The following is a 111668-nucleotide window of genomic DNA, read 5'->3' on the forward strand; positions in this document are numbered from 1 at the left end:
CCAATGCATTTCCTAATACATTCGTCATACTTCTTCCCATATCACAGAAATGGTCGATCGGCAGGATCAAAGCGATACCTTCCGGCGGAATTCCGAACATGGAACAGGTTGCCACAATAATCACCAGAGAAGCTCTCGGAACTCCGGCAATTCCTTTTGAAGTAAGCATTAAAACTAAAAGCATTGTGATCTGCTGCCCAATTTCCATTTCAATACCATAGATCTGGGCAATGAAGATGGAAGCGAACGTCATATACATCATACTTCCGTCAAGGTTAAATGAATATCCTAAAGGCAGAATGAATGATACTACCCTGTTATTACATCCGAATTTTTCAAGCTCTTCCACCAGCTTCGGAAATACAGCTTCTGAACTTGTTGTTGAAAAAGCAATCAGTAACGGGGCTTTTATTCTTTTAAGAAGTTCGAAAAGACGGTTTCCTAAGATCAGATAGCCTACCAATAGAAGAACAAGCCAAAGTACACCCAAGGCAAAGAAAAAGTCTCTCAGATAAATTGCATAAACTTTGAATATTTCAAACCCGTTCATGGCCACTACGGCAGCAATAGCTCCCAAAACTCCAAGCGGTGCAAACCACATGATATAGCCTACCATTTTAAGAATAGCATGGGCAATAATATCAAAAAGTTTAACTACCGGCTTTGAATATTCTTCCCCTAAATTAGCAAGAGCTACCCCAAACATAATGGAAAAAACAACAATCTGAAGCACCTCATTAGTGGCAAAAGCTTCAAATAAACTTTTAGGGATCATATGTTTTACGAAGTCTTCCAGAGAAAAACCTTTACTGCTTTTTAAAAGATCTTCTGCGGCAGCTGCATCCTGAATAGGCAGTTTGGTTACATGTCCCGGCTCCAGCCAGTTGACCAATACCAAACCTATAAAAAGAGAAACCAATGAAGCGCTGATAAACCACAGCATTGCTTTCGTTCCTACCCTTCCGATCATTTTGATATCGCTCATTTTGGCAATTCCAACAACGAGTGTGGTAAAAACCAGCGGTGCAATAATCATCTGTACGAGCCTGATAAAAACGGTTCCCAACAGTTTGATGTTTTTGGAAAACGGTTCCGCACTTTCAGGATACTGTATGTGTACCAGACCTCCGATTCCTACTCCAAGGATAAGCGCAACGATAATGGCAATAAAAAGTTTATTTTGTCCTTTCATATATATAGTTCAATTCCCACAAATATAATAGTTTTTCAATTGGTACAAGATTTTGTCTGAATTCCGTTAAGTTTAGATTAAGTTTATAATACATTAAAATTAAATCGCTGATTTCGAAAATATTGTAAAAAAATTAAGAAACATTTATTGAGTTTTTATTATTTTGGTACAAATTTTATTATTACATTTGATTGTATTAACAACATTAATAAATATACAACTATGAAAAAAACTATCGCAATGGCTGCATTAGCTGTAGCTATATCTTTTGGAGCGGTGTCTTGCAAAAAGAAAATTTCAGATGCCGATCTTCAAACTCAGGCTACAACTGTGGTAACTTCTAATCCCAATGCTTCTGTAGAAGTAAAAGAAGGAGTGGCTCATTTAAGCGGAACTTTCGAAGACCAGCAGTCTAAGGATGCCATGATTGCAAAATTAAAAGCCATTACAGGAGTAAAAGAAGTAATGGATATGTCTACTGTAGCTGCTCCCGTTACTCCTGCACCAGTAGAAACAACATCTGCTGTAGATCCTGCAGTTCAGAAAAAAGTTCAGGACGCTGTTAAAGATTTCCCTTCTGTAAAAGTAGAGGTTGTAAACGGACAGCTTACCCTTACAGGAAATGTTTCAGGCCTTCAGGCAAGAAAAATCAAAGAATCTGTAGATGCTTTGAAAATCGGAAAGTATAACAATAACCTAGTGGTAAAATAATTTTAAGATGAGCACATTACAAGATAAATATTCAAGCGTAGTTTCAGCAGCTCAGTCTGCAGGAATTTCTAACCTTCAGGTTCAGGAGCAGGATGGTATTCTGTATGTTACAGGAAATGCTTCCAGTACAGCAGCAAAAGATGCAGTATGGAATGCCCTGGGAACTATTGACTCTACTTATTCGGCTTCAGATATCAATATTGATGTACAGGTAGCAGGATTAACTTCAGGAGCTTCTTTAACGGTAGCTACAGAAGATTCTAATCTTAACATCAGACAGGAGCCTTCTACTGAAGCTGCTGTAGTAGGAAAAGCTGCAAAAGGTTCATCGGTAACTTTAATCGAGCAGACTTCTGATGACTGGTGGAAAGTAAAAACTGATGACGGTCAGGAAGGTTATGCTTATTCAAGATATTTAAGAGCTTAATTTTTCAAATAGTTAATCTTCAATAAATATTTACGAAACATCCCCATTTGGGGATGTTTTTTTATAATCCTCCTTAGTTCCCGGCAGGTGTTTATACTTTAAGAGCTTTAGAGTTTTTTATTTTCTTCTAATTTCCATTGAAAGATTGTCGCTATAGGTGTATTGAAGCCATTTTATTTCTAAATTAGCGGTAAATTTTATTTATGAAGATCCATATTTCAATTTTATTTATTTTCTTTTTTATCCTTGGACTTGCACAGAGCAAAGACCAGAAGGATACTTTCGTAAAAGATAATTTCACCAAAAAGGAATTCTATATCCCAATGCGTGACGGGGTAAAGCTTTTTACAGCAGTATATGTTCCGAAAGATATTTCAAATAAGAACAAATATCCTTTCCTGATGCAGAGAACCTGCTACAGCATCGCTCCTTACGGTGAAAATGAATACAAAACCAAACTGGGACCTAACCAGTTCCTGATGAAGGATAAGTATATTTTTGTCTTCCAGGATGTCCGCGGAAGATACATGAGTGAAGGTACTTTTACCAATATGACCCCTCAGGTGGACCGCAAAACCAAAAAAGATGTGGATGAAAGCACGGATACTTATGATACTATAGAATGGCTTTTAAAGAATGTTAAAGATAATAATGGTAAGGCCGGCCAATATGGAACTTCATATCCGGGATTTTATACTGCGGCAGGAATATTGGCACAGCACCCGGCTTTGGCAGCATCATCGCCTCAGGCTCCTATTTCGGATTTCTGGAATGATGATTTTCTTCACAACGGCAGGTTCATGCTGGGATATTTCAGAACCTTCCCTGTTTTCGGGATTCAGAAGACAAAACCAGAAAACAAAGCCTGGTATATGGATACTTTCGTAAAACAGACTTCGGAAGATGGTCTTAAGTTTTACAGGGATATGGGAACTTTAAAGGACGGTTATGAAAAATATTACAAAAACAATTTTTTTATGACGGAGATTATGAATCATCCTAATTATGATGAATACTGGCAGAAAAGAAATCTTCTTCCTCATTTAAAAAATATAAATCATGCGGTAATGACTGTTGGAGGCTGGTTTGATGCAGAAGATCTTTCAGGACCGCTGAATATTTACAAAACCATAGAAAAGACAAGTCCAAAAGCTAAAAATACGATTGTAATGGGTCCTTTCTCTCACGGGGCTTGGGCTCAGGAGCAGGGAAAACATTTCCACAACCAGATCTATTTCGGTGACAGTATTGCAACGTATTACCAAAAAAATATTGAAACTAAATTTTTCAGTCATTATTTAAAAGGAAACACGAAAGAAGATGCCGGCCTTCCGGAAGCTTTAATGTATGATACAGGATCCAAAGAATGGAGAGAATTTGCCTCTTATCCTCCGAAGAACGCCCAGAAAGTTAATTTTTATTTAACTGACGGAACACTTAAAAAAGCTGCAGGACAAGGTTTTTCAGAATACTACAGCGACCCGAACAATCCGGTTTTAAGTTCTGACAACCTGAAAGATTTCAATGGTTTTACCCCTAAAAATTATATGTCGGAAGACCAGAGATTTGCAGTAGGCAGGCCAGATGTTCTGACGTTTACAACGGATGTTTTAACAGAAGACATCAGCTTTGCAGGAGAGATCATGGCTAAGCTGAATATTGCTTCCACTTCTACGGATGCAGATTTTGCAGTAAAGCTGATTGATATTTATCCTGAAGATTTTAAGCCTGCAGAAAAGAAAGACGGTGTGGTTTATCCAAACTATCATCAAATGGTAAGAAGTGAGATCATGCCAGCCAGATTCAGGAATTCCAGAGAAAAAGGAGAAGCGTTGGTACCTAACCAAAAAACTGCTGTGAATTTCAAACTGCAGGATGTCATGCATACTTTCAAGAAAGGTCACAGAATTCAGATCCAGATCAGCAGCACATGGTGGCCGCTTTTTGCGATAAATCCTCAGAAGTTTATGGAGAATCCAAATTTTGCCACAAAAGACGATTATACGAAAGCTTTCATCAAAGTGTATAATGACAGCTCTATTGAAGCAGATGTATTGAAATAAAAAGAAATGGTGGCTTCGAGAACCTCAGCCATCAATGACAGTATAAATACCAGTTTATAAAAATATAAAATCCGGTCGCTTCGAGAACCTCAGCGACCGGATTTTTTTATTATGGGCCTGCTGACTTCAAGAGCCTCAGTCAACAGAGTTAATAATTTCTTTTACTCCTCAATCGTTCTGAACGTAAGATTCACTCTTGGGGTTTTCACCTTCGTGGTCGGAGGAAGCCTATGCAGCCAGTTTTCCTGCGTTGTTCCTTTCATGACCAGCAAACTACCGTTTTCAAGAAATATTTCTACTTTCTCTTTGGTTGTTTTATGTTTAAATAAAAATTTTCTTTCAGCCCCAAAAGTCAGGGAAGCAATAGCACCGTGTTTCTTAAGATCGGTTTCGCCATCACTGTGATAAGCCATTCCCTCACTTCCATCGTGATATAAATTAAGAAGACAGGAATTGTAGGTTTCCCCTGAAGCTTCTTCACATTTTTTCTTCAATTCCAACAGTTCCGGAGTCCAGAATTTCGCCAGTTTTGTCCGCTTTGAATAGGTATATTCAAAGGCTTTTTCTCCAAACCAGGCTACTTTTCTTTTTGTTAAAATTAATTTTCCGAAGATCATCGCCTCATCGTTTTCCCATGGAATCTGATTCAATAGATAATCATAGAAAAAATCAGATTTTTCTTTACTGAAAACCTTTCCATAATAATTGACCGTTCCGTCGTGCGGAAGAATATTTAAAGGATATTCTGATATTTCTTCAAACAGGCTGTTCATGATTTTTAGTTTGTAAAAAGTATAATGTATTAGTGACTTTTAATTAGTTCTTTAACCACAAAAGTCGTAAAAGTTTTTTTAACACTCTGGAATATTTTAGATAAAAAGCTTGAAAATAATTAAAGTTCAAATAAGAAGAAAATCCGTTAACTTCAAATAACTTAAGTGTTAAAAACTTTTACGACTTTTTGTTGTGGAATAATAAACTATCCTCTGTAAACCTGCGAGCTTTCCCAACCCACGATCAGCTGCTTTCTTCCGCTACCCCATCGGTAACCTCCAATATTTCCGGTAGACTGAATCACACGGTGGCATGGAATAAGAAAAGCTACAGGGTTGCTGCCAATCGCTGTTCCAACAGCTCTTGAGGCATTCGGGCTTCCTATTTTTTCAGCGAGACTTCCATAGGTGGAAAGTTTTCCCATAGGAATAGAAAGAAGGCTTTCCCAGACTTTAAGCTGAAAATCTGTCCCTTTTAAATGTAATTTAATCGTGTTGAGTTTCGTCCAGTCTTTATCAAATATGGACAGGGCATTTTTTTGCAGGGCATCCTGTTTTTCAAAAAAAGAAGCATTGGGAAATTTAGCATATAAATTCCCCAATGCTGTTTCTTTATCCTCTTCAAAAGCCATGTAGCAGATCCCTTTTTCCGTAGATGCTGCCATTACATATCCAAAAGGGCTTTTGGAAAAGCTGTAATTGATGTTCAGGCTTTTTCCGCCGTTTTTATATTCTGCCGGAGACATTCCTTCTATGTTCACAAAGAGGTCATGAAGCCTGCTTGTGCTGGATAGCCCCGTCTCATATGCGGTATCAAATAAAGTCGCTTTCTCTTCTTTCAGCAAATTTTTAGCATGCTCAAGGCTGATGAACTGCAAAAATTTCTTAGGACTTGTTCCTGCCCATTCTGTAAATATTTTCTGAAAATGAGCCGGACTCAAGTGAATATTCTCTGCCACTTCCTCCAAGCTTGGCTGAAGCCTGAAATTGCTCTGGATATATTCTATCGCTTTGGCAATTCTGTTATAATCTATCTGACTTTGTGCGGACATAATATTTCTTTTTTACCTCACAAATTTCCAAAGAATATAGGGCAGAAAAAATCTGATTCTTGCGGAATTTTAGTTGTTGTTATAAATATGGTTGTAAGCGAGCATTTTGTAATATAATTTAGCTGCAAGGAAAGCTGTTGGCTTAGCCATCGGAGAATCCATCAACTCTACGATATCGAACGCTACCACATTACATTTTTCAAATACTTTTCTTAATAATTCCAAAGTCGGGTACCACTGAAGCCCGCCTGGTTCCGGAGTTCCTGTAGACGGAGCAATTGACGGATCAAAAGCATCAAGGTCGATGGTGATATATACGTTTCCTGAAACTTTTTCTAAAACATCGTTGATCCAATTGTCATTGTTTGCGATCTCATGTCCAAAAAACACTCTTCCTTCCGGCAGATACTGAGCTTCTTCAGCATCCATGGAACGGATTCCCACCTGAACTAAGTTATGCTTTTGGTTCGCTTCAAAAACCGCACATGCGTGGTTAGAAGTAGACCCATGGAATTCAGGACGTAAGTCTGTATGAGCATCCAGCTGAAGAACTGTAAGATTTTCAAACTTCTCTCCTACCGCACGGATAGAACCGATAGAAACCGAATGCTCTCCTCCAAAAAGAGTAAATACTTTTCCTTCGTTGTTCAAAAGCTCTTTGGTTTTCTGGTAAACAGCTTCCGTCATGGCTTCCGGACTTGAATTTTCAGAAATTTCTCCCGCCAGATATACTCCGTCAAGATAAGGTTCAGTTCCTGTTTCAATATCATAAAGCTCCATGTTTTCAGAAGCGTCAAGGAATAATTCAGGGCCTTTGTCGGCACCCTTTCCCCATGTTGAAGTCCCATCGTAAGGAACGGTTACCAGCATTACTTTAGAGTTCTCTAGCGTTGCATTTTCTTCAGGAATTCCTGCGTATGTTCTCATGTTTTATTTAAAAATTTAAATGATTTAAAGATTAAATGATTTCACAAAGATACAAAATAGTCATTGAGTTATAAATCAAGAGTGATGAGCTCCGAATTTTTAATTATAAAATCTTTTTAATGTTTAAATTTTAAAAGTTATTTTTGTAAAAAAACAAAATATGTCCTTAAAAGCTGTTCTTTTCGATATGGACGGGGTTATTGTAGATACGGAACCACTGCACAGAAAAGCTTATTTTGCCACCTTCGACGAGCTGGAAATTACTGTTTCCGAAGACCTTTACACTTCTTTCACAGGAGCTTCCACAAAAAGAGTCTGTGAAACGCTGATCCAGAAATATAGCTTAAGCCATACCCACGAAACTATAGCCGTTATTAAAAGATCATATTTCAAAGATTATTTTGATAACGATGAGGAATTTGATCTGATTCCGGGAGTAAGGGAATTAATCCAACATTATCATGAAAACGGTATTAAGCTCATCCTTGCTTCTTCGGCTACGATGACGACCATCAATATGGTTTTTGAAAAGTTTGGGCTTGAACAATATTTCAGCGGGAAAATAAGTGGTGCCGCTCTAAAGGAATCCAAACCTCATCCTGAAGTATTTCTTCTCGCGTCACAAATGGCAGAAGAACCGGTAGAAAACTGCATGGTCATTGAAGATTCTACCAACGGAATTCTGGCTGCAAACAGAGCGAAAATCTTCTGCGCTGCCTACAGAAGCCCGCATTCAAAAAATCAGGATTATACTTTAGCGGATATCGTGGTTACAGATTATGAAGAGCTGAAACTGGATAAGCTTTCAAAATATTTTTAAAAGAAAAAGCTCTCAAATGTTGAGAGCTTTATTTTTATTGCGTTTGCAGAGTTTCTTAATGAAGTGAAACATCTTAATTATTCTTAAGCCTTACAAAAACCTTAATGGTTAAAATTGAAACTTTGTCACTCCCGTTACTTGCAATAATTAGTAACCCAGAATCTTCAGAATATCTTCAGGTTCCTGTTTTTCACGGAAAATTTCGTACTGAAGCTCACCGTTTTCGTCTTTCTGGATCAGGACGTGTCTTGGCTGAGGCATCAGACAGTGGTGAACACCGCCATATCCTCCGATTGTTTCCTGATACGCTCCTGTATGGAAAAATCCGATATACAAAGGCTTTGTATCACTGAAAACCGGCAGATAGATTGCGTTCGTATGCTGTTCAGAATTATAATAATCATCTGAATCACAGGTTAATCCTCCCAAAAATACTCTTTCATAGGTATCTTCCCATCTGTTCAATGGAAGCATGATAAAGTGTCTTGAAATTGCCCATGTATCAGGAAGTGTGGTCATGAATGAAGAATCGATCATATTCCACTTCTCTCTGTCGTTCTGACGTTTCTGAGAGATGATTTTATAAAGGTTTGCACCGCTTTCCCCTACTGTAAAGCTTCCGAATTCCGTATAAATATTAGGTTCTTCTACTCCTTCTTCTTCACAGAACTTTTTGATCTGAGAAACGATTTCCTCCACCATATACTGATAATCGTACTCGAAGTTTAAAGATGTTTTGATCGGGAAACCGCCACCAATGTTCAGTGAATCTACTTCCGGAGCAATTTTTTTCAAACGGGCATATACACGGAGACATTTATATAATTCGTTCCAGTAATAAGCTGTGTCTTTGATCCCTGTATTAATGAAGAAGTGAAGCATTTTCAGTCTTGCATTTGGGTGTTCAGCTATTTTCTGGCTGTAATAAGGAATAATATCTCTATATCCGATCCCTAGTCTTGAGGTATAAAATTCGAATTTCGGTTCTTCTTCTGAAGCTATTCTGATCCCGATGTCGAAAGTGGTATCTATGCTTTCTGTAAGCTTATCCAGCTCACGATAGTTATCCAGGATCGGGGTAATATTTTCAAAACCACTGTTGATCATTTCTGAAATTTTCACCAGATAATCATCGGTTTTGAAGCCATTACAAATGACTTCAATATTTTTATCTACTTTTCCTTTCTCGTAAAGAGATTTTACAATGTCCATATCATATGCTGAAGAAGTTTCGATAGAGATATCGTTCTTAAGAGCTTCTTCAAGCACAAAATTGAAATGGCTGGATTTTGTACAGTAGCAGTAGGTATAATTCTTTTTATATTCGGCTTTCTCAAAAGCTTCCCTAAACCAGCTTTTTGCCTTCTGGATGTTTTGAGAAATTCTTGGCAGGTAGCTAATTTTTAGCGGGGTGCCAAATTTTTCAACGACTTCCATTAAAGGAACATCGTGAAATAACAAATTGTTCTCAGAAACATTAAATTCCTCAGTAGGAAAATACAATGTCTGATCAATAAGTTCCGAGTACTTTATTTTCATTTCTTGACAAGTGAATTACGAAATGCAAAATTGCTAAAAAAGTTTGATTTTTAAGCGTTAAATTTATTATAAATTTCAAAACAGGGTCAGGCAAAAACCTGAACAGATTATTAATTTGTAAACTTCTTAATATATTCTTCCCTCTTATCTGCCGAAATTCCCAATACCTGTTGAATATAAGCATCGGTAGAGCCATATTTCTTATTGATTTCATCAAAAGCTGCATCGAGATAAGCGGTTTCCACCCAGCTCAGTTTTTCAAGAACCGTTACGTCCATTTTGGGATACAGAAAATGTAGATTGTTTGCGAGATTTAGTCTTTTCAGGACTAGTTTTTCTCTGTAGTTATTGGATAAAAGATAATCATTGTAAATTGTTTGCTTATCAAACTTTAGAATAGTCAGAATTAAAGCTGTTGTGATTCCTGTTCTGTCCTTTCCTGCAGTACAGTGATAGAGAACCGGATGATCGGATTCCAGAATTTCAGTGATGATTTTTTTGATCACTTCCGGGTTTTCCGTTACATATTCGCGGTAGAAATCAATCATTCTTTTATCAGCATCGGAACCATTAACTTTTCCTTTTAAAACAAGCTTTTTAGCTTTGGTCAGCTGGTCTCCCTCATCTTTAAAGGCTGAATATTTTTTATAAATGATGCCATCGGGAAGCTGATCCGGCTTATCAGATATTTCTTTTGAATTTCTAAGATCAATGACTTCTTTTATTCCCAGGTTTTGAATTTCTTTGAAGGATCTTTTCTTCAATTTATGAAGATGACCGCTTCTGTAAAATTTTCCTGCTTTTAAAGTTCTGCCTTCAGTATTTTTAATGTTCCCGACCGTTCTGAAATTGTATACTTTTTTGATTTCAATAGATTTCCCTGATTTATTTTTCCCATATTCAGGTTGGATAAAATCCTGTGTTTTACAGGAAGAAACACAAAATGCTACAAAAAGCAGAACCGATATTTTTATGAATTGTTTCAATATATTCCGGGATATTCTATTTCATTAATTCCTACAAAAAACAACAGATCCCCTGATTGATACTGAATGGAAACTTCATCTTCAACCGCAAAATTCCGGGTTCCTATTCTTGATGTAATGCTTAGATTTCCGTTGGTCAAAGGCCAGTTCAATCCTGTTGTTGTTATATTTTCAACCGAAGGAAAAGGATACAATGAGATCATTCTATTCTTAACTCCTTTTATTTTAAAATTCTGCGGGACAAAATAATATTCAGAAAAATCATCATAGAATTTTATCCTCAACCGGTCTTTAAATGCATAAGCAACGGTAAGATTCCCTAAAAAATGATCCTGCTCGCCGCCGCTTCCCCCGAAAACATCTACAGAAAAGCATCCCCTTTCTAAAATTATTTCCAAAGCTTTATGAAAATCTGTTTTATCCTGATCCAGAGTAAGTATAAATTTTTCCTGATAAACACCTTCATCTGCTCCTGAATGGGAATCGAAATCACCGGAAATAAAATCGAGTTTATCTAAGGGAAAACCTAACTGCTTTAAATAATGAAAAGCACCATCCGTACAGGCAATTAAACCATATTGGTCCGGATCCGGAAGGCTTTTGGGATGGTCTCCGTTAATGAAAAGTAATGCTTTATCTTTCATTCGGATTCCAGTATTCTTCCGGTTCGTTATTGATTTTTGAAATGTATCTCGCCAGAACAAAAAGATAATCAGAAAGCCTGTTCAGGTACTTGATGAGCTCTGGACGTACTTCTTCAGATTCATTCAGGAAAACCAGAGAACGTTCTGCTCTTCTGCAGATGGTTCTTGCAGCATGTAAAAATGTTGCAGATTTTCCACCACCGGGAAGAATAAAGTATTGTAGTGGCTCCAGCTTTTCTTCAAAAGCATCCATCCACTGCTCCAGCTCTTCGATCTCAGTATCTGAAATAATCAGTGGCAGACGTGATTTCCCGTTAGCCAACATTAATTTATCAACGGGCGTTGCAGCTTCCGAACCTACCGTAAACAGATCAAACTGAATTTTTTTCAACTGCTTCAAAACCTCTTCATCTTCAATATGACTTTTAGAAATACCAATGAATGAATTAAGCTCGTCAATATTTCCGTAGCTGTCCACTCTTGCACTGGCTTTGGAAACTCTTGTTCCGCCGTATAATGCAGTCTGTCCTTTATCTCCTGTTTTAGTATAAATTTTCATAGAACTAAATTTTATATATTTGATTATCTGTGTATTATATTAATAGTTGAATAAATGGTTGAATATTAAAAATCAAACCAATCATTTGACATCGCAGGGAAAGCTTTTAAAAACTTATCAACAGTCTCTGGACGAACTGAATTGAAGTCACCATTTTTCATTCTTGTAATTGTTGATTTATTAACCCCTACGAAAACGGCCAGTTCATTTGACTTCATATTAAAAGTTTTTTGTAATACTTTTATTAAGTGAGGAATACTTCTTGGCTTAAATTTTATTTTGTTGATCCTATAATCAAAATAGTTAACCTTTAGCATTATATCAGATTCATTTTTAAGCCAAAGCTCATTTACTTCCGGAAATTTATTAGTAATTTTTACTATTACCCGATCTTGAAAATTTTCTTTTCCTTCTATTATCCTATCTAATGTATCAAAGTTAAGTCCACATAATTTGTAAAATGAATAGGGTGAAATGTGTAAATAATTTATTAATGTTAAAAGCCTGGATGAATAATTTGTGTTCATTTTAATTATATTGCTGGTATTGGTGGTCTTGTTGAAATTATTTTTCTGTATACAAAGATTTGATTAATATCGTTATAGTTTATTTTAACATCTGAATAGTTGTCGTTATAAGCATGACAACATAAGAATTTTTCATTATTATTTTGTTCTATTATCTGGCGAAATAACAGCCTGTCTTTAGTAACTATTAAAAATAAATTTTCATGAATTGGAAGCGTCTTGTTTTTCTTAAAATCAATTTCACTCATAAGAATTTGTGAATTTTCGAAAATTGAATAAAATCCATTTTCCATAGATCTATCCTGCAACTCATATACAATATTGGTTTCATTTTGATCTTCTTCTAATTGTATCCAAATTTTTCGATTATTTGGCAACCCTAAAACATTACCTACACCTAAGGAATTAATAGAAAACTTATTATTTACAAATTCGACCTGCTTTAAGTTTCCAAATTCTTTTTCTAAATCATTTTTAATATAAAAATCTGAATCAAAAATAAATGGCGGTTCTCCCTCCATCAACCACTTCTCATTAGTTTCAGGAATAAGCTTTTTTAATGCTAAAAGTAATCTTGGTGATATTTCACTCTTCTCATTAATAACATTAGAAACCTGAACAGGGGTAAATCCCATCTCTTCAGCTAAAGTTTTTTGGTCAGGTGCAATATCCTTAGATAAAGCATATGCTATTAAAATTCTTAATCTTTTATTTGGTGTCATGAAATTTATTTATCTAATAATCAACATATTAAACAATTCTACTTTAATTAATTAAAGTTTTTGTTGTTTTGTATTTTAATTTATTATATTTTCGTAATGTAAATTTTAATTAATTAAAGTTTATAATATTTAACCTTATTTAATTAAGCAAAAATATAATTAAATAAACCTAAGGTTGAAATTTTAACAATTATTAACACAGTTACAAAAAATGAACATAAATGATATTTCAAGAACAGCCATTGATTTCACAAGAATCATATTGAAAGAAGAAAATGAATGGGATGATAGAGTACAATTAATATATACAACTCAGTCATTTAATGAATTCGGATTTATAGTTAAAGGATCACATGTTTTAAAGGTTTTACAAGCTCCAGTATATGTAGATGATAGTAATAAAATTGAGAGTTATGAAGAAGATCTAGTTTGGAATGATTTTAAAATTTACATTAATGATTATAAAGATACAGATCAGATGTATAAGAGTATTAAGTTAGAATTATATGAAATAATCGAAAAGTTTAATGAAAACCTAAAATAATATGGAAGGATTAGTAATAGAAGCTAAAGTTCCAGACGAACAGCTTCACAGAGTATTAATGCAGTATATAGTAAATAATGAAGAGGAAGAAATTTTATTATCGCCTGCAGCATCAAAGTTTTTAAGCATTTGTGAAGATACTCTTCACAAAAAGTCAAACAAAGGCGAAATACCATACTGGACATTTAAAGGAGTAAGACCAAAACTGTTTTTGAAATCTCAATTAAAAAAATATAAAGAACAAAACCAAAAATAAAGATTATGAAAACATACTGTATTTCTTACAAGGATCAAAGTACAAGTTCTTTTCTAAAAGGAACTAATGTGACTGTAAGATCTATTGACAGGGCAATATCTCTGTTCAATATAAAATTTCCTAACTGTGAAATTGAAGGAATTAAATTACAAGATTAATTATTTACGCAACCTCACAAAACGTTTTAAACATTATGTCAAAAGAATTAACAAAAACAACAACTACAGTATCTGGTTTTTTAAAGGACCCTGGAGTAATTAAAAGAATTGAAGAATTACTTGGTGAACGTAAATCGACATTTATCACGTCGCTCATTCAAATTTCAAATAGTAATGATTTATTGAAAAATGCAGTGCCACAATCAATTCTTAATGCAGGACTTTTAGCAACAACATTAAATCTGCCCTTAAACAATTCATTAGGTCATGCTTGGATTGTTCCTTTTAAAAACAATAAGACTAATAATGTAGAAGCACAGTTCCAAATTGGTTATAAAGGATTTCAACAACTTGCCGTGAGAACTGGTCAATATTTAGACCTTGATGCTAAAAAGGTTTATGAAGGACAGATTGAAGAAGATGACTCATTTAGAGGATACAAATTTAACTGGAAAAACAAGAAATCTGACAATGTCATTGGATACGCTTCTCATTTTGAACTTACCAATGGCTTCAAGGCAACCTTATTCATGTACAATGAAGAGATTGAACAACACGCAAAACGTTATTCTCAGACCTATAAAAAAGGATTTGGAAATTGGAAAGAGGACTTTGATAAAATGGGATTAAAAACTGTTATAAAACTACTTTTAAACTCAGGTAAGGCCCCATTGTCAATTGAAATGCAAAATGCAATTAATGCAGATCAAGGAATTGTAAAAAACGTTGACAACGATACAATAGATGTTGATTACGTTGACAACACACCAGAAAATAATGTAAAAATTACCGTTGACGACAAAGAAATCCTAAGATTTCAAGAACACTTAGATTCTATTTTGTCTATTGAAGAATTAAATTCATTAGAAAAAGAAACTGAACTAACTGATGATGAGAAATTAATGGTATCTAAAAAAAGAGAACAATTGAAAAGTAAAAAGTAATCAGAGGGAGTAAAATCCCTCTCTAAAAACATTGTACTATGAAAACAAACTTTTCTATTAAAATTTCAGATCCTACTGAATATATTAACTCAATGAATGAATTAGTAAAATTAGGATATAAGGAAGATAAAGAGAGGAACCAAAACAGAATAAAAAAATGGAAAGATGGAGATTCTTATTATTTAGAGTGTTTGGGAGATAGTCGGGAAATTTCATTGTTTTCTTTTTACCCAAGTGCAGACACAATAGTTTTTGGATCGTTAGAATTATTTTTAAAAGAATCTTAATCATGTGTACATCAAATAGATATCAATTCAGGTGTCATTATTTAGGTGATTTTGCATCGAGTTCTAAAGAGGAATCTCAAAATCCATATTATAAGACCACCAAAGATATCGATAAAATAAAGTCTGAATTAAAAACTCTAAAACTGGGTAAATCAATCAGTGAAAGAGAAGCAAAACTCATAGAATTAAATGCAAAACTTGAGGAATATAAACCCTTTAAAGATAAAATATTTCTTTCTTCATCTGCAAAAAAAAGACTTCTAAAAATAGCAAGAGAGCTTAAATATGGAATTGTTGAAAGAATGGAGAATAAATACACTTCCAAAGGCTTACTTAATGAAGAAGACAGCATACGTTTATGGAGCAAATTCTCACAGAAACGATTTTTAAGGAAAAATACAAAACGATTCTTTGACGAAACTAAACAAGGTGAGCCGGACTTGCTCAATGTTTTTGAACATGGCAAAGTGGTTGACGATATAAAATCCTCATACAACAAAGAAACATTTGACAACAAACTTATTCTTCCCAAAATATATTACTGGCAAGATCAAGGCTACATGGACCTTTTAAAGTACGATTGGGGGCGTATAGTGTTCTGTTTGACAAATACCCCTGTTGAAATAATTTTAGGAGAGTTTAGAACCCTCTTATGGAAGCATAAGCCAGCTGGAGTTTCAATGGATGACTTTATGTTGGATGAATCAATTTGTAAACTAAAAACTCAATTCTTTAGAAATCATACATATTCAGATGATGGCTATATACCTACGGAAACTGCAGATGGTTTAAAATGGAAGTATAATGAAAATGGTTACTGGGATTACTTAGTTCAAACAGAATTATTAGATGAAAGTTTTGAATTTATTCCGGTCCCAGATAATGAAAGGGTAAAAGTATTTCAGTTCAAAAGAAACCAGGGAGACATTGACTTTATTAATAATCGTCTCAAACATGCTCAAATTGACCTTGAAAATCTACTACAAACAAGAGAAGGGATAGAAATTATTGAACTTTCCAAAGGAACGTGCTCGAATAATGAAACAATAGATTGATTATGGTATGGAACAGAAATTATTTATTCACCAAATTGAGTTTAAGCCTGAAGAATCAATATTAAAATTTACTTATAAAGGTAAATCTGTTGACATTCCTTTTTCAGATATTGAGATAACTATTACCAGTAAGAACACCAAAACACCTTTAAATCTAAGTAAATCCGGAATTTCAAGATTAAAAAGATCTTTGTCGAACAATAAAGGCTATAAAGATAATACTCGAGAACAATTCTGGACAGAATGTAGGACAATCGCAAAGGAAAAAGGATTTAATGAATCAATGACACGTGAATTTTTCAACCATTGGTCAGAGAAAGATGAGAAAGAAATTATGCTCTTTCAACATGAAAAGACATGGGAGACAAATTTAAGAATGGTGAAGTGGTATAATAATTCAGTAAGATGGCAAAAAAAATAAATTAAATGAGAAAAAAACCAATAACTGCACCTAGTATTACTGATGGCAATATACCACCTAATGCTGTTGATTTTGAAAGACTAATAATTGGAACTCTTCTCGTTGATAAAAGAGCCTTGGATATATGCATCAAGAGAATAGGAAAAAATGAAAATGTATTTTATGAACCAAAACATAGTTTAATTTACAAAACAATTCAAAAATTAAATGACACTGAAATTCCGATAGATCTATTGACTCTTATTCAAGAATTAAAAAGGAATGAAAACTTAAATTCAGCTGGTGGCGATCAATACATTGTTGATCTGACCATGAATGTAAGCTCTTCTGCACATTTAGAGTATCATATAATGATCATATGGCAGGCATATTTAAGAAGGAAAATGATTAATCTATGTAATAGTATCGCAAGTAGGGCATATAATAATATTTCAATAAGTACTCCTGATTTATTTGCAGAACTTCAAGGCCAAATACATGCAATAGAAGAGGAGATTGCTTCTCAACAAGAAACTCCAAATGCACAAAGTTTATTTCAAAGAATAATTGAAAGACAGAAACAAGGAACTATTCCAGGAATTCAATGTCATGGATCTGATCTTAACAGGAATATGAGTGGATGGCGGAATGGCACTTTAAATGTAATTGGAGCGAGACCAGCAATGGGTAAGACCGCATTCGTTTTAGATCAAGCATTACATATTGCCAAACGAGGTGAAGGTGTTGCGTTTGTGAGTTTAGAAATGTCTGCAGAAGAGCTTCAAGAAAGACAAATGGCAAATGATTTAGAAATATCAGGCAATAAGTTCAGAGATATAAGTCTTTCTGATTACGATTGGCAGAAAATATTTCAGTGTACAACTTTTGAGAATTTGCCATTATTTATAATTGAAGCCAAAACTGTAAAGAGTGAGCTTTCTAAGATCAAAGCTAAATTGAGATTGCTTAAAAAGGAGAAAGACATTAAACTTATCATCTGGGATTATATACAATTAACTGAAATTGCAGGAATTGATATTAATAAAAATAGAGAACAAGTTATTTCAACAGTTGCAAGAAACATAAAGCAACTTGCCCAAGAGCTAGACGTTCCAATTATTGCATTATCACAGCTTTCTCGTACATGTGAATCTCGACCTGGAAAAAGACCACAAATGGCAGATCTTAGAGAATCAGGAGCCATTGAACAAGATGCTGATGTTGTAGGCTTTCTCTTTAGGCCCGAATATTATAAAATTAGCGTTTGGGATAATGACCCAGAGGGACAACAAACAAGTACGGCTGGTGAAGTTGAATTGATGATTGAGAAGTTTAGAGGTGGATCTCCATTTACTTCAAGAATGAAATTTAGAGGGGATTATCAAAAATATTATCCTTTAGAAGAAGACTTTGGCTCATTTAAAAATCCAGTACCTATGGGAAATATAAATGAAGCTTTTGGAAAACAAAACGGACCTGACCTGTATGGAAATGAATTACCATTTTAATTTTATACGCAACCCCACAGAATGTTTAAGAAATACCAACCTATACCAAAAGATGTTTACGAAAATGTAGTTCCTGCCTTCTGCTCTACCTTTAACACTAGCATTAATGAAATAAAAGCAAAAAGTAGGACGCAACATCTTGTTGAAAAAAGAATGTTACTCATGTATCTATTGAGAAGAAAAAGATGCACCGTAGAATCTATAGCGTTTACACTAGACTTACATCATTCTACAGTACTATACCATTTACTTGTTTATGAAGACAAACTGAAACATGATAGAAAATTCAGAGAATTCGCTGAGGAATCAATTAATAATTTAAAAAACATCCAACATGATATATATGACAGAAAAGGTTGAAGCACATACACAGGCTATCAACGTTGTGAATGATTATAAAAAATTTAATCAAAATACAATTGAAAGAGTGAGACAATATGATCCAAAATTAAAAGCTTGGATATTCACCAAGGAAGCTATTGACACAAATGCATTCCAATTTAAAAAGATTCATATAATACCTAAAAAAAAGAAAAAAAATATATCTCAAAAACTAAGATCAATAGATCATTTAGCGCCTTGTAAAAGCAAGACTGCAAAAGTAAAAACCTTGATCAATGACATAAATTTCAATAATCCGGAATTGTTGTATAACAATTTAAAAGAACATCAGGAAATTATTATCAATGCCGAAGGAGAGAATATAATAGTTAATAAAAACACTTACTGTCTTATCTATTATAAAATGTACAAATCCGGAAAGTCAGTTCGTGAAATAGCTGCCGAATGCAATAAGGACTTCCATTATGTACACAGAGACCTTAAATATTACAATGAAAAATGGAATCTTGGGTTGGAATTTCAAAAGCTCCCACCGAAACCAAGAAATGAAACCAGAAATCTTCTACTAAAATATTTAAAAAAAGGTATTACAAGCCCTAAAAAGTTAGAACGGTTGACAGGAATAAAGTACAGGGCTATTATGGCTCAAAAAGCCACAATGAAAAAACTTGGACTCATTAAATATTAAAATTATGAGAAAATATAATGTACCAAATGAAAAGGAACAGGATGAAAAGAACCTAAAGAAGATTGAAGATGAAATTAATATTTTGAAAAATGCGCAAACTGACTTATCAAGGAGAATATCTGAACACACCAAGCATAAAGAGATAATTCTAAAGAAAATATTTGATAAGAACCCTGATAAAATTGATGTTGCTGATCATGCTATTGTAAGACATATCGAACGCGTTCACAAAATAGATATTCAGGCGCTGAAAAAAGAAATTATCACCCCAGAACTTAAAGAAAATGCTCTAAGACTTGGTGGTTCAGGGAAATATATTTTTGATGGAATTTCTTACATCCTAAAAGATTATAAAGTTGTAACAATTATAAATAAAAAATAGAATAAAAAGACATTATGAAAATAGAACTAAAAAAAATAGTAAACAATGAGTACTTAAATAGTTCAGAGTTATTCAAATTAAGCCAATTGGGATTGATTTTAAAAATAACAAACCATCAATATGTGATAACTAAAAAAGGGTTGTTAATGCTAAACAAATAAATCATGAGTAAAACAAAATACATAAAGGTTCCGGTAGAAAAAAGGATGAATGAAAAATCAGATGTTTTCTTCACCGTTGAATCAGATGGGATAAAATCGACTCGATTGTTTAACGGAATGAAAAAAGAATTCTACGGACGAACTAAACCTGAATATTATTTGATAGAAGTCCCAGACAGAGAGGATGAGCTGAGGGAGATGCTGGAAAGAGTAAGCAATCAATTCATTGCCTTAGACCGTGAAGATGATGACTTAATGGATGAAATAAAAGAACTACTAAACCACTAGCCATGCACACAGAGAAATTAAGAATATTCAATAAGTACGCGAAAGAACAGGGATATGAAGACTGGAAGTTCTTAGATGAAACTAACACTCATTTTGATGAATTTATGATTCATGTCTTCAACGCTTGCGATTTAGTCCAGGAACAACAGCAGAAGAGAATAGCGGATAAAGCACGAACTGTTGACCTTCAAGACGGAGAAACTGATGTTATTTTTAAAGACTCAATACTTAACCCCGAAAACAAAATACAATGACCCCACTAGAAGAATTAACAGCCGATATACGGGAGAAGCTGCCGAGGCTGATTGAAACACAAAGGCTTTATTATTTGAATGGGTTTGAGGATGTAACTGTAAAGAAAGACCCAATGCTTAACGATGTTTTGGAGTGGTATGACAAACACGCCAATATATTGAGAAATAGAAGCTTTGATAAACATAAAGCTTGGATTGAATGGGATTTATCAAAACCCTACCTAAAAGACCAATCCCCAGAGCTGATAAAGTACCTGCACAGATTGATTAAGCCACTAAAAACAAACCAATGAAACAGCTTGAATTAGAATTACAGAAAAAACTTCTTATTGTGGAGTTTGAAGATACAGAACATTTAGAAAGTGTTATTTCTTGCAATAATATAGGAATTAGATTTATGTCCGACAATGAGGACCCAGCAAAAATAATCTGCAAAGGTTCTGAATTTACGGAGGAAGTAGCGAAGGAAAGAATACACCAATCTATACACACTGGATTATTTGCCTACTATGTTGAGGGTATTCCCGTAAATGTATACTGCTACAAAACCGCTTTAGAATCCTTCATCTCAGCAATCGAAGCTAAAGGATATTACTGGGGAAAACACAATGTAAAAAGCCCAATTATAGAAAATTACGGCTATCACGATAATATAAACATATTAGATACACCACCGGAATGGGATGAGCAATGTTATTTTGAAGATTTGGATTTATGGCAAGACGCCGAATCGCGGACCTTCCACTTAGACAAAACATTAATCTTTGAAATACCTTAAACAATGACAAAAGAAATAATAATAAAAATTTTAATAGCTGTTTTAACATTTACAGTCGTAATGTTTATTTTCTATTTAGCCTATTCGTTTTACTGGCTTGACACTAATCCTGCTAATTGGGATCGTGGGGCGCGGGGTGGATTAATTATATTTGGAGGTAGTATTGCTATATCTTCATCAATAGGTATTTTCATGGGTCTTGAATCAAACAAAAGAAAGTAACAATGACAAAAGAAGAGCAATTGAAAATATACGCGGCTTATCTGCCGTATGATCTAAAAGTATGTACTTCATATAATTTGGGTACATCATGGAATAAGCCCAAAAAATTGTTAGGAGCTGATATAGATCGATTTAGGACAAATGTAAAGTATAAACCTATTCTCTACGACCTATCCCATCTAACCAAAGAGATAGAGCATGAGGGGAAGAAAATTATACCGATTGTCGAACTATATAAAAAAGCTAACAGTAAGGCGAATTATGGAGCTTTAACATCAGGAGTAGAAAGAACAGACAAAGGACAAAGTTATAATTTTCATGTATTCGAAGATGGGAAACATGTATTCAAGTTCTCTACTTATACTAATGGATATGGAACATTTTTTCTTGATAACCTAATGATAATTAACGCATATAGTTTATATCAAGAATTATTGAAATTACACTTCAACTTTTTCAATATTCCGCCGGATCAGTTCATTAACAAAGCAACTTTAAAACAATGAAAAAATATGACAACAAATGATGAATTATGGAGCATTGAATGGAGCGACATTGAAAATGCTGAGATAGACTATGAAAACTATCTTGACGACATTGAAAATTTCTTTAAAGAGACTTTTGACTAAGATCAAGAAGATGACACTGAATCAGATTTAGAAAATAAAAACAAAACAAAATAAATTATTTTAACAATGGAATTAAAAGGAAGTATTTCAAAAATTTTAGTTGATGTTAATCTTAATTATTGTAAAAATATTTCTTCTCCAAACGAATACTGGATTGACTTAAAAAATTTTGAAAAGAGATATCTATTAAGCAACTATGGAAATATAGTAAGTAAGTGCAGAGTTGTAAAAAACAATGGAGGCTATTATTTTAAGTCACCAAAATTTATTAAAGCAGTTTTTGATAAAGGTTATCTTAAAATAAATTTAAAAAATGACAAAGGTTGTAGAAGCATGTTTTTACTTCATCGATTAATAGCAGAAAACTTTATTGGCGAGGTAAATAATAAAGTCATTAACCATATTGATGGCAATAAAAACAACAATCAAATTACTAACCTTGAGATTGTAAGCCAAAGGGAAAATGTTAGTCATTTTTACTCATATATTAAAAATACTAACATTGGTGTTTACAAAAAAAGAAACAAATGGGTTTCTAATATTAGTATAAATAATAAGACCATATATTTAGGCACTTTCACAACAGCTGAAGAAGCAAAAAGAGCAAGAATAAATTATGAAAAAGATAATAATATTAACAATAAATATTTAATTAATGGAAATTTTAAAGATTACAGGCAAAATCCATAAGATTATGGATGTCGAAACTTTCAGCAGCGGCTTTCAAAAGCAATCTCTTATATTAGAGCATGGTACGCAGTATCCTCAGTACTCTAATTTTGAGTTTGTGAAGGATAAAATAGACCTTCTTACAGGCTTCAATCCAGACGAACAAGTTGATGTTTACTTCAATTTAAATGGCCGCGAATGGACCTCTCCACAAGGCGAAACTAAGTATTTCAATTCGATCAATGCATGGAAAATTGTTCATGCTGAATCTGAAAACCAACAACAAGTACCAACATCTAATAAAGTCCCCAATGCAACTCCACAAGAGGCTTTCTCAACAAACGAAAATCCTTTTGCTAATGAAGATGACTCAGATGATTTACCATTCTAAAATCGTAATTTTATTTCATTGCCCGTCAAAAGCGGGCTTTTATATTTAAAATCTCACGCCTTTTTCTTTTAACAAATATATTTCTCGGTGTAAAATATTCTCTGTTAAATCTTCACCTTTATAAAGACTCCAAACATATTCCAGATATTCAAATATGTCTTCATCAATTAAAGCTGCAAGAAATACATAAAGCTCCTTCCTTTGCAGGTCTTCAAAATATTCTTTATCAAAGGTCATTACATTATTTGATTCTATTTCCCATTTGGTTCTAAAGTAGCCATCAAACTCAATTTTTCTTTCCACGGCTTCAGAATGGATCACCCCCATTGACGTTTCATAGAAATCATTAATATCTTCCGGAGCATCCATTGCAAGATTTTCAAGTATTTCAAAAATATTATTACTGTCCATTAGAATAAAGTATTAGGCATTTTTTCAGGCTCTAGGTTTGAAGCCATTAATTGAGGATCATAATTTGGGAAGGTAAATTCCTCAATCGGTTCATCATTGAGGAAACGAGAAGCCATCCTGGCATCTAAACAGATCGGCATTCTCAATTTTGAATTATGAACTATTGACATAAGTTCATTTGCTACAGTAGTTACAATTCCTACTCCAATTTCTTTATTCTCCCAAACATCATAAAATCCAGCTAAATACAAATGATCAGCCCCTTTCCAGAATACTTCATGTTTAACTTTTATAGGTGTTTTTCTGCCAGGATTGGAAACATGCATGAAATCATAGAATCCAGTTATAGGGATTACACACCTATTATGCTGGAAGGATTTATAGAATGTATGTGTTTTTTCTGCTGTTAAATTCAAGCCTTTAGCAGGTTTATCTTTCGGAATCTCTGCATACAACCCCCATGTTCCGTGCGTGATCTTTAGGCCTTCATGCTCTAATACTATAGGCATTGCAGGTCTTGAAAAGGCTGAAACTAATTCAGATTTCGAATATCCGGATTCATAATTTTCAGCATTGAGTTCTTCTGCTACTTTATCCAAGTTCACTTTTTTATTGTCAAAGGAATAGCACATAGATTATTTTTATTTGAAAAGATACAAATAATGTGCAATATACTTTTATGCTTTCAATATTATTGATTCATAAAAACTTGATGTGTATCTTGGAGATAGGTGTTTTTGGTCCATTTTCCAAGTGGTTTGGACGTCCATCGAAGCCAGCTTTACCTTTTGTTTTCCAAGTCTGTTGTTCATAAGATCCATTGCCTTCATGATTGGAGCGTGTTTTTTGTGATAATCCACATCGAACATACTTGTCATGCGTTCAGTTTCCGGAACAAATGTACCAGTAATCACGCCCGCCTTTCTGTATTTTGGTCCATCAATAAAAATCTTATCTAATGCCTTTTTAGCAAACTTTGATATTTCAATACTTGAATTGCTTGGATTTGGAAGGGTTACAGTAAATGAATTTACGTACTGTATCTGATCCTGTCTAAATCTATCTGTCATGATAAAAACCGTAACATGTCTACAGCATGAATTTTGTTCCCGCAACTTCCGAGCACATTCCGAAGCAAAAGTGGAAACACGTTCGTGAATATAGTCGTATTCTGCATGTCCTTTATCAAATGTTCTTGTTGTGGCAATATTCTTTTTAGGCTCAGGAATGCTCATTTCATATTGCGCATCTCCAAGAAGTTCCTTTTTCATCCGGATACCGAGAATCCCCATTTCTTTGCGAAGAAAATCATCTGGAAACTGAGTAAAATCCCAAGCAGTATGAGCACCATAAGCTCTGAATTTATCATTGCACCGCCTTCCAATTCCCCATATATCTTCAATAGGAAACCATTTTAAAGCTGCTTCAATTTTTTTGAAGGAATCTATCATGTATACCGATCCTGTTTTATCCGGAAATTTTTTCGCGATTTTATTGGCTACTTTAGCAAGCGTTTTTGAAGGTGCGATACCTATGCTTGTTGGAAGGTCCAAACCCTTTAGAACGTCCCTTTTTAAATCAACCATTCTTTCATATTGATTATTGTACCCATCTAGGAAGAGGAATGACTCGTCAATCGAATAAACTTCCACATCATTGCAATAACGATTTATAACCTCAACAACACGATTGCTTATATCTCCATATAAAACAAAGTTAGCGGAGCACACAACCAGATTATGAGTTTTTTCAAAATGTTTAAGTTTGAAATATGGCTCTCCCATTTTAATGCCTAATGCTTTCGCCTCGTTACTTCGAGCAATTGCACAACCATCATTATTAGACAATACTATTAGTGGTCGTTTTCTCCAGTCTGGTCTAAATATTCTTTCACAGGAGGCATAAAAATTATTTCCATCTATCAATGCTATCATAGCTTTCTCCAAGGTCTAAATGTCCATGTTATAACACCCCAAATTGTAAATTCTGATTCTTCAGTAATATAAAAGTCGGCATATTCTGGGTTCTCTGATTTCAACTTTACACTCAGTAGTTGATTATTTTCATTATACCTGGGCTTAAACCTTTTGATGAAATATTGCTCATCTAAAAATACCGCAATTAAATCATTAGGCCTTGGCTCTAATCCTTTCTGAATTAAACACCAATCATTATCCCTAATCCCTATGTCTTTCAGAGAGTTTCCCGATATTCGTCCAGGAAATGTAAATGGCCTGTCTTTAATCAAAAGTTTAACAAAATCTAAATTTGGATCTGGGAAGTCCAATGCGGCACTTGGATAAGATTGATATCCACCCGCCTTTAATGCCTCTGGAAATGTCTGTAATAACAAAGATTCTTCCCCTATGTTATTAAATACTTCTAAGTTAATGATACTTTCCATATCACAAAATTATAAACTTTTAGATCTTAATCGTTACATTTAGTTGTTAAATTATTCAGGAGCAAATCAAAACCCTTTATGCGACAGAACTTGACGCAATAAAAAGTTATCCACAAAAATGCTTATATTTGATAAAACGTTTAATATGGGAACTTTAATTTTTACCCTTTCATTGTTGGCAAGTATTTCAACATTTGCACAAAATAAGACGATTACAGTTGATTACTATAACATGGGAGAAATCCAAATGATGGCAGAACAAGGGAGAATCATAAATCAACAAGAGAGTAAGAGAATAGCATACGAAAATTTCATGTCGTTACTTGATAGGATATACATCATTAAGGACTATGCAAAAAATTTAAAAGACAAAAATTTACAATCTAAATTAAATGTAGATGTAGAAAAATTGCTAAATGAAAATAGAAGCCTTCAAGATGCTGCTATTAAATCTAATTATAACAGAAAGTTGAAAAGATTGGAAATGAACATTAGTAAACTAGAAAAACAAATTTACAACTGATTACTATATTGACCTTTATTTAATTTTCTTTGTTTGTTTTTCATAATCTACCATGTAATTTATCTTATCTATCTTATTGCTACGCTTTATATAGATCGTGCCATTTTTAGTATCAAATAAATACGGAGTATGACCTTCAACACCAAAATAAAACTTACCTCTTGCATTTGATTGCTTACCGAGAATAAATCCAATAAAAAATATAAAGATGAATGCTATTGCTATTAATATTTTTTTTAACATGATTTAGCTTTCAATAAATATAAATAAAATATTATACACCTCAAAACACTTTAAATAATTTAAATTTTGTGTTATTAAAATTTACCTTTCATTAGAAAACAGGCAAAATCCTTGATCAATGTCTTTTTAGAATTTTCTATAACTGCATAGTGTCTTAATTCTGGTCTGAAGCCTCTGAAAAACTCTTCAATGCTGGGAAGATTACCTCCTTCAAAGTCAAAAATATAATGTTCTATATTCTCTTTTATGACGTGATCAATAAGTGTGGATGCACCAGCCATTTTAATATATTTTTTATCATTAAAAGTTCCTAAAAGCGCAATCGTATCATAATCTGAGTAAATAGCTATCATATTCGTGATCTCTTGATGATAGTAAAAAGCTAAGAATTTTAAATGTTTTGATAAATAGAATGTTTCCAGAGTTCTAAGCAAAGTGGCTGTATCATTTTCTTTATCCAGCCCTATCACATTGCTTTTAATAAAAGCCTCCGCTTCCTGATAGCTTAGTTCTTTAAGCTCTGAATTTTCCATCACTTCACCATCCAGCCTGAGTTTTCTTTTTCTTTTGGGTGAATATTTAGCAAACACTTTAGCATACTCATCAGGATACAAAAGAAAGTTCTTTTTTGTTTTTAAGTTTGAATCAAAGCTATTGGTTTCATTAAAATGATAAGCTCTTACCAAGTAGTTCTTTTGGAGAAAATATAGAAATTTTTCATTGAGCTTCTTATCATCTTTATCTGAAAAGATACCAAGCTGCTGGCAAATCAGCGGATTATGCACAATTTTAATTCCCTTTTTAAGAATAAAAGGAACTGGCATTACAGCCTCATAATTATTATAGACCAAAAGGTCCCATTGCTGACCGATCGTTACATCTAAAAAGCTTTTTGATGCTGAATACTTTCTCTGTTCTGATTTTTCAAGGCAGGCAGTGTATTTTTTAAAATTAATCTCGTTGTATTTCAGTCTTCTAATCATAATAATCCTTAATCTGAGAAACTAAAGTAGGCATCTCGAAATGATCAAAATGTATATTGAATTTATTACTCGATAATCATACCGTCTTTCATGACCAGTTTCCGGTCTGTGATCTCTGCAAGATTCGGGTTGTGGGTGACGATCACAAAAGTCTGATTGTACTTATCCCTAAGGTCAAAAAATAACCTGTGAAGATCATCTGCATTTTTTGAATCCAGGTTTCCTGTTGGCTCATCCGCAAAAATAATTTTAGGAGAATTGATCAGAGCCCTTGCTACGGCTACCCTTTGTGCTTCCCCGCCGGATAGCTGGTTGGGTTTATGATTCAGTCTCTGTTCTATTTTAAGGTCTTCAAATAAAGCATATGCTTTTTCTAAAGCTTCTTTTTCGTTTGCTCCACCAATTTTTGTTGGAAGTAGTACATTCTCTAAAGCTGTAAATTCAGGAAGAAGCTGGTGAAACTGAAAAACAAAACCGATATTCTGGTTTCTGAATTTAGAAAGCTGCTTATCATTCATATTGATAAAAGACTCTCCTGCAATGCTAATTTCCGTGTTGTACTTATTAGAGTTGCTCGGATGATCCAGCGTTCCTAAAATCTGAAGCAATGTAGATTTTCCAGCTCCGGATTCACCTACAATAGAAACCACCTCACCTATTTTAATGTGGATATCAACACCTTTCAGTACTTCTAAATTTCCATAAGATTTATGGATATTACTTGCTTTAATCATGATTCAAAAATAGCAATTTTATTTTCCCTATTAAAAAAGAAATAGATCTTTTTAAAAATAGATATTTACAATCATTCCATAGAATCATATGTAAATAAAACAAAAATCCCCAACTCGTGGGGATAGATAAAAACATCTCATTTTTTATTGCGATCTATTGACCGCGTGGGTTAAGTGAACAATTTTTTATAATAGTTTGTTTTAGAAATCCGATCGTTTAGTCCGTTTGGAGTTCCTTTAGCCTTGGCATTACCTAAATTAATAATCTTTGAGACGGATAATACATCATCAGCATCAGCATATTTATTTAAGCCTTTAAGCTTCCAAAACCACAGAGCAGCTAACACACTGTCTGCTTCATTGTCAATTATCTCTGGATTACTGATAAAATCTACGCCAGTGTCATCTGAAAGCTTTTGGAAATTACTTCTACCAGTTATTTGGAAAATACCTCCACCTCTTAATTTATAACCATCATCAGGAAATATATTTCCCAGATTTTCTTTCCCCCATTTTCCACCATACAATAAATTGCCAATGGCTCTTTGATCTGCGGGTCTTGATGATGTTCTTCCATACTTTCTGGCATCTAGCTCGGAAATTCTATGTCTTCCAAATAGCTTTAAAAGATTTTCAACCGAATAATTTAAACTTTCTCTTTTCGATTCAAGACCACTTTCATGATGTGCCTGTCCAAAAAAATGTGCTAAACGTAAAGGCGTATTTACTTCAAATTTATTAAATAAAGATTTATATTTAGCAGACAAAGGATGTTTAAACAAAGGGTTCATTTATTGTATTTTGGGTAGTTTATATTGCGAGACATATTTTTTTATAAGTTCCCAGGCCATAATGCTAATTAATGCTGTTGCCATTATAATCATTAATAACTGAAAAAAAGTTACGCCTACTCTTTCAGAAAGTTTTTGCTTTTCCTTCTTTAAAATTAATATCTCAGAATTCATTTTCTTTATTTGCTCAACCTTAGAATCAATTTCTAATTCTGCAGATTTAAGTTTATTTTCAACTTCTGACTCACTATTCAGATTAATCTCTGAGCTCTCATTTACAGGGATGTCGGCTTCATTACCGTCTTTATCTCGATACTTTACAAATCGTTGTTCCAGGCATTTTTTATTTGTATTATCTGACGATGGAATAAGATTATTTTTTATAGAGAGATTAATTTTGTTTATAGATTTTGTAGAAGTTTCAATATCTGTCCTATTAATTTTTAAGCTTGACGTGCCATACGTTTCTTCTTCGGTTTTTAATTCGATCTTTTCTTCAGTTTTGGCACTACTCACCTTCCGACTTGAACAAGAAGATAAAATAAATATAAAAATAGTAACGTAGCTAATCCAGATATACCTTTTCATTATTAACTATTTTATATCTACGAATTACATAATCGTTCTTATGAAAGAGGCGATACACCCAACTTCCCCGAATTGTGTCTTGTCCGTCAAAAACTTCTATTTCCTCAACCGGATCGGTTCGATTCTCTTCTTTTACAGCTTTTGAATTGTTATGGTAATTCGTATCACTTTCTTCTACTCCAAAATACTCTTCAAAGAAATGTTTTAGTTTAGAATATAGAGTTGATCGCTTGTTTTTCAATTGTATATTTTCTTTTTCGGCTTCTGAAAGTTTTTTATCCAATATATCAGCTTTTTGTTTTTCAACTTCGGCTTTTACTATTGCGGTTTTAACTTCTTCTGATAAGTTTGTTGTATCTAACCTTTGCGGTTCTTGTGCAAAAGCAAGACAACTAATTAATATTAATATCAAATTTTTCATTGCTTTTGGGTTTTAGGTATCCATTTTTCTAAGTTTTTAATATCATTTTTAACTGCCTTATTTTCATTATTGATTGACTTAAGCCTTTGGAATTGAGATTGATTATACTTTTCGAGCTCCTTGTTAAGCCCTTCAACATAAGCCAAAGCTTTCCTGTTTTCTTCTGCACAATTAACATTTTTCATTGTATCAATTTTAGCCTCTAGTTTTATTTTTTCATTAATAAGGTCTTTATTGGACTTATCCAATTGATATATATATATAGAATCTGCTATCCTTTGATTTTTCATTCCTTGATTGTAGCCACTTTGAGATTTAATATCTCCGTATATTGCTCCTGCAATAACTGTTACTAATACCATCATAATACCTCCTAAGGGCTTGAAAAAAAATACAAAAACCTTCTGGATCATTCCCCAGATCCAATTGCCTAACTCTTTTATTTGTAAAGGATTTTGCATTTTTTTGATTTAAATTTTAAAATTATTTTTCGTTTTTAAGTAAAAAGACCGTTGTGATTTGTCTTTTATTTATAATATTATCGATTTAAGTATACAAGATATTCCTGTACTATATATGGTAACAACTCATGTACGTCACTAAATCCATTTAGTGTGTGAGAAACTGTTCCATCAATATGAAGCAGTATTTCTGAGGCAGCTTCTTCATCTTCGCTTTTTTTGATATAGAAAATTATCTCATCTTCTGATCTTTCCCCTCTGGATTGATTAATGATTAGAGTTTTACTTTCATATCCAGTTTGACCATCAAGAAAGCTATTGATCAATTTTATGATCATTGCTAAAGTCAAGTTATCTTGTTCTGTATTCATGATTTTTATTTTAACAGTCAATATAATTTAAGGAAATCACTAAGTTTTCCAGTTGCACCCCTGTGCCTCCGTTGTTAAATCTAACTTGCAAGTCTTGACCTTGTTGTGCCATGTAATTGGATGAAATCGTTTTCCGGTTGATATTAGTATCAACAGCCGTTATGGTATTAAATGAAGCGGCGGTCAACCCATTCACTTGCAAATCTGCCGCTGAATAATTCGTTGCATCTGCTGTTGTGGCGACACCAATACTATAATCAGCACTAATTAATTGTGCTTTTCTGTCAAACCTATATAATTTAACTGCGCGATTTAAAATAGCCGGCTTTGTTCCTAAAGGAAACGAAATCTTGGTTCCGATAATGGAAGACCCAGAAACAGCATGCAATGGCTTTCCTAATACATTAATCGTATTATTTCTTAAAATTGCTTCTGAAGAGGAATTGACATAAATACCAGTGTACATATTAGGCCTTTCCTTTTCTGGATCATTGTCAATTATATTTTTTTCTAAATGAGTGCTTTTACAATAGTCAGAGATTCTTATAACCGGCTCTGTATTTAAAGAAGGAGCCACAGCTGAACAACAATTAACAAATGTGTTTTCTTTTACAAAAACGTTAGTTGTTATAGTGTTTGACACTCCAGTGTCTTGTCCTATTTCAATCGAAGGATAATTAACGGTATCATTATAAGAACAACTAATAAAATCATTACCGTAAATTCTTAAGTATTTTCCCATGGCAATAACGGCTCGGGTTTTTATTCGTAGGAAGGTGTTTCCTTCAACGCGAATAAATTTATTTGCTTTGTAATTTCCTGGTTCGTAATTACCAGATATAGAAACACCAATTGGCATGTCTATAAAGTCAGTGTTGATAATTCGGATCATTTCTCCGTTTTTACCATATATAGACTCATCATATGCTGGTTCTCTTTTAATGTCAATTCCTTTAACTTTTGCATTTTTAAAAGTACATTCAGCAATTGTAACAAGCTCGCCGGATGCAAAAAGATCAACACAGTCTCTTGAGGGACCATCAATAGTACATAATACAATTTTAAGTCCCTTAACTTTTTGTCTAGTCTTGATCCCATCCCCACCCTCGGCAATATCTTTTCCATTTTTGCTTTTCATACCAAAAATTATGACATCTTCAATTTCTCCTACAGATCCATCAACCCCCTTACCTAGATCAATATGGTACTTACAATTATTAAATTTCGTGTTTAATATGTCAATATTTGATACTTTTTCCCCAACTTCAGGCATTATCCTGATTCCAATAGTTGAGTTTTCGAAAGAAGAACCGTCTATAGTAACATTCGTTCCATTTTTTACCACTACGGAACCTTCGTGCAACGAATTACCTGTAGTTACGAAATACCCGTTAGACACTTTGGCATTATCGCCGTTAATGATAATAAATGGTACAAAACCCGTATTGGCAACTTTTGTAATGGTAGTTTCTGGATGAAGGGATAAATGTTTATTGGCGGGAATAGTTATTGACGATGATGTGGGAATTTTATATGCCCCTTTATCTAGCTCAATAGTATGTATTTCTGGTATAGTTAATATTTTTGAAACTATGGTATCTATTGTTTGATCCTCCACAGCACCAAAATCTTTTATATTAGCCCTTCCGTCAAACTGGGCAACCCAAGTTCCTCGGCTGGTTTTAATAAACTTTCCTCCATCATCAAGGAGTGAATCAAAATTCTGAACTGTGAATTTATAAGTAACAGGCAATTTATCGCCAGAGCCATAATATCCCAAAAGACTTATTTCTTGACCTTCGTAATAACCATTTGTTGACCTTAGCTCGTCAATGGTGCCCACCTTTAAAAAAGCTTCCTTTGATATAGTCTTTTTGTAGTACTCTCCATCTATTTTTCCAAAAATTTTTCCATCAAGTCTATCATCATTTATAGCAGAGTCATCGTACCATTTGGAATTCTTTCTATAATTTACAGTGGTACCATTTTCGTCATCAATTCTTATTTTAATATCTGTCGCTTCTGTTCCCATAACTAAATTGTAAAATCATTATTATACTCAAAAACAAAAGCTCCTGTATCACCTTTTGGAATTCCAAAGTCTAAAATCACATTTGAAGGTGTTCCAACATTTTTAATTGTTGGCATATCGCCTGGGTTTAAACTAGTAACTGAACCTACATTAACTGTTGCATTTTGCCCGTCCAATCCACCAAGTCTTTGTTTCCAAATTATCTCATTTTCTTCATTTAAATTAGATAGGTCTAGTAAAGGAAAATTCTCTTTAAGAATTTCTATAGAAACTCCTCCAACTTTTCTTTTTTTCCCCGTTTTAGAAACAATGACTATATCAGCAATATTCTCGTCAATGGGCAGGATATAAATACTATCAGGAACACTGGCCTCTGATAATTGTTTGATTATTTTTATTCCTTCTCCCTTAGGAAAATGTATTGCCATATTTATTCTGCTTTAACATTGTTTTCGTCATACACTTCAATATCAATAGTCTGTTGATATCCTCCATCTATATCTTTTGCTGAGAACTTGAAATTTACCATATCATCGGCAGTAACAACTTGACCCACGTGTATTGGAACATCATTTAATGTGACTCCACTTAAATCTCCTCCTGTGATTATAATTTTCGCAAATTCATCACCATCTTGATCATGATAATTCTGTAAAAACAGATCACTTGTTATAACAAAGTTTTGGGTTCTGTTGGCCAAGGATATATATAAGTCTTCAAATGTTGGTGGATGATCTACAACAGGTGGATCTTCGAAATCGCCCATACTTTCCCAACAGTTAAGTACGGCCTGACATATACTAAACCCTCCTAAAACAATTTCCTTAATAAACTCTTCATAAGTGATCATTCTTATGCATTTATCCTGCACAATCATAACGTAATCATTAAAGTTTATATGGTCAGTTATCTTTGGAAGTGACATTAATTTTTGTTTCCTCAAAAGTATGATTGAAAGTGACTTAAAGACAGTTTGCTAAATCAGCAATCCACCAAAACAAGGCTCATGAATATATATTTGTGAAAAATTATTAATGGCTCATAAAATAGTTTTCAGAGTGTCTGCAATTGTGCCAACTATTCCAGTTTGTGTTAAGTTGACACCATCAATGTTTTATGAAGACACTATTGAAAAAGATCTTGAATATACAGGGCAATCTCAGGAAACAGTTTCATTTACAAACTATTGTAATGTAGTTTTTTCAGTCCCAGATTTTTTACTTTTTACAAATACCGAGAATGGTGGAAATTTTGAAGCTAGAATTGGTAATTTTTCAATTGGTATTAACCAACAAGTTGAAGTTCCTGTTAACTACTTTGGAATATGTAAAAGTAATTCCGCCTATGTTAATTACAATATTTCTTTTAACGGAAACAACTCTGTATACAAACTAAATATTAATGCTCCAGAAATTAATAATCCACCACAAATTACAACAGTGGAACTTGTTCTTGAAAATAGAGAGGATCACGTGTTCACTTTAAATGATTTTATCTCTCATTATTCAGACATCGATGGCGATCAATTAAGTGCAATCATTTTAACTGGTGATGTTTCAAGCTTTAGACTAAATGGCAACCTAATAATAAGCGGTCAAGAGATTTCTGTTTATGATATAAATGTTGGTGCATTTAAATATTTAGCCGAAGACACAGACAACGAAATAAATGTAATAGTTACATTAAAAGCAAAAGATGAACGAGGCGAAGTCTCTAATTAGAATATGGCATTATTAAAAATTAAAGTAAAAGAAAGAACTAGAATTATTTGGGGTGAAGCTTCATTATATTTTGTAAGGTCAGTTGATACGACTCAGGAAACCACTATAACATTTGACAATGCGACAGGGCAAACATTCATTGCGAATCAAGTTTTTTATTCCTCAGGAACCATTCATACGCCTGGTTATATTTCTTTTAGCTCAAAGAATTCAGTAACTTTAAATGGTGATGGAATTTTCTATGTAAACATTGAACATTTTCCAACATCTACACAAACTAATAACAATATTACCTTTAACATTGATGGATCACCAGCATCTTTCAACTTTATATACAATTCAAAACCTGCAGTTACAGATCTTGTTGTAGAAACAGATAATAGAACCGATTACATTTTTTCTATGACTGAGTTTCTGAATCACTCTTCAGACTTTGATAATGATTCTATAGATTACATTAGAGTTAATGGAGATACAACTGGATTTAAACATAATGCAATAGATTATATTTCTGGAACTTGGGTGCCAAAAGATGATATAACTGGAGGTATTTTCATTTATCATCCGCTAGATCAAGATGCAGAATATGAAAAAAACAATACTTGGGATGCAATGGATTCTCAAGGAAATATTTCCGTAGGATAATGGCTGTTTTAAAAATAAATGTTAAGAAAAAAGTATTTGATCCTATTTCGATTTACTACTATGATGTAACAAGTATAGTAAATCAAACAAATGGTGATGACACTACTGGTGTAGCCTATGAGAGCTTTTCAGAATCGCAACATCCCACTTCTTTATTGATTAATTCCAGAAGAGATATAATTGTGTCCTTTGGTAAAACTGACGCCCAAAAAAAAGCGATTATTGATTCGAATGGAGGAGAAATAAATAAAAAAGTTTTTCTTTTCATACCTAACACCGTTTCATTATCTGATCTTAATTTCAAGGTAATAACAAGTTATAACAAAAGCATTTCTGATGGTGTAGAAATGGGTGCAGGTGGTTTAAGCTCATCTCTTTTGACTGCCGACTATGATTCTCCTAACGAAAACTTCATTAATTATGATATATCTAATGGTTTAGATAATTCAAAAGGATTTTCAGTACTTCCATTTGGAGTTACATATAATGCAGGATCATTATGTTTTGGGGTAACGGAAGTAAGGCATACTTTTGAAGTTTCAAATTCTGAAAAAGATCTACCAATTCATAAATTTATTTACTCTTCTTCTAGTATAGAACCAGAACCAATTTCAACTATGGGATATATTAGAACTAAATTAGAAACAACTTTAATCTGTTAACAATGTCAGAACTAGTAATTTCCAATAAACCGAAATGTATGTCTCCTATTCTGAATGGAATAGAGATTATTAGTAATGATACGGTAAGATATACTTGGTCATTTCAAAATAATTACAATAATTTTGCTGCAGTACTTCTTGAAATCTCTTTTGATTTAGGGCAGACATTCATTTCAGTAGCCTCGGTTCCTCCTAATAGTTCCCCTTATCCGGCATCAAGTTTTGTCTTTCAAAATGGGCCTACAGTCCCTGCTGTTATGTTTAGGGTAACCTCAACTGGTAGTCTTTGTGGAGATCTTCATAGTAATACTATTGTTACAGAATATGTTAGGACTTCAACTTTAAGTGGAACATATTATATTTCAATTCCAAATTATTCTTGTGAGGCAACATCAGGAACACCAAGCAATTATGAAGTTACATGTAAAGGATTCCGGTCATTTAGAATTTCAGAACTAGCCAATCAAACACTTGGTAAAATAAGATTAAAAACTAACGGAAATAATTCAACCACAGAATTGACTAAGAAAATAAATAATTTACCACTTATAATTGGCGAAGAATTACCAATTGATTATCAACTCGAAATAATTGCCGAAACTGATCAACAAGGGAATCCAAATGATTACCCTACAGGTCAGCATGTAAACTATATTCCGGCTATGTATGTTTTTGAACATACTTTTGATGACTGGTTGAATTTTACTGAATTCAACTTGGCTACTATGTTTTAAACGTGTATTCAATATAATCAAACATAAATCCGGAATAATTCCGGATTATTTTTTTTCATTAATAACTTTGAGGTATTCATCTTTAACAGCCTTACTCCATACCCTGCCAGATTTCAAATCAGATTGCACTTTTTTATTTCCTCTGACATCGCCAAAATATGAATATATTAGAATAGCTTTTGCTCTATTGGATGTTCCTGTACTATATGCCACATCCCAAACCCTTTGATCAATATTTTTGTTCTGAATTTTTCTTTGAATTCTCTTAAGCATTCTTTCTTGAGTATTTTGATCTTTAGAAAATTCTTTAATCTCCACCAATATTTTTTCTTTCTCTTTCCTGGCTTCACTCATATTTTCATATCTCTTGGATATTTTGTCAGATAAATTTTTCATAAGTTCATCTTTTTCTAATGACTCCTGAAATGCCTCGGAAGTTTTAACTTCTTTTGCTATATTTAATTGTCTGCTATATTCTGTTGTTTCTCTAATTGCTCTATTTATGACAGGCACCTTATTCAGCTTAAACTTTCCATTTTCATAGCCTGCAAATCCTTGTATACCATCATTTAATGTTTTATCAGTAGCCATAACATCTAATCCACCATACATGATTCCAACAAATGGATTGGTTGCAGGAGAAGTTACAAAACTTTCTACGAATGCTTTTGTTCTAACTGGTGAAAGCCCTGATTTTAATCCAAGTTCCTTATAGAACCCCTCAACTTTTGAACTGTTTGCTCCTTCAAATTTGTGTAGGGCATTTGTGTCGGTACCTTGTAATGGTTGATCAAAGAAGAAGTCATATCCAGTTAAATAAGTTAACATTGATTTAACTGCAGGGTTTTTAGCAATTATTTTACCACCTGCCTCTGGTACGTCTTTGAGGCCTTCTCCATTTGTGAAAATTCCACTGAACGCTGTTGGATCAACATTATTTGTAAAAGCAAAACCTACATTTGAATATATAGTTTTCCAATCTTTTTCTTTCTTGCCAACAGAAGATCTCATAGTATTTTCGATCAAATCCTCTGTTAATGTAAACATAGGGGTAAGGCCTTGAGACTTGGCAACCGAAACCATTGTATAAGTTTTACTGTCTTTATTATAGCCAGTGGGAATATTAAAGAAATTGGCCTTCTGATACGGACTTAAGGACTCCCTGAAATCTAAATATTTAGCAGTCGTTGATTCTTTATCATCTTCATCATCTCGTATTTTAGATAAAGCAACCATACTTAATGCAATAACAGAAGAGACACCTAAAACTGAAGTTTGTAAAACTTTCATTGTAGTCTCATATGGCTTTCTTTTGAATTGTTGTGCAATCACTCTTGTACCCTGTACTCCAGCATTAAAGTAAGGAACTACCGCTTCCATATTTTTAGACCAAATTCCTCCCTGGTTGAAGTCCATAAGATCCCTGGCTTGTCTTACCGCATAATCATACACATAATCTTGTCTTTGTTTTTCAAGATCACCTATCGATTTTATGTTAGGTTCTGTTTTCTGAATGCGTTTAATTTCATTATCAATTGCCCTCTTAAATACTGCTATTCTAAAGCCTACTTCCGAATAATTCGAGATATTTTTTAAGGAAACATATTTCAGAATTGTATTCATCAATTCTTTTTGTTTAGGCTCAACAAGGTTGTTGATAATTTTATCTTTCCATGAATTATCTTTCAACATTCCCTGGGTATTAAGGAAGTCCATTCCTCCTCCATACCCTATGTATTTGGCCATCAATGAATCGTTGCCTCTATTATGACTGTAGATTTCTTTTAAGCCTATTACAGTGTCTTTACTTAGCTGTAATACCGCCTTAGGAATAAAGGAAGAATATTCGCTACTAAAATTAATAGCATGAAGAAAATCTCTAGGGGTATTAACAATTACAAACGCTGGATTATAACCAGTAGCAAAAGCTTTTATAATCTGAGACCCAGAGAATGTGCCAATTTTATCCTTCAAATCAGCATCTATTCCTTTATTGGTATCATGCCACATTTGATGGAGCTCTTCTTCTATGAAAAATTCATTTCTAACACCATTTACAAAATAGTAAGCCTTCTTATACCCTTGTGGAGTTTTATCGTATAAATAAGTTGGATTCTGATTATTATTAACACCAGTAATAGGATTATCAATAATTTTTTTATTCAGTTCTTTAAAATATCTATAGAATCTTTCTTCATTGGTTTTTGCACCTCTCCCTTTAGAGATATTATCTTCATAATCATTAACTTTATCAGGAGCGATACTTTCAAATCGCTGTTTAGCTTTCGGAAATTCTTCATTAATAAATTCACGATTGACCCGGTTCATCATTATTACTTTATATCTCGATCCAATTGCTGTTGCTAATAGTAGTTCAGCGTTGGATAGAAGTATACCAGTAGAACCTTCGTCTAAGGACCGGATCAGCTCACTTGAAAGTCCTGAAGTTTCACTTCTAAATCGTTTTTCTTCCGAAGATAAATTTTGATCATAGTCTAAAAGATGTTCCAGAAACATTCTTGGTTGATAATCTAAACCGTTCATACTATCATATGATTCCTGATTAATAAGTCCTTCATTTTTCATGTCAGTTAGTAGCTTATTAAACTCACTGAAATAATTGTCAGATCTTCTTATCAAATCATTGTATTTCTTATCACCTAATTCATCTTTACGGTCTTGCAAATATGCCATTGCCGTAAACTTATCCATGCTTTTAGGATGATCAACTGGAACAAGATTTCTTTCTTCTCTGTTATTATCAATAGTTATAATTCTTCTTTGCTGAATTATATTATCCAAAACAGAGCGGTCAGACTTTGAAAGTCCTTTAAAAATTTTATCGTATGCTCTCTCAAATACTAACTTACCCCTTGATGCAGATCCAGCCATATTGACTAGACGGTTTTCTGTATTTACCGCACCAATTTCTGATAAGTATTTTTTAGGAAGCCATTGGCGATCAAAAGTATTTTTTGATATTGCTTCTCTCCATTTTTTTAATCTTTGCAAAAAAGGCGTTTTACGATTTATTAGATCTTGTTCTTCTTTGTTTAATTGTGAAACAGATTCTGCTGCTTTTTTAGGATCTATAGATTCATTTTTAACTCTGAAATATGCTTTTTCTGCATATTTTATCCAATCTGGAGAAGTATCGAATTTTAGAATTTCGTCAAGAGATATATTGTCATTAATGAGTTCTTGTACTCGATCTTTAATGGAATTATATTTTTCAAATTCTCTTTCAGAGTTTACTTTATTTGATTGTGATCGCTTTTCTGCCTTGTCTATAATAACATCTAAAGCTGATTGAAATTCATCAAAAGCTTTATTTACATCTCTAGCATTCATAATCTTATCTGCCTTACCAATAAGAGAAGCCGTTTCAGAAGGCGTAATTTTATCTTTTATAGATTTATCAGTTAGTAAACTTTTAATTGCATTTGAAGCTTTCTTTCGCCAAAATATTTTTTCAGAAATCCTTTCTTTCGCATTAGATAAATTTTCAAACTTTGATTTAAGATCAGAGTATTCCTTTTTCATTTCTGAAATCTTATCCCTGAAAGTTTGTTTAATATCTTTAATTTCGTTTTGTTTTTTTTCCTCGGATAATCTGATCCTTTCATTAGTCGAATTCTCAACAACTTGTTGTCGCTCCTGTTCTGTTCCAATAAGTTCAGAAACCAGATTATTTGAATTTATTCTTAATTGCTCATCTTGTGTTAATCCTTTAAACCAATCACTATTTTGTAGTTTTTTTAATCCTGATTCAATTCCATTATTTTGAATTTCAGAAACTACATCTGTAACAGTTTGAACTGGAAGTAGTTCATTCCCGTTTTTTATAGAGAATTGTATATTATTGCTATTTTTGGAAAATAGACCTGAATTAAATTCTGAAGATTTTATTTGATTTGGATCAAAAGCAATATATGTATCTTGTAAAATAGATGGATCTAAAGTGTTTTTCATTATCGCACCGTCATATCCATTTGTCTGAGCAAATTTTAGTATCTTTAAATACAAATCTCCCTCCCACCCTATATTCTCGTTTTGATATCTTTCATTTTGGTAATCATCAAAATGCTCTGTAAACTTGTCTCCAGGCCTTATTGAAGAAATATCTATAATGAAAGGATTTTTAAAATTAAGATATACACTATGGATAAATTCATTTTCATATTGCCATGTTTCTCCATAATCCAAAACTGCTTCCATTGATCCGGCAAAGTATATCCCATAATCATTATCAGAATCCCCTTTAAAACTTGGAGTGTAAAACTCCATCTTCTTTTCCCCAATATGATGAACAATTTTTGGTTCACCATTTTCATCGAGTGCCTTACTTGAATTTTTAGAATCTGATTCCCAGTTTCCAAACCAATTTTTAAAACGCTTAGTTCTAACTTCTGTCCATTGATTTTCAGTCAAATTGGAGTTTTTACCATTAGGAGCTTTTAAATATGTATTATCTGCCTTAGCTTTATCTATTATTTTTTGTTTTTCTAATTCAATCTCCGCTAAAATTTCAGATTTTATATTACCATTTTTATCAAAGTCACTTTTAGAGAAAAGAGAATATTTTAAATCTTGGATTTTTATTTGTGATGATTCAGATAGAATTGTTTTTTCACTTAATAAATCGCCTAAAACCTCATCTGTAAACAATCTTAATTCAGTGGTAGGATTAATTGCAATGCCAAGTGTCTGACCCATTTTTGCAAAGAAATCTTTAACCCATTGTAATAGCTCTCCCATTTTACCTTTAGGCCTAAGCATACTCCATTCTCCATAATTTCCAATATGTGTATTTAGAGCTTCATTCCAAATAATATTTTCATCCTGACCATAATTCCCTTCTTCTTTTAATTTATTGAAAATTTCTTTTCCTGTTTTAGTTTGTTTTAAAATTTCTACTCCTTTTTTAAATCTTGGAGGCATTAGCTGTTCCCATAAATGTGAAAATTCATGGATGGGAGTATTGTAGTTCATTCTACTATTGTCTATATAAATAGTACCATCAGGAAGTTTTGCTCCATATACTGTTTCTTTAGATGACATATATTTAATCCCAGCAATATTTGGCTTTTCATTTATATCCTGTATTATTGATAGATCAATATTTGAAGACTTCGCTTTATTCACAAATTCATTCCAATCAAATAAAACATCAACATTACCAAAGGCTTTCTTAAATGGAACTTTTAATTTATCAATAAAATTTACAAAGTCTTCTATCGATAGATAATTGCCACTGTCACTAGATGTTTGAAATTGAACCATATTTCCTTGATCATCTTTAACTTCTGTGACTTGCTTTGAAGAAGGATTATATTTAGTGCCATCTTCTGCTACAATTAAAGGTCCTTTACTGCCTTCGATTATGGTTCCAGAATAATCATCTCCAAGAAATGAAAACGTAACATTTTTACCAATATTATTTTCTTGATCTACCCCATTTATAACCTCATCAGTTACTTTTTGTTTTTGATTGTTCTTTTGAAGAATATATCCTTTTTGCTTTTGATTGATAAACTTTTCAACATCTTCCATGTCTCCAAATTCAAACTGATAATCTTCATTTTTATCCAATACAGGATTCCCTTCTTGATCATTGATTGAAACTTTAAAACCTTCAGTTCCATCAGGAAGTTCAATTGGATCTATTGTGGCTATTACATTGTTGGTTACAAGTCTTTGATTAATATTGAGTTTTATTTCAACATCTGCTTCACTTGTAACAGGCTCAATGGAGGGCTGAATGTTTTGTGTATTTTCTGTCCCTGTTTGTTCTTCTTGCTGAAGGATATCAATTCCATCCCCAACAGTTCCATCATTTGTAGTATCTGTTCTCTGTGTTGTCTCATTTTGCAGGTTTAATAATGTATTTAAATTTGACTTTGAAATTTCTGATTCATTTATTTCAGTATCATTTGACGCACTGTTTTCTTGCACTCTCACATCAGTTGTCACATCATCAGAGTTTTCTTCTACATCATAATTAAAAGTTGTAGTATTTTGATTATTATTATTTTGTAGATTGTTTAATGTTGATTGAACTCCATTTATTGGAACTGATTCAGTCTTTTCAATATTTGAAAAATCCCTTAAAGTAAGATTAAGATATTTTTCGAGATAATCCGGTGTGTAATAATCTTTTGAATTAATAAATTTCTCCTTACTCTCTAAAAATTGATCAATCTTACTTTCTGGAATATCTTTGTTGGCTATAAGATTGAGAATTTTTGAAACGGAACTTTTTACATTTTCCTTATTATTCCAATCAACATTTCTCAAAAGTTCCATAGAATTATCAAATAAATCTTTTGATCCTTCCGAAATGAACGGAAGTGTTTGCATGTTTTCTAAAGAGTATTGATTATTTACTGGAGAGGCTTCTTCTTGGACACTGTCAACTGTTTGTTCGACACTTTCTGAGACTTGCTCTTGAATTGCTTCTGGTGCCGATTGTTGTTGTGGTTGTTTTTGTGACTGCTCATTTAAATCATTGTCTAATATTAAATTTACTCTTGACTGTAGATCTGATATTTCATTTTCAATACGTGCTGAAAAAGTGCCATCATTTGATTTTAATTCTTTTTGTTTACTTTCTATTTTTTGAAGCAAAGGGATTGCCTCTGATACAGCTTTAGTAGTATGGTTTTCATTATTTGGAATTTTATCAATATATTTTTGCCTTGTCTGAATTTCTTGTGTTATTGTTTGAGCAAAATCCTTCTGGCTTTTAAAGTAGGCATCATCTTCGAAATCCTTCATTAACTGAAGTCCATTTTCATCCCGCGCTAATTCAGTAATCAATTCATTTCTTGAATAATCATCCAAGTTTACTTTCTGACCGTTTAGTGTAGCATTTCTACTACCAGCGCCACCTAACAACGAAGCTAAAGCAGAAGGTATTATTGTACCCACAATTACATCCTTATAGTCTCCTGTATCAGAAATTTTTAAATTTTTATCTGCTAGCTTATTAATGATAGTATTATTGAAATCTTGAGTGACTTGTTGAACTATCTCTTCGCCTGTTTCTCGAACTACATTGCCTGCCATTTTTTTACTAAGCTCGCCAAATAACAATTTACCTTTTTCAAGATTATTATTCATCAATGCAGAAACGATAGCATTTTTTTCGCTGTTAATGCTTTTCAGGAAGTTGGTATCAGGATTTATTCTTTGAATAATAGATTGAATGAATGATTCTGCTGCAGCATACATATGTTTACCAGCGGCTGTTTTGATTCCTCCTTGTTCAGCCATTAGGTAATTATCATTATACATTTGTACGTACCACCCTGATACAGTTGCATTTGTTGGGTTTCTTAATACATTTGCAAAATTAGAGGCTCCTCTTGCAATAGAATTTTCAGCACCTAATGTCTGAGAAATTAAGCTTGATTTAGCTAATGCATCAGTATATTTTACTCCAAGTGAATTTATTCCTTTTCCAACTCCTTGAGTTAGAAGTATGTCAGCTCCAAACTTAGCTGTCATAAAAGCAATTCCGGAAGACTTAAAATCAGTTCTGTTTTCTTTAAAGGTCAATTCTGGTAAAGTGACAGGTTTTGTTAGCTTTCCATCTTTATCAACCTTATATATAATACCATTTCTATTTTCATAAGAGTTACCATCGGAACCATTATATATTTTTACACGTTCCGAAATAGGCGATATTCTTGCATTTCCTATTGTTATTTCTTGCTCTGAAACTATGTCAAGAAAATCTTTTAAATTATCAGAAGGGATTACAGAGTTTGCAATTCGTCCAATTCCTGTCACTGTAGATTTAATAGATTCTGTAATTCCTAAAGGAATTTGAGCTAGGAAGTTTTGAGCTTTTGTTGATAAATCATCGTTTTCTTTACGCAGATAAAATTCTTCTCTATCTTTTTGTCTTTGATTATATCTGGTAAATACATTATTAATAGATTCACTTTCATTTAACCCTTTCTCAAGTTCAAAAGATTTAGAATTTAAATTAGTTGAAAGATTTCTGTAATTATTAATTTCTCTAGCTAATGAAGCCTGATCTCCTGATCTTTGAAGTTGTGCTATTCTATTTACACTAGATTGAACAGCTTCCTTATTGAAATTATAATCAGTTAATTTTTTCTGATATTCATAATTTTGGTATTCATCAAAAAGTTTTTTTCTGGAATCTTGCCTAGCAAAATCATTTTCTCTGATTGTAGACATATTTGTTTTACCTTCTTTAACAAGGAATTCTCCAAATTTTTTTACATTATCTGGATTACTAAAAAATCTATTGTAATAATCATATTCTTGTTGATCACCTTCAGCAAATTTTCCATTACCAGAGGAAAATGTATTTTCACTCCTAGATTCATTCGCCATAGCAGGGAGCAACACGTTACTATAAAAGTTTTGTGCAGCATCCGTTTTAGTAGTGTTATCAATAAAATATTTTGACCTAACAGAATTATAAGCTTCCTGAAATGAAATACCTTGTTCTTTTGAAATATTATCAGCTTCTACTTTTGCCAGGAACTCATTTCTGTAATCTTCAGATGTAAATTGCTCTCTTTCTTCATTGGTGGGAATATATCCGAACTGAGATAACTTTCGGATATAGGTTTGTTCTGGGGTAAGTGGTTCATCATTTGAATTTTCGCCAAAATTAAATCTAGCTACCTCAACATTTTTTTGTTCAGCCTCACTCTTTCTTTGACGGTTTATAGTATCAATACCATCATTAATTTGTTTTAGATAATTATCATCTACAATTTTATATACTAATCTACCTTCTGGTGTAGTAACGTAATCTTTACCATTATCAACTACTTCAATTATACCTTGATTTTGAAACTGTGCAACTTGTTTATTCCATTCTTCTACAGGCATTACAGGTTGTCCTATTATATCTGCAATATCAGAGCCTATCTCAGTAGCTTTTGTATAATTTAGAAGAGGTTTGAATTCTACATAATCACGGATAGAATCAATAGAGGGTCCATCCTCAATGAGTGGTGAGGAAGGTTGTATTAAGTTTACAGTTGAAATGTCTACTTTATCAGTAAGCGAGTTAGAAATATTGGTGTCTTCAGATGTTTCTGATTCCGATAAAGAAAGTGTTTTTGGAGAATTTAAATCCAATAAATAATTTGTATCCTGCACACTCGAAATATAATCCGGCTGAGATGCATTTATTCCTAATGACTGCTCCTGTGTGTTCTGAACTTGTGACTGAGGAATTTGAACCCCTTGCATTTGAATATTTACCGGATCCAAATCTTCGCTTAAGCTTTGATCTCCTTCTGTTACCGAAGGAAGTGCTGGCTGAATCTCTGTCGAGCTTACTGTAGACTCTTTTTTTTTTACATCATCTGAAGAATCAACCAATAATTGATTTTTTAAAATCAAAAATTCTTCAAAAGATCCACTGCCTCCATTATTCAAAAATTGTTGATATAATTGTTCCTCGTTCATTTATTTTTATAACTTTTATTTATAAATCAGAATCTGATTTTTTTGAAGTACTAAAACTTACTTTATAATTCTGATAATTTTTACCAAATATTTTGGGATTTTTTCCACTTAATCCTTTTTGATCTGCTATTGTTTTCATAAACGCTAGAACATTCTCAGGATCTTTAACTTTATTTGAAGAAAGAATATTCGTAGCCCTCGCACTTGAGACGCCCTCTATTACAATATCTTTACCATTATTAGAAGGAATATTCATTGCATAACTATATCCTCCTTGATTCGGTCCGTTTGCATTTGGGTTCCAATATGTAGTAACGCCTATTTTAGTTTGTCGTCCATTATTAGTGTTGCCATTAACAAAATAATTAATACCTCGAGTATTGAAGTGCTCAATGGTTCCATTCTTTTGTTTAATATTTAGAACAACAGGTGTATCGCTTAATGACCCATTTCCAAGAGGATTATCATTAGAGGAAGAATTAGATTTCTTAGGATTAGCTAGATCATATGCCTTTTGAGCGTTACTTAATTTCTCTCCCTTTAGTCTTTCATTTTTTAGTGCAATGTCTAATCCACTATCTTGCGTTTTAATGCCAGTGTCATTTGGAACGTAAGATTTATATCGATCAAGTATAGAAGCTTTGACTTTGTTAAAGTCATCTTCACTTTCTATTTTTTTCCCTAAAACAACTTTTGAATACTGATTAAGCCTAGGATCTACGGGTCCGGAATTGTAGTCACCATAAGTAGTGTCAAACAAACTTTTACCTCTTTCTTCCGCATATCCAGCCCAACTTTTTGTTACATTGCCATCTGTATTTTTAGTGAATTCATCACGAAGAAGTTTAGCATCATCACGTATTTGATTGTAGAATCCTTTGCCTCCATTTGATTTAGTATCATTAAGTAAATCTAATTCCGTAGGATTAGTGAAGACACCAATTAATTCTCCTGCTGATAAAAATTCTGGAGTTTCATCACTTGTTGAATTGTTATTTTTAGGAACCATAAACTTCCATGTTCCATTTGCTTTATCAAACACGGGACTTATCATCCCATTAGAAATCAATTTAAATTTGTCAAGATCGTCTGAGTCATCAAAAACTTCACCTGATGCAATTGAAACTCTTTTATCATCCAATTTTTTCAAAAATTCTGGTGATTTAAAAGATTCAGCTAGTACCATATAATCACTTCTAGCTTTATCAGCTAAAGAGCTATATTTAAAAGCATTTGAAGGATCTCTTTCTGCTCTCAATCTCATTTCACCAATATAGTCAGCAGTATCTTTGAACATATTCATTGCCATATCAGTCATAGTTGAGTCTGTTGCATAAGGCTTGACATCCATTTTATCAAACCTTTCTCCGATGGCCTTCATTTGTTGCTCCCTCATTTTAGCATCTGCGGCTCTTTTTAAATCCCCTCTTTTGATCAGATCCATAACATAGTTAGAATATAAATCTCCAACCTTGTATTCTTCTGGTTTTAATGGCTGGTAAGCAATAAAATTACCTTGAGGTGTTGCCATTTTATAAGTATGGATTTTTAAATGGATTGAAATTTAATGCCCCAGGAATTCCTGGATGTGCTAATCCAGAATCAAAAAATGGATTATATGACCTTTGGGTGTTATTGGTCAAATTTATATTGTTCGGAATATTTAAAGCAGTTGCATTAATTGGTTGGGTGTTTGTTATGATTGGAGCTGAATTTAAATTAATTGGATTTAGTTGTCCTCCACTTGATAAATTGTTACTTTGACCAGTGCCCATGTTAAAAAGACCTGCAGAAGCACCACTTGCAATACTTAAAAGAGATTGAGATAATTGATTAACACCATTCACTCTGTTCTGATTAGCCACATTAAGAGCATTACCCAAGCCGAGCAAGTCATTATTCTCTCTGTTTTCTTGCATTTGAGTTACCATTGAATTACCCTGAGCAACTAGCCTTTGTCTTTCTTTTTCTTGTTGATCGAGATCGGCCATTATTTTAGCCTGTGCATCATTTTGTTGAGCTATTATATTTGGGATAAAACTATTTACAGCTCTACTTCCTCCCTGTGCTACTGTATTTGCTGCAGTTGCAAAATTACGAGCCATATCTTCTCTTGTTCTATCGGCACCAAGTGTTGAAACTTGTAAACTTTCATAGGGATTTGTTAAATCTTGACGATCATATTCATTGATTTGATTCTGTAATTTTTTAGCTTGTTTATTGGCACTTGTCATTTGAGCTACTCCTACTCCGGCCGCCAATACTGCTGGTATAATTGCAATTGCTGCAGGCATAATTTATATGATTTTGGTTATGAATTCGCTAACATTGGTCCCGGCTTCTAACATACCTATTTCTCTAAATTCCTTTTTAAGATTTGAATGCTCTGCCCATGTTATAACATAGTCATATCCGAGTTCCTTTACAGACAAAAATAAGGCTCCAATGAACTCTCTAAGGGTTTGCTGAAAGTCAATTGCTTTATTTTTGTAAAATGGATTTCTCGAAATAAACCCTATCATTGCCATTTTTGAATTTGATGTCCATATAAAGCCTGAATATATTTCAGTTCCAGATTCCTCATCATACATAATTAATCCGGTGTCAGGATATGTTTGGCGATTAAATTCTTTCCCTGGACTCCACCATTTTAACCATTTTTCAATTGTTACAAAATCTGATTCTTGGAATTTTCTAACTTTCATATTATGTATTTTTATATATTTGAGAAAACTAAATCAATAACCATGGAAAAAAAGGCCACCAATGAACAAATCAGCAAATTGAAAGAGCTAAACGCTCTTATTAATAATAACGGTTCTACTGCAGTATCAATTGGATATTCTGTGCATGCAGCTCAGATTTTAAAAGACATTGATCTCTTAAGTGTGTTTAGCTCAACAATAGGATCTGAGGTTACTATTTTCAACATTCAAAGAGAATCATATCCATATAAAAACATTGTAAGTATTATTACAAATGCTATTGATTATTATCAATAAGGTTTTTGATAAACTTATAATTATCACCAAGTGTTTTGATATCAGTACTAAATTTTGAGACAACCTTTAATATTTTTACTTTTTCCTTTAACAGTTTTAAAGGAATTTTTATATTATCTCTCTGTTGGTTAAGTAATTGCTTTTCCATATAATAAATTTATATTACAACCTTGAATACGGTTGTTGTTTCGTTTAGTTTCAACTCTGATTTTACGTTATATGCTTCAAGTTTAGAAATGATTTCATATCCTTCATTCTCTGCATCTTGAAGATCTATTACTTGAGTATACCTGTTTCTGCCATCAACAACAAAACAGTTAGCAGATGCCCTTCCGATTAAATTTAAAGCATGTTCATTATAGGTATTACTTCCAGACATTGAAGAACTTCTTGCAGAGTAATCTGTGATTCTTGTAGAGTGTATATGGCCTCCTACGATAAAATCTATATGCTGGCCTTTCAAAGCATATCTACCGATTGCTGATTGTGTTTTTGTCTGATCATCCACAATTTTATTTACATTATGTGCAATCAGCCAATTTTGTTGTGGGAAACTAACAATGTTTTCTAATTTGTCTATACTCGTAAATCGTATACCTTCAATTTCAGAGAACTCAAACATTTCACGTAACTGCGCCATTATAGTAAAGTCATAATTGTCCGAGAATGCTTCATTAGAAAATGTCATTTCATGTTTAACTCTTGATTCATTTCCAAGAACTGAAATAATATCAATTTCGAAACCTGAATTTCTTATCTCGAGAATAGCTTGTTTAAATATATGGCAAGTAAGAACTACTGCTTTAGCACGGTTCGTTGATTGATTAAGAATTTCATCTAATCGTCTATCAGAATTAAGTAAATCACCACCAAACAATATAACTATTTTACCAACGTTTCTAAACCTAAAATATTCAAGACATTCATTGATGTATTTTTTAAGTCTTTGTGAAAATATTCTATAATTATATTTATTGTTTGGTAGATCAATAAGCTCATTTGTGTGAGTATCTGTAATATGCATTACACCATAGACTTCAAAATTCTTATTTTGTTTAGTAATTGGACTAATATTGAATTCCTTCAGATGCGCACCGAACTTCCTATTTTGTTCTTTAATAGCTTGACCTAAATCTTCAACAGCATTTTCAACCCTGGCATATTCACGGAATGTTTTATTGTCAATTCTATTTTTATCCTGAAACTTTTGCTTTTCCTTTTTATATCTTACATTAGATTCTAACAACTCTTTATCAGACAGTCTATATTTTATATGTCTTGAACAATGTCTTCTGATGGCATCAGTATCTATTGGATTTAGATTAAATTCATCAACAACTAAACGAGCAATTTGTTTAAAATTTAAATCAGGTGAGTTGAGATATGTTTCAAAAATGAAATCGTTATAAATGAAATATTTAGAATTATTTCCAGACATAATAGTGATTTTATGTTACACAAATATACGCATAAAACACTCTGTCAGGTTGCGTATAATATTTGAGTTATTAACAATTTTAATTAAATTATAATACAAATAGATTATATGTTATTTTTATAATCAAAAATGCTTATAAATAGCTTTTGATAAGTTCTGTGCTTGTTCCGGTTATGTAAGTAAATGTTGAATCTTTTAGCTTTAAGTTAACCTCCATCCACTTTCCTCTTATTGGACTGCCGTCAGGCCTGTACATTCCAGAAGATTTCTTTTGAGAAAAAACATAATCATTAATATTTACAAATGAAGGATTATCTACAGTAATTCTATTACCGTTAATGTTTGTAACAATCATTACAGATCCTGAGTCTTTTTGAATTGAATCACCTACGCTAATATCGTTTGGAATATTCTGTGAAAAAAATAACACATTTCCTATTATTGATTTTACATTTCCAATTCCACTTACATGATCATAACCAAGTGTATTCCTCATGATTTCTGTAAAGAAAAAGGATTCTTTATGTTCAAAATTTTCTTTAGGAATAAATGATTCTGTGTAATTTGTTTTAATCTCAGCGTCCCAAGCCTTATTACTTTGTAGGAAGAAAGATTTAAAAATTTTATCAGAATCCATTTCTGGATTAACAACATACTTAAGTTCTGCAGGTACAGTATCTAAACCTACAAATGTATTATAATTTTCAGTAGTTTCATTTCTGAAAACTTTACTTTTATATGCAGTTAAATTGTTAATAATGTAATCAAATGGATAAGTATAATAAGCGGTAAAGCCCTTATTAAATCCAAGACAATATTCTAAATTAACTCCTATAATATATTCATTGTTGAATTCATCAAATGAACCAAGGAAAGTATGGTTATTATCTAATAATTCAACTCCTTCTTGGTAGAATCCACTTGTTCCAACTTCATTTAATTCTTTAATTTCGTCACCAGCTTTTAATAGAATTCTTTTTCTCTTTTTATCTGTAAAGAAAATATAATTAGAAAATTTCGCTATACTTTCAGGATTTTCTGATATACCAAATTCATATGGTAGTTCTCTGTAATTTCCTAGCACCTCTGAGCTTATCCCTACACTTTCTATTCCCTGCATATCCATAATAATAGATTTTCCATAGTATTGGTTTATTACCTTATCTACACAGAAAACCGTGATGTCTCCATCAGTTGAAACAATTCTTTGAATACTTCCGTACTTAATAGGAAGAGATTTCCAATTAGACAATACAGGATTAAATACAGACAAATTATTCAGCCTAAACTCATAATTGTATAATCCGGAATAAGTAATATCATTCTTTCTATGAATCATTCTATAACCATTCTTCTCATATAACGTTCCTCTGAACTTATAGTCTAAAAACTTTTGGTTAAATGAATCTTTTATTTTATAGCTTTCAATTCCATTCTCCCATGTATACCCATTATAAAAATTAATGTCAAAAATTGGATTAGATCCGTTCCATGAATCCGGAAATACAATACCATTTGTTATCATATAGGTTTTCTCGGTCTCATAATAAAGTGCTTCGAGGTTTTCTTTATTTTTTGTTCTAAAAATAATAGGTTTAATACCTCTTTCTAATCTCGTGTTTGTTTTAACTTTTACTACACCTCTTTCATCCCTGTTTCCACTATTACTTTGCCAGTCATAAATCCAACCTCCATTTGAATGAACAAGATCTGGATATAAATTATTAGTAAGAAATCTAATTTCATTCCCAACAACTTGTAATTTGATAAATGGAGAAATCATACTACTTTGAAGAAACTCCAATATATTAGGATAATCTTGTTCTGCATAAATTGTTTCAGCCACTACTACTGTTCCAGATACTGAAATAGCACTTTCACCACGACCTTTTTTATCCCTACCATATGTTAGATTAACTGAATAAGTAAATACATCACCTTCTTTTATAGCTCCATAATCACTAATAAAGATAGTACCTCTGTTTTCATATGAAGTGTAAAAGTTTCCATCCCATGTTCCTGTCCAGCCAGACGTTGCATCAAACCTGGCAGGATTATTTGTTCCATATAGAGAATCAAAAACTGCCCAATTTTTATCATGTGATCGGATTATATCCGGACCATTGACTGTAAAATTCATATAACCAGATTCATCTTTTATTCTGGCATATGTTCCGGTTACATTTAATCCTTGATTGACATTATATTCTTTTACATCTTCAACTATAAATTCTTTATACTCAATGGCTCCTGTATCAACTCTAAAAATATAATCACCTTTTTTTATCCTATTGACATTATCTGCAGTTAGTAAAAAATAGACATTCGCACCTATTTTTTTCGCATATGTCATGTATAGAATCTCGTAATTTAAGGTTTCGCTTTTTACTGCAAACTTCATCTTTGTTGCCCATGCTGGAGGCGGTGAGAGCATCTCTACTTGAAGATGGTTTGCTTTAAGTCGATCTGAAAAAGATATTTCGACTTCGCTTTTTAATTGATTAACAGGAAGTAAAGCGGTTGAACTTTCATTATAATCATTAATATAAATTACGGCAACTTTGTATTTAAACATAGAAGTTGCCGTTTTTCTTTTAGCAGTAGTAGAATATACATCTTGCGTTTTTAGAACCTGGAAGTCTACTTGTATAGGATTCCCATTTAAATCTGATATATCATATCCCTCCTTATAATTCGCAAAAATGATTCTATTTCCTGCAACAGTTTGAGTTTTAGGATGTTTTGGGATATTAGAGTACAACATTTTTGTAGTTTCCTCATCAAGAACCTCATAATTCTTAGAAAACTTATATTCAATATCAGAAATTAATACATCATCATTTATATTTGAAGAATTCTTATTAACAGCATAAATAAGATATGCAGTGTTTGATGTGTGCTCCCTTGCGTATACCTCTATATCAGTAACATATTTTCCTCCACTATTAATTTGAAGCTTTACAGTGTCCCACTTATTTACCATTGCTGTATTCTCACGTTGAGAATTCATTTTGAATGAATTCATAGGTTCAAATGTGGTGTCAGAATAAAAGGACAAAGAAGAATAATCTCCATCAATATATTTGTATCTATAAGTAAAACTTATAAAGACATCATTATCATTATTTTTGTATCCATTATCTACTAAACTGATAATTTCTGGTGATGACTTAGGCGGCTTTTTTGCAAGGATAATATCATCAGAAATAAATCCAGTTGAATAATCTCTAGTTATATTAATTACGCGGGGATATTCCCAATTTTCATTTGAAATAAAAAGTAAATCGCCAATTAAATCTATACTTAGAATGAATTTGTAAGGGACAATAACTGCTCCTAAGTTCCATCTTACTAAATCAAACCGCAATATGGTTGTGTCCTGGATAATGAGCCTTGAAATATTCGTTACAGAATCATATTCGATAACTTTGCTCTTTCCATTTGAATGTGCAAGAAGGAAATAGTTTTTGTTATTGTAGCCTTCCTTAGCTCCTAAAATTATCATACCTGGTTCTGAAAACTCAGAGCTTACCAGATCCATTCCTTTTAAGAACTTAAACGCTCCATCATCACCTTTTCCTGTAATTCTTAAATTCTTAGCCGTGACATAAGATTTGTTGTCCAGCATACTATATGAAGTATCACTGTCCATTTTAGAATTCACAAATATATTCTGAGTCTTTGCCACTTAATCTATTTTATCTATGTAATTTTGAATTGGATTTTTAAGGATGTTTTTCAAGTTTTGCTTTTCAAACTTTCTTTTATCTTTATCCAAAGGCTTAATTGCCTTTTCTGAGTTTTTATTTTTCTTAAATGATCTGCCCATATTATTGCATGAACAATATTGATTTTAAATCTCTCTCTGTTAATGGATTATTTTTAGAGAGTTCTTTACTTTTTAATTTTTTAAATTCATTTTTGAAATATTGGGATTGATTCAAGGTGTCAATACCTCCTTCAAGAATCTTGTATTTTATGTAATACTCTAAACATTCTGCAAGTTTTTCAGGAACATTAATAGCACATTGATCAAGTTCGTGAATATCATTCCCCATATACTCAACAATTACGCTCATTCCCTCCAGATCACTACTAAAGTCGAAGCATCTGTCTTTCTCATTAACATTTATCCAGGAATTTTTATATGTTTGAATATCATCATATAATTGTTGAAGTTCACATGGTATGTACCTGCCTGTGCCATAGCATTGATGACAATTACTATCACATTTGCCGTTGTTTTTAGAAGGGTTACATTCCATACACTCATCATCAATATTAGTCCCATCACAATCAGCTAACAGACCTCCTTCACATTGAACTAAAAAGTGCTTTATTTTAGATGGTACTTGATTTTTAGTTTTTATTTCTATTGTCTTTCCATCGCAATTTATTAGGTATGCTCTAATAAACTGCATGTAATCTTCCGGGAAAAACACTTTACAACTAAATGGTATTGAAAAGTTCATCCCAACAATACTTTGAACAAAAACTAAATTCAGTTTCTTTAGCCCTTCTTTCGCATATTTATCAATCATTATTTCATCAGCATTCCTAAAAATACTTGTTGGCACAGTAGCCTCATAAATAATCTCTTCAATTACCTCTTTTAAAGTTGGCATATTATAAAACTATGATGTCTGATTTAGGGGAATATTCAATGTAGCAAACCGCCTTTAGGTTGTCTCTCATGTTATTTTTGTTTCAAATATATATATGAATAAGAGGATTGATTGGTTTGCTAGCCCATTAAAATCACACGAAAAATTCATGGCTGCGTTAACAACAACCTACAGAAAGTATGATATAAATGCTTCTGATTGTTTATATATGATATTATGTGACAATGAAGATTTTGAATCGGAAAAATACAAAAGATTCTTAATGATAAGGACTGGTTCGAAAGACAGGTCTATGGAAATAAAACGGTTTTTCCTAGAGCTTTATGAAAACGAACAGGATCTTGTTGACATTTTAAACAGGAATATCACACAACGATATTTTGTGAAAAACATTGTTATAGAAAACAGTAAGAAAAAACACTCTGATTTTGAAGTTAATAAAAGAATGAAAGATGCTTTGAATACCGTGTTTCATAATATACAACTATGAGCAAGTCTGACAATTTCATTAAAAATGGCAAATGCATTCTTGAAAAGAATACAGTAAAAGCTATTCATGACCTACTTGGAGTTTTAGATTCTGAGGTAGAATACCCCATGAACCGTGACAAACTATCCATAAATGAAACCCGATTGTTATCTGTTGTTAAATCGAGAGGCCAAGCGTACAATACTGCTGTAAAACTTGCAGATGAAATAGGATTAGACAGAAGCCGAGATGTTAATCTAAAATCAAAATTCATTAAAGGCCTTAAAACAACTTTTAATGAAATGAATAAAATAATTATCAGAGATATCCGGAAGGAAGAAGAAGTATTTCAAATTAATGACGAAGCTGATCAAGAAATTGCCGATGTATTAGGAAAGGGAACAAACCCAGATCTGTCTGATGACTACATAGCATCCATTGCAAAAACAAAAGAAGAGGCTTACTTCTTAAATAAACAAATACTTGAAAGGATTGGTTTATTAGAAAATCCAGAGGAAGTAATGAGAGAAAAATTGGAAAATATAAAATCAGTATCAATCGCAGAATTATATGTTGAAAACTGATAAATCATATCGTAGAAACTTACATACAATTGAGAAAGAAGTAATTCCTATTTCTGAAATTGAAAAACTTAATAAATCCAGATCATGGGAGTATGGATATAATAAGAAATATGATGTAGTTATTATCTCTAAAGATGGAACAATTGGAGATGTTTTAAATATTGACGGATTATTAATTGCTATTCCATCTACTCCAAAAAAAATAAGGCATTCACTTCTACAGAATAAAGACCAAAAGTGGACAAGGTATGAAGTTCCAAAAGAACTAGCATTTTTTCATAAGTATTTTAAAGATTCTGAAAATGTTGAAGGAGCAATAAACCAGGTTCATAATGACCATTGTGATTTCATTAAAGAGGACTTTAATAGAATAAGAAATGGAGAATGGTTTATGAATGATGGTGTACCTCTTTATATTACAGGAGGATATTATTTTTTTTTACAACATTATAAGCTCACTGATAATAGGTATCCTGATTTTAGGATGACACAAAGGGATTATTATATATGGATAGAGGCTTGCTATGCAGACGATAGATGTTATGGTAGTTTACTTTTAAAATCTAGACGTTCATCTTTTACAACAACTGGAGCATCCGAAATCCTTCGTGATGCAATTAGACATAGAGATTCTTTTTATCCATTAGTTTCTAAAACTGAAAATGATGCAAAAAAAATATTTACTAAACATATTGTTAGACCCTTCTTAAAGTTTCCTAAGCATTTACAACCACAAAGAGTTGGAGAAGCTGTTCCAAAATCTAAACTAGAATTCAATTCAGCACAGAGAAAGCTTACTGCTAATAATAAAATGTCCGATGATGGAGATGGATTGGATACAACAATAGAACCAATGCCAACTACACTTGACGCATATGATGGAACAGAAGTAAAAAAATCGTTGAATGATGAGATTGGAAAATTTAAAGGTCAATTAGATTTAAATGAATTCTGGGATCAGGCACATAAAATGACTCATGAAGTAGGATCTGATATTGTTGGAAAATCACTCAACGGATCTACAGCTAACCCACCAAATAAAGGTGGAAAAAACTACGAAACTTTTTACAACGATAGTAAAGTTTCTACTCGAGATGATACTGGTCAAACCAAAACGGGTTTGTATGCACTGTTCATACCTGCCGATTATTCTTTAAGAGGGTTCTTTGACGAATATGGTTATGTGATTTACGATACCCCCTCAGACCCAATTTTAAATGAAAGAGGAAAGTTACAGGATTTAGGGGCTAAAGAATACCTTGATAAAAAAGAGATTGCATGTGGATCTAATTTAAAAAAGTTAAATGCTAGAAAAAGAAATAATCCACGTTTTGACAATGATGCCTTTCTTGATGAAGATGCTACATCAATGTTTGCTACAGAAGGCTTAGTTAATCACAAAAACTTTATAAAAAAACATCAATATACTGACAAATATCAATCTGAAGTTTTCAGGTTTGATCTTTCATGGAAAGATGGTATAGAAGATTCTACAGTTGTAATGACAAGAAAAAAAGATGGAAAATTTTTGTGTTCTTGGTTACCACCAGTAGAATTGAGAAATAATGTAAAAACAATTGACGGGAAAAAATATCCGGTTAATGCAGATTTAGGAGCTTTTGGAGCTGACCCTTATGATTCAAGTAAAGTTAAATATGGCAATGGATCAAAGATGGGATTCAAAGGGCTTACCAAAGATAACCATTACAAGCTTCATCATACAGAGAGAAATAAAATGTTTCTTCATTATAATGCAAGGCCTGCTACAAAAGATGAAGCTGAAGAGGATATCATAAAAGCTTTAGTTTATTTCTCAATGCCAATACTACCTGAGATTAATAAAAAATCACTTGTAGAAAAACTTAAAAAAAGAGGATATAGAAAATTTGTTCTAAATAATCCTTTAAAGAAAAAAATTGATTTAACACCAGATGAGAAAGAATTTGGAGGCATTGTATCAACATTTAATGGAAAGTCCGGGAATATTAAAGCACAGCAAGACGCATTAGAAGCTTGGATAATTGAAAATATTCCGGAGGATGTAGATGAAGACAATCTGAAAGTTCCATTTATTGATGTTCTCGAAGATGCTGAAATATATGAAGAAGAAGATAGACAAAAACGTGATGGTACTGTAGCATGGATGTATGCTGTATTGGCAACTAATGAAAAAGTACAACCCAAAGAAAACCCAACAACAGCAAACACAACAATAAATTTTAAAGAAATATTTTCATTGACATAACATGGGATATATAAATAAATTTCCGGATGAGCTTGTTCCTAACTCTGTGAAGGATAGCTATGAATTTGGCCAGGAATATGCCCGGGCTATTTGGAGCAGTGAAGAAAATAATTGGCTTCATAATTTAAAGAAGTTTGAAGAAAATCAATTATACGCTGATGCTAAACATCCTATAGATCACTGTAAAAGCAGCATTAAAAGAAAATTTGTCAATGAATCTTTCTTATCAATAGATTGGGATTCACGAGTTACGATATTATCTGATCACCTTCCAAAAATTTGGAATGGCATTGATATGTCAGAATTTGTTCCAAGTGTCTATGCTATTGATCCAACAGCAAAAGCAAAAAAGAAGCAAAGAAAAGATGACAAATTAAAGCTCTTCCTAGCTAAAGACTTTCTTGAACAAAATGCTATGATGGGTTCACAACCAATTCCACTTGAACAGATTCCACAATCTCGTGAACAAGTTGAAATTGAAAATGAGATTGAGAAACCATTAGATGAAGAAACAGCTGAAGAATTAGCAATACAAGGAATTGCATCTGAAAATAAATTTAATACCATTCAATGGATCGCTGCTAAGAACATTTTTATAAATGGAATATCAGTGGTGAAAATTTGGACAGATAAAGTTGAAGGTATCAAGATAAAATATGTACCATGTAAAAATTTCATTCACCAAGAAACAGAAGATCCATTCTTTTCTGACTGCAGATATTATGGTGAAGTAGAATCTATAACCATTGCTGAGTTAAAAAAAATAGCTTCAAGAAACAATGTTGTTATTACAAACGAAGAATTAAAGAAAATATGTTTAACAACAGATTCTATCAATGACCAAACAGTTGTTAAGGTGCTAAATTTCTCCTTTAAGACCTTTAGAAAAGATGTATATAAAACTAAAAAGAAAAGAGAAAATAACAGAGTCTCTGTAATTAACAGGACTAGAGACGAAGGTACAGACAAGGCATACATTCCAAGACATGAATCAGATATTTCAACAAGACTAGAAGACATATATGATGTTTGGTACAAGGGTACTATGATCATTGGTGGAGAGTATAAAGTTATAGAATATTCATTATGTGAAAATCAAGCAGAATACAAAGGGATTTCCATTCCACCATATTTAGCTTTCGCTCCAAGAATTTCCAAAAATGGATATAATTCATTAGTAGAAAAAGCTATACCCAAAATAAATCTTTATCAAGAATTAGATTTTAGAGTTCAGCATTTTAGAAATCAGCTTAGAGGTAAAATCGTAAGTATTAATCCAGATACAATTGCAAAAATACCTGATGGCAATGGTGGGTTTTATACTCCTGAGGATGTGCTTTCATTTTTCTTCTCATTAGGTATTAGATTTGAATTATCTACTGATGATGATGGTGACCAGATTCAAACGAAAACAGCTCTAAACGAAATACCTTCTACTCCAAATCACGATCTAAATTCATTAGTTGGCGAGCTTATGAGAACTGAAAATGACATTCTTAAGATCTTTGGATATGTTGGATCAGATAATTCAAGAGCAGATCCAAAAGACCAGTGGGACAGCGAGCCATATAGATTGTCTGACAACTTAGCATTAAAAGATTTTTCTGATGCATTATTTATGTGGTCGATAAACTGTTATCAAACAATGTCATCTATGCTAGATAATATTTTTTTGTTTTCAGATTTAAAAGAAAAATATGTTTCTATGATTGGAACTGATGACGTTGATGTTTTAGAAACTTATAGGAAAAATAGAGCTAAACATTATTTTGAAAATTTCGTAGAATTCCGTCCATCACGAGAGCAAAGAATGCAATTAGTTGCTAACATTAATAATTATGTAACTCAAAATCTTATTGATCCTCTTGATGCTGAAGAACTTTTAAATACTAAAAGTAAGAAGCTTACACTAAGATTACTTAGACTTCGTGTAGAGGCTAGAAAAAAAGAGAGTCAGAATTTTGAACTTCAGAAGAATCAGGAAATGCAGAATGGAAATGTTGTTGCTGCTCAAGCGGCTGCGAAAGCAAAACAAGAAACCATTGCTGTCGAATATAACTTTAAAGAACAATATGCTCAATCTGATCATATGCGAAAATTAGAGATATTAGAAAAAGAAATGAATCTTTCCTATTTGAAAGATCAGAATGATAAGAATTTTAAGTCTACTATGAAACAATTTGAGCATGAAAATTTAGAACGAAGAGACATGCTTAAAAAAGATCGAGATGAAGACACAAGGCTTACCGCCATAGACAAATCAGCAAAAAATCAAGAACAGCTTATTAAACTTCGAAATGGAGAGATTGATTCTATAAATCAATTGACTAAACCAGAAATAGATTTATCAAAATTATAAATAGACAACAATGGGAATTTTAAACATCAAAGCATTACAGACATACAAACAGGCTATCAAAGAAACGATTTCAAAGCCCATCATGAAACGATTGAACTCAGGGTGTAGATCCTGTGGAAAGAACAGAAACAAGCCCCGATAATCGGGGCTTTCTTATTTATGATTTGAATATGTCCGGAACATTATCTGGATGCCCATGTGTCCTATACTTATCCCATTTTTCTATAAAATCGTCAAATTCATCAGGACAATCCATATAGCTTTTACCACATAGAAATTCTTCATGCTCTTCAAACTCCTTGACAAATTCATTTGGTATCCAGTACCAATGACCGTCATCATCTTGCAGTTTTTTGATCTCTGGCTTATTAATTTTCATAATTGAGCTCAATTAAGAATCCTGATGTGGAATAGATAAGTGTCATTAGTTGATGTACATATTTTAATATCATTGTGTTAGATAAATGAGGGATTATATAGCCACCTTCTTCCGATACCAAAATTTTACCAGAATCAAATACTTCATCTTTGTAACCAAAAAGCTTGATCCATTCTTCTGTTAATTCAATCGGCTTATACCTATCAAAGAAACACTTTTCATCTATAGCTAATTCCTTGAAGTGTTTTAATTCTAAAGTAACATTCTTATCCCTTACAGAATCATATAACATAGATCCTATTCGTAATTCTTCTAACTTCATATTATTTATTTTTTTCTCATTAATTGATATGTATCTAAGTGAACATACACCCACTTCTACTATCCTCTATAACTAAGAGTATATACTGAAGGTTTACATTCAAATACCCATCCCTTATAGAAATAAGTATTAATACTGATAAAGTCTTCTTTTTTAAGGTCTAAATAATTACTTAAAGTTATTCTACCTTGAAATATTTTATTTTTTTGGTTGAAAATCTTTAAAATTCCTTTGTCCTTAAAAAATTTTTTGATTTTTGTAATTGTATTTTTTGATTTTTTTCCAATTAGCTCTCCAATCTTATTAACTGAAAGTGTAAGTTCTCTTTTGAAATCTATAGTACCGCCACGACGAATATAATTATCGTACTTCTTCACGTCCTTAGAAGTACACTTGCCAAACTTTTTTGACATTTGTTCACTTATGTAACTGAAGCGTTCTTTCCTTTCAAAAGCCTTAACCTGTCCAACAAGACAAGAGATCATTGCTAACCCTGCAAAAAATATTTTAATTTCTTTTATCGAGTTTATATTCCCTGGTACAAAAACATTTTTATCATTAATGAAACGCATTTGTCTTTTAGAGATAAGTCTCATTTCATTTCTTTCAAAAACTATCAATCCCTCTTTTTCAAGTTTATTGATATGACGTAATAGTGTAGAAAATCCAATCCCATATTTTTGAGATACTAATTTTAACATTTTGGTCTTTTCCTTATACTTGAAATAAAAATTCTTACCTGTATGTTCCTTTGATAAATAAACATAAGTTGACAATGCATCCATCCACCCCTCATTGAAAGCTTTGGCATATATTGTAGACGCAATGTAAACTCTTATTTTATTCATCGAATATTGTACATGTTAAAGGGAATAACACTTATACAAAAATACAAAACACAATATGGGGTTGCGCAACTAAAAATAAAATTGTTAATAACTTAGTAACCTTAGATGTGTGAAAAAGCAAGCCTGAACGAATCGAGGCCTGCAGTCACACTATATGAAAAACAAACTATTGTTCTTTGTGAAATTATTGTTCATTAATAAGTTCTTGTTGCTTCATTTGGGCAACATACTGAGCTATATCCGGTTCTCGAAGGTTCAGTCCGGCTAAGAACAAAACTTCAACAAATAAACGGTGTAACAATAAAGGATGAATATCTAAATCAGAGTAATCGGTTGCGTCAGGATTAAACATTTCCTTTCCCTGGATAATAGTGTAGGTCCATTTAGGGACTTTAGCTTTCCTAAAGTAGTTTATTCTAACTTGTTTGTTTTCGTTAACAGGATAAGCCTTAAAAGATGAGCCATATATACAGTAAATAGGAAGACATTTAGTAGGCTTTAGCCTTTTACTTCTTATTAGTTTTTCAAACTGATTTAGATCTTTTTTGTAATATTCATTATCAGCATCAAAAACACCATTTAATAAAAAAAGATCTTCTGGAAACATTGAATATCCTTCTTCGTCTAGTGTAATATTAATTGGTTTTGCCACCCAATATTCAATAACCTGTTTTATATTGAAGGATTCATTACCATAGTTTGGTGTTGATTGAAGCCGAGAATTTCTGTAATTTAGTTTTCTAAAATCAGAGAATACTTCTGCATAAATTGCCTGAATAGCCTGATTGGCCATAGAATTAAATTCAGATGGAGAGATTTTCCCCATCTGATTTTTATTGAGAACAGTAAGTAAAGTCTGATATAGAGTATTTATCATTACTATTTTTTATCTTGTGTCTTAGAATCTTTTACGGTTGCAGTTTTAGCATCTTTAATATCATCAACTACGGAAGGCTGCAGTTTTTGGTAGATTCTTTTTTTGATTTCTCTACCTTCTGAACTTTTAAATAACTCTGCAACTGAATCAATTGGATTTTGATGTTGAGCTACAGAAGTAATAAGCTCCTCTGTATCGGTAAATCTTACTGTATTACCGGCATCAGATTCATGGATAATATCTTTAGCCATAGCTAATCCAATAAGAGCATATTCTGTGTCATTTTTTTCATCAAGCATTTTGCTTACTTTTTCTGGATCTTCATTTACTTTTGTCTGGATTCTATTTTCAAGATCTTTCAAATCGATCTTTAAAGCATCAATTCCAAACAAACGATATCCAATACCTCTCATTTCAGATTCTTCTAGTGCTCGAACTTTTACAAAAGTATCTACAGTCAGGTTGAAGATTTCATTGTTCTTTTTATGTTCTGCAGAAGGATCATACTCAGTGATAAGACTTCCAAAGTATGGTTTAGACTTTAAAAATTCAACTTCATTATTATCATCAAAAATCATCTCTTGAGACGAAATGTAAAGTCTGTAAGGCTCTGCATGTTCACTTTGTTCCTTCTCAGCTAAGGGCTCTCCTTTTGCAAGTCTATAAACAACTCTTTTGTTATCTACAGTTACAATGTGTTTCGGGTTAATGTGGGTTTTTACAAGCTGTTTGTCGAATCTTAAAATAGTATTCTGTTGTTCTGAATTCATATGTGTTATGATTTTATAAAAATAAAGCAGGATTCATTTTAGCGAATCCTGCTATGTGTAATTATGCTACTGCGTTAATACCTAAAATGAATTTTCTAGCCATGAAGATCACAGGTACAAACTTATTTGTATAGTTTGTTCTTTTAACTGAACACGAATCTGGGTCTACTTTATCTTCTCTAAGATATTTCCAAACTTTACCATTACCTGCAAACCAACCAATATTTAGATAACTTACTGACATATTCTGTCCATTAATCTTTCTGTTTAGTTTTCCTTCTGGAACAATAATAAAATTATATTTTTTAGCTAAATATTCTACATTAGAATCTAAAGCGTTCCATTGCTTGAAGTAAATTTTCACGTCTCCAAAATCAATTCCAGCAAAACCAATATACATAAGATCATTTTGGTGATTTTCAAAAGGTGAAAAGAAATATGGTGAAGTTGGCTTCACAAGATTTCTCAGTTTAGAATATTGAGCTGTAGAACATCTTAATGTAGCTACTTTTACTTTTTGCTTTCTTAGAAGGTCAGCAATATATTCTAAATCAGCATGAGTTTCGATCATACCTTCAACTTTTTGAGCTTTTCCTTCAAGCATTGGGAAAATACCATTTGTCCCTCTATTTTTTTGTCCTAAAGTAGTGGCTTCAGCTTCGGTTAGTCTTTTTGCAAAAGCTAAAGCATTATCCATTCTTTTAGTAAGCTCTTTTTGTTTTTGGTTTAATCTTTCGTCAACCTTAACATATCCACCATCTACTTCAAACAGATCAAATGCTCCTTCTCCTTCCTTGATTTCTGTTTCTTCACAATATTCTAAACATTCACCATCTTTAAACATTGAGTTTTCATATGTTGGTGCATAGTCTTTTGTTGCAACACAAGGAGGACATTCACAGTCATCAAGATTAAATCCATAAAATACTACTTGTACATCTGTGCCTACTGTCCATGCTACATCACCTCCAATTGGAGTAGCTGTAAATTTTTTATAATCTGTTGAAAGTGCAGTGATAACACCATTTTGAGATTTACCAGTACTATCTACTACATAAAAGTTCATACCAACAGCAACTCCTGCCCAATGAACATCTGTAGGTCTATTTGAGTCAATATCATATGGGTCATCAAATATGCTTGTAGGATTTGCTGTAAAATCATTTGTTGCTCTTGTTGCTTTATGTGCATCTGAAGTGTTAATATCACCTTCTTCTTTCCAAACAACCTGCTCGGAACCAACCTGGAATTCATTACCAGATATCATCAGTTGAGCTAAAAGTGAGGTGTCATCTAACTCCTCTGCAATTACTCTTCCAATAAACTTAGGAAGGAATAATCCAGAAACTTCCAGAGAGGACGCTAGTGGTTTTGGTGTTTTTTCGTCTACTTGTATAAAATACGAAGCAGGATTTATTGTAATTGGGACTGTAACTGCCATAATTTTCTTGTAATTTTAAAATGTGTTTTGACTTCTCTTTTTGAAGAACGCCTCAGCTCTTTCTGCATTTGTATCGTCAGAATTATTGCCTTGTACATTTACTTGATTATTAAAATTGATGTTTCTTCGAACCTTAGTTTGATTAGCAATTGTTCTTGCTTCCACCTGTTCTATAACTGACTTGAGAAGTTTTTCTCTCGTCTCAGGCATGTACCAGGCTAAATCATTCACATATGAATCGGCATCTTTCATTTTGCCGTCTTCACCGTAAAACCTTTTAATATTCGTTGATATATCAAGTCCTTGTTGAATGAACTTTTTAAAAGAATCATCTACAGGTAAACCGACAACATCATTATCAATCGTTACTTTAACTTCATTAAAACCATTTAATGCTTCAGTAGTCTTAGAGTAATAATCCTGATTAAAATTCTGTAATTGAACCTGAGCATCATTCTGCTCATTAATGGTTTGACTTTGAGTTTCTTGTTCTTGATTAGAAACATCTTTTGATAACTTTTCAGTGACATACTCATTTCGCCATTCTCTGGCATCCTTAAGTATACGTTCACGCTTTGCTTCAATTTCTAATCGTTTTTCATCGTCAGTTTCAAAATCGTCATCTTCTGGATCTAGTTCCAGTTTCTTAAGTTCCAAAGCAATCTCCTTGTCGGTTTTTCCTCCTTTTACAGAAAGAAATTCCTTCATCAGTTCTTCTTCACTCAATGCGCTAGTGTCTCTTTTAAGCATTTGGTAATCTGTAAAACCAAGTCCCGGATTCTTTTTTAGAAAAGCATTTAATTCCGCCACTTCTTCAGTGACGAAAGGATTTTCTACAGAAACCTTTTCCTGAGTAATTACAGTTTCAGTTTGTGCTAATTGATTATAATTTACAGAAGATGAGTTATCTTCAGTATTTTCGTTTGATTGTGACTGCTGTAAATCAGTAGTCTCAGAAGAATTAGAATTGTCAGTTGATGCTGTGTTATCAGCATTAGACAACTGTCTTTCTTTCGCTAATTCCTCCTGTAAATAGTTACCTGTATTGAACATAGTGTTGAATAAAAACTGTTTGTTTCCAACAAAAGTAATTCACCACCATGCTCTTAACCCGTTTGCTAAATTGTTAATAACTTCTCGTATACTTGTACGCAACCCTACGGAATGTTTTGTAAATTTGTATAACAAGTTTGAGTAAAATGAAAATCTCTACTATACCATCCATAATTGAAGCTTCAGTTTACCATCTATTAAAAAAAATAGATCTGTTACCTGATGAAGCCGTACAGAGATATTTAAATAGAGGTAAGATTTGTGACGCATGTCCACTAAATTCAAATGGATGGTGTTCAAGTAAAAAAGCACTGAGATTATCGACAGGAAACTTATTTGAAAAACTTCCAAAATATTTAGATAAAATACCAATTGAAATTAAGCATAAACCAGATTTTGAATTATACTATAAAAATGCAATTTGGAAAACAGGATGTGGATGTTATTTAAAATTAAAACAGATGTCAAGCGAACATTGTGGTCTATACAAATGGTAATATGAAATCAGAACAACTTTTAATAAAGTATTTAGAATATGCTCCCGATGAAGTAAAAAAAACTTGTTCTGTTTTTTGTGAGAGTCAGGAGTTCATAAAATACATCCCGGGTAATGAATTTACCTTTAAAGGATTTATTTTTAAAAATGACAAAATTTTAGCTTACAATGTTCTTATATGGAACAAGAATAACTGGGGGTTTCCCAAATATTTAGATGTCACAGAAGTAATTAAAAAACTAAACAATCATTACAATATATACCATTCTATAAACATCTTAAACGTATGTCTTCAAAAATATTATAGAGAAAATGTCTTAACTGAAAATAACATCCTAATTTTTAAATACTATGACAAACGATATAAACACAAATTTAGATACAACACCAAAAAGCACAGAGGTAGAGAAAGGATGTTTATTGAAAGCAACCGGAATAGAAATAACACCAAATGGAATACTATACTCTATCAGTCCGCTATCAGAGACGTGTTTATTAAGAACTTTGGACAATATAAAAGAGAAAGACCTGATTCTGTCTTGTTGGATTACTCGCAAAGGGCAGTCGACATTGTTTTTCAGAACAAATCAAATACACCCGATGGTATATAGTGAGAATAAAATCCAATACATGGATGAAGGTTTAAATTATAGTATTTACAATGTAGGAGATTATATTGCTGAAGTAGCAGAAGTTTTTAATTAGTATGGGAGAAGGGTTCAATTATAAGCTACATCACTACTTGCATTTTAGAGAATGCATGGCAAAGGTTGTTGACCATAAAGTAATTGAAAACAAAGATGGCAAGCCTAAAAGGAAATTCAATTATTTCTCTGGTCATTCAAAAGATTTCTGGGATAAGATTTTTGAAAAATTCGAAGAAATTGGATTTACCAGGAAAGAGGCAGAAAATTATGTTATTGAAAATTCAATATTTCCTTTTGTTAAAGTGAAAAATTATTTGAAAGGAATTTTATTTATGCCATTACCTGTTCACTTTTCTTTACTACAAACATCCGGTTTTGATATGTTTGGAAACATGGTTAGAAAACCATTTAGTAGTCAAGTGCAAAAAGACAGATTGATTTTAATTAGAAATATAGAACCAAAGTTTGAGATCAATATAAAAATAGACGAATGGTGGGATATGCATTTTAATCTTATTTCTGATGCCACACATTTTAATCAGAATAAATTGCATCGAATGAGTATTAGCATGTTTAAATGGTACTTCAAAGAAACTAACGGTGATACTAGAGGCAGAAACAGTCCTTACAATTGCACTAAATTAAGAAGGTACATTCGAACTTTATACTACAAAGGAGATCTTAAAATAGGAAAAGATTACAAAGAAAAATTTGACTACTAAAATAAAAAAATGCTAGAATTTGAAATAATTGGAATACCAAAACCAAAGCAGTCAGCTAGATTTAGGATTTCTAAAAATAAATTAGGACAACAGTTTATTGCTTCATATCAGAAAAAGGATATAAAAGATTATGAGCAAAACATTAAAGCTGTAGTTACACAATTTTTACCAAAAGATTTTATTATATACGACTGTGCAATTTCAATGAATGTAGAGTATGTTTTTCCTGCGTTATCTTCAATGTCCAAAAAAGAAAAAGACTTGATCAGTAGTGGTGTTATTATTTACAAAACTACTAAACCTGACCTGTCTGATAATTTAAATAAGGGATTAGTAGATTCGTTAGCTGGACTAGTTTACACAAACGACAGCAGGATCTCGGTTATTAGTGCTGTAAAGTATTATGGACCAATCCCAAAAACAATTGTTAAAATAGAAAAATTATAATTCATTTTCATGATAAATTTATTTAAAAAATTATTAAGGATTCACATACATGAATGGGAATATATTGGTGAATGGGGAATTATATACCAAAGGAAAAAGTGTAAAAAGTGTGGAAAATTAAAAATCATTGATCAATAGAATGTCAGAATTTTCAATCATAATAATTTGTGGATCAGCAGTAATAATTTCAGATTTCATATGCAATGCTGCAGTAAAAATTTACAAAGAAAGAAACCGAAAACAAACAAACTCTAAAAGCGTTAAACCTGATCGTAACTTAGTATAAAATAATCGTTATGGAAATTTTAGTAGGATTATCAATACCAACAATATACTATTATGGAAATATGCTTGATGAAGATGGAAATGCCATTGATAATAAAAATGAACCATATGCTTCTAGTATATTTTACTCCATAGATAATATTGTTCCAGGTTCTTATAATGGATACAACAACGGAACTATTATGACATCCGGTGGTACTGAATACTTCACATACATCGACACCATTTCCATACATAATAAAATTCAAGAAGTTAAAAAGAAAGAATTTAACACCCTGCTATTTAACCAAAACTAAAATTTATGACAATATCAGATCTTAAGATTGGTGATAAAATACTCATCAATCAAATAAAATATATTTTTTTAGGGAAAAATAATCTAAAGATTAATAATGTTTTTGGGTCATTTTATGAATTTGAAACACTAGAAAATGATAAACTGAAAAAATATTTTGATTCAACAAAAGCAGTAATTAAAAACAACGAGATAAAAGTAAATACTAAAGAAGGAACTTATGAATGGTAGCAAAACAATAAAAGTAGTTCTCAAAAAACATGAATCGCTTTTATCACACAATGACAACGATGTTAAGCTTATTCAGTTAGAAGTAATTGCACGAGATCAATATAGAATTTTTAATTATATTGAAGAAAACGGAAAAGTAAAATGCATTTAAAATTGTTAATAACTACTTGTTATTACGCAACTTTATAGACTGTTTTATTCATATATTTGATATATGAAAAAGGAATGGAAACATACTAGTCTATATCCTCCCCCAAAAGATAAACCATTACTTACTAAAGATCTCAATGAAAAAGAGCAGGTTTTAAAATGGAATGGAACTCTATGGCAATTTCAAGGAAAAGGTATAAGACCGCAACCTATTTATTGGCTAAGTGAATAAATTAATTTACACATAATCAACAATAAAGTTATTTTGATCTATTATAAAATATATATGGATTAAAAAATTTTCATTATGATATGAAATAATATTATATATTAGCAATTCATGAAATCGTGATATAAAATCTATTAAGTTGCTGATTTAATTGTTATTTTTACTAGACATTATAAAACCTATTTTTATGAAGACAAAAGTAATTATTTTAACAGCTGCAATAAGTGTATTGCTGTTTTCGTGTAAAACTGATAGAAATGAAGATGAGCCTATACAGCCAAATTCATTTTCTAAAGAAGAAAAAATAAAAATTAATAACAGAGATGAAACATCTAAAGAAGGTGACTCGGTAGTATCACCCCCTCCTCCGTTAGATTCAAACGGTGATGTATTTATCCCTGATAACCCAGACAATAATGAAATCATTCCTCCTGGAGACGTTAAACCGCCTAAACCATAAAGTAAGAACATCGTCTGTTTCGGCACTAGGAACTTATCTAGTGCTATACAGTTCGATGATACCTTTTTCAAATAATATTATTGAGGCTTTTTATCCAGATGCAAAGACTACAAATGTTATCGCAGCTAATAATAATCTTTCAGCTGTAATCTGGTCTTTAGGAATGTGTATACAGCCAGTTTTCTTTATCATTACGATTAGAATGAAACCCTATTTTTGGTCTTATGCACTTCCTCTTTTTACATCTATTTATGCTACATCATTCTATTTTTTACCATTATTTGGAGTCACACCAAAAGAAGATAATTGGTTTTTCTATAGCTTAATTATTATTGTTATTTTAATTTTAGTCCTAATCAAAGGAATAAATTTATTCTTTAAAGCATCTAAAGCTAGGGAAGACCGCTTTATAAAATCTTTTAAAGCATATTTTGAAAGTGGTAACCATGATAAAAACAATTCATACAATGGATAGCGATTACGATAAGATCATGGAATTGATAAGGAGAAATGATTATTTTTATAATCGTAATCTAATACAAAAAGAAGAGTACATCTACAACAACCTTATATTAGCATCAAAACTAGAAAGTATTTTGAGGGAAAATGAAAGAAGTTTAATAGTTGAATTTCTTGAAGATCATTTTAGTCTAGCGAAATTTAAATTGAGTTTATCTTTGTTAAAATCAGCATCTAATTAATAACAGATTTTAACAACTCATCAAGTTCTTTTTCATTAGATTCGAACATTTCAATTTTTAAATCAAATTTCGCTAATAATGTTTTTATAAAGATTTTATTTAAACTGTCAGCTTTAATTAAATAATCTAGTTTTGAATTAATGACTTCCAACTGCTTTCCATTAGGAAAATTTTCAAATGATAATTTTTCGAATGTATTTTTATTTTTACTGGAATATTTTTGAACTTTGAGCATATCACCTTCACCAGTCATAAGCCATTCATAAACTACATCAGGATATTTCAAAACAATATCATTTGCTAACTCGGAACTAATGTTGTTTTTCATTTTTAACACATTATAAATCCTATCCGCCCTGGTATAACCAATAGATTTGGCAAATTCTGTAGGATTACTTTTCAAATGTAAAATTAAGCTATATAAATAATGCTCGTATTTCATAGTAAATTATTGTTTTTTTACAATAAAACACTTAAATAAAGTTGTTTATTATTGTTTTATGTTGTTTTTTATTGTATATTTGAATTGAAATTGGTTAGCAAATATAATTAAAACATATGAAATATTTTTTTGAGAATATTTAATAGATAGATCTAATAAAAACTTGATAGATAAATGAATGCTCTAAATTTACAAATTCCACAGGGTTATGAGATAGACTTTGAAAAGTCAAACCTTAGAATTGGGACAATTCAATTAAGAATACTAGATGAAAAAGTTTCAGAACTTCCTAATGACTTTAATTCTTTTTCTCAAAGTCTAAAAGACAATTTAAAGTGTAATCTAACTGAAAAGTATGCTGATAAACTTATTGTTCTTGATATTCTTTTAAACTTAAGAGATTTGTATGATAGCAAATGTATGTTATGTCAAAATTACTGTATAATGTTTACATCTGGAGAATTAATTAGTTCAAAATGTTCAGGTTCTTCTTCATTCATTTTCAAGTTTAGAAGTAAAGAAAAAATTGATTTATTCATTTCAAATTTCAGAGAACAACTCAATTATATAAAAGAATTTTTATGACGACCACATTACAATTTTTTGAAATTCCTAAATTAATTTTAAGCAAACCAGTAAAAAAGGCTACTGTCAAAGAGTGCCACACTTTGAATTATCACATTATAACTTTACTTACACGAGAAATTGTAGACTCACTTTTAATATTTTCAGAAAAAAAATTGATCTCAACAAAGGATCTTAAGTATTTCGAAAAACTAGGTAATGCAGATAATGATTTCCTTTTTGAACTTTATAAGAAGCACGGTAAACAAAATTTTGTTTATGAAGATTTTACGAGAGTAGTAGATTTTTTTAATAAACAATCTGATAAATCTCTATCTGAATTCCAGAAAAGTACAGATCCTTTACTCAAGGATATTCTAGCAACTATTTATGAGCTTACATTCATTAAGATTAACATAACATCTGTATCACTTTCTTTGAATAAATTACCTGATTCAGGTATTATGAAAATTGTAAATGAAAAGATTGTAGAGTTACTAGACCTATTCATAAACAGATACCAACTAGTCAGTAACTCAAAAGAATTTGAGTTTGAAAAATTTGTTCCTATTTACAAAAAGATTCAAAAAATGGATCACAAACAATTCTTAGAACTAACCAAAAATTTTTAGATATTCATATGAAAAAATTAAATACCAATTTAGATTTCGCTCAAATTTCTGAGCACAACAAGGCAATGGATAGTTATAGAGAGCTATTTGGATATGATTGTAATTATAATCTAAGCACAAAAGACATCAATACTTTGATTGAAGAAAAACTAAATAAAAACCAAGCTAAAAGTGATATTTCCAATATTGATAATCAACATGATAAAAGAAATATTCAAGAAATAAAACTGGAAATTGAAGAAAAGAAAAAAGAAATTATTAAATGTTTAGCTTTATTATTGGTTGCAACTGTTTTTTTTATTTTAAAATCTTACATATTTATGTTAATATGGAATGAAGTAATTCATAAAATATTTGGCATTACTGAAATTTCTTTTAATTATGCTATGTTATTAATAATTATATCTGGAATGTTGTTTGGAAGTAATAAATATAATAGTTTAAAAAATTTGATTGAAAATAAAAAAGCAACATCAAAAATAGGTGGAACAGGAATGTAATTCATTTCTATAAAAATTAATATTATTATGGAAAATTCAAAAAGCTCTATCCAAGAAAGAAAAGAAAATCTTATCAGAGAAATTAAGGCTATGTCTGCCTGGACTTCCAGATCTCCACAAGAACAAGAGTTTAATAATAAACTTGCAACAGCTATTGGTATGATTTCCGTAGCATGTGAAAATGCTGAAAAAGCATTATCAGAATATAAGCCAGAGAATTCTACGGAATACGACGTCATTTAATTAACAACACATTAGCCACCTCTAATTTTATATAGTAGTTTCATATCTTTTATTCAGCCTCAGGGGTGGCTATTTATCACATAAAGGCAGTTTTCACTCGGTTCATAATTATTGTTATTTGGTTTTTTAAAAAAACTCGAAAGGGTTTCTGCCTTTTTATAATTTTTAAAATTTACGCATGAAAGAATTATTGACTTTTTTTTATGGACTAATCATGTTAAGTATTGGAAGCTTTTTTTGCACCATTTCTTTAGAAAAATTAAATGTGGAATTTAAAATCTATTTATTATTAACCTTCTTACTTTCCATTTATTGTATGTGGGTAGGATTTAAAAAACTGGATAAAGCAACTTTGTAATGACTAATAAGACCCCGACTAGACTACAAAATCATCTGAATGATATAAGAGAGCTTTCTCGAATTTCAGGTCTAGAATCTGTAAACACAGATTTAATTAGAATGATGTTTGGCCAGAAAATAAATGAAGGTAGTTATCGCAGTGTCTACGAATACAATTTCGACCCCAACAAATACGTGATTAAAATTGAACCAAATTCTACTGAATCTAATGCAAATGAATTTCTAATTTGGGAAGAAGTTTCCGGACTATGTGGAAATCTTTCTTGGGTAAAAGATTGGTTTGCTCCCGTTTTATTTATGTCCCCAGATGCTAAAATTTTAGTTATGGAAAGGACATTTCCATATAAAACAATTCGAGGTAAGGATCTTGTGAGACCAGAAAAAATTCCTGACTTTTTTTCTGATGTTAAATTCTCAAATTTTGGATGGCTTGGAAATAAACTTGTTTGTCACGACTATGGCTTTATCAACCGATTTATCAAATATGATAAAAAATTTAGAAAAGCTAATTGGTAATTAATAATAAATGTTTCTAATGATAGAGTTAATTAAAATATTCTTGTTGGTTATTCTACAAAATGCAAGTTTTACATTAGTAAGTAGAGCCAGAAATAGTTCAAGTATTTTATACCATGGAATTGCTAGTGTTTTATCAAATGGTATATGGCTACTGGTTTTTAGAAACTTAGTTCAGAATTTTGAAAACACCAATGTTTTAATAGCTTACCTATTAGGTTCTGTTATCGGTAGTTTAAGTATGCATTATATCGCAATGAAATATTTTGAAAAAAATAAAAATTAATTCAAAAATAATTAGAATAATATGTTTGTAAAATATCAACACTTAGAAAGATTTGGAACTTCTGAAGTTGAAAATATAGAATTGGGAGAATGTTATGTATTCCCAAAGATTGATGGAACTAATTCATCTGTTTGGATTGATAAAGGTGTTATTAAAGCAGGAAGTAGGAATAGAGAACTTTCTCTTGAAAAAGATAATGCAGGATTCTACGAATGGGTGTTAAAACAAAAAAACATCATTAAATTCCTATATGAAAATCCAAATTTAAGATTATTTGGGGAATGGCTAGTTCCTCATTCATTAAAAACTTATAAAGAAAATGCCTGGAGAAAATTTTATGTTTTTGATGTATGTGAACTAAAAGATTCTTCTGAAATAACACATGATGGTGAATCCCCCTTAAAATATATTCATTACAACTCATATAAGTCTATTCTTGATAAATATGACATTGAATACATTCCACCGATTGCAATGATAGAGAGAGGAACTTATGAATTATTCATTGATCAGTTAGCTAAAAACGTTTTTCTTATAGAAGATGGCAAAGGAGCAGGGGAAGGAATTGTGATCAAAAACTATGACTTCAAAAACAAATACAATCGAAACATATTCGCAAAAATTGTAACCTCAGAATTTAAAGAGAAGCACGCCAAAACTATGGGTGGTTCTAAAATTATGGGTGCTGAACTTCTAGAAGAAAAAATTGCTGAAGAATATGTTACCAAATCCTTATGCGAAAAAGTACTTTCTAAAATAGAAAGTGAAAGTGGTTGGAACTCTAATATGATTCCTAGATTATTACATACTGTTTTCTACGATCTTGTAAAAGAAGATTCATGGGAATTTGTAAAAAAACATAAGAATCCAAATATAAACTTTGGAACTCTGCAGCACTTTACTTTCAAAAAAGTAAAAAATCATCTTCCTCAATTATTCTAATATGACTCGAGAAACACAAATAAATATTCTTGACAACCTTTCAAAAGAAAGAAGAGAATTGATGTTAAAGAAATCCGGAGACTATGCTTCATCTGATGTACTTGATAACTTTAAGAAAGCTGGACTTATTGCTGGAATAACGCCAGAGCAACAATGCCTATCTTTAATTTCCACCAAAGTTGCCAGGCTAGGTAATCTACTTAAAGAAACTAACAAGCCTAATAATGAGTCAGTATCAGATTCTGTAATAGACCTTATTAATTATTCTGAATTGCTCTATTGTTTGTTGAATGAAAACAATAATACATCTAAACCTCTAAATGCATTTCCGCATATTAAAGAACTTATTAGAATTTCAAATGAAGCTATTGAGGAGTACCAAAAAACAAAAGATAGATTATCCTTAAAAATTAATGAATTAACTCAAGCTGGACACACCAAAGAATCTGAAACTACAGATATTGTTGAAGGTTCTCACATATTATATAAAAACTTAGAATGGAGAATTAGTAAAGTAAATGATGGATATATCTCTTTAGAATATGAAGACAATACAAAATTCATGCATGAACCTATTTCTTTTGAAAAATTTTTACAATGTTGGAGAACTGGAGAAATAATAATTTCAACTCGACATTCATAAGGTGTTTTAGTGGTTTAAATAATAAATGATATGAATGAACTTTTTGAAATAAAACCGAAGTTTCCTAATAAAAATTGTATTCATTGTGAAAATAGACAACGCCATCAGAAGGGAGGGTCAATCATTCAATATTGTGCAGTTAGGAAAAGTAACAGAACTGAAAACGGCCTTTTAAAAATAAAGGCAAAAAATCCAGCTTGCGAACAATTTAAAACTATTAATTCATCAAAATAAAATACTCATGAAAAATGTAATTTCATTTCATTCCGGCAATGGCTTTTTCTGGTTCCGAATATTCAAAATTGGAATCCTTGCAAGAAATAAACACAAAACTCTTACGCTTTTCTCTGAGCGAAATGGCTATAGTAAGTTTTGGGATATTGGTAAATACCGATTAAAACTTTTAAAATAATTGCAGATGAAAAAATACAGAATACTTGCATCCATAAAGAAAAACCTTAAACCTAAAACTAAGAAGATGATAAATAAAATAAAAGATGAAATAGTTGATATTACTTATATCATCCCTATTTGTTTTTTTATTTAGAGATTTTTTAAACGTAAAAACAGTAAAAAATAATGGAAGGGTCTACAATATTTGCAATAGTATCAATTAGTATTGGTGTCTTGTATATTATCATTAATACTTTAAAGGATAAGATTAAAGAACTATCTTATCGAAAAGGTTATGAAGATGGCGAAATAGAGGTTGTTAGAAGTTTGAAGAGTACAGCTTTCTGGTTCAACGCGCCAGAGCATAAAGGAGAATTTAACGCATTAATGTTATATTCTATGCTTTATCAAAAGTATGGTAGTGTTGATTCTGATTTATTCAGAAAAAGAATAGACGAATTAGGAAATCGTAAACTTAAAGATTTATCAACTGAAGAAATTGAAAATTTAATTAGATAAACCTAAAAATAAAAGACGATGATTGAAACAATTGAGCAATTAAAAGAAGAAAGGCCGGATTTAGTAGAATTATTTGAAGCCATGACAAGAGATCAGCTTCTAAATCAATGTTACTTAGAATGTATAGATGCTTTAAACATGGAAGAAAGAGTTTCCGTTTTTATGGATGAATGCACAATCAATATGAGTAAAACAAATTATGATACTGCAGTTTTGAGAACTTTTATTAATCAAAAGAAGGAATATGATATTAATGAATTCTGTTATATTGAGACAGCGGATGAACCAACAGAAGAAGAATTATTGGAATCCATTTTGGAAAGAGCCAAAGAATATAAAAAATAATTAATAATTTAGAGTCATGGAAGATTTAATCAAAGCTCTACAGATACTTATAAAGTATGGCAATCCGGAATATCCTACTCAATGTGAACACGACCAACTTAATATTGTAGGTATTGATCCTGAATCGACATCTAAAGAAGATGTAATTGAACTAGAAAGACTTGGTTTTTATGTTAGAATTGAAGGTGAATATTATGAAGAGGATGATTATACCTCTACTGTATCAGAAATCTACTCTTTCAAATACGGTTCAGTATAAATATTTTACAATTTTATATAACTATGGGCCAGAAAACATATTACCACAACTTAACAAAAGGCTGGTTTAATGAAAACTCTTATTCAGATGCTGCTGAAAATAGTGAAATTGGAGATATTTTAAAAATGACATTCAGAGGTAATGCTCTTGTATTTGACTTACTAGATTATTACCCAGAAATAGAAGATGACCATGAACATGATTGGGCTAGAGAACAATTCTTAACTGCTTTTAGAGAGATACACAATACAAGCTTTATTTTTGGAGATATAAAGAGTTAACACACATAAGCTTATAGATCATCTTTAAATGCTTAATACCACAAAGTATTCCATTTAATTATTTAAGTGGATTTTTAATACCTTAAAATATCTGAGTTGACGTAATAGGTGTAAGTGAGGGAGTGAAAGTTCAGATATATTCTATAGAGGGCAAAATTTTTTCGCTCTGGATTGATCACTTTTTTTACCCCGCCCCTATTTTTTGGACCAAACAATTTCAGATTTGAAACTCGATTTTCCTTTAAATGCACATCCTTACCAGTATATCACATACATTTACTTCCACTTACCCAGGATGGTCCATCAAAATTAATCTTTGAAGGTGGTGGGATGGTGTAAACTTTAAGGGGGTATTCAGATAAAACTTTCATTAGACTTCGGTTTCTTATACAAACCTAAGGGGGATTTAAGATTTATTCTATGGTGTTACTACTCTATCAACTCAAGGGACATAATACAGAATATTTCTACAAAGATTTAAACAAAATTGACAGAGAGTCAGACAGTTTGTATAAGTTCAAACATCACATAATATTCATTAGTAACTTATAGTAACCAACACTAGTCAAACTGTAACAATTATTATTACATTAAAATAAATAAAACTAACAACTGTTAGGTATCTTATTAATAAGGATTTGACGTGAAAGTGTTTTATCGGGAAAATTTAGATACTAAAGAGGGCATATATATAATCAGGTATAATTTTCTGTATATACCAGAATGATAATTAACTCTTATAGTTTAAAAAGTAGTTTACAGATTTGAAGAAATTAATATAACTATACAACAGTAATGTGATCCTATAGAATGTTTTATCTAATGTTATTATTGTTATATGCTTTTATAGGATCTTAATCTTGCTATACGATATACTTAGGTTGTTATGCTGTCTTATACTCTACTCTTATGGATTGTGTTTCATTATTCTGTATAATGTTTTATTGTATTGTTTCTTATTCCTTGCTTTGTAATACTCTCTTCTTTGTACCCTGCGTGCTGTTGATGATTTTGTAAAGGCGAAAATTAGTTTTTCTGTAACTATGAAGTGTTAGTAATCAAATTGTTAATAACTACTTTATCATAATTGCGCAACCTATAGTAATGTTTTGTACATTTGATGTTTAAATTATACTGGATTAAATGATAAAAGTTAGAAATAATCAAGTTGGCAGAAAGACTATTGATATTGATTTAAATGAGTCAGTGACAATTAGCTTAAGAGATCAACAATATGACGAACTTTTAAAAGCTTTAGAAGTTTCGATGGCTGAAAAGATAATTAATTCGGACGCTAGAACAATCAAAGCTAATAAAAGAGCAGATACAGCACTAGATTTCATAAAGGAAATTAGAAATGTGTTTTATGACATGGAAGGTGATTTTTTCATCTTACGAAGAGATCTCGAAGATATACCTCTTTTAAAATTAGATGAAGTTTTGGAAAAATATAACGAATATTTAGGATTTGAATAAAACGTGATGTCAGCAACAGCAATTATTTGAGAAGTTATAAAGAATCCAGATTTGATCTGGAGCATAATAAAATACACATCTGCATTAAATATGATGTAAATACCAATGAATCTGACATCCTGGAAAGACAGGTAAATGGGGCTAAGTGCAATTTAATAGAAATGAGGATTCACCTATATAGGAATTGTGTAAGTTCAAATCTTATAGCTCCACAATAAAGAACAGTGGCGGGTTCCTCCGCTTATTCAGTCGATAAAGATAGGATCGTGTTTAACACTATGTTGGAATAGAAGTTCAGTAAATAACACGAAGATAGTACGGTCCTTAAAGGTAAATGAAAATATTAAGACTTATCCCATTTAATGGTGTGAACTAACATTTACTATAGATCTCACTGTTCTTTTTTTATATATTAAAATTAGTATGAGCCCTAAATCAGTTGTTTTAAATATTGATTGTTTAGAATATATGAAAACATTACCTGATCTTTATTTTGATTGGGCTATATGTGATATAGAATATGGAATAGGAGCTAGTAAGCCGTCTGATAAGTCAGGGTTTGTTTCTCAGAATAATGGAACGAAGAAGTTTGTTAAGGCTGTAAATTATACACATTCAGAATGGGACTTTAAAAAGTCAACTGAAGAATATTTTACCCAGTTATACAGAATTAGCAGAAACCAAATCATATTTGGAGGAAATTATTACGGATTAGAAGGGGGTTATTTAGTCTGGGATAAATTAAATGGCTTATCTGATCAGTTTGGCTGTGAATTAGCTGGTTATCATTTTCTAAAAGGACTGATGTAGTTTATTATATGTGGGCCGGAATGATGCAGGGTGTATATTGTGGTAAAGATGTTAGGAAAGCTATAATACAACAAGGTAATAAGAAGTTAAATGAAAAGCGAATCCATGAAACACAGAAGCCTGTTATCCTGTATGACTGGATTATTCAAGAATATAATGTAAAGGGGAAAATATTTGATTCTCATTTAGGATCTGGGAGCCATAGAATAGCACAATATAGAAATGGGAATGATTTTTATGCTTGTGAAATAGATAAGAAAAAATACCTTGATCAAGAAAAAAGGTTTAACATAGAGCTATCATTGCCTAAGTTAGATTTTATTATTAACTAATACCGTTTATTATTCTACTGCTCTTATCACTCCTTTGAATACACCGTCTTTATCGTAAAGGGGAAATAGATCCCTATCAGGTACAATAAGCTCAAAAACTGAGCAATCTAGGGCATCAGCACACTTTTGAATGAATTCAATATTGGGTTTTCTATTTAATTTCTGATTAAAAGCCTGATAAGAAATACCTAATGCTTTTGATAGATCTTGCATGCTGGTATTCTTTTTTTTTGCTACATCTTTTATTTGTAATTCCATATTACAAAGGTAAATAAACATTTTCATTTATAAAAATTAAATAAAATAAGTGTTTTTGTTTATTTTTATTTGGAAGTATAAACATTTTTGTTTATCTTTGCTTTAGAAATAAACAAACCGATAACAATTAAAACAAACATTATGAAAAATATTACAATATCAGAATTACCTGAAAATTTAGCAAAATATTATACTGAATATGATTTAGTAGGCTTCAGTGATATATACAGAGCTAAAGTGTCAATTAATATTGAAGTTGGTGATATATTTAATATTTACCGTGGCGAATCAACTAAAGAAGGTTGTGAGTGGGTGGGCAATTTAGAGAAGTCACTTACAGAACATTTAGAACTAAAAACAGATGATAAATAACCCCTAATAAATAATAAAGATCATGACTACAACAATAAAAAAAAGAATAACAGGCGTTCAAATGGTAACAGTATTTAATGAAAATAATTTTATTAGATATTTTGAAACAAAGAAATTGAAAGATATTCAAGAGTTACATACCTATAAAATAACAATAAGACATAATGAAGATGAAGACCCGAATGAAGTTTTAGAAAACGCTCTTAAAAATATATAAACTAAAACAGCGGGGTAATACCCGCTTTTGGTGGTAAAAGCAACAATCAACATTATGAAAAATACAATTACATTCAGAAAAACATTTACAAATTGCGATGATTTCGCTTCTTATGTTCTTGACAATTTGTGTGACCTTGGTTACGAGGTAACAGAAGATGTCAATATATTTTTAAATATAAATATGCCAATAGGCTATAGTTTATTCGCAATGTCTAAATTGCCAAATGTAGGTAGAAATTATAATCGATTTGGCACTGTTAGAAGTTGGTTGTATGATATTTACGAATTAAAGCTTTCATCTAATCTTTAAAAAATATGAAAACGCAAAATGTTTGCTTCAGAAAAACGGTAATGTAAGGAGCTTATCACATAATACCAATAAAGGCAAAAATCTAGCCTGACTAAATATGTTTTAAACTATAATTTAAATGATGTTACAATTTCCCTGGTTATGTCTGGGGATTTTTTATATAAATGCATAACTCAATTTTAATTTATTAAATTTTAACATAAATTAATTGAAATTTATTTGGTGGTTACTTTAATTTATTATAATTTAGCATCAACAATAACAACCGAAGTAATTTTTAACCAAACAACAATGAAAATGAAAAAATCAAGACCTAATCCAAATGAATGGAGAGAAGTGTCGATCAAAGAATTTTATTCTTATTTAGGTGATTCAGATGTAATTACCAATATCAGAAGCAATTTTCCATTTACAACACACTATGAATTAAGGAATGGTTTTACTAAAGGTATATCTGTTCAAGAGTATCCAGAAGATGGAAGAAGATCTCCATTAGACAGAAGATTATTCATTCCTCGTCACGCTGTTAACTTTAATTAATTAAAACATTTACATCATGAAAATATTACTTACAATCATGTTAAGATTTGGAGAGGTGTATGTTGATTTTATAAGACACCTTTTAAGAATGCAGTAATAACAAACAAAGAAATAAACTATGAAAAAATTAATACACAGCATTTATTGCACAAATACTTTAGTATTGTTTGACCCTTACCAAAATAAATTCGTAACAACAGTATATTATAAGATCTTCGGAACAGTTGTGTACACAAAAGATATTATTTAATAATAAATAATTACGCAACCTTACAGAGTGTTATTTACTCAAATATAGACACAGAGTGAATTTAGAGCACGATAATTTAAAAAAGTTTAAAACAATTCAAACATGAAAACAGTCGAAGAAATTAAATCTCAAATAGGAATATTAGAAGAGGTAAAAAAACAATGGATAATTCAAGCAGATAGCCAAATTATTCAATCTTCAAGATTGAAAGAATGGTATAATGAAAATGAAAAAAAATGTGATGAGAAAATAATCTTACTTGAATGGGTTTTAGGAGTAAGAAATTCGACATCCCCCATAATTTCAAATGATTATCAATCAGAAGACGATTATCAAAATGAAATAAAAAGAATGTCAAACAATTACTCTTCTGGAAACGGATTTATATAACAAAATTACAATAATGGAAAATACATTAGAAAATAAAGAAAACGAATTATTAGAATTACTAAATAAATACGTCTTGCCTGATATAAACAAATATCCGCAGAGCAGTTACCAGTATTGCATGGATTACAATATGTTTGACAGAGTTAGTTTTCTTTTTTGTTTTGTTAAATACGAAAATGAGAAAAAAGAAAGAAAATGGTCTTTACTAAGGATTTACAAAGACAAAGATGATACATCAGAATCTTATGAAAAAATGGTCGAAAGGCAGATCAGAATTTTAAAAAGTATTCATGAAAATCCCAATATCAAATAAAAGATTTATTAATCCGGTCAAGCTAAAATAAAGAATCATGGTTAAGTTTTCCCCGGCTTCTGGTTTTGAAGTTCCACTGTGCCGGGGTTTTATTGAACAATTTAAATCAAAATATTATGTCAATAATTGAAATAGAAATGTACTCTGTAGAGTGCGACAACTGTGAAAATGTTTACAGTGATGAATATTCAGCTTGGAGTGATTCCGGCAGTGCTGAAGAGTATGCGACTGATTCAGATTGGTTCAGGGGTGAAGACAATACAGAACACGAGGGAAAGCATTATTGTGAAGCCTGTTACCAAATAGGCGAAAACGATGAATTGATCATTAATGAAGATCGCAAAGGAATTTACGAGCCTGTTCCGGAGCCTGACCGAAATTATATTAGCTCATATCATTTGATCCGGACAAAGACACAGCTTAAACAGCCTGAAAATAATGAAGAAATAGGTATTATGCGAGTAGGTAAAAGCTTCAGAGAAATTGGTTATTACGACAAGGATTTCAATGAGTGGTATATAGAAAGTACCTGTATAAAACCTGAAGATATTAGATTTTGGTTTGAACTAAACAAATAAATCATGAGTAAAACAAAATACATAAAGGTTCCGGTATCGGAAAGGCTACCGGAGAAAAGAGGAGAATGCAGTAATCGAACCAAAAGGAATGATGACTGAAAATGAAAAAATACTTAACCCTGAAAACCTTATACAATGAAAATACTTAATCTATATGCTTGTTTAGGTGGTAACAGATATAAGTGGGACGAAGTAGCTAAATCTACCGGAATAGAAATACAGGTTACAGCTGTAGAATTAGATCCGGAACTTGCAAGACTATATCAGGAACGATTTCCAAATGATACTGTAATTGTTACAGATGCACACCAATACTTATTGGATCATTATAAAGAATTTGATTTCATCTGGAGTTCACCGCCATGTCCTACTCATTCTAAAATGAAAAAAAGCCAAACAAATAATGGTAATCATAAGCCCGAATTTCCATCAATGGTGCTTTACGAAGAAATTTTGTTTTTGCAGCATTTTTTCAAAGGCAGGTATGTTGTTGAGAATGTAATTCCTTATTACGAACCCTTGATTGATGCGCAAAAGAGAGGACGACATTTGTACTGGTGTAATTTCAAACTTCCTGATGATTTAAACGACAGACGTGTAGAAAATTTTATTCATACAAAACTGGAAAATCTTTCAAAATTTCATGAATTTGACTTTAAGATACTATTGAAATGCAATAGGTTTACGCAATCAGGGAACAAACCCGGAATAAGGGTTGAGAAAATAGCCCGAAACCTTGTAGACTACGAAGCCGGAAAAACAATATTTGAATGTGCCCTAAATAAAGAACCAAAGCGAATTATTAACAGCCTTTTTGACAACGAATTTATAACACTATGAAAGAACTAGAAGAATTAACAGCCGATATACGGGCTAGATTAATCACTAAAAACAAAAACAATGAAACATTTAGAGTTACAGTTACAGAAAAGACTTCTTATTGTGGAAGCAGGAAGCAAGGGAATAGTTAATGCATGGGTATTCAATAATTATGGATTAAAATCAATGATGAATTCAGTCTGTAAAGGACCGGAATTTAACGAAAAAATAGCTAGACTGTATATTGAACCCACTAATAGAATTTATTCGCCAAAGGGATGGGAGTTTTGGTTCAGAGATTTCACAGATAAGGCCAGTTATAAAACATCTGCTATAGAATCTTTCATTTCCGCTATAGAAGCACAAGGTTATTATTGGGGTGAGAATCAAGAGAAGGAGCACTTAGAAGCCGAATCCAGAACCTTCCACTTAGACAAAACATTAATCTTTGAAATACTTAAAAAATGACAAAAGAACAATACTTAGAAATTTATGATATGACAATTCCTTTCACGGATGGAATGCTGAATTTTTATAAAAAAAATAAAGTTGAGTTGACACAAAGCGGGAGTATAATTGCAATAGGAAAAGTGACTGATATTAGATTTTGCAAAGATGGTGACTTGAGAATTACCAATCTTAAAACAGGGGAGGATAGCCTAGCTTTTGAAATGGAAATAAACGGTGAATGGCATGGCCCATTTAACTCTCATATTAAAACACCACCAAGTATTTATGAAGATTTAGATAACTGGAATAATAATCATAATAAATAGCCATGACAAAAGAACAGAAAATACAAGAAGCCTGGGGAGAAAATTTTGAGATATTTAAAGATGTTATTACTGAAAATGGATGGGCGGATTTTAAAAAGCATTATGGAGATAGAGGTTTAATGTTATCATTTAAAGATACTCCATTAGAAGTTATGGATAACTACGATCCTAAATATTGCTATTGGAAACGTCCGATTGCGCTTTCTGGTATTGAAAACAACAATGGATGGATAAAGATTGAAAGTGAAGAGGATTTGCCAGAAGAAAGCTCTAATTATTGGATAATGCAAAGCGACAATCGTATTCAAACAATGAAAGAATATGATGATAATAAAAAGTACTATAACATTATAGCTACCCACTACCAACCAATAGAAAAACCTAAACCACCAATTTATTAGCCATGACAAAAGAAGAGCAATTGAAAATATACGCGGCTTATCTGCCGTATGGATTATTGATAGAAACACGAACTGATGAAGAAATTAAAACTGAAGGAAGTTATATTTCAAAATTAATAGGGATTGATCAGTATGGCTTACTTGATGAGTTTCATAATACATGGGAATATGAGGTCCGTCCAATTCTTTACGACCTATCCTATTTAACCAAAGAGATAGAGCATGAGGGGGAAAGGTTTGTTCCAATTGAAGAATTATACAGAGCTGATGAAGAACAACACTATTCACATTGTGATTTAGATGATATGAAACATTTCATTAGAGTTCTGCCAACTGCTCAAATACCATATTGTTTCATTCAGAAATTATTAGAATGGCACTTCAACGTTTTCAATCTTCCCCCGGATCAGTTCATAAACAAAGCAACATTAAAATAACGAGTCTATGAATATTGAGAAAATAATAATCGATGATTACTCATTTTATCTGGAAGATTATGGAGAAAGCAAAGGTAAAGTGATCGTTACAGGCTGGGATAAAGACGAAAACTACAGTTATTACTGGTCAGCTATGGGTACGGATTTGCGATCATTTCTTAAAAGAACTAATAATAGTTATTTCATTGGTAAATTAATGTCACGAGAGCAACAAGAAATATTTTCTCCCAAAAAGACTGGTCGAAATATTAGGAAAATTTGGAAAGAAGAGATTATGAAATGGTATGAACACCAATCTTTCCAAAAAGATTTTAGAGAAAAACTTAATTCTTTTCTTGACAATATTATTGATCAAAACCATTTCATTTATGAGTTTGACAGTTTTATAGGCAGCTTGGACCTTTATTTAATTGAAGATAGATATGAAAGAGATCGTATAGAATCTGACATTAAAGACATTTTACTATGTGAATGCTGGCATTTAATAGAAACTGAAATTTCCCCTTTATATAAAAAGCTAAGCAAAGCTTTTGACAAATTGAAAAAGCAACTTTAAAACAATAATACAATGGAAAAACCAAAATCAATCACCTGGAATGAATTAAAAGAATTTGTTAATTCTATTCCAGAAGGACAATTATCAAAAAATGCATCAATCTTAGTTGGTGATGAATCAACTGGAAGAGAACTTTTTGAATCTTTCTTTACAGTTAATGATATTTTCTGCAACAAAGAAGACTTTGAAGATTGTGGAACGCTTGACGAATTAAAGGATCTTCATGGAGACGAATTCGTTCAGGAAAATTATTTATTATCAACCAAGCAAGGGACAGCTTTTCTTTGGATGGATTAACCGCGTGCCATCTTAGGGTGGCACTTTAAAAGAAAACTTATGGAAATCATTTTTAAATATATTGAGGAAAAGCATGATGAATTTTATCAGAAAGAAATAAAGATGGATTTATACTATGCTATGGCGTTAGATAAGGACGGAGAGCATTTAGGTGAGGTTAACGGACATGAGAGTTACTGCGAAGATTGTAGAGAAAAAGCGAGAAAGTATTTTAATAAAATGTTAAGAAAAAACCGCTCTGAGCTTGATATTAATTGCTCTGATGAATATGTAAAATTAGCTAAAGAGATAGTGATGTTTTGTGAAGGAAGTCCTGAACGTGATGATTTTTTAAATTGTGAAGAATGTGGATCTTTAATTAGCGTAGGTGTACTTCATACTTTTGACCAAGAAATAGACCACTATTTATCTGAAGATACAAATCTTCATATTAAGCATTTAACAAATGACGATTGTTACCGGATACATGAATTGTTTGATTCCCGATATACTGAAAAAATAGAACTATTAAAACAAAAAATTATCAAACAAAATAATTAATCATGATAGCACCACAAGAATTACGTTTGGGAAATTTGGTCTACGTTCCTGGATTATTTGGCACATCTACATTAATTGAATCTATAGAATTTATTTATGCTAATGGAGAAATAGGAACAAAAAGCACAGAAGCTCATGTTTCTTATTATAAGTCCATACCATTAACCGAAAAATGGCTGCTTAAGTTTGGGTTTGAAAATGAAATTCCACTTCATTGGTTTAATAAAGTTATTATTAATAATTATAAAGGTGGTTTTATAGAAAAAATGTACGGCACACAAATTCAATACGTCCACCAGCTTCAGAATCTTTATTTCGCCTTAACCGGAGAAGAACTAACATTAAAAGAAGAGAAATGAAAACAGAACAATATTTAGAAATATACGAAAAAACAATTCCTTACACAGAAAAGATGATCTCTATGCTTGGAAAAAGAAAAGTGCTTAATAAAGATGGGAAAGTTTGGGCTGATGGATTTATTGAAGAAATAAGATTTTCAGAAAATGGAGAATTAAGTATTGTAAATCTAGAATATGACTTGCACGATTTAGCGTTTGAGGTTAAAATTAATGATGAATGGTATGGGCATTTCCCTTCTGGAATTAATACACCAAAAATATCAAAAAAGTTTGATGTTTTTTTCAATAATGATGCTAAAAATTATTTGGAATGATACCACAGGAAGAACTATCAATAAAAAGCGGTGCATAAACACCGCTTCACTGTTATAAATTCTTAAATTCATATAACTCTGTATAGCCACATTTTGGACACGTGTAAACTCTAACCGGATTTCCTTGTCCTAACTTTAAAGTTCTTTTTTCCTGTCCTTCTTCCTTTGTGGCAGAAAGCAGAATCGCTGGATCAGAGTCTTTTGTCATAGAAGTTTGGTCATCGTGTTTATTAATACAATAAACTTCTTCGTTCTCATTTTTTGGCATAATATAAATTTTTATGGTTAAGTCACATAGATAAGAATAATTTTTAAAATGACAAAATAATTACGGTAACCCTCAACCAACCTTTTAACAACAATAGTAAATTTGAAACATGAAGAAGATTACAATAAAACTGCAAAATCACTTAATCCTGGGAATCATCGGAGCCTTGAAAACCTGTTCAACAGGAATAGGCATAATAATGATTCACAATATCAAAATCAATCGAGGTCATTATGATACGCAAATTGAATTTACAAGGAAAGACGGTAAAGATATTCAGTCTATCGACTTCTTTATGCTAGGCTATTTTGTTGGACGGGATTATGATAGTTGGTATCTTTATACAAAGTATTAATATCTAATTATGGGAAACCGTAAAAGTGAAATTTTAAATAATTGTATATTTGAAAAAAACAAAAAACATGATAAAACCAGAGCATAAATTAGGAATGGCAATGAGCACTTCAGTCGTGGTATTATTGATTTTGATGTGCTTTAAAAATGAAATCAATTTCTTGAGTAAAGACGACCGAATTTTCATAAGTGCAGGTATTGGTGATGGCGTGTTTTTCTCAATGGGTGATTTTTTGACCTACAATGTTTTTGTAATCTCCGGGGTATTAACTGTACTTTGGATCTATTCCAACATTATTGAACGACTAAAAAATAAACCCAACAATGGATAGAGAAGTACTCGAAAAACAGGTATTAGAAATAGTCAAAGCAAAACACATCCGAAGCGGAGGGCATAACGGAAGCCCCTTCAATGAATTTGAACACTTATTTAAAGGTTTTTCAAATAGTGAAATGTGGGAATTCTTCCAAAGTATGGTTGACGCTAAGAAAATCGTAATAAGAGAAGGTGCAAATAAGAAAATGATAATGCTTCCTAAATAAGACAAACACTTATGAACACATTACAAACACAAAATAATAATATAAATATTCTTAATGTTGGCTTTGAAAATCTAACAGATTTTGCTAATCATTATAGAAACGAAATGATTTATGGAAAAGTTCTCAATAAAAACAAGAAGAGAATTTCTGCAGAGACAATCAAAACATACAAAACTGTAATTGATCATATTATTGCTTTTGAAAATATACTGGGAGTTAGATTAAAGTGTTCCGAACTAAATAAAAAACTATTTCAACAGTTTGAACAATACTTAATTTCAAAAAGTTACAGCCAAAATAGTATTAGTCTTTACGTTTCTAAATTAAAAGCAATCAAAGAAGAAATAAGTGATAGAGAAATAGCTTATTTACCCTCATTTAGGTTTTCAACTCCAAAAGAAAAAACAACAAAAATATATCTTACAATTTCTGAATTAGCCAAAATGAATGATTACAAAATGACTGATTATGAAAGAAGATATATGGATTTCTTTTTAATTGGATGTTTTACTGGCTTGAGATTTCAAACTTTAGTAAAATTTACAATGAATCCTACAGCTTATATAAAAGAATACAATGGATTTAACTATATAGACATTACTTCCGATAAAACAAATGATGGTCAAAGCATTATACCTATTGGAAAAACTGTTTTTGATATTCTAAATAGAAACAATAGTTGTTTTCCTCAAATTTATATCCAGGATGCCAATCAGGTTATTAAAAAAATTGCTGAAGGTGCGGAATTAAATTCAAATATTGTAATAAGAAAAACAGAAGGAGGTATAACAAGAGAGATTATCGTCCCAAAATTTAACCAGGTTACAACGCATACTGCTAGAAGGACATTTATTACATTATTAAAACCACTACTTAATAATGATGATGTATTAATGGGGATGACTTCTCACAGATCAAAACAACAGTTAAATGATTATAATAGGAGCTCAAATTTAGAAAAGGTCCTTCCAGCTTTTGGAAATGAATTCTTTAATCTAACTTTTTAAAGGTGTCGAATTCGACACCTTTTTTATTCCCAAACCTTTATAGCTGACTGTATGTCATCTACACTTATTCTTTTATACTTATAAAGAGTAGAAGTATCTTTAATGCCTGTTATGTCCATAATGACCCTATCAGGCATGCCTTTCATTGTTGAAATTGTAATAAATGTACTTCGTGCTGCATGGCTAGTAATTAACTCCCATCTTTCATACACTTCAACCTCTTTCTTGTTGCCTCTATATTTAATCATTTTTATCTTCTCCTTAAATTCAGCTATCTTACAAACATTTCGAATTAATTCATTAAAGTCGGCTACTTTTTTAAATTTTGGAATCTTGTAGTTATACTTTTCCAATAGAATTTTTAATTTTCTATGTAAGGGTATATAAGCTTGAATTTCTGTTTTTTCAGAAAATTTAACAATCATACCATTTCTAATGTCAGCTGATTCAAAAATAGAATAATCGCTAAATCGTTGACCACTATAGCAACCGATCAAAAAAACATCCCTTGCGAAAGTTAATTTTTCATTTTTTAATTCTAAATTTTCTAAAATATTTAGATCTTTTTCAGATAGGGCTAATTTATCTGAACTTCTGTTCTTATAAGTGAAGCAATTAAATGAGTTGACTTTTCTTTCCTTTTTAAAAGCCCACTCCCAAAAGGTTCTAAGCATACCTAAGTGTCTATGTAATGAACTATCTTGATAATTTCTTTCTTCCCTTAAATACTTTAAGTAAACTGGAAATAAATCTTCGTTTATTTCTTCAAATATATATTTTTTTGTGGCATTTTCAAATTCTTTAAAAACCTTAAAGTGAATTTTATAATAATTTATTGTTTTACTATCATTTATTTTACTCAATTCTTTTTCAAGAATAAAAGAGTTAAACATATCTGAAGGATACACATCTTCTGCAAGAATATTTTTTTTGTTTTTATTAAAATGCTCATCAAATTTAGACTTAAGTAGATCTTTAGTAACCTCAATGTTTAGTTCATTAATTATTTTTTGATATAAATGAGTATAATTGTTTATTATTGCAGTGATTCTAGCATTCACCTTTCCCGTTTCACCTCTTTTTTGAAAAGGTAGATTTGTGATATGATTCCATTCTGAAGTTTTTATACTAACTCCTGTTGAGTAAGTAAAATACTTTTTATTAAATGGAACATATACTTTGAAAATTATTAACGATTCTTCTTTTTTCTTGTCTTTTAAAAATAACATAATTATTATGTATTTGGTTGAATAAATGGTTGAATATATCAACTTATTTGAGATGTTGATTATTTAATATCTTAAATGGTAAAGCTTTGCTAACACGCTATTTAATCGCCTTAATATTAATGTGTTATTACATTTAAGACAAAAAAGATATTTCATAGAACTAAATTACTTTATTTTGTACAATGTAAAAAGTAAAATGTAGTAATAACTTCCTATTCTATCTGAAAAAATGATTAACTGACATTAGGAATTAATGTCAGTTAATATTTGTACATGTGGATTTTTATATCTTTTGAGATTGCTTCCCCTTTGGTAAGCATGACAAAGCAAACGCCAGTTACTTATTTATAGATTAAAAAGTATAATTAACATTTAGCTGAAAAGTTGTTCCGTTAAATCCGAACTGATTCACCTCCCAAGGATATTTGAACCTTCCTCCAAGATCTGTTACTACATCTCCTTTGCTGTCTATTACATCCGGATAAATATTAAATAAATTATTTACGACTCCGGAAACTTTAAGGTCTTTGGTGATTTTATATGTTAAAACTATGTCTGTAATTACCTTACCGGAAAATGTCTGATCTTTGGCAGGATCAGTTGCATGCTGCCATGTAACGGAACCAAAATAAGTATTGTTAAGGTTAAAGTTAAACTTTGAAATGTCATACGAAAGACTAAGAATAGTTTTTGTTTTTGGCCTTGCAGAGGTAATTCTAGATTGTTCTTTTCTATCAAAAAAGTTTTCCGAGTAACCATTTTCAGCCAAAATAGGCGGAACGGCAATATTATCTACTATTTTAGTTTCGTTATAATTGAAAGCAGCAATAACTCCCAATCTTCCTTTGCCAATAGCGGAAGTATAATAATTAGCTACGAAATCTATCCCCTCAGTAACTGTATTTACAGCATTAGTGAAAAACTTCAAGGAGGTTATTTTATTATTGTCTAATATTACTTCCACAGGGTTTGTTATATCCGGACTACCCGGAGCGCCGGTTTTGTACCCAATATCTCCTGAGAAAAGTACCCGGTCTTTAATTTTTATTCTATAATAATCTGCTGTAATCGTCAGGTTTTTAAAAGGTTTTACGGCAAATCCCCCAGTAATGTTAAAGGCTTTTTCAGCATTTAATTTTTGTACCCCAAGATCTGATCTTACAATTTGAGAGTCATTGTTAAAAGTACCCTGATTAGCTACAGTATTCCCTGTAATTTTGGTTTGAACATTGGAATAATAAATCTGGTGTAATGAAGGTGCCCGAAATCCTGTAGAAACAGATCCACGGAAAACTAATTTATCATCTAACAACTTATATCTTGCATTTCCTTTCCAGGAAACATTATTTCCAAAATCACTGAAATTTTCATATCTCACAGTTCCTCCAAGTAAAAGGTTTTTCGTAACATCCCATTCAGCATTCATATAAGCTCCAATATTCTGACGATTTTTATCGACTTCATTTTGAGCCTGCAATCCTGGAAACGATTCTGCACCACTTCCTATATAAGATGCCTCCTCTCCTGCCTTCGCCTGATAGTTTTCATTGCGTACTTCAACACCAGCTCCTAAAACAAACGCACCAAAATTTCGGTTGATATCTATGTTTCCTATAATATTACTAAACTGATGGCCACCTGCTTTAAAACGGGTTGGTGAATTTGCACCCAAAGATGTATTAATGGTGTTTCCTACAACATAATCTACTGCATTAGAGCCAAAGGTAGCACTACCATCAAAACTCCATTTTCCAAACATGCCCTTCCACCCGGAGGTTAAATTATAATCATAAACATCTGTTTTAAATTCCGGCTGAAATCCATTGTAAGGTTGTCCGTTTGGAGTTAATAAACCAAAATCTGAAGTTACCCAATAGGGCGTTCTATACAAGCCATAACTAGTTCCATTCCTGTAAGTTGTACCACCAAAAGCATAAAATTTGCCTGTTTCACCTGTTGGTAATTCAAAATTGACAAACATATTGGCAACTTTTGTCTCCGGCTGCCCTATAGTCATTCCTAATCCAGGATTGGCTTGTGTCCAGGCATTATCAACACCAAAAAGTTCATCTTTTGTAATAGAACCTGCACGGTTAGTTTTATTTTGGGAAGAATATCCCAATGTAAGATTCAAGCTTCCATTTTTTGCAACTCTGATTCCTGTATTAAAATCTGCTCCGATATTAAAGCCGTCTCCTTCTGAAGTAATACCTGAAAAAAGATTGACTGCACTTTTTCCAACGCTGTTCTTAAGAATAATATTGATCACTCCTGCAATAGCATCAGAGCCATATTGCGCAGATGCACCATCTCTCAATACTTCTACATTCTGTAAGGCGGCAGATGGAATACTTTTCAGATCCGTACCTACCTCACCTTTTCCCGGCGTATCATTTACATATATTAAAGCACTTTGATTTTTTCTTTTACCATTAACCAAAACTAATGTTCTGGAAGGCCCTAATCCTCTTAAATCTGCCGGATCAAAATGAGCCGTTGCATCAGAAACGGTTTGCTGTGATGAATTAAAAGATGGTACCGAGTACGTCAAAGCTTTATCAAAAGTAATTTGTCCTGTGGATTTTAGCTGTACTGCCGAAATATTATCAATAGGAATTGCTGATGTAATTATGGTTCTAGGTTTAGTTCTACCTGTAGTAACCACAACTTCATCTATACTATTTTCTTTTACAACTTCCTGAGCATATACCATAGTACCCGCTCCGCTTAATACTAATACACAGATTTTTTTATTAAATAATTTTCTTTTCATATATTGTTAATAATTCAATAAATCTAGTAAAAATATCAATATTAAACACAAAAAATAAAAATATAATAAAAATCCCTTTCCCGACTTATGCAATACATATTATTTTATAACAAAATAAGACTTGATTTACAAAACATTAAGTGGCTTATTAATCATCTGAAAAAGTGAATAGTAGACATTAGAAATAAAAATGATTTCATTCCTTCTAATACATAGTTTTCAACAGATTGAGATTAGTTCGCGAATGGCTCGCAATGACTGTGTACAAAAAAATGACCGGAAAAATCCGGCCACTTACAAATTATTTATTTACCTCTACGTATTGTATGATGGTCTGGTTTTTGGGGTTATAGATTATTGTACTGTTGTTGGGAAACCTTTTCAGCTTATAATATTCTATACTTTTATCACTTTTAATATCTTCCAAAAAGCTGGTGTCAAAAGTATTTTCAGGAAGAAATTTTGAGACAAAACTTATTTTGTCGATGATGCTTTGGCCGTCTATTTTACGGGCTGTCTTATCTGATTTGTTTTCGTCGGCAGAAGGCTGCTTTTCCAGGAAAGGAAGCAGTATTGCGATATCCGATTTATATTTGAAAATATAGCCTTCGGAACCATTAGGAAATTTAAATTTCTTTCCGGTCTCTTCTGAAACTACAGGTTTTCCACCGTCAGGAAATACCTGGTTGAATTTTACATCCTGGGAATTCGTTAAGGAATTAATTGATTCGCTTACTGTTTTCTTCACTGTTTCTTCAACTGCCTGCTGGGCTTTCTGCTGTACAGTTTCGGTCGTTTTCTGAACGGTCTGGTCAATTTTTTCTTCAATTTTATTACATGATATTAATAAAAGAGCAGGAATAACAGGCAAAATATACTTCTTCATTTTAAAATTCTAATAGGGATCAAATTACTTTTTACCCATACACTTTCTCTCTAACGGAAAAACAGGTATAGATATTTCAGTAAAGAAATAAAATATTTTTTTAATATCAAAAATCCTACTGACAAACTGTTGTCATAACCCTGTCATACCTTTGTATCAACAATAACAAAATAAACAATACAATTATGACAACTACAGCAACAGCCACAAAACAGTTCATGACCTCTGATCAATTATTAGAGCACTGGCAAGGACACAGAAATCTGACAAGAAGAGTAATAGAAGCCTTTCCTGAGAAAGAATTATTTGAATTTTCTGTAGGCGGTATGAGACCTTTCGCAAAACTGGCAGTAGAGCTGATCAGCATCGGCGGACCTGCTTTAAAAGGAATTGTTGATAAAAACATGGAAGCATACAATGAGGAAGGCTTCAACCCAAAAACCAAGGAAGATCTTCTGAAAAAATGGGATGAAGAAACAGAAGTAATCAACCGTTATTATAGCCAGATCACTGAAGAGCGTTTCCAGGAAACTTTCAATTTATTCGGGCAGTATGAATTTCCGGTGTACCAGAATATTCTTTACTTCGTGGATAATGAAATTCATCACCGCGGGCAGGGTTATACCTATCTGAGAGCATTAGGAATTGAGCCTCCTTTTTTTTGGGAGAGATTCTAGGATCACTCATGCCTTTGCTTAAACTGAAAATGATGATCCAGCACAGACAAAAAGAGGAAAAAACAGAATCGCAGAACAAATCATTCAAATTATCCATTCATTAAATACAAACACTTTAGATTTTGTTGTTTTTGATTTTGTCATTCAGTTTAAGCGAAATTTTTTATTCAGATTATATAAATTTCTAAAACTCCGGCTTCACGAATGTGAAGCCGGAGTTGATGTTTCTTATTCCATCCTTTTTGAAATATTTTCTGCTAAATTTCTGAGCTTTGTTTTTAATGATTCCGGCTCCAAAATAGTTGCATAATCTGCAAAAGTGATCAGCCATCTCGGAAAACCTTCATCTATCCATTCTGTATCAAAGATCATTTCCATTCCATTTTCCGTTTCCGTTTCTTCAATAAACCCATAATATCTCCTGGAATTTACGATATGTCCTATTATTTTTTTCTCAACTAAAAGCCTGACTCTTGTTTTCTCTCCGCTTGAATACCTCCTGTAATCATTGATCTGTCCGTATTCCTGGGAAAAAGAGTTCTGGGTTTTGAAAATCTGCTGAATCCTGTCGACACGAAACTGCCTGAAGTCTTTTCTCATGGTACAGAAAGCCATAATGTACCAGTAATTGAATTCAAAGAAAATACCGACAGCTTCGATCGTTCTGTTCGTTACCCGGGAATCAACTGTTTTATATTCAATGATCAGCTGTGTTTTATCTGCAATACTTTCCAGAATGGTGGGTATCACATTTTTGATTGTATCATTTGCCTGTGGATGATGATTATAAACATCGATCTGTTTTTCAATATTCAGGATCAGGTTTTTATCTGAATTACGAAGCACAGAGCGGACTTTCTCCATGGCTATCTGGTAATGGCTTCCAAGGCTCTGGTGAGAAAATTTCTGCATCAGTTTTTCCGCAGTGATGAAGCTCAATACCTCTTCTTTTGTAAACATAATGGGCGGAAGCTTATAGCCGTCCATCAGGGAATAGCCGTTTCCAGCTTCTCCGATAATGGGAATCCCGGCATTTTCCAGCGTTTTCACATCGCGGTAGATCGTGCGGATGCTGACATCAAATTTTGTAGCAAGGTCTTGTGCCCTTACGGTCGGTTTTGACTGTAATTGTGTGAGAATAGCCGTTACCCTGTCGAGTTTTTTAAGATAGTGATCGTTCATATTGTTATGGCAAATCTATCAATCTTTTTTGGTGTACAGAGCATAAATTTAGCCGCTTTTTATTATATTTAATTTCTTTATAAACAATATTTTGAATATGAATTCTACCCGTTTCATTCAGACCATTGAAAGTATTATAAAGCCGGAACAATCTGTATTGGAAGCTCTGACATCAAATTTAGAAGCAAAAGCTTACAGAAAAGGAGACTTTCTTTTAAAAGGAGATGAAACCTGCAGGTATTTTTATTTTCTTGAGAAAGGTCTGGTAAAACTGTTTTTTGATAACGGAGATAAAGATTTTATCATGACTTTTTTTGCAGAAAATTCTTTCTTCACAGAACTGAATGGTTTTCTGACGGGTAATGCTTCAAAATATATGATCCTTGCATTGGAGCCATGTGAAGTTTTGCGCATACACAAAAATGTTATTGAGGAACTATGTAAGAAATACCATACGGCGGAAACACTTTTCAGTAAACTGTATTCAAAAGCTCCGATCAATATGATGGGACGGATCAGCGAAATGCTTGAGGACGACGGTAAAAAACGATACAATAATTTTCTGAAGCAGAGACCTGATCTTATTCAACGAATCAGTCTTGGAGACATGGCAGATTATATCGGGATCACCCAGGTTTCTTTAAGCAGGATCAGAGCACAGAAATAGTTTTTTATCAAATGTTAAAAAATTCCGGAAAGTTCCGGTCTACATTTGTGTCATAATTAATCAAAAAACCAATTATTATGTCACAAAGAATCAATGCATTTGCAATGGGAAACAAAGCTGTAAACGCCCTCCACAATATGGGCTTTCAGGTACAGCATTCATCACTCGACAGTTCATTTCTGGAGCTTCTTTATTTCCGTGTTTCACAGATAAACGGATGTGCTTTCTGCCTGGATATGCACTCCAAAGAATTAAGAGCCAAAGGTGAAACTGAACAACGAATTTTTCTGGTAAGCGCATGGAGAGAATGCTCTTTTTACACAGACAGAGAAAAAACCGGATTGCTTTGGGCTGAAAGTTTAACCTCTTTAAATGGTAAAGAAATCCCTGACGAAATTTATTCGGAAGTCAGCAGATATTTTTCTGAAACTGAAATGCTGGATCTTACCATGGCCGTGATTGCGATCAACAGTTACAATAGAATCAATATTGCTTTTGGAGCAAATGTAGGTGCTTATCATGTTGCTGAAAAAGCACAGTAAATTGATTGTATTTTTTAACGCAAAGTTTACTATAGAAAATATATATTCTCTCACTGATTGAGCAGATTTGGCAATTCATTAAAATCTGCAGAGCCTGTGTGGTCTGCGAAAAATAAAAAGCATAAGATCAGTTATCTTTAAAAGAATTTACCAGCTTATCCAGATTCAAGCTTCTGGCCGAGGCATCGAAAATCTCACGGTATGTTCCATTCATCTGAACCAGCTCATCATGAGTTCCACTCTCAACTACCCTTCCTTTTTTCATCACATAAATAGTGTCAGAATCTAGAATCTGCGACAGTGAATGAGAGATAATAACCACGGTACGGCCTTCTTTGATGGCATCTAATGAATTTTTGATCTGTTCAGTAGCAATAGCATCCAGGCTGGCAGTTGGCTCATCCAGAAAAATAATGGGTGGATCTTTCAGGAATAACCTGGCAATGGCAATTCTCTGCTGCTGACCACCGGAAAGCTGGGTAGCATCGTGCTGATAACCATCCGGAAGATCAAGGATCTGATCATGAAGATAGGCTTTTTTTGAAGCTTCCTGAATTTCCTCAAAACTGGCATTCATATCACCATACCGGATATTGTCTTCAATGCTTCCTTGAAAAATATGGTTTTTCTGTAATACCAGACCTAGATCGTCCCTCAGAAAGGTATTATCATAATTATTCAAATTGACTCCATCCAGTAGAATATTTCCGGAATCCGGAAGGTAAAATTTACAGAGAAGATTGATCACCGTTGATTTTCCGGCTCCACTTAACCCTACCAATGCAGTAGTTTTCCCGTTCTCTATCTTCATGGACACATCGTGCAGGGCTTTTGTTCCGTTCGGATAGGTGAAATCTACATTTCTTAATTCAAAATTCCCCTTGATCTCCTTTTCTATAAAAGTTCCGTTCGGTTCTTTCTCATCGTCTGCATTAAGGATCTCAAAATAGCCTTCAGCATAGATCATGGCATCGTTCATATCGTCATAAATCCTATGCAGCTGGCGTATAGGTGCTGATATATTATTGAACAGCATGATATGAAGCATAATCGCCCCAATGGTCATCTGCTGATCCAGCACCAGATAAACAGTCAGAAGAATAATTAAAACCACACCGAACTGCTCGATGAATGTTTTTAAGCCATCATAAATAAAGTTGGTTTTTCTGGTGAACATCTGGCTTTCCATCAGCTCCATCTGCAAGTCGTACTGTTTTTTACCTTCAAATTTTTCACGGACAAAACTTTTGATCACCATAATAGAGTTGATCAGGTTCAAAAGTCCTGAAGTTTTTCTCTCCCTTTGGTTTCTAAGCTGACGGCGTACTCCTGTAAGCTTTTTTGCCTGCAATGAGCTTATATAAAAATAGATCGGAATAATGATTGTAGAAACCATTCCCACATACACATTCTGCATATACATGATGATCAGGGCAATAATGGCATTGGAAAAGAGCGGCAGTATATCGATGAAAAAATTCTGCACCAGCCTTGTCAAACTTTCAATACCACGGTCTATCCTGATCTGCAGTTTCCCGGATTCATGATTCTCATCATTGAAATAAGCAACTCTATACATCAGTATTTTATCAATAGCAGACTGTGCCAGAACGGAGCTTACATTGATCCTTATTTTTTCTCCGTAAAATTTCTGTCCGAAGTTGATGAAAATATTAAGCAGCTCTTTTCCCAGTAAAATAATGGAGATCACTACCAGGATATGGACACCCTCAGACATCGGATGCGGAAGATGGGTAAGCTTTGTCACCTTATCTACCGTATATTTTAAAACTAGAGGATTGACCTGTGCTGCGAGAGCTCCTAAAAAAGTGAGAAAGAGCGTCCCATAAATCATTAAACGGTAAGGCTTTATAAATGGAACGAGCTGTTTGTAGATCCCGAATAGAGTAACTGTTCTGTTAAAAGGTTTTGCCATAGGAGTTATTTTAACTAAAAAACGTACCGTTTCCGAGAGAAAAGGTACGTTTTATTCTATTTTTCAGCAAATACTTTGCTTGTTTTTACATTTTATCTTTTAAGGTTCCATCATCGTTAATATATTTAAAATGATGATTTTTATTTATTATTTTGCCTCCTATATCTAAAAATGTTCCCCACATTGAACACCAATCTTCAAAATCATTTTCTTTTGGAGTATCCCAACGAATTATAGTTGAAAGCTCATGTTTTTTCAACTCAACTATAACTCCATATTCATCATTTAAAAAAACTTTTGTTCCAACTATAAATTCCTCATCTATGTTAGAAAATACAGCCATTATCCTTCGTAAAAATAGGTGGTAAGGTAATGCAGCTCTGGCTTGCTGGCGGCTTTTGATTCAGCCTGCGCCTGCTCCAGAGGATATTGTGAGGTAAGTTCTTTTCTTTGGAAAACGAATGAATTATTAGCATTTTTATCTACTACATCATTGAAGATTTGCTCAATCTCAGAATTGGCAAGGGATGCAAAGCTGATGTCTTCAAAACCGTACATTAATCTTAAATCATCATACTGTCCAAAATTTTCATCTACAAATCCCTGCAGCTGCGCTTTCGAATCGAAGTTACCTGCCCAGATATTATAAATGTACTTTTTCTTTTTCGGTTTGTCTAAAATACTCTGATACACAAAGTTTTCACCAAGATAAGCTTCTCTTACCTGCGGATCGTTGGCCAGATCTTCCGGAAGTCCTTCTTTCAGGATTTTCCCTTCAAACATGATGTATGTTTTATTGGTAATGGCTAAGGTTTGCTGTACGTTGTGATCCGTGATCAGGATACCTATATTTTTATCTACCAGACTTCGTACGATTTTCTGGATATCTTCTACCGCAATCGGGTCTACTCCGGCAAAAGGCTCATCAAGAAGGATAAAGTTCGGGCTGGTTGCCAGACAGCGTGCAATTTCCGTTCTACGTCTTTCCCCTCCGGAGAGAAGGTCACCTCTGTTTTTACGCACGTGCTGTAATGAAAATTCTTCTATAAGTTCATCACATTTAATTTGCTGCTCACGTCTTGAAAGCTTTGTAAGCTGCAAAACACCCATAATGTTTTCTTCTACGGACAGCTTTCTGAAAACTGAAGCTTCCTGTGCCAGATAACCAATTCCCTTTTGAGCACGGCGATACATGGCATCGGTGGTGATCTCCTGTTTATCCAGGAAAATTTTTCCCGAAGTTGGCTTAACCAGTCCTACGATCATGTAAAACGAAGTGGTTTTTCCTGCTCCGTTGGGACCAAGCAAACCAACAATTTCTCCCTGTTGAACCTGTACAGAAACGCCTTTTACTACTTTTTTAGGACCGTATTCTTTGATTAAGTTTTCTCCTCGTAAAATCATAGGAGCAAAGATAAAGTTTTTTTGAATTCAAATTTTAGATTATGAAATGTACCTGTAGTTTTTTAATATTTGTATTGTTTTTTAGGCCGGACTTTATAAAACTTCAACTTCACTCAGTATAAAAGTGCTGCAGAAGTCATTATTTAAACTGCTATTTTGTAACTCTTAAGGGTTTTGTCCGACGTATTGAGAAATCATTTTATTCATCACAAAGAAATTAACAATGGAAAATTACGGTTATACAAAAACAGAAGGTACCCAGAATCAAAATCAGCAGAATAACGTTCCTTACCGTTCGGAAAAGAAAATTCCTGCAGCCATATTAGGAATTCTTGTAGGGTGGCTGGCGTTAAATAAATTCTATCTTGGCTATACGAAAGAAGGTGTGATTCAGCTTGTCCTTAATATTGTCACTTTAGGGGCAGCTTCTATCATTCCTTTTATTGAAGGGATTCTATACCTGTTCATGAGCGATAAGCAGTTTGATGACACTTATGTTTACGGAAGAAAAGGCTGGTTGTAAGAATTATTTTATTTCCATAATTTTATACCACCAAATCAAGAATAAAATAATATGGAAAGTAATCAAGACCTGACAGATCTTCTTGCGCTGGATCTGGGTATTAATATTGTCAACAGAAGGCCTTATGCCAAGGAAGTTTTCAAATGGCAGGATATGGATCTTCTTCCCCATTCATCCGCAGATACACTGCTTTGTGAAATTTTTGAATGGAACGGAAGAAACTGGAGAACAACCAGTAACAACCTTATCGGGTATCTGTTTTCAGGAGATGCTCTTAATAAGATAAAGGAGCAGCTGATCAATACACCTAAGCATCCTGCATTGATCCCGGATTTTGAATTCACAAAAGAGAGCATGGTTGAATATGGCCTGTCGCTTCCTTCTTTATTCAATATTGGGGTAAATGGAAATATTAAAAACGCTAAAAGCTTTTCAGTGAGGGTAAACGGCGTAACTAAATCCCGAGTGACCAACATTGATTCACCCGGAATTGAAATTCTTAAAAATTATTCTCTGTTTACACAAAGTAAATCTAAGACATACAGAAAGAATATTAAGTTCAATTATCTGAGCACTTCCCTCTTTTATGCTGAAAGTGTAGAGATTTTTCTTGAAAAAGAATCTGGAGTTGGATTAGAGGTGAGTTTTCAGACACAGAATGTAGAAGTGGATGCTAAAATAGATACGGACACCAAGAAACATTTTGTTTTAAAATACTCTGGAAATCAGGCACCTTTTGCTGCAAAATTCACTAAAGGAAAAGATTTCAATATTATGTGACAAATTATTATTTAGTTATTGTCAATAATAGAATTGCCCCTAAAATACAAATTTTAGGGGCAGATTTTATCTAGTGATTGATCATTATCTGTTCAGGATCATTGCTGCTTCTTTCGCAAAATACGTAAAGATCATATCTGCTCCGGCTCTCTTGAAACAGGTAAGGCTTTCTATGATTGTCTTATCATTATCCAGCCATCCGTTCTGTGCTGCTGCTTTTACCATGGCATATTCTCCACTCACGTTGTAAACAGCTATCGGAAGATCAATAGCTTCTCTAACTTTAGAAACGATGTCCAGATAAGGAAGTCCCGGTTTGATCATGATAATATCCGCTCCTTCTTCAATATCTTTAAATACTTCGTTCAACGCTTCACGGGAATTGTGGAAATCCATCTGGTAGGTCTTTTTATCTTTCGGAATTTCCATATCATCTTTCGGGGCACTGTCCAGGGCACTTCTGAAAGGTCCGTAGAAAGAGCTTGCATATTTTGCTGAATAGCTAAGGATTCCTACATCGGTAAATCCGCTTTCCTCTAGGGCTTCACGAATTGTCAGCACTCTTCCGTCCATCATATCACTTGGCGCCACAATATCAGCTCCGGCTTCGGCATGGGATACAGACATTCTTGCCAGTGCATCATTGGTTGCATCATTTACGATCTTCCCGTTTTCAATGATCCCGTCATGACCATAGATCGAATAAGGATCTAAAGCTACATCCGGCATCACAATCATTTCAGGAATCGCATCTTTGATTGCCTTGATCGTCTGCTGCATCAGCCCGTCTTTGTTCCAGGCTTCTTTTCCTGTATTGTCTTTCAAATGTTCTGACACTTTCATGTACAGATTGACAGATTTTACACCCAAAGAAAATAACTCCTTACATTCCTTCACCGTTAAATCTATACTCCTCCTGAAAATCCCTGGCATCGACGGTATTGCTTCCTGTTGGTTTTCGCCCTCCATTACGAAGATCGGCATTACAAAATCATCAGTTGTAAGGATATTTTCTCTTACTAAACTTCTGATAGATTCATTAACTCTAAGTCTTCTATTTCTTGAATGTATCATTTTGGAATACTTTTTGAATAAGTTTCTACAAATTTACTACAACTTATATAAAAAACTATTGTATAGAATTGTAGAATTGTTTATTTTTGTTTTAATACATTCGAGAAATTATAATTTGATGAAAAAACTTTTACTTTTATTTCTATTTACAGGCGCTTTCGTTGGATTTTCCAACAATATGCAAGCACAGCTGAGAGAGCCGGGTTCTATCACACAGAAGTCTGATGACGGTGTATTGGTAGCTTATCCAAATCCTGCAAAGGATTTCCTTTTGATTAAAGCAAAAGATTCTGCATTAAAGATCAAAAGTGTTACCTTTTATTCAATTCTAGGAACACAGGTAGCCAATTACTCAGTCAACATGAATTCCGGAGAAATCAATATTGAAAAACTGAAACCCGGGAAATATCTGATCCGCTATATTTTAAGCGATAATACCCAAAAGGTTACTCAAATCGTAAAACAATAAAATTAAATCCTGATAATCATCAGGATTTTTTCTTTTGCATCAGTTCTGCCTTAATATTTCCGTAACTTTAAGGACTTTTTATATTCATTGTTAAAAACAATTTAATGCTTAAAGCTGAACATATCAGAAAGACCTATAGTGCCGGGAAAAAAGTAGCATTGGATGATTTCAGCATCCATGTACCACAGGGCAGTATTTATGGTCTTCTAGGCCCGAACGGAGCGGGAAAAACTTCTTTCATCCGTATTATCAACCAAATTACCCAAGCCGATTCCGGAGATGTATTCATTAATGGAAATAAGCTTAATCCCAGCCACATCAGAGACATCGGTTATATGCCTGAAGAAAGAGGGCTGTATAAGAACATGAGCGTGGGTGATCAAATCCTTTATTTCGGGGAGCTGAAAGGGATGAGCAAAAGTGATGCTCTGAACGAAGCCAAGAAATGGTTTGAAAAGCTGAACATCGACCAGTGGTGGAAAAAGAAACTTTCGGAACTTTCGAAAGGAATGGCACAGAAGATCCAGTTTGTAGTTACGGTTCTTCACCGTCCGCATCTTCTGATTCTTGATGAGCCCTTTTCAGGTTTTGATCCGGTAAATGCCAACTTAATTAAAGATCAGATCATCGATCTTAAAAATAACGGAACAACAATTATCCTTTCTACACACAGAATGGAAAGCGTCGAGGAAATGTGTGACTACGTAGCGCTGATCAACAATTCTAAAAAAATTATCGACGGAAGGGTCTTCGATGTAAGAGAAAAATTTAAGAAGAATATTTTCGGAGTCACCCTTTCTGAAGTTGATGAAAGCAAGTTTGAGAATTTTAAAAACAGCTATGATATTTTTAATTTCTCTAATGAGAATAACCTGGTTTCTTTTGATCTGAAAAATGAAAGCGGGCAGAACGATATCCTTCTGGATCTTGTGAATGTAGGAAAAGTGAGATCATTCGACGAGAGAATTCCGAGCATGAATGAAGTATTTATTAATGCTGTAAGTAACCATTCTTAATTTTTATGAACAATATTTTTTTAATTACAAAAAGGGAATTTCTTACGCAGGTAAAGAAAAAATCCTTCATTATATTAACATTGCTGGCTCCTCTTTTATTGATTGGTTTTGGAGCTGTGATCGGATTAATGTTTAAAGCCAACGAATCCCACAGTATTATTGAGGTTGTGGATAGAAGCGGACTTTTTAAAGATCAGCTGAAATCTAATGACAAGCTGAATTACGTATTTGTTTCTGTGGCGGATGAGAAAGCAAAGGTCAATAACCTGAAAGACAATGAATCTCTGGATGGTATCCTGATCCTTCCTGAGTTGAAAGATCATGACTATACCGGGCTTGAAAATGGTACAAGACTTATCGTGAATGCCAAAATGGGCTTTGATACGAAACAGAAGATTGTTTCTGACATTACGGACGTAATCAAAAAGGAAAAAATCAAGCAACTCGGTATTGAGGAAGCCCAGCTGAATAGCCTTGACAAGGGTTTTACTTTAAAAACCATTAATGTATCTGATAACAATAAGGAAGATTCTGATCTTGCTTTTGGAGTAAAAAGCGGTTTAAGCATCCTTTTGATGTATGTAACTTTTATGTTCATCATCATTTATGGAGTAAGGGTGATGAGAAGCGTGCTTGAGGAGAAAAACAATCGTGTGGTAGAAATTATTATTTCATCTGTCAAGCCTTTTGAACTGATGATGGGTAAAATATTGGGAGTAACCCTAGTCGCTTTGACACAGTTTCTGATCTGGATCTCTATGTCTGTTATAGGTGCATTGGTTTTAAACACCGGGTTTTCTTCTTTCCAAAAGAACATTCCGGGAGGTAATGAGGAGATTGCCAGCAAGCTGGATATCGCTCAGATTGCGACACAGGTTTCACACAGTTTACTTGAACTGAATTTTCCATTGATCATTTTTGTATTCATCGTATTTTTCCTTTTAGGGTATATTTTCTACAGCTCAATTTATGCAGCCATCGGTTCTGCAGTGGATAATGAAACAGAGACGCAGCAATTCACCTTATTTGCTATTTTACCGCTTACGTTGGGAATGTACGGGAGTTTTTCCCTGATGAACAATCCTGACGGCCCGCTAGGCTTCTGGCTGTCTATTATCCCGTTTACTTCGCCGGTTGCCATGATTGCAAGAATACCTTTCGGCGTTCCTGCGTGGCAGATTGCTTTGTCTATTGTATTATTGCTGGGAACTACCATTCTAATGATATTCCTGGCCGGAAAAATCTATCGTGTAGGGATTTTGATGTATGGGAATAAAGCAACTTTAAAGGAGATCTGGAAGTGGATCAGAGGATAAGCCTAAAAGTCTTTTGTCCTAAACAAAATGAACCAAATTCAAGACTAAACTAATAAAACTACATAAAAACAAAAATCCCGGAAATTAAAATTTCCGGGATTTTTTATCATTGAATAACTCGTTATTCTATTTGAAAATATAGCTTAAGCTAAGGCTGATCACCTGCTCAGACTTTTTCTTATCAGAACCTCCTTTTTCTTTTGCAAGGTCAGGATAAGTATCTGAAAGACCTAGGTCATATTTAAGAGCCACTTCCAGCTGTCTCTTATAGCTGTAGCCTACTCCCAATCCTAAAGCAAAGTTAAAGCTTGACGCTTTTCCACTTACTGAAGGATATAAAGGATCGGTAACATCCGGATCATAATATGGTCTGCCTACAGGAGCATTTTTAACATTCTGACTCATCAAAAAGTTAAATCTTGGCCCTATCATTCCAAAGAATTCTGATTCTGCTTCAGAAAAATATCCTTTAAAATAGATAGGTACGCTCAGGTAATTGTTACCATATACTGCATCATAACCATCTTTTCCTTTAGCATCTTTATCTTTTCCGGTTTCTCCTGCACCGTAATACACGACTTCGGGCTGTATAAAGAACTGGTTGGCTTTTCCTACCGGGATAAGAGCTAAAGCTCCACCCTGGAATGCGAATCTCGGACCAGAAGGGTTATGGGCATTTCTTACTCTGGAGTAATTACCTCCTGCTGTGACACCGAATCTTGTATTTGCAAAATCGATTTGGGCAAACGACAGAGTTGAAAGGGCCAATGCTGAGGTTAATAAAAGTTTTTTCATATATTTTGTTTTGTATGTTTTATCCTAGAACTTTTGCAACGGTAACACCGATATCTGCAGGAGAGTCTACAACGTTAATTCCGTTTTCTCTCATGATCTGCATTTTTGCCTGAGCTGTATCTTCATCACCACCTACAATAGCACCAGCATGTCCCATAGTTCTACCTTTAGGAGCTGTTTGTCCGGCAATAAATCCTACAACCGGCTTAGTAGATCCGCTAGCTTTGTACCATCTTGCAGCTTCAGCTTCTAATCCACCACCGATTTCACCGATCATTACTACTGCTTCGGTTTCAGGGTCGTTAATGAATAATTCCAAAGCTTCTCTTGTAGTAGTTCCAATGATTGGGTCACCACCGATACCGATTGCTGTAGAAACACCGTAACCAGCTTTTACAACCTGATCAGCAGCTTCGTAAGTAAGAGTACCAGATTTTGAAACGATACCTACTTTACCTTTTTTGAAAACGAATCCTGGCATAATACCAATTTTAGCTTCTTCAGAAGTAATGATTCCCGGACAGTTTGGACCGATTAATCTGCAGTCTCTGTCAGCGATGTAAGATTTTACTTTCACCATATCCGCTACAGGAATACCTTCAGTAATACATACGATAACTTTGATACCTGCCTCAGCAGCCTCCATGATCGCATCAGCAGCGAATGCAGGTGGTACGAAAATGATACTTACATTGGCTCCAGCTTTTTGAACGGCATCAGCTACTGTATTGAATACAGGCTTTCCTAAGTGCTCAGATCCTCCTTTTCCTGGAGTAACCCCTCCTACTACGTTGGTTCCGTATTCAATCATCTGGCCCGCATGGAAAGTACCTTCGTTCCCTGTAAATCCTTGTACAATTACTTTAGAATCTTTGTTTACTAAAATTGACATTTTATTGATGTTTTAATTTATTTAAATATTTTATTAATGCTCACAAATTTACTTATTTTTCTTTGATTTTGGACAAAACCAAGTGAATAGTTTATTTGAGATTTCTCAGCTTTACTTCTTTTTTCAAATAGCCTTTGAAATCTTCTGCAAACATCCCGATATAGGTTCCTTTTTTAAGATCTCTGTTGACTCCTGTTTTACCAAGAATAACAGATCCGCTTTCAATTTTATTTCCGGAAGCGACACCTACCTGTCCCCAAAGTGTTACTTCATCTCCTATAACACAGCAGCCTGCAATTCCCACCTGTGATGCGATGAGACATTTTTTCCCGATAACGGTGTCATGCCCTATCTGTATCTGGTTATCTAAAACAGAACCTTCTCCGATTACGGTAGAATCTGTAACGCCTCTGTCGATTGTACAGTTATTTCCAATCTCTACATTGTTTTCAATAATAACATTTCCCACGGAGATCAGGCGGTCAAAATTCCCGTTCAGCTTTCTGTAATAGAAGGCATCACCGCCTAATACTGTTCCGGACTGGATAATTACATTATCTCCAATTTCGATTCTGTCCCCAATCACCACATTAGGAAAAATAAGGCTGTTCTTGCCGATCTTCACATTGTTTCCAATGACCGCTGAAGAGTGAATCCTGGTCCCTTCTCCTATTTCAACATCGTGAAGTTCTTCGGTGAAATTGTATATTCTTGTAAAATGGGTATTGATCTTATTGAAGTCTCTGAAAGGATCATCAGAAACCAGAAGTGCTTTTCCTTCCGGACATTCTACCTTTTTGTCGATCAGAATAATGGTAGCTGCAGAATTTAATGCTTTATCGTAATATTTCGGGTGGTTGACAAAAACGATGTCACCAGGCTTAACCATATGAATTTCATTGGTTCCCAGGACTTCAAAGTCTTCGGGGCCAACAAATTCTGAGCCTATTAAATTGGCAATAGTTTTGAGCTTTTGTGGAGAATGGAATCTCATAACAATTGGTTTTCTTATAAAAACAAAATTCGGACTGCTGGTGCAAACCGAATTTATGTAAATTTAATAATTATTTTACTCTTTCTAAGTAGCTGCCGTCTTCTGTACTTACTTTAATTTTGTCTCCCGGCTCGATGAATAAAGGAACCATTACTCTAGCTCCTGTTTCAACAATTGCATTCTTAAGAGCGTTGGTTGCTGTATTTCCTTTTACTCCCGGATCAGCTTCCACTACTTCAAGATAAACAGACTGAGGAAGTTCGGCAGAAAGCGGTGTTTCGTCCGCTTCTTTCAGAATGATCGTTACTTCTTCTCCTGCTTTCATGAATTGTGAGTTTTCAATCATTTCTTTATTTAAGTATAATTGAGAGAAATCATCATTATTCATAAAGTGGAATCCATTCTCATCATCATACAGATACTGGAACTTTCTTGTGATTACTTTTACTTCGTCAATTTTATGTCCTGCAGAGAAAGTATTATCAATTACTTTCCCGTTAGTTACTGACTTTAATTTTGTTCTTACGAAAGCGGGTCCTTTCCCCGGTTTTACGTGAAGAAATTCTATTACCTTAAAAATATCGTTACTGTACTCAATGCAAAGTCCCTTTCTGATATCGTTGCTTGTTGCCATTAATTTATGTTATCTTTTTATTTTAGTTTTTTTTAACTCAGGTAAAGCTGCCTTTTGGCTATTAATTACTTTCCTTGGTTGTGCCGTATCCTTTTACAATACCTCTTGGTGAGTTTTGGATAAACTGAAGGATCTCATCTCTTTCAGCCGTTGGAAGCATTTCTTTTTCAATGTAAGTTACAGCCTGAGAAACGTTCATCTTCATTTGGAAAATTGTTCTGTAGATCTTTTGAATCTCAAAAATTTTCTCATTAGTAAACCCTCTTCTTCTCAAACCCACTGAGTTGATCCCTGCGTAAGACATAGGCTCTCTTGCAACTTTTACATAAGGCGGAATATCCTTTCTTACCAGAGTTCCTCCGGAAATCATTACATGTTTCCCGATCTTACCGAACTGATGCACAGCACTAAGGCCTCCCATTACAGTATAGTCTCCTATTTCTACGTGTCCTGCAATACCACAACCGTTTACAATGATAACATGATCTCCGATAACACAATCATGTGCAATATGGGAAGTTGCCATGATAAGGCAGTTTTTACCAATTTTAGTAAATCCAAGAGCTTTTGTACCTCTGTTTACGGTAACACATTCTCTGATCGTTGTTTCATCACCGATAATTACCTGGGTATCTTCACCATCAAACTTTAAATCCTGAGGGATTGCAGAAATTACCGTTCCCGGAAAAATCCTGCAGTTTTTACCTATTCTGGCTCCATCCATGATGGTAACATTAGGACCAATCCAAGTTCCTTCTCCGATCTCCACGTCCCCTGCAATTGTAGTAAACGGTTCTACAATAACATTTTTGCTGATTTTTGCACGTTTATCTACGGCTGCTAATTGATGAATCATTTAATCAACTTTATTTTTTGCAACTTGAGCCATTAACTCTGCTTCTACAGCCACTGTATCTCCCACATATCCGTATCCCTGCATATGTACAATTCCCCTTCTGATAGGCTCTATCAATTCAATTTTGAAAATCATAGTATCACCGGGAACTACTTTTCTCTTGAATTTTACTTTGTCTATTTTAATAAAATAAGTGGAATAATTTTCAGGATCCGGAACGCTGGCCAATACAAGGATACCTCCTGTCTGTGCCAGGGCTTCTACCTGAAGTACTCCAGGCATTACAGGCTCTTTAGGAAAATGTCCTACAAAGAAAGGCTCATTCATGGTGACATTTTTCAGGCCTACCACGTGGGAATCTGAAAGTTCAAGAATTTTATCGATCAATAAGAACGGTGGTCTGTGCGGCATAAGGCGCAT

142 protein-coding genes and 1 pseudogene (2 of these 143 cut by a window edge) are annotated in these 111668 nt (G+C 32.7%); 86 read left to right on the top strand and 57 right to left on the bottom strand.

The features are described 5' to 3' along the window. Positions 1–1192 carry the 5' portion of a dicarboxylate/amino acid:cation symporter gene (locus ACMGDK_RS11120; RefSeq protein ID WP_436808014.1) on the bottom strand. The gene continues 59 nt to the left of window position 1, outside the view, so only the first 1192 of its 1251 coding nucleotides appear in the window; its start codon is at positions 1190–1192; its stop codon lies beyond the left edge, outside the window. Between the two features lie 222 nt (positions 1193–1414). Here ACMGDK_RS11120 and ACMGDK_RS11125 point away from each other — a divergent pair, with 222 nt between their 5' ends. The 3 genes from ACMGDK_RS11125 (at position 1415) to ACMGDK_RS11135 (ending at position 4393) form a co-directional block, all read left to right on the top strand. Further along, the gene (locus tag ACMGDK_RS11125) at positions 1415–1903 is read left to right on the top strand and encodes a BON domain-containing protein (RefSeq protein ID WP_436808015.1); all 489 of its coding nucleotides are present in this window, start codon (positions 1415–1417) and stop codon (positions 1901–1903) included. A gap of 7 nt (positions 1904–1910) precedes the next feature. Then, a complete protein-coding gene (locus ACMGDK_RS11130) occupies positions 1911–2330 on the top strand; it encodes an SH3 domain-containing protein (RefSeq protein WP_426049586.1) in 420 nt (139 codons plus the stop codon). A gap of 203 nt (positions 2331–2533) precedes the next feature. Then, positions 2534–4393 carry a CocE/NonD family hydrolase gene (locus ACMGDK_RS11135; RefSeq protein ID WP_436808016.1) on the top strand — a complete coding sequence of 620 codons (1860 nt, stop codon included), beginning with the start codon at positions 2534–2536 and terminating at the stop codon, positions 4391–4393. A 161-nt stretch (positions 4394–4554) separates the two neighbouring features. On the opposite strand, the gene ACMGDK_RS11140 is transcribed toward ACMGDK_RS11135, so the two are convergent. The 3 genes from ACMGDK_RS11140 to speB form a co-directional block, all read right to left on the bottom strand. Beyond that, positions 4555–5166, bottom strand: coding sequence for an alpha-ketoglutarate-dependent dioxygenase AlkB family protein (locus tag ACMGDK_RS11140; protein WP_436808017.1), 612 nt, complete (start codon positions 5164–5166; stop codon positions 4555–4557). Between the two features lie 206 nt (positions 5167–5372). Next, complete coding sequence (locus ACMGDK_RS11145) at positions 5373–6218, bottom strand: bifunctional helix-turn-helix domain-containing protein/methylated-DNA--[protein]-cysteine S-methyltransferase (protein ID WP_436808018.1); 846 nt, start codon at positions 6216–6218, stop codon at positions 5373–5375. Positions 6219–6287: 69 nt separating this feature from the next. Then, positions 6288–7145, bottom strand: coding sequence for an agmatinase (gene speB, locus ACMGDK_RS11150; protein ID WP_436808019.1), 858 nt, complete (start codon positions 7143–7145; stop codon positions 6288–6290). Positions 7146–7305: 160 nt separating this feature from the next. Here speB and ACMGDK_RS11155 point away from each other — a divergent pair, with 160 nt between their 5' ends. Continuing rightward, the gene (locus ACMGDK_RS11155) at positions 7306–7965 is read left to right on the top strand and encodes an HAD family hydrolase (RefSeq protein ID WP_436808020.1); all 660 of its coding nucleotides are present in this window, start codon (positions 7306–7308) and stop codon (positions 7963–7965) included. A 147-nt stretch (positions 7966–8112) separates the two neighbouring features. Here the strand turns inward: ACMGDK_RS11155 and ACMGDK_RS11160 are convergent, their stop codons facing one another. The 6 genes from ACMGDK_RS11160 to ACMGDK_RS11185 form a co-directional block, all read right to left on the bottom strand. After that, the gene (locus ACMGDK_RS11160) at positions 8113–9504 is read right to left on the bottom strand and encodes a type III PLP-dependent enzyme domain-containing protein (protein WP_034704591.1); all 1392 of its coding nucleotides are present in this window, start codon (positions 9502–9504) and stop codon (positions 8113–8115) included. A 110-nt stretch (positions 9505–9614) separates the two neighbouring features. After that, a complete protein-coding gene (locus tag ACMGDK_RS11165; protein ID WP_436808021.1) occupies positions 9615–10490 on the bottom strand; it encodes a tyrosine-protein phosphatase in 876 nt (291 codons plus the stop codon). Further along, positions 10487–11134, bottom strand: coding sequence for a thiamine diphosphokinase (locus ACMGDK_RS11170; protein ID WP_436808022.1), 648 nt, complete (start codon positions 11132–11134; stop codon positions 10487–10489). Before ACMGDK_RS11170 ends, ACMGDK_RS11165 begins: the two co-directional genes overlap by 4 nt. Then, positions 11124–11693 (bottom strand): cob(I)yrinic acid a,c-diamide adenosyltransferase, encoded by a 570-nt coding sequence (locus ACMGDK_RS11175; protein ID WP_116010911.1) that lies wholly within the window; start codon positions 11691–11693, stop codon positions 11124–11126. Before ACMGDK_RS11175 ends, ACMGDK_RS11170 begins: the two co-directional genes overlap by 11 nt. Before the next feature lie 65 nt (positions 11694–11758). Further along, positions 11759–12220 carry a helix-turn-helix domain-containing protein gene (locus ACMGDK_RS11180; RefSeq protein WP_436808023.1) on the bottom strand — a complete coding sequence of 154 codons (462 nt, stop codon included), beginning with the start codon at positions 12218–12220 and terminating at the stop codon, positions 11759–11761. A 5-nt stretch (positions 12221–12225) separates the two neighbouring features. Next, positions 12226–12942, bottom strand: a complete 717-nt coding sequence (locus ACMGDK_RS11185) for a hypothetical protein (RefSeq protein WP_436808024.1) — start codon at positions 12940–12942, stop codon at positions 12226–12228. A gap of 211 nt (positions 12943–13153) precedes the next feature. Between ACMGDK_RS11185 and ACMGDK_RS11190 the strand changes: the two genes are divergently transcribed. The 19 genes from ACMGDK_RS11190 (at position 13154) to ACMGDK_RS11280 (ending at position 22898) form a co-directional block, all read left to right on the top strand. After that, positions 13154–13486, top strand: coding sequence for a hypothetical protein (locus tag ACMGDK_RS11190; RefSeq protein ID WP_436808025.1), 333 nt, complete (start codon positions 13154–13156; stop codon positions 13484–13486). Between the two features lies 1 nt (position 13487). Next, a complete protein-coding gene (locus ACMGDK_RS11195) occupies positions 13488–13742 on the top strand; it encodes a hypothetical protein (protein ID WP_436808026.1) in 255 nt (84 codons plus the stop codon). A gap of 5 nt (positions 13743–13747) precedes the next feature. Continuing rightward, complete coding sequence (locus ACMGDK_RS11200) at positions 13748–13900, top strand: hypothetical protein (protein WP_436808027.1); 153 nt, start codon at positions 13748–13750, stop codon at positions 13898–13900. Positions 13901–13935: 35 nt separating this feature from the next. Next, on the top strand, positions 13936–14844 hold the full coding sequence (locus ACMGDK_RS11205; protein WP_436808028.1) for a recombinase RecT: 909 nt from the start codon (positions 13936–13938) through the stop codon (positions 14842–14844). 38 nt (positions 14845–14882) lie between these two features. Next, entirely contained in the window at positions 14883–15131 is a 249-nt protein-coding gene (locus tag ACMGDK_RS11210; RefSeq protein ID WP_436808029.1) for a hypothetical protein, read from the top strand. Between the two features lie 2 nt (positions 15132–15133). Continuing rightward, positions 15134–16186, top strand: coding sequence for a hypothetical protein (locus ACMGDK_RS11215; RefSeq protein ID WP_436808030.1), 1053 nt, complete (start codon positions 15134–15136; stop codon positions 16184–16186). Between the two features lie 7 nt (positions 16187–16193). Next, complete coding sequence (locus ACMGDK_RS11220; RefSeq protein ID WP_436808031.1) at positions 16194–16607, top strand: hypothetical protein; 414 nt, start codon at positions 16194–16196, stop codon at positions 16605–16607. Positions 16608–16612: 5 nt separating this feature from the next. Then, positions 16613–18094 (top strand): replicative DNA helicase, encoded by a 1482-nt coding sequence (locus ACMGDK_RS11225; RefSeq protein ID WP_436808032.1) that lies wholly within the window; start codon positions 16613–16615, stop codon positions 18092–18094. 21 nt (positions 18095–18115) lie between these two features. Next, entirely contained in the window at positions 18116–18454 is a 339-nt protein-coding gene (locus ACMGDK_RS11230; protein ID WP_436808033.1) for a helix-turn-helix domain-containing protein, read from the top strand. Next, positions 18438–19124 carry a hypothetical protein gene (locus ACMGDK_RS11235; protein WP_436808034.1) on the top strand — a complete coding sequence of 229 codons (687 nt, stop codon included), beginning with the start codon at positions 18438–18440 and terminating at the stop codon, positions 19122–19124. Before ACMGDK_RS11230 ends, ACMGDK_RS11235 begins: the two co-directional genes overlap by 17 nt. A 4-nt stretch (positions 19125–19128) precedes the next feature. Then, positions 19129–19506 (top strand): hypothetical protein, encoded by a 378-nt coding sequence (locus ACMGDK_RS11240; RefSeq protein WP_436808035.1) that lies wholly within the window; start codon positions 19129–19131, stop codon positions 19504–19506. A 164-nt stretch (positions 19507–19670) separates the two neighbouring features. Then, positions 19671–19955, top strand: coding sequence for a hypothetical protein (locus tag ACMGDK_RS11245; protein ID WP_436808036.1), 285 nt, complete (start codon positions 19671–19673; stop codon positions 19953–19955). 2 nt (positions 19956–19957) lie between these two features. Then, the gene (locus ACMGDK_RS11250) at positions 19958–20209 is read left to right on the top strand and encodes a hypothetical protein (RefSeq protein WP_436808037.1); all 252 of its coding nucleotides are present in this window, start codon (positions 19958–19960) and stop codon (positions 20207–20209) included. Continuing rightward, entirely contained in the window at positions 20206–20502 is a 297-nt protein-coding gene (locus tag ACMGDK_RS11255) for a hypothetical protein (RefSeq protein WP_436808038.1), read from the top strand. Before ACMGDK_RS11250 ends, ACMGDK_RS11255 begins: the two co-directional genes overlap by 4 nt. Continuing rightward, entirely contained in the window at positions 20499–20987 is a 489-nt protein-coding gene (locus tag ACMGDK_RS11260; RefSeq protein WP_436808039.1) for a hypothetical protein, read from the top strand. Before ACMGDK_RS11255 ends, ACMGDK_RS11260 begins: the two co-directional genes overlap by 4 nt. Positions 20988–20990: 3 nt before the next feature. Next, positions 20991–21209, top strand: a complete 219-nt coding sequence (locus ACMGDK_RS11265) for a hypothetical protein (protein ID WP_436808040.1) — start codon at positions 20991–20993, stop codon at positions 21207–21209. A gap of 2 nt (positions 21210–21211) precedes the next feature. Then, entirely contained in the window at positions 21212–21715 is a 504-nt protein-coding gene (locus ACMGDK_RS11270; protein WP_436808041.1) for a hypothetical protein, read from the top strand. A 189-nt stretch (positions 21716–21904) separates the two neighbouring features. Further along, positions 21905–22528, top strand: coding sequence for an HNH endonuclease (locus tag ACMGDK_RS11275; protein ID WP_436808042.1), 624 nt, complete (start codon positions 21905–21907; stop codon positions 22526–22528). A gap of 4 nt (positions 22529–22532) precedes the next feature. Beyond that, entirely contained in the window at positions 22533–22898 is a 366-nt protein-coding gene (locus ACMGDK_RS11280; RefSeq protein WP_436808043.1) for a DUF3127 domain-containing protein, read from the top strand. A 45-nt stretch (positions 22899–22943) separates the two neighbouring features. Here ACMGDK_RS11280 and ACMGDK_RS11285 read toward each other — a convergent pair whose 3' ends face one another. From ACMGDK_RS11285 to ACMGDK_RS11300, 4 genes are all read right to left on the bottom strand, one after another. Then, positions 22944–23309, bottom strand: a complete 366-nt coding sequence (locus ACMGDK_RS11285) for a hypothetical protein (protein ID WP_436808044.1) — start codon at positions 23307–23309, stop codon at positions 22944–22946. Continuing rightward, complete coding sequence (locus tag ACMGDK_RS11290; protein WP_495849245.1) at positions 23309–23908, bottom strand: SOS response-associated peptidase family protein; 600 nt, start codon at positions 23906–23908, stop codon at positions 23309–23311. The genes ACMGDK_RS11285 and ACMGDK_RS11290 overlap by 1 nt, the downstream gene beginning before the upstream one ends. A 78-nt stretch (positions 23909–23986) precedes the next feature. Continuing rightward, the gene (locus ACMGDK_RS11295) at positions 23987–25243 is read right to left on the bottom strand and encodes a Y-family DNA polymerase (RefSeq protein WP_436808046.1); all 1257 of its coding nucleotides are present in this window, start codon (positions 25241–25243) and stop codon (positions 23987–23989) included. Next, positions 25240–25713, bottom strand: coding sequence for a LexA family protein (locus ACMGDK_RS11300; protein WP_436808047.1), 474 nt, complete (start codon positions 25711–25713; stop codon positions 25240–25242). The genes ACMGDK_RS11295 and ACMGDK_RS11300 overlap by 4 nt, the downstream gene beginning before the upstream one ends. A 145-nt stretch (positions 25714–25858) precedes the next feature. Between ACMGDK_RS11300 and ACMGDK_RS11305 the strand changes: the two genes are divergently transcribed. Next, a complete protein-coding gene (locus ACMGDK_RS11305; RefSeq protein ID WP_436808048.1) occupies positions 25859–26236 on the top strand; it encodes a hypothetical protein in 378 nt (125 codons plus the stop codon). A gap of 15 nt (positions 26237–26251) precedes the next feature. Here the strand turns inward: ACMGDK_RS11305 and ACMGDK_RS11310 are convergent, their stop codons facing one another. The 11 genes from ACMGDK_RS11310 to ACMGDK_RS11360 form a co-directional block, all read right to left on the bottom strand. Then, on the bottom strand, positions 26252–26479 hold the full coding sequence (locus ACMGDK_RS11310; RefSeq protein ID WP_436808049.1) for a hypothetical protein: 228 nt from the start codon (positions 26477–26479) through the stop codon (positions 26252–26254). A 74-nt stretch (positions 26480–26553) separates the two neighbouring features. Next, positions 26554–27462, bottom strand: a complete 909-nt coding sequence (locus tag ACMGDK_RS11315) for a hypothetical protein (protein ID WP_436808050.1) — start codon at positions 27460–27462, stop codon at positions 26554–26556. A gap of 65 nt (positions 27463–27527) precedes the next feature. Next, the gene (locus ACMGDK_RS11320) at positions 27528–28196 is read right to left on the bottom strand and encodes an ABC transporter ATP-binding protein (protein WP_306842306.1); all 669 of its coding nucleotides are present in this window, start codon (positions 28194–28196) and stop codon (positions 27528–27530) included. 170 nt (positions 28197–28366) lie between these two features. Further along, positions 28367–28987 (bottom strand): glycoside hydrolase family 19 protein, encoded by a 621-nt coding sequence (locus ACMGDK_RS11325; RefSeq protein ID WP_436808051.1) that lies wholly within the window; start codon positions 28985–28987, stop codon positions 28367–28369. After that, the gene (locus ACMGDK_RS11330; protein ID WP_436808052.1) at positions 28988–29575 is read right to left on the bottom strand and encodes a hypothetical protein; all 588 of its coding nucleotides are present in this window, start codon (positions 29573–29575) and stop codon (positions 28988–28990) included. After that, complete coding sequence (locus ACMGDK_RS11335) at positions 29553–29996, bottom strand: hypothetical protein (protein WP_436808053.1); 444 nt, start codon at positions 29994–29996, stop codon at positions 29553–29555. Before ACMGDK_RS11335 ends, ACMGDK_RS11330 begins: the two co-directional genes overlap by 23 nt. Further along, positions 29993–30457, bottom strand: a complete 465-nt coding sequence (locus ACMGDK_RS11340) for a hypothetical protein (protein WP_436808054.1) — start codon at positions 30455–30457, stop codon at positions 29993–29995. The genes ACMGDK_RS11335 and ACMGDK_RS11340 overlap by 4 nt, the downstream gene beginning before the upstream one ends. A 77-nt stretch (positions 30458–30534) precedes the next feature. Next, positions 30535–30828: a hypothetical protein gene (locus tag ACMGDK_RS11345; RefSeq protein WP_436808055.1), complete on the bottom strand. Its 294-nt coding sequence runs from the start codon at positions 30826–30828 to the stop codon at positions 30535–30537. A gap of 10 nt (positions 30829–30838) precedes the next feature. Further along, entirely contained in the window at positions 30839–32860 is a 2022-nt protein-coding gene (locus tag ACMGDK_RS11350; RefSeq protein ID WP_436808056.1) for a pectate lyase family protein, read from the bottom strand. A 2-nt stretch (positions 32861–32862) separates the two neighbouring features. Further along, on the bottom strand, positions 32863–33288 hold the full coding sequence (locus tag ACMGDK_RS11355) for a hypothetical protein (RefSeq protein WP_436808057.1): 426 nt from the start codon (positions 33286–33288) through the stop codon (positions 32863–32865). Positions 33289–33290: 2 nt separating this feature from the next. Next, positions 33291–33785: a hypothetical protein gene (locus ACMGDK_RS11360; RefSeq protein ID WP_436808058.1), complete on the bottom strand. Its 495-nt coding sequence runs from the start codon at positions 33783–33785 to the stop codon at positions 33291–33293. Between the two features lie 109 nt (positions 33786–33894). Here ACMGDK_RS11360 and ACMGDK_RS11365 point away from each other — a divergent pair, with 109 nt between their 5' ends. From ACMGDK_RS11365 to ACMGDK_RS11380, 4 genes are read left to right on the top strand one after another with little or no spacing between them, the layout of a single operon-like run. Then, positions 33895–34581, top strand: a complete 687-nt coding sequence (locus tag ACMGDK_RS11365; RefSeq protein ID WP_436808059.1) for a hypothetical protein — start codon at positions 33895–33897, stop codon at positions 34579–34581. Between the two features lie 3 nt (positions 34582–34584). After that, positions 34585–35226: a hypothetical protein gene (locus ACMGDK_RS11370; RefSeq protein WP_436808060.1), complete on the top strand. Its 642-nt coding sequence runs from the start codon at positions 34585–34587 to the stop codon at positions 35224–35226. Further along, complete coding sequence (locus ACMGDK_RS11375) at positions 35226–35888, top strand: hypothetical protein (protein ID WP_436808061.1); 663 nt, start codon at positions 35226–35228, stop codon at positions 35886–35888. Before ACMGDK_RS11370 ends, ACMGDK_RS11375 begins: the two co-directional genes overlap by 1 nt. Before the next feature lie 2 nt (positions 35889–35890). After that, positions 35891–36622, top strand: a complete 732-nt coding sequence (locus tag ACMGDK_RS11380) for a hypothetical protein (RefSeq protein WP_436808062.1) — start codon at positions 35891–35893, stop codon at positions 36620–36622. A gap of 45 nt (positions 36623–36667) precedes the next feature. On the opposite strand, the gene ACMGDK_RS11385 is transcribed toward ACMGDK_RS11380, so the two are convergent. Genes ACMGDK_RS11385 through ACMGDK_RS11400 form a run of 4 tightly spaced genes read right to left on the bottom strand, consistent with a single transcriptional unit; the run spans position 36668 to position 48789 of the window. Beyond that, the gene (locus ACMGDK_RS11385) at positions 36668–46084 is read right to left on the bottom strand and encodes an ADP-ribosyltransferase-containing protein (RefSeq protein WP_436808063.1); all 9417 of its coding nucleotides are present in this window, start codon (positions 46082–46084) and stop codon (positions 36668–36670) included. Between the two features lie 19 nt (positions 46085–46103). After that, the gene (locus tag ACMGDK_RS11390; RefSeq protein WP_436808064.1) at positions 46104–47615 is read right to left on the bottom strand and encodes a hypothetical protein; all 1512 of its coding nucleotides are present in this window, start codon (positions 47613–47615) and stop codon (positions 46104–46106) included. 1 nt (position 47616) lies between these two features. Next, positions 47617–48378 (bottom strand): hypothetical protein, encoded by a 762-nt coding sequence (locus tag ACMGDK_RS11395; RefSeq protein WP_436808065.1) that lies wholly within the window; start codon positions 48376–48378, stop codon positions 47617–47619. A gap of 3 nt (positions 48379–48381) precedes the next feature. Beyond that, a complete protein-coding gene (locus tag ACMGDK_RS11400) occupies positions 48382–48789 on the bottom strand; it encodes a hypothetical protein (protein WP_436808066.1) in 408 nt (135 codons plus the stop codon). A 42-nt stretch (positions 48790–48831) separates the two neighbouring features. On the opposite strand from ACMGDK_RS11400, the gene ACMGDK_RS11405 reads away from it, so the two are divergent. Beyond that, the gene (locus ACMGDK_RS11405) at positions 48832–49086 is read left to right on the top strand and encodes a hypothetical protein (protein ID WP_436808067.1); all 255 of its coding nucleotides are present in this window, start codon (positions 48832–48834) and stop codon (positions 49084–49086) included. On the opposite strand, the gene ACMGDK_RS11410 is transcribed toward ACMGDK_RS11405, so the two are convergent. From ACMGDK_RS11410 to ACMGDK_RS11425, 4 genes are all read right to left on the bottom strand, one after another. Then, positions 49067–49234: a hypothetical protein gene (locus ACMGDK_RS11410; RefSeq protein ID WP_436808068.1), complete on the bottom strand. Its 168-nt coding sequence runs from the start codon at positions 49232–49234 to the stop codon at positions 49067–49069. The two genes, ACMGDK_RS11405 and ACMGDK_RS11410, sit on opposite strands and share 20 nt — an antisense overlap. A 9-nt stretch (positions 49235–49243) precedes the next feature. Beyond that, positions 49244–50524 (bottom strand): hypothetical protein, encoded by a 1281-nt coding sequence (locus ACMGDK_RS11415; RefSeq protein WP_436808069.1) that lies wholly within the window; start codon positions 50522–50524, stop codon positions 49244–49246. Positions 50525–50657: 133 nt separating this feature from the next. Continuing rightward, entirely contained in the window at positions 50658–54212 is a 3555-nt protein-coding gene (locus ACMGDK_RS11420) for a hypothetical protein (protein WP_436808070.1), read from the bottom strand. A 142-nt stretch (positions 54213–54354) separates the two neighbouring features. Next, the gene (locus tag ACMGDK_RS11425) at positions 54355–55149 is read right to left on the bottom strand and encodes a hypothetical protein (protein ID WP_436808071.1); all 795 of its coding nucleotides are present in this window, start codon (positions 55147–55149) and stop codon (positions 54355–54357) included. Positions 55150–55243: 94 nt separating this feature from the next. Between ACMGDK_RS11425 and ACMGDK_RS11430 the strand changes: the two genes are divergently transcribed. Genes ACMGDK_RS11430 through ACMGDK_RS11445 form a run of 4 tightly spaced genes read left to right on the top strand, consistent with a single transcriptional unit; the run spans position 55244 to position 60806 of the window. After that, positions 55244–55639, top strand: a complete 396-nt coding sequence (locus ACMGDK_RS11430) for a hypothetical protein (protein WP_436808072.1) — start codon at positions 55244–55246, stop codon at positions 55637–55639. Then, positions 55636–56202: a hypothetical protein gene (locus ACMGDK_RS11435; RefSeq protein ID WP_436808073.1), complete on the top strand. Its 567-nt coding sequence runs from the start codon at positions 55636–55638 to the stop codon at positions 56200–56202. The genes ACMGDK_RS11430 and ACMGDK_RS11435 overlap by 4 nt, the downstream gene beginning before the upstream one ends. Beyond that, positions 56189–58447 carry a hypothetical protein gene (locus tag ACMGDK_RS11440; protein ID WP_436808074.1) on the top strand — a complete coding sequence of 753 codons (2259 nt, stop codon included), beginning with the start codon at positions 56189–56191 and terminating at the stop codon, positions 58445–58447. Before ACMGDK_RS11435 ends, ACMGDK_RS11440 begins: the two co-directional genes overlap by 14 nt. Position 58448: 1 nt before the next feature. Continuing rightward, on the top strand, positions 58449–60806 hold the full coding sequence (locus ACMGDK_RS11445; RefSeq protein ID WP_436808075.1) for a hypothetical protein: 2358 nt from the start codon (positions 58449–58451) through the stop codon (positions 60804–60806). Positions 60807–60963: 157 nt separating this feature from the next. Here the strand turns inward: ACMGDK_RS11445 and ACMGDK_RS11450 are convergent, their stop codons facing one another. The 7 genes from ACMGDK_RS11450 to ACMGDK_RS11480 all read right to left on the bottom strand — a co-directional run bounded on the left by ACMGDK_RS11450 (position 60964) and on the right by ACMGDK_RS11480 (position 66496). After that, the gene (locus ACMGDK_RS11450; protein WP_436808076.1) at positions 60964–61185 is read right to left on the bottom strand and encodes a hypothetical protein; all 222 of its coding nucleotides are present in this window, start codon (positions 61183–61185) and stop codon (positions 60964–60966) included. Further along, a complete protein-coding gene (locus tag ACMGDK_RS11455; protein ID WP_436808077.1) occupies positions 61175–61507 on the bottom strand; it encodes a hypothetical protein in 333 nt (110 codons plus the stop codon). Before ACMGDK_RS11455 ends, ACMGDK_RS11450 begins: the two co-directional genes overlap by 11 nt. Positions 61508–61566: 59 nt before the next feature. Continuing rightward, the gene (locus ACMGDK_RS11460) at positions 61567–62355 is read right to left on the bottom strand and encodes a hypothetical protein (RefSeq protein ID WP_436808078.1); all 789 of its coding nucleotides are present in this window, start codon (positions 62353–62355) and stop codon (positions 61567–61569) included. 184 nt (positions 62356–62539) lie between these two features. Beyond that, positions 62540–63232, bottom strand: a complete 693-nt coding sequence (locus tag ACMGDK_RS11465; protein WP_436808079.1) for a hypothetical protein — start codon at positions 63230–63232, stop codon at positions 62540–62542. A 2-nt stretch (positions 63233–63234) separates the two neighbouring features. Further along, positions 63235–64002 carry a hypothetical protein gene (locus ACMGDK_RS11470; RefSeq protein WP_436808080.1) on the bottom strand — a complete coding sequence of 256 codons (768 nt, stop codon included), beginning with the start codon at positions 64000–64002 and terminating at the stop codon, positions 63235–63237. A gap of 61 nt (positions 64003–64063) precedes the next feature. Further along, the gene (locus ACMGDK_RS11475; protein WP_436808081.1) at positions 64064–65443 is read right to left on the bottom strand and encodes a hypothetical protein; all 1380 of its coding nucleotides are present in this window, start codon (positions 65441–65443) and stop codon (positions 64064–64066) included. A 15-nt stretch (positions 65444–65458) separates the two neighbouring features. After that, positions 65459–66496: a hypothetical protein gene (locus ACMGDK_RS11480; RefSeq protein ID WP_436808082.1), complete on the bottom strand. Its 1038-nt coding sequence runs from the start codon at positions 66494–66496 to the stop codon at positions 65459–65461. 146 nt (positions 66497–66642) lie between these two features. On the opposite strand from ACMGDK_RS11480, the gene ACMGDK_RS11485 reads away from it, so the two are divergent. The 9 genes from ACMGDK_RS11485 to ACMGDK_RS11525 all read left to right on the top strand — a co-directional run bounded on the left by ACMGDK_RS11485 (position 66643) and on the right by ACMGDK_RS11525 (position 70933). Further along, complete coding sequence (locus ACMGDK_RS11485) at positions 66643–66993, top strand: hypothetical protein (protein WP_436808083.1); 351 nt, start codon at positions 66643–66645, stop codon at positions 66991–66993. A gap of 350 nt (positions 66994–67343) precedes the next feature. Next, on the top strand, positions 67344–67697 hold the full coding sequence (locus ACMGDK_RS11490; RefSeq protein WP_436808084.1) for a hypothetical protein: 354 nt from the start codon (positions 67344–67346) through the stop codon (positions 67695–67697). A gap of 55 nt (positions 67698–67752) precedes the next feature. Continuing rightward, positions 67753–68361: a hypothetical protein gene (locus tag ACMGDK_RS11495; RefSeq protein ID WP_436808085.1), complete on the top strand. Its 609-nt coding sequence runs from the start codon at positions 67753–67755 to the stop codon at positions 68359–68361. A gap of 9 nt (positions 68362–68370) precedes the next feature. Then, positions 68371–68808 (top strand): RusA family crossover junction endodeoxyribonuclease, encoded by a 438-nt coding sequence (locus ACMGDK_RS11500; RefSeq protein WP_436808086.1) that lies wholly within the window; start codon positions 68371–68373, stop codon positions 68806–68808. A gap of 296 nt (positions 68809–69104) precedes the next feature. Continuing rightward, on the top strand, positions 69105–69389 hold the full coding sequence (locus tag ACMGDK_RS11505) for a hypothetical protein (RefSeq protein ID WP_436808087.1): 285 nt from the start codon (positions 69105–69107) through the stop codon (positions 69387–69389). Between the two features lie 5 nt (positions 69390–69394). Continuing rightward, the gene (locus ACMGDK_RS11510; protein WP_436808088.1) at positions 69395–69619 is read left to right on the top strand and encodes a hypothetical protein; all 225 of its coding nucleotides are present in this window, start codon (positions 69395–69397) and stop codon (positions 69617–69619) included. Between the two features lie 214 nt (positions 69620–69833). Continuing rightward, a complete protein-coding gene (locus ACMGDK_RS11515; RefSeq protein ID WP_436808089.1) occupies positions 69834–70001 on the top strand; it encodes a hypothetical protein in 168 nt (55 codons plus the stop codon). Positions 70002–70185: 184 nt separating this feature from the next. Further along, entirely contained in the window at positions 70186–70458 is a 273-nt protein-coding gene (locus ACMGDK_RS11520; protein WP_436808090.1) for a hypothetical protein, read from the top strand. Positions 70459–70513: 55 nt separating this feature from the next. After that, positions 70514–70933, top strand: coding sequence for a hypothetical protein (locus tag ACMGDK_RS11525; RefSeq protein ID WP_436808091.1), 420 nt, complete (start codon positions 70514–70516; stop codon positions 70931–70933). Positions 70934–71151: 218 nt separating this feature from the next. Here ACMGDK_RS11525 and ACMGDK_RS11530 read toward each other — a convergent pair whose 3' ends face one another. Further along, on the bottom strand, positions 71152–71601 hold the full coding sequence (locus ACMGDK_RS11530; RefSeq protein ID WP_436808092.1) for a hypothetical protein: 450 nt from the start codon (positions 71599–71601) through the stop codon (positions 71152–71154). A gap of 174 nt (positions 71602–71775) precedes the next feature. Here ACMGDK_RS11530 and ACMGDK_RS11535 point away from each other — a divergent pair, with 174 nt between their 5' ends. From ACMGDK_RS11535 to ACMGDK_RS11605, 15 genes are all read left to right on the top strand, one after another. Continuing rightward, entirely contained in the window at positions 71776–72186 is a 411-nt protein-coding gene (locus ACMGDK_RS11535) for a hypothetical protein (RefSeq protein ID WP_436808093.1), read from the top strand. After that, positions 72183–72797 (top strand): hypothetical protein, encoded by a 615-nt coding sequence (locus ACMGDK_RS11540; RefSeq protein WP_436808094.1) that lies wholly within the window; start codon positions 72183–72185, stop codon positions 72795–72797. Before ACMGDK_RS11535 ends, ACMGDK_RS11540 begins: the two co-directional genes overlap by 4 nt. 8 nt (positions 72798–72805) lie before the next feature. Continuing rightward, positions 72806–73297: a hypothetical protein gene (locus ACMGDK_RS11545; RefSeq protein WP_436808095.1), complete on the top strand. Its 492-nt coding sequence runs from the start codon at positions 72806–72808 to the stop codon at positions 73295–73297. Positions 73298–73324: 27 nt separating this feature from the next. After that, positions 73325–73540, top strand: a complete 216-nt coding sequence (locus ACMGDK_RS11550) for a hypothetical protein (protein ID WP_436808096.1) — start codon at positions 73325–73327, stop codon at positions 73538–73540. Between the two features lie 357 nt (positions 73541–73897). Further along, complete coding sequence (locus ACMGDK_RS11555; protein ID WP_436808097.1) at positions 73898–74416, top strand: hypothetical protein; 519 nt, start codon at positions 73898–73900, stop codon at positions 74414–74416. A 19-nt stretch (positions 74417–74435) separates the two neighbouring features. Further along, on the top strand, positions 74436–74702 hold the full coding sequence (locus tag ACMGDK_RS11560) for a DUF1145 domain-containing protein (protein WP_436808098.1): 267 nt from the start codon (positions 74436–74438) through the stop codon (positions 74700–74702). A gap of 21 nt (positions 74703–74723) precedes the next feature. Next, the gene (locus tag ACMGDK_RS11565; protein WP_436808099.1) at positions 74724–75644 is read left to right on the top strand and encodes an RNA ligase family protein; all 921 of its coding nucleotides are present in this window, start codon (positions 74724–74726) and stop codon (positions 75642–75644) included. Position 75645: 1 nt separating this feature from the next. Next, positions 75646–76287: a hypothetical protein gene (locus ACMGDK_RS11570; protein ID WP_436808100.1), complete on the top strand. Its 642-nt coding sequence runs from the start codon at positions 75646–75648 to the stop codon at positions 76285–76287. Between the two features lie 579 nt (positions 76288–76866). Beyond that, on the top strand, positions 76867–77199 hold the full coding sequence (locus ACMGDK_RS11575) for a hypothetical protein (protein ID WP_436808101.1): 333 nt from the start codon (positions 76867–76869) through the stop codon (positions 77197–77199). A gap of 18 nt (positions 77200–77217) precedes the next feature. Next, positions 77218–77544, top strand: a complete 327-nt coding sequence (locus ACMGDK_RS11580; RefSeq protein WP_436808102.1) for a hypothetical protein — start codon at positions 77218–77220, stop codon at positions 77542–77544. A 16-nt stretch (positions 77545–77560) separates the two neighbouring features. Continuing rightward, positions 77561–77803: a hypothetical protein gene (locus ACMGDK_RS11585; RefSeq protein WP_436808103.1), complete on the top strand. Its 243-nt coding sequence runs from the start codon at positions 77561–77563 to the stop codon at positions 77801–77803. 23 nt (positions 77804–77826) lie between these two features. Then, on the top strand, positions 77827–78084 hold the full coding sequence (locus ACMGDK_RS11590) for a hypothetical protein (RefSeq protein ID WP_436808104.1): 258 nt from the start codon (positions 77827–77829) through the stop codon (positions 78082–78084). A gap of 1143 nt (positions 78085–79227) precedes the next feature. Next, positions 79228–79560, top strand: coding sequence for a hypothetical protein (locus tag ACMGDK_RS11595; RefSeq protein ID WP_436808105.1), 333 nt, complete (start codon positions 79228–79230; stop codon positions 79558–79560). 423 nt (positions 79561–79983) lie between these two features. Next, positions 79984–80370, top strand: a complete 387-nt coding sequence (locus ACMGDK_RS11600) for a hypothetical protein (RefSeq protein WP_436808106.1) — start codon at positions 79984–79986, stop codon at positions 80368–80370. Between the two features lie 20 nt (positions 80371–80390). Next, positions 80391–80702 carry a DNA methyltransferase gene (locus ACMGDK_RS11605; protein ID WP_436808107.1) on the top strand — a complete coding sequence of 104 codons (312 nt, stop codon included), beginning with the start codon at positions 80391–80393 and terminating at the stop codon, positions 80700–80702. 9 nt (positions 80703–80711) lie between these two features. On the opposite strand, the gene ACMGDK_RS11610 is transcribed toward ACMGDK_RS11605, so the two are convergent. Further along, positions 80712–80987, bottom strand: a complete 276-nt coding sequence (locus ACMGDK_RS11610) for a helix-turn-helix domain-containing protein (RefSeq protein WP_436808108.1) — start codon at positions 80985–80987, stop codon at positions 80712–80714. 114 nt (positions 80988–81101) lie between these two features. Between ACMGDK_RS11610 and ACMGDK_RS11615 the strand changes: the two genes are divergently transcribed. The 17 genes from ACMGDK_RS11615 to ACMGDK_RS11695 all read left to right on the top strand — a co-directional run bounded on the left by ACMGDK_RS11615 (position 81102) and on the right by ACMGDK_RS11695 (position 88431). Continuing rightward, a complete protein-coding gene (locus ACMGDK_RS11615) occupies positions 81102–81332 on the top strand; it encodes a hypothetical protein (RefSeq protein ID WP_436808109.1) in 231 nt (76 codons plus the stop codon). A 22-nt stretch (positions 81333–81354) separates the two neighbouring features. Further along, positions 81355–81549 carry a hypothetical protein gene (locus tag ACMGDK_RS11620; RefSeq protein WP_436808110.1) on the top strand — a complete coding sequence of 65 codons (195 nt, stop codon included), beginning with the start codon at positions 81355–81357 and terminating at the stop codon, positions 81547–81549. Positions 81550–81603: 54 nt separating this feature from the next. Then, positions 81604–81861, top strand: a complete 258-nt coding sequence (locus ACMGDK_RS11625) for a hypothetical protein (protein WP_436808111.1) — start codon at positions 81604–81606, stop codon at positions 81859–81861. 297 nt (positions 81862–82158) lie between these two features. Next, positions 82159–82401 (top strand): hypothetical protein, encoded by a 243-nt coding sequence (locus tag ACMGDK_RS11630; protein ID WP_436808112.1) that lies wholly within the window; start codon positions 82159–82161, stop codon positions 82399–82401. A 352-nt stretch (positions 82402–82753) separates the two neighbouring features. Further along, entirely contained in the window at positions 82754–83041 is a 288-nt protein-coding gene (locus ACMGDK_RS11635) for a hypothetical protein (protein ID WP_436808113.1), read from the top strand. 13 nt (positions 83042–83054) lie between these two features. Further along, a complete protein-coding gene (locus ACMGDK_RS11640; protein ID WP_436808114.1) occupies positions 83055–83354 on the top strand; it encodes a hypothetical protein in 300 nt (99 codons plus the stop codon). 116 nt (positions 83355–83470) lie between these two features. Further along, complete coding sequence (locus ACMGDK_RS11645) at positions 83471–83932, top strand: hypothetical protein (protein ID WP_436808115.1); 462 nt, start codon at positions 83471–83473, stop codon at positions 83930–83932. Positions 83933–84067: 135 nt separating this feature from the next. Next, the gene (locus tag ACMGDK_RS11650; RefSeq protein ID WP_436808116.1) at positions 84068–84772 is read left to right on the top strand and encodes a DNA cytosine methyltransferase; all 705 of its coding nucleotides are present in this window, start codon (positions 84068–84070) and stop codon (positions 84770–84772) included. Between the two features lie 60 nt (positions 84773–84832). Next, positions 84833–85219 (top strand): hypothetical protein, encoded by a 387-nt coding sequence (locus ACMGDK_RS11655; RefSeq protein WP_436808117.1) that lies wholly within the window; start codon positions 84833–84835, stop codon positions 85217–85219. Next, complete coding sequence (locus ACMGDK_RS11660; RefSeq protein WP_436808118.1) at positions 85216–85527, top strand: hypothetical protein; 312 nt, start codon at positions 85216–85218, stop codon at positions 85525–85527. The genes ACMGDK_RS11655 and ACMGDK_RS11660 overlap by 4 nt, the downstream gene beginning before the upstream one ends. A gap of 2 nt (positions 85528–85529) precedes the next feature. Further along, positions 85530–85928: a hypothetical protein gene (locus ACMGDK_RS11665; protein ID WP_436808119.1), complete on the top strand. Its 399-nt coding sequence runs from the start codon at positions 85530–85532 to the stop codon at positions 85926–85928. A gap of 2 nt (positions 85929–85930) precedes the next feature. Then, positions 85931–86365, top strand: coding sequence for a hypothetical protein (locus ACMGDK_RS11670; protein ID WP_436808120.1), 435 nt, complete (start codon positions 85931–85933; stop codon positions 86363–86365). A 7-nt stretch (positions 86366–86372) separates the two neighbouring features. Then, positions 86373–86921: a phiTE_072 family protein gene (locus ACMGDK_RS11675; RefSeq protein ID WP_436808121.1), complete on the top strand. Its 549-nt coding sequence runs from the start codon at positions 86373–86375 to the stop codon at positions 86919–86921. A gap of 12 nt (positions 86922–86933) precedes the next feature. Beyond that, positions 86934–87218, top strand: a complete 285-nt coding sequence (locus ACMGDK_RS11680) for a hypothetical protein (RefSeq protein WP_436808122.1) — start codon at positions 86934–86936, stop codon at positions 87216–87218. 39 nt (positions 87219–87257) lie between these two features. Next, positions 87258–87758: a hypothetical protein gene (locus ACMGDK_RS11685; protein WP_436808123.1), complete on the top strand. Its 501-nt coding sequence runs from the start codon at positions 87258–87260 to the stop codon at positions 87756–87758. Positions 87759–87760: 2 nt separating this feature from the next. Further along, on the top strand, positions 87761–88117 hold the full coding sequence (locus tag ACMGDK_RS11690; RefSeq protein ID WP_436808124.1) for a hypothetical protein: 357 nt from the start codon (positions 87761–87763) through the stop codon (positions 88115–88117). Further along, positions 88114–88431, top strand: coding sequence for a hypothetical protein (locus ACMGDK_RS11695; protein ID WP_436808125.1), 318 nt, complete (start codon positions 88114–88116; stop codon positions 88429–88431). The genes ACMGDK_RS11690 and ACMGDK_RS11695 overlap by 4 nt, the downstream gene beginning before the upstream one ends. Positions 88432–88483: 52 nt before the next feature. On the opposite strand, the gene ACMGDK_RS11700 is transcribed toward ACMGDK_RS11695, so the two are convergent. Next, complete coding sequence (locus ACMGDK_RS11700) at positions 88484–88699, bottom strand: hypothetical protein (protein ID WP_436808126.1); 216 nt, start codon at positions 88697–88699, stop codon at positions 88484–88486. Between the two features lie 109 nt (positions 88700–88808). On the opposite strand from ACMGDK_RS11700, the gene ACMGDK_RS11705 reads away from it, so the two are divergent. The 4 genes from ACMGDK_RS11705 to ACMGDK_RS11720 all read left to right on the top strand — a co-directional run bounded on the left by ACMGDK_RS11705 (position 88809) and on the right by ACMGDK_RS11720 (position 90603). Continuing rightward, entirely contained in the window at positions 88809–89054 is a 246-nt protein-coding gene (locus ACMGDK_RS11705) for a hypothetical protein (RefSeq protein WP_436808127.1), read from the top strand. A gap of 67 nt (positions 89055–89121) precedes the next feature. Then, positions 89122–89385, top strand: coding sequence for a hypothetical protein (locus ACMGDK_RS11710; RefSeq protein WP_436808128.1), 264 nt, complete (start codon positions 89122–89124; stop codon positions 89383–89385). Beyond that, positions 89378–89596 (top strand): hypothetical protein, encoded by a 219-nt coding sequence (locus ACMGDK_RS11715; protein WP_436808129.1) that lies wholly within the window; start codon positions 89378–89380, stop codon positions 89594–89596. The genes ACMGDK_RS11710 and ACMGDK_RS11715 overlap by 8 nt, the downstream gene beginning before the upstream one ends. Before the next feature lie 11 nt (positions 89597–89607). Next, positions 89608–90603, top strand: a complete 996-nt coding sequence (locus ACMGDK_RS11720; RefSeq protein WP_436808130.1) for a tyrosine-type recombinase/integrase — start codon at positions 89608–89610, stop codon at positions 90601–90603. A 23-nt stretch (positions 90604–90626) separates the two neighbouring features. Here ACMGDK_RS11720 and ACMGDK_RS11725 read toward each other — a convergent pair whose 3' ends face one another. From ACMGDK_RS11725 to ACMGDK_RS11735, 3 genes are all read right to left on the bottom strand, one after another. Further along, entirely contained in the window at positions 90627–91832 is a 1206-nt protein-coding gene (locus ACMGDK_RS11725; protein WP_436808131.1) for a tyrosine-type recombinase/integrase, read from the bottom strand. A gap of 352 nt (positions 91833–92184) precedes the next feature. Continuing rightward, on the bottom strand, positions 92185–94605 hold the full coding sequence (locus tag ACMGDK_RS11730; RefSeq protein WP_436808132.1) for a TonB-dependent receptor plug domain-containing protein: 2421 nt from the start codon (positions 94603–94605) through the stop codon (positions 92185–92187). Positions 94606–94906: 301 nt separating this feature from the next. Beyond that, complete coding sequence (locus ACMGDK_RS11735) at positions 94907–95491, bottom strand: hypothetical protein (protein ID WP_436808133.1); 585 nt, start codon at positions 95489–95491, stop codon at positions 94907–94909. Positions 95492–95676: 185 nt separating this feature from the next. Between ACMGDK_RS11735 and ACMGDK_RS11740 the strand changes: the two genes are divergently transcribed. Further along, positions 95677–96168 carry a DinB family protein gene (locus tag ACMGDK_RS11740; RefSeq protein ID WP_436808134.1) on the top strand — a complete coding sequence of 164 codons (492 nt, stop codon included), beginning with the start codon at positions 95677–95679 and terminating at the stop codon, positions 96166–96168. 228 nt (positions 96169–96396) lie between these two features. Here ACMGDK_RS11740 and ACMGDK_RS11745 read toward each other — a convergent pair whose 3' ends face one another. Beyond that, positions 96397–97350 carry a helix-turn-helix transcriptional regulator gene (locus tag ACMGDK_RS11745; RefSeq protein ID WP_436808135.1) on the bottom strand — a complete coding sequence of 318 codons (954 nt, stop codon included), beginning with the start codon at positions 97348–97350 and terminating at the stop codon, positions 96397–96399. A gap of 97 nt (positions 97351–97447) precedes the next feature. Here ACMGDK_RS11745 and ACMGDK_RS11750 point away from each other — a divergent pair, with 97 nt between their 5' ends. Both ACMGDK_RS11750 and ACMGDK_RS11755 read left to right on the top strand, forming a co-directional pair. After that, entirely contained in the window at positions 97448–98017 is a 570-nt protein-coding gene (locus ACMGDK_RS11750) for a Crp/Fnr family transcriptional regulator (protein ID WP_436808136.1), read from the top strand. Between the two features lie 77 nt (positions 98018–98094). Then, positions 98095–98559, top strand: a complete 465-nt coding sequence (locus tag ACMGDK_RS11755; RefSeq protein WP_436808137.1) for a carboxymuconolactone decarboxylase family protein — start codon at positions 98095–98097, stop codon at positions 98557–98559. Between the two features lie 127 nt (positions 98560–98686). On the opposite strand, the gene ACMGDK_RS11760 is transcribed toward ACMGDK_RS11755, so the two are convergent. The 3 genes and pseudogenes from ACMGDK_RS11760 to lptB form a co-directional block, all read right to left on the bottom strand. Then, positions 98687–100414, bottom strand: coding sequence for an ABC transporter ATP-binding protein (locus ACMGDK_RS11760; protein ID WP_436808265.1), 1728 nt, complete (start codon positions 100412–100414; stop codon positions 98687–98689). A 166-nt stretch (positions 100415–100580) separates the two neighbouring features. Next, positions 100581–100838, bottom strand: a complete 258-nt coding sequence (locus ACMGDK_RS11765; RefSeq protein WP_436808138.1) for a hypothetical protein — start codon at positions 100836–100838, stop codon at positions 100581–100583. Positions 100839–101173: 335 nt separating this feature from the next. Continuing rightward, positions 101174–101899: pseudogene (gene lptB / locus ACMGDK_RS11770) on the bottom strand (LPS export ABC transporter ATP-binding protein); the annotation flags it as partial. A gap of 223 nt (positions 101900–102122) precedes the next feature. Here lptB and ACMGDK_RS11775 point away from each other — a divergent pair. Both ACMGDK_RS11775 and ACMGDK_RS11780 read left to right on the top strand, forming a co-directional pair. Further along, positions 102123–102422: a TM2 domain-containing protein gene (locus tag ACMGDK_RS11775; protein WP_111956646.1), complete on the top strand. Its 300-nt coding sequence runs from the start codon at positions 102123–102125 to the stop codon at positions 102420–102422. A gap of 51 nt (positions 102423–102473) precedes the next feature. Then, the gene (locus ACMGDK_RS11780; RefSeq protein ID WP_436808139.1) at positions 102474–103202 is read left to right on the top strand and encodes a hypothetical protein; all 729 of its coding nucleotides are present in this window, start codon (positions 102474–102476) and stop codon (positions 103200–103202) included. An 84-nt stretch (positions 103203–103286) separates the two neighbouring features. Here the strand turns inward: ACMGDK_RS11780 and hemB are convergent, their stop codons facing one another. Next, positions 103287–104276, bottom strand: coding sequence for a porphobilinogen synthase (gene hemB, locus ACMGDK_RS11785; protein ID WP_436808140.1), 990 nt, complete (start codon positions 104274–104276; stop codon positions 103287–103289). A 118-nt stretch (positions 104277–104394) separates the two neighbouring features. Between hemB and ACMGDK_RS11790 the strand changes: the two genes are divergently transcribed. The 3 genes from ACMGDK_RS11790 to ACMGDK_RS11800 all read left to right on the top strand — a co-directional run bounded on the left by ACMGDK_RS11790 (position 104395) and on the right by ACMGDK_RS11800 (position 107077). Next, a complete protein-coding gene (locus ACMGDK_RS11790; RefSeq protein ID WP_111956638.1) occupies positions 104395–104745 on the top strand; it encodes a T9SS type A sorting domain-containing protein in 351 nt (116 codons plus the stop codon). A 104-nt stretch (positions 104746–104849) separates the two neighbouring features. After that, entirely contained in the window at positions 104850–105761 is a 912-nt protein-coding gene (locus ACMGDK_RS11795; RefSeq protein ID WP_436808141.1) for an ABC transporter ATP-binding protein, read from the top strand. Between the two features lie 5 nt (positions 105762–105766). Then, positions 105767–107077, top strand: coding sequence for an ABC transporter permease (locus tag ACMGDK_RS11800; RefSeq protein ID WP_436808142.1), 1311 nt, complete (start codon positions 105767–105769; stop codon positions 107075–107077). A gap of 126 nt (positions 107078–107203) precedes the next feature. On the opposite strand, the gene ACMGDK_RS11805 is transcribed toward ACMGDK_RS11800, so the two are convergent. From ACMGDK_RS11805 to ACMGDK_RS11830, 6 genes are all read right to left on the bottom strand, one after another. Next, the gene (locus tag ACMGDK_RS11805) at positions 107204–107872 is read right to left on the bottom strand and encodes a porin family protein (protein WP_436808143.1); all 669 of its coding nucleotides are present in this window, start codon (positions 107870–107872) and stop codon (positions 107204–107206) included. 19 nt (positions 107873–107891) lie between these two features. After that, the gene (sucD, locus tag ACMGDK_RS11810) at positions 107892–108764 is read right to left on the bottom strand and encodes a succinate--CoA ligase subunit alpha (protein WP_111956630.1); all 873 of its coding nucleotides are present in this window, start codon (positions 108762–108764) and stop codon (positions 107892–107894) included. A 91-nt stretch (positions 108765–108855) separates the two neighbouring features. Then, on the bottom strand, positions 108856–109758 hold the full coding sequence (locus ACMGDK_RS11815; protein ID WP_436808144.1) for a UDP-3-O-(3-hydroxymyristoyl)glucosamine N-acyltransferase: 903 nt from the start codon (positions 109756–109758) through the stop codon (positions 108856–108858). 70 nt (positions 109759–109828) lie between these two features. Continuing rightward, positions 109829–110392 (bottom strand): elongation factor P, encoded by a 564-nt coding sequence (gene efp / locus ACMGDK_RS11820; protein WP_040997887.1) that lies wholly within the window; start codon positions 110390–110392, stop codon positions 109829–109831. 61 nt (positions 110393–110453) lie between these two features. After that, positions 110454–111248, bottom strand: coding sequence for an acyl-ACP--UDP-N-acetylglucosamine O-acyltransferase (gene lpxA / locus ACMGDK_RS11825; RefSeq protein WP_111956625.1), 795 nt, complete (start codon positions 111246–111248; stop codon positions 110454–110456). Continuing rightward, on the bottom strand, positions 111249–111668 hold the end of the coding sequence (locus ACMGDK_RS11830; protein ID WP_184158000.1) for a bifunctional UDP-3-O-[3-hydroxymyristoyl] N-acetylglucosamine deacetylase/3-hydroxyacyl-ACP dehydratase. Its footprint extends 978 nt past the window's final position; the window shows 420 of its 1398 coding nt (coding positions 979–1398); its start codon lies beyond the right edge, outside the window; its stop codon occupies positions 111249–111251.

The organism is Chryseobacterium hilariae (assembly GCF_051400735.1).
GTDB lineage: Bacteria > Bacteroidota > Bacteroidia > Flavobacteriales > Weeksellaceae > Chryseobacterium.

Bases quoted from the DNA above. Each gene is read 5' to 3' on its own strand.
- ACMGDK_RS11125 (WP_436808015.1), top strand. From the start codon at position 1,415: ATGAAAAAAACTATCGCAATGGCTGCATTAGCTGTAGCTATATCTTTT.
- ACMGDK_RS11130 (WP_426049586.1), top strand. From the start codon at position 1,911: ATGAGCACATTACAAGATAAATATTCAAGCGTAGTTTCAGCAGCTCAG.
- ACMGDK_RS11135 (WP_436808016.1), top strand. From the start codon at position 2,534: ATGAAGATCCATATTTCAATTTTATTTATTTTCTTTTTTATCCTTGGA.
- ACMGDK_RS11140 (WP_436808017.1), bottom strand. From the start codon at position 5,166: ATGAACAGCCTGTTTGAAGAAATATCAGAATATCCTTTAAATATTCTT.
- ACMGDK_RS11145 (WP_436808018.1), bottom strand. From the start codon at position 6,218: ATGTCCGCACAAAGTCAGATAGATTATAACAGAATTGCCAAAGCGATA.
- speB (WP_436808019.1), bottom strand. From the start codon at position 7,145: ATGAGAACATACGCAGGAATTCCTGAAGAAAATGCAACGCTAGAGAAC.
- ACMGDK_RS11155 (WP_436808020.1), top strand. From the start codon at position 7,306: ATGTCCTTAAAAGCTGTTCTTTTCGATATGGACGGGGTTATTGTAGAT.
- ACMGDK_RS11160 (WP_034704591.1), bottom strand. From the start codon at position 9,504: ATGAAAATAAAGTACTCGGAACTTATTGATCAGACATTGTATTTTCCT.
- ACMGDK_RS11170 (WP_436808022.1), bottom strand. From the start codon at position 11,134: ATGAAAGATAAAGCATTACTTTTCATTAACGGAGACCATCCCAAAAGC.
- ACMGDK_RS11175 (WP_116010911.1), bottom strand. From the start codon at position 11,693: ATGAAAATTTATACTAAAACAGGAGATAAAGGACAGACTGCATTATAC.
- ACMGDK_RS11180 (WP_436808023.1), bottom strand. From the start codon at position 12,220: ATGAACACAAATTATTCATCCAGGCTTTTAACATTAATAAATTATTTA.
- ACMGDK_RS11185 (WP_436808024.1), bottom strand. From the start codon at position 12,942: ATGACACCAAATAAAAGATTAAGAATTTTAATAGCATATGCTTTATCT.
- ACMGDK_RS11190 (WP_436808025.1), top strand. From the start codon at position 13,154: ATGAACATAAATGATATTTCAAGAACAGCCATTGATTTCACAAGAATC.
- ACMGDK_RS11195 (WP_436808026.1), top strand. From the start codon at position 13,488: ATGGAAGGATTAGTAATAGAAGCTAAAGTTCCAGACGAACAGCTTCAC.
- ACMGDK_RS11200 (WP_436808027.1), top strand. From the start codon at position 13,748: ATGAAAACATACTGTATTTCTTACAAGGATCAAAGTACAAGTTCTTTT.
- ACMGDK_RS11205 (WP_436808028.1), top strand. From the start codon at position 13,936: ATGTCAAAAGAATTAACAAAAACAACAACTACAGTATCTGGTTTTTTA.
- ACMGDK_RS11210 (WP_436808029.1), top strand. From the start codon at position 14,883: ATGAAAACAAACTTTTCTATTAAAATTTCAGATCCTACTGAATATATT.
- ACMGDK_RS11215 (WP_436808030.1), top strand. From the start codon at position 15,134: ATGTGTACATCAAATAGATATCAATTCAGGTGTCATTATTTAGGTGAT.
- ACMGDK_RS11220 (WP_436808031.1), top strand. From the start codon at position 16,194: ATGGAACAGAAATTATTTATTCACCAAATTGAGTTTAAGCCTGAAGAA.
- ACMGDK_RS11225 (WP_436808032.1), top strand. From the start codon at position 16,613: ATGAGAAAAAAACCAATAACTGCACCTAGTATTACTGATGGCAATATA.
- ACMGDK_RS11230 (WP_436808033.1), top strand. From the start codon at position 18,116: ATGTTTAAGAAATACCAACCTATACCAAAAGATGTTTACGAAAATGTA.
- ACMGDK_RS11235 (WP_436808034.1), top strand. From the start codon at position 18,438: ATGACAGAAAAGGTTGAAGCACATACACAGGCTATCAACGTTGTGAAT.
- ACMGDK_RS11240 (WP_436808035.1), top strand. From the start codon at position 19,129: ATGAGAAAATATAATGTACCAAATGAAAAGGAACAGGATGAAAAGAAC.
- ACMGDK_RS11245 (WP_436808036.1), top strand. From the start codon at position 19,671: ATGAGTAAAACAAAATACATAAAGGTTCCGGTAGAAAAAAGGATGAAT.
- ACMGDK_RS11250 (WP_436808037.1), top strand. From the start codon at position 19,958: ATGCACACAGAGAAATTAAGAATATTCAATAAGTACGCGAAAGAACAG.
- ACMGDK_RS11255 (WP_436808038.1), top strand. From the start codon at position 20,206: ATGACCCCACTAGAAGAATTAACAGCCGATATACGGGAGAAGCTGCCG.
- ACMGDK_RS11260 (WP_436808039.1), top strand. From the start codon at position 20,499: ATGAAACAGCTTGAATTAGAATTACAGAAAAAACTTCTTATTGTGGAG.
- ACMGDK_RS11265 (WP_436808040.1), top strand. From the start codon at position 20,991: ATGACAAAAGAAATAATAATAAAAATTTTAATAGCTGTTTTAACATTT.
- ACMGDK_RS11270 (WP_436808041.1), top strand. From the start codon at position 21,212: ATGACAAAAGAAGAGCAATTGAAAATATACGCGGCTTATCTGCCGTAT.
- ACMGDK_RS11275 (WP_436808042.1), top strand. From the start codon at position 21,905: ATGGAATTAAAAGGAAGTATTTCAAAAATTTTAGTTGATGTTAATCTT.
- ACMGDK_RS11280 (WP_436808043.1), top strand. From the start codon at position 22,533: ATGGATGTCGAAACTTTCAGCAGCGGCTTTCAAAAGCAATCTCTTATA.
- ACMGDK_RS11285 (WP_436808044.1), bottom strand. From the start codon at position 23,309: ATGGACAGTAATAATATTTTTGAAATACTTGAAAATCTTGCAATGGAT.
- ACMGDK_RS11295 (WP_436808046.1), bottom strand. From the start codon at position 25,243: ATGATAGCATTGATAGATGGAAATAATTTTTATGCCTCCTGTGAAAGA.
- ACMGDK_RS11300 (WP_436808047.1), bottom strand. From the start codon at position 25,713: ATGGAAAGTATCATTAACTTAGAAGTATTTAATAACATAGGGGAAGAA.
- ACMGDK_RS11305 (WP_436808048.1), top strand. From the start codon at position 25,859: ATGGGAACTTTAATTTTTACCCTTTCATTGTTGGCAAGTATTTCAACA.
- ACMGDK_RS11310 (WP_436808049.1), bottom strand. From the start codon at position 26,479: ATGTTAAAAAAAATATTAATAGCAATAGCATTCATCTTTATATTTTTT.
- ACMGDK_RS11315 (WP_436808050.1), bottom strand. From the start codon at position 27,462: ATGATTAGAAGACTGAAATACAACGAGATTAATTTTAAAAAATACACT.
- ACMGDK_RS11320 (WP_306842306.1), bottom strand. From the start codon at position 28,196: ATGATTAAAGCAAGTAATATCCATAAATCTTATGGAAATTTAGAAGTA.
- ACMGDK_RS11325 (WP_436808051.1), bottom strand. From the start codon at position 28,987: ATGAACCCTTTGTTTAAACATCCTTTGTCTGCTAAATATAAATCTTTA.
- ACMGDK_RS11330 (WP_436808052.1), bottom strand. From the start codon at position 29,575: ATGAAAAGGTATATCTGGATTAGCTACGTTACTATTTTTATATTTATT.
- ACMGDK_RS11335 (WP_436808053.1), bottom strand. From the start codon at position 29,996: ATGAAAAATTTGATATTAATATTAATTAGTTGTCTTGCTTTTGCACAA.
- ACMGDK_RS11340 (WP_436808054.1), bottom strand. From the start codon at position 30,457: ATGCAAAATCCTTTACAAATAAAAGAGTTAGGCAATTGGATCTGGGGA.
- ACMGDK_RS11345 (WP_436808055.1), bottom strand. From the start codon at position 30,828: ATGAATACAGAACAAGATAACTTGACTTTAGCAATGATCATAAAATTG.
- ACMGDK_RS11350 (WP_436808056.1), bottom strand. From the start codon at position 32,860: ATGGGAACAGAAGCGACAGATATTAAAATAAGAATTGATGACGAAAAT.
- ACMGDK_RS11355 (WP_436808057.1), bottom strand. From the start codon at position 33,288: ATGGCAATACATTTTCCTAAGGGAGAAGGAATAAAAATAATCAAACAA.
- ACMGDK_RS11360 (WP_436808058.1), bottom strand. From the start codon at position 33,785: ATGTCACTTCCAAAGATAACTGACCATATAAACTTTAATGATTACGTT.
- ACMGDK_RS11365 (WP_436808059.1), top strand. From the start codon at position 33,895: ATGGCTCATAAAATAGTTTTCAGAGTGTCTGCAATTGTGCCAACTATT.
- ACMGDK_RS11370 (WP_436808060.1), top strand. From the start codon at position 34,585: ATGGCATTATTAAAAATTAAAGTAAAAGAAAGAACTAGAATTATTTGG.
- ACMGDK_RS11375 (WP_436808061.1), top strand. From the start codon at position 35,226: ATGGCTGTTTTAAAAATAAATGTTAAGAAAAAAGTATTTGATCCTATT.
- ACMGDK_RS11380 (WP_436808062.1), top strand. From the start codon at position 35,891: ATGTCAGAACTAGTAATTTCCAATAAACCGAAATGTATGTCTCCTATT.
- ACMGDK_RS11385 (WP_436808063.1), bottom strand. From the start codon at position 46,084: ATGAACGAGGAACAATTATATCAACAATTTTTGAATAATGGAGGCAGT.
- ACMGDK_RS11390 (WP_436808064.1), bottom strand. From the start codon at position 47,615: ATGGCAACACCTCAAGGTAATTTTATTGCTTACCAGCCATTAAAACCA.
- ACMGDK_RS11395 (WP_436808065.1), bottom strand. From the start codon at position 48,378: ATGCCTGCAGCAATTGCAATTATACCAGCAGTATTGGCGGCCGGAGTA.
- ACMGDK_RS11400 (WP_436808066.1), bottom strand. From the start codon at position 48,789: ATGAAAGTTAGAAAATTCCAAGAATCAGATTTTGTAACAATTGAAAAA.
- ACMGDK_RS11405 (WP_436808067.1), top strand. From the start codon at position 48,832: ATGGAAAAAAAGGCCACCAATGAACAAATCAGCAAATTGAAAGAGCTA.
- ACMGDK_RS11410 (WP_436808068.1), bottom strand. From the start codon at position 49,234: ATGGAAAAGCAATTACTTAACCAACAGAGAGATAATATAAAAATTCCT.
- ACMGDK_RS11415 (WP_436808069.1), bottom strand. From the start codon at position 50,524: ATGTCTGGAAATAATTCTAAATATTTCATTTATAACGATTTCATTTTT.
- ACMGDK_RS11425 (WP_436808071.1), bottom strand. From the start codon at position 55,149: ATGCCAACTTTAAAAGAGGTAATTGAAGAGATTATTTATGAGGCTACT.
- ACMGDK_RS11430 (WP_436808072.1), top strand. From the start codon at position 55,244: ATGAATAAGAGGATTGATTGGTTTGCTAGCCCATTAAAATCACACGAA.
- ACMGDK_RS11435 (WP_436808073.1), top strand. From the start codon at position 55,636: ATGAGCAAGTCTGACAATTTCATTAAAAATGGCAAATGCATTCTTGAA.
- ACMGDK_RS11440 (WP_436808074.1), top strand. From the start codon at position 56,189: ATGTTGAAAACTGATAAATCATATCGTAGAAACTTACATACAATTGAG.
- ACMGDK_RS11445 (WP_436808075.1), top strand. From the start codon at position 58,449: ATGGGATATATAAATAAATTTCCGGATGAGCTTGTTCCTAACTCTGTG.
- ACMGDK_RS11450 (WP_436808076.1), bottom strand. From the start codon at position 61,185: ATGAAAATTAATAAGCCAGAGATCAAAAAACTGCAAGATGATGACGGT.
- ACMGDK_RS11455 (WP_436808077.1), bottom strand. From the start codon at position 61,507: ATGAAGTTAGAAGAATTACGAATAGGATCTATGTTATATGATTCTGTA.
- ACMGDK_RS11460 (WP_436808078.1), bottom strand. From the start codon at position 62,355: ATGAATAAAATAAGAGTTTACATTGCGTCTACAATATATGCCAAAGCT.
- ACMGDK_RS11465 (WP_436808079.1), bottom strand. From the start codon at position 63,232: ATGATAAATACTCTATATCAGACTTTACTTACTGTTCTCAATAAAAAT.
- ACMGDK_RS11470 (WP_436808080.1), bottom strand. From the start codon at position 64,002: ATGAATTCAGAACAACAGAATACTATTTTAAGATTCGACAAACAGCTT.
- ACMGDK_RS11475 (WP_436808081.1), bottom strand. From the start codon at position 65,443: ATGGCAGTTACAGTCCCAATTACAATAAATCCTGCTTCGTATTTTATA.
- ACMGDK_RS11480 (WP_436808082.1), bottom strand. From the start codon at position 66,496: ATGTTCAATACAGGTAACTATTTACAGGAGGAATTAGCGAAAGAAAGA.
- ACMGDK_RS11485 (WP_436808083.1), top strand. From the start codon at position 66,643: ATGAAAATCTCTACTATACCATCCATAATTGAAGCTTCAGTTTACCAT.
- ACMGDK_RS11490 (WP_436808084.1), top strand. From the start codon at position 67,344: ATGACAAACGATATAAACACAAATTTAGATACAACACCAAAAAGCACA.
- ACMGDK_RS11495 (WP_436808085.1), top strand. From the start codon at position 67,753: ATGGCAAAGGTTGTTGACCATAAAGTAATTGAAAACAAAGATGGCAAG.
- ACMGDK_RS11500 (WP_436808086.1), top strand. From the start codon at position 68,371: ATGCTAGAATTTGAAATAATTGGAATACCAAAACCAAAGCAGTCAGCT.
- ACMGDK_RS11505 (WP_436808087.1), top strand. From the start codon at position 69,105: ATGGAAATTTTAGTAGGATTATCAATACCAACAATATACTATTATGGA.
- ACMGDK_RS11510 (WP_436808088.1), top strand. From the start codon at position 69,395: ATGACAATATCAGATCTTAAGATTGGTGATAAAATACTCATCAATCAA.
- ACMGDK_RS11515 (WP_436808089.1), top strand. From the start codon at position 69,834: ATGAAAAAGGAATGGAAACATACTAGTCTATATCCTCCCCCAAAAGAT.
- ACMGDK_RS11520 (WP_436808090.1), top strand. From the start codon at position 70,186: ATGAAGACAAAAGTAATTATTTTAACAGCTGCAATAAGTGTATTGCTG.
- ACMGDK_RS11525 (WP_436808091.1), top strand. From the start codon at position 70,514: ATGATACCTTTTTCAAATAATATTATTGAGGCTTTTTATCCAGATGCA.
- ACMGDK_RS11530 (WP_436808092.1), bottom strand. From the start codon at position 71,601: ATGAAATACGAGCATTATTTATATAGCTTAATTTTACATTTGAAAAGT.
- ACMGDK_RS11535 (WP_436808093.1), top strand. From the start codon at position 71,776: ATGAATGCTCTAAATTTACAAATTCCACAGGGTTATGAGATAGACTTT.
- ACMGDK_RS11540 (WP_436808094.1), top strand. From the start codon at position 72,183: ATGACGACCACATTACAATTTTTTGAAATTCCTAAATTAATTTTAAGC.
- ACMGDK_RS11545 (WP_436808095.1), top strand. From the start codon at position 72,806: ATGAAAAAATTAAATACCAATTTAGATTTCGCTCAAATTTCTGAGCAC.
- ACMGDK_RS11550 (WP_436808096.1), top strand. From the start codon at position 73,325: ATGGAAAATTCAAAAAGCTCTATCCAAGAAAGAAAAGAAAATCTTATC.
- ACMGDK_RS11555 (WP_436808097.1), top strand. From the start codon at position 73,898: ATGACTAATAAGACCCCGACTAGACTACAAAATCATCTGAATGATATA.
- ACMGDK_RS11560 (WP_436808098.1), top strand. From the start codon at position 74,436: ATGATAGAGTTAATTAAAATATTCTTGTTGGTTATTCTACAAAATGCA.
- ACMGDK_RS11565 (WP_436808099.1), top strand. From the start codon at position 74,724: ATGTTTGTAAAATATCAACACTTAGAAAGATTTGGAACTTCTGAAGTT.
- ACMGDK_RS11570 (WP_436808100.1), top strand. From the start codon at position 75,646: ATGACTCGAGAAACACAAATAAATATTCTTGACAACCTTTCAAAAGAA.
- ACMGDK_RS11575 (WP_436808101.1), top strand. From the start codon at position 76,867: ATGGAAGGGTCTACAATATTTGCAATAGTATCAATTAGTATTGGTGTC.
- ACMGDK_RS11580 (WP_436808102.1), top strand. From the start codon at position 77,218: ATGATTGAAACAATTGAGCAATTAAAAGAAGAAAGGCCGGATTTAGTA.
- ACMGDK_RS11585 (WP_436808103.1), top strand. From the start codon at position 77,561: ATGGAAGATTTAATCAAAGCTCTACAGATACTTATAAAGTATGGCAAT.
- ACMGDK_RS11590 (WP_436808104.1), top strand. From the start codon at position 77,827: ATGGGCCAGAAAACATATTACCACAACTTAACAAAAGGCTGGTTTAAT.
- ACMGDK_RS11595 (WP_436808105.1), top strand. From the start codon at position 79,228: ATGATAAAAGTTAGAAATAATCAAGTTGGCAGAAAGACTATTGATATT.
- ACMGDK_RS11600 (WP_436808106.1), top strand. From the start codon at position 79,984: ATGAGCCCTAAATCAGTTGTTTTAAATATTGATTGTTTAGAATATATG.
- ACMGDK_RS11605 (WP_436808107.1), top strand. From the start codon at position 80,391: ATGATGCAGGGTGTATATTGTGGTAAAGATGTTAGGAAAGCTATAATA.
- ACMGDK_RS11610 (WP_436808108.1), bottom strand. From the start codon at position 80,987: ATGAAAATGTTTATTTACCTTTGTAATATGGAATTACAAATAAAAGAT.
- ACMGDK_RS11615 (WP_436808109.1), top strand. From the start codon at position 81,102: ATGAAAAATATTACAATATCAGAATTACCTGAAAATTTAGCAAAATAT.
- ACMGDK_RS11620 (WP_436808110.1), top strand. From the start codon at position 81,355: ATGACTACAACAATAAAAAAAAGAATAACAGGCGTTCAAATGGTAACA.
- ACMGDK_RS11625 (WP_436808111.1), top strand. From the start codon at position 81,604: ATGAAAAATACAATTACATTCAGAAAAACATTTACAAATTGCGATGAT.
- ACMGDK_RS11630 (WP_436808112.1), top strand. From the start codon at position 82,159: ATGAAAAAATCAAGACCTAATCCAAATGAATGGAGAGAAGTGTCGATC.
- ACMGDK_RS11635 (WP_436808113.1), top strand. From the start codon at position 82,754: ATGAAAACAGTCGAAGAAATTAAATCTCAAATAGGAATATTAGAAGAG.
- ACMGDK_RS11640 (WP_436808114.1), top strand. From the start codon at position 83,055: ATGGAAAATACATTAGAAAATAAAGAAAACGAATTATTAGAATTACTA.
- ACMGDK_RS11645 (WP_436808115.1), top strand. From the start codon at position 83,471: ATGTCAATAATTGAAATAGAAATGTACTCTGTAGAGTGCGACAACTGT.
- ACMGDK_RS11650 (WP_436808116.1), top strand. From the start codon at position 84,068: ATGAAAATACTTAATCTATATGCTTGTTTAGGTGGTAACAGATATAAG.
- ACMGDK_RS11655 (WP_436808117.1), top strand. From the start codon at position 84,833: ATGAAACATTTAGAGTTACAGTTACAGAAAAGACTTCTTATTGTGGAA.
- ACMGDK_RS11660 (WP_436808118.1), top strand. From the start codon at position 85,216: ATGACAAAAGAACAATACTTAGAAATTTATGATATGACAATTCCTTTC.
- ACMGDK_RS11665 (WP_436808119.1), top strand. From the start codon at position 85,530: ATGACAAAAGAACAGAAAATACAAGAAGCCTGGGGAGAAAATTTTGAG.
- ACMGDK_RS11670 (WP_436808120.1), top strand. From the start codon at position 85,931: ATGACAAAAGAAGAGCAATTGAAAATATACGCGGCTTATCTGCCGTAT.
- ACMGDK_RS11675 (WP_436808121.1), top strand. From the start codon at position 86,373: ATGAATATTGAGAAAATAATAATCGATGATTACTCATTTTATCTGGAA.
- ACMGDK_RS11680 (WP_436808122.1), top strand. From the start codon at position 86,934: ATGGAAAAACCAAAATCAATCACCTGGAATGAATTAAAAGAATTTGTT.
- ACMGDK_RS11685 (WP_436808123.1), top strand. From the start codon at position 87,258: ATGGAAATCATTTTTAAATATATTGAGGAAAAGCATGATGAATTTTAT.
- ACMGDK_RS11690 (WP_436808124.1), top strand. From the start codon at position 87,761: ATGATAGCACCACAAGAATTACGTTTGGGAAATTTGGTCTACGTTCCT.
- ACMGDK_RS11695 (WP_436808125.1), top strand. From the start codon at position 88,114: ATGAAAACAGAACAATATTTAGAAATATACGAAAAAACAATTCCTTAC.
- ACMGDK_RS11700 (WP_436808126.1), bottom strand. From the start codon at position 88,699: ATGCCAAAAAATGAGAACGAAGAAGTTTATTGTATTAATAAACACGAT.
- ACMGDK_RS11705 (WP_436808127.1), top strand. From the start codon at position 88,809: ATGAAGAAGATTACAATAAAACTGCAAAATCACTTAATCCTGGGAATC.
- ACMGDK_RS11710 (WP_436808128.1), top strand. From the start codon at position 89,122: ATGATAAAACCAGAGCATAAATTAGGAATGGCAATGAGCACTTCAGTC.
- ACMGDK_RS11715 (WP_436808129.1), top strand. From the start codon at position 89,378: ATGGATAGAGAAGTACTCGAAAAACAGGTATTAGAAATAGTCAAAGCA.
- ACMGDK_RS11720 (WP_436808130.1), top strand. From the start codon at position 89,608: ATGAACACATTACAAACACAAAATAATAATATAAATATTCTTAATGTT.
- ACMGDK_RS11725 (WP_436808131.1), bottom strand. From the start codon at position 91,832: ATGTTATTTTTAAAAGACAAGAAAAAAGAAGAATCGTTAATAATTTTC.
- ACMGDK_RS11730 (WP_436808132.1), bottom strand. From the start codon at position 94,605: ATGAAAAGAAAATTATTTAATAAAAAAATCTGTGTATTAGTATTAAGC.
- ACMGDK_RS11735 (WP_436808133.1), bottom strand. From the start codon at position 95,491: ATGAAGAAGTATATTTTGCCTGTTATTCCTGCTCTTTTATTAATATCA.
- ACMGDK_RS11740 (WP_436808134.1), top strand. From the start codon at position 95,677: ATGACAACTACAGCAACAGCCACAAAACAGTTCATGACCTCTGATCAA.
- ACMGDK_RS11745 (WP_436808135.1), bottom strand. From the start codon at position 97,350: ATGAACGATCACTATCTTAAAAAACTCGACAGGGTAACGGCTATTCTC.
- ACMGDK_RS11750 (WP_436808136.1), top strand. From the start codon at position 97,448: ATGAATTCTACCCGTTTCATTCAGACCATTGAAAGTATTATAAAGCCG.
- ACMGDK_RS11755 (WP_436808137.1), top strand. From the start codon at position 98,095: ATGTCACAAAGAATCAATGCATTTGCAATGGGAAACAAAGCTGTAAAC.
- ACMGDK_RS11760 (WP_436808265.1), bottom strand. From the start codon at position 100,414: ATGATTTATGGGACGCTCTTTCTCACTTTTTTAGGAGCTCTCGCAGCA.
- ACMGDK_RS11765 (WP_436808138.1), bottom strand. From the start codon at position 100,838: ATGGCTGTATTTTCTAACATAGATGAGGAATTTATAGTTGGAACAAAA.
- ACMGDK_RS11775 (WP_111956646.1), top strand. From the start codon at position 102,123: ATGGAAAATTACGGTTATACAAAAACAGAAGGTACCCAGAATCAAAAT.
- ACMGDK_RS11780 (WP_436808139.1), top strand. From the start codon at position 102,474: ATGGAAAGTAATCAAGACCTGACAGATCTTCTTGCGCTGGATCTGGGT.
- hemB (WP_436808140.1), bottom strand. From the start codon at position 104,276: ATGATACATTCAAGAAATAGAAGACTTAGAGTTAATGAATCTATCAGA.
- ACMGDK_RS11790 (WP_111956638.1), top strand. From the start codon at position 104,395: ATGAAAAAACTTTTACTTTTATTTCTATTTACAGGCGCTTTCGTTGGA.
- ACMGDK_RS11795 (WP_436808141.1), top strand. From the start codon at position 104,850: ATGCTTAAAGCTGAACATATCAGAAAGACCTATAGTGCCGGGAAAAAA.
- ACMGDK_RS11800 (WP_436808142.1), top strand. From the start codon at position 105,767: ATGAACAATATTTTTTTAATTACAAAAAGGGAATTTCTTACGCAGGTA.
- ACMGDK_RS11805 (WP_436808143.1), bottom strand. From the start codon at position 107,872: ATGAAAAAACTTTTATTAACCTCAGCATTGGCCCTTTCAACTCTGTCG.
- sucD (WP_111956630.1), bottom strand. From the start codon at position 108,764: ATGTCAATTTTAGTAAACAAAGATTCTAAAGTAATTGTACAAGGATTT.
- ACMGDK_RS11815 (WP_436808144.1), bottom strand. From the start codon at position 109,758: ATGAGATTCCATTCTCCACAAAAGCTCAAAACTATTGCCAATTTAATA.
- efp (WP_040997887.1), bottom strand. From the start codon at position 110,392: ATGGCAACAAGCAACGATATCAGAAAGGGACTTTGCATTGAGTACAGT.
- lpxA (WP_111956625.1), bottom strand. From the start codon at position 111,248: ATGATTCATCAATTAGCAGCCGTAGATAAACGTGCAAAAATCAGCAAA.